Consider the following 115,343-nt stretch of genomic DNA (forward strand, 5'->3'; position numbering starts at 1 on the left):
ATTTGAGCTTATTGGTAGAGGAGATCTTGAAGGTATATTTCAACTTGAATCTTCTGGTATGAAACAGGTTGTAAAGGACTTTAAGCCTAACTCACTTGAGGATATTTCATCTATCTTAGCTCTTTATAGACCTGGTCCTCTTGATGCTGGCCTAATACCTAAATTCATAAATCGAAAAAATGGAAACGAAAAGGTTGATTTCCCTCATCCTTTCATAAAGTCAATTCTTACCGAAACCTATGGAATTATGGTTTATCAAGAACAAATTATGAAAATTGCTCAAGACTTAGCCGGTTATTCTCTTGGTGATGCTGATTTACTTCGAAGAGCAATGGGAAAAAAGAAAGTATCAGAGATGGTTAAGCATAGGAATATATTTGTAGACGGCTCTATGAAAAAGGGCGTAAATGAAAAATTAGCGAATGATCTTTTTGATCAAATGGTTTTATTTGCAGAATATTGTTTTAACAAAAGCCACTCAACTGCTTATGGTGCAGTAACTTATCAAACTGCATTTTTAAAAGCCCATTTTCCTGTTGCATATATGGCAGCCCTTTTAAGTGTGAATTCTGGCTCCAGTGACAAGATGCAAAGATATATTTCTAATTGTTATTCGATGGGAATAGAAGTTATTTCACCAAGCATTAATTTCTCTGGAATTGATTTCACTATTAAAAATAATCAGATTTTATTTGGTCTGTCTGCAATTAAAAACTTAGGAGATTCTGCTATAAGAAATATAATTGAAAATCGTAATAATTCCGGAAGTTTTAAGTCACTATCCGATCTGTGTGATCGTTTACCTTCAAATGTTCTTAACAAAAGAAGTATTGAATCTCTAATTCTTTGTGGAGCACTTGATGAGTTTTCAAATAATAATAATAGAGCTCAATTATTGTCAGATCTAGAACATGTCATTGAATGGGCCTCTTCACGAAATCGTGATAGATTATCTGGCCAAGGAAATCTATTTGACTCTAAAGAAGAATTTTCAAATGTAGCATTTTCAGATTCACAATTAGCTAAGGTTGATGATTATTCACTTATTGATAAGTTAAAGCTTGAAAAGCAGCTTTTAGGCTTTTACTTATCTGATCATCCGCTAAAACATTTAACTAAGCCAGCAAAACTTGTATCTCCAATTAGTGTTTCGCAGTTAGAAGAAACAAAAGATAGAACCAAAGTCTCTTTAGTTGGTATGATCCCTGAGTTGAAGCAAATCACTACGAGAAAAGGAGATAGGATGGCTATAGTTCAGCTTGAAGATCTTTCTGGCAGTTGTGAAGCAATAGTTTTTCCTAAAACCTATGTCAGATTATCAGAATTTCTTTTGACTGATACTAGATTATTAGTCTGGGGAACGATAGATAAAAAAAGTGATAAAACTCAATTAATAATCGATGATTGCAGAGAAATAGATAACCTTAAATTACTTATTATTAATCTTGAAAGTTCTCAAGCATCAGATGTAAGAGTACAAAATACGTTAAGAGACTGTTTAATTAAATTTAAGCCAGATAAAGGTAAATGTGGAATTAAGATTCCAGTTTTAGCTGCAGTAAGAAGTAAAAATAGCGTTACCTACGTTAAATTTGGTGAACAATTCTGTATTGGAGATATCCAAGGTGCATGCAAATTATTGGAAAATAAATCATTCCATGTTAATTTGAAATCTTTAGTTTCCTAATTTAGCTATTTATCTTCAAAGTTTTGAGTAGCAGGCTTGAAGGCTGCTTTTGCTCTTTGTATGTTCATTGGAATATTTTCAATTCCGAAAAAAGAACCAGGCTCCTTATCCCAACTAGCTGATAATATTCCAAAACTTAATCCTGCAAGACCCAACAAGAAAAACAATGCTGAAATTGCAATTGTTGAAGAAGGAGGTATTTCAGCAATATTTTTTGTAACAATAATGTAGCTCACAACAAAAACGGACATACCCATTATTGTCGGTATTCCAGCGGTAAAAAATATTCTTCTTGCCATTCTATCAGCTACATATTTAGGGATCCCACTTGATGGTTGCTTTGGGGTGATTAATGTATTAGATGTTTTTTCTAGATTGGCAAAAGAAGTTTTCTCAGATACATTTTTTTTCTTTGTCTTAAGTATCTTTTTTTGTGATTGTTTTTTTTTCATTAATGGAAATCAGCCTCTGATTCCGATTTTCTTTACTAGATCTTGATATTTTTGAACGTTTTTGTCTTTTATGTAGGATAGCAATCTTTTTCTTTTACCAATCATTTTTAACAATCCTTGCCTTGAGGCAAAATCATGAATGTTGCCTTGTAGATGTTCACTTAATTTTGAAATCCTTTTAGAGAGCATTGCAACTTGAACTTCCACTGATCCAGTATCAGTTGCATGAACTTGATGGGTTTCAATAAGTTTCTGTTTTTCGGCCGTATCTAATGACATAAAATTAATTTTCTTAAATCTATATTACTACGTTATCTGACTATATTACTACTATCATTATCTAAATAATTCATAGCTAACATTAATAAATTTTCAAATGATGTATCTTTTTCCTTTTTAGTAAGGCTATCTATTTCTTTGCTAATGATTGGCAAAATACTTTTTATTTCATTCTTAGTGTAGTTTAAGGACTTTAAGGTTAATTCAATGTCACTCACAATTTTATTAATTTTATTATCCTTAATATGAAATTCATCTTTGCTTTTTTCTTCCTGAATTTTTAATTCGTTTCTAAATTTACTTTTTAATTCTAAAATTAACCTCTCACTCATTTTTTGTCCTATACCAGGTACGGAACAAATTAATTTTTTGTTTTGTGTATTAATTGCATTGATTACTTCACTAATGGAAAATTTACTTAATATACCCATACCAATTTGGGAACCAACACCTCTAATATTTAAAATTTCAATAAAAAAATTTTTTTGATCCTTCGAGCTAAATCCAAATAATAAATCTGAATCTTCTTTTTTAATATGTTTTATCCAAAGAGTGATGTTTTTATTAGTTATCTGATTCGTTTTTAATTTGAGAAATAAAGATTCTAAGACTTGAATTTCGTACCCTAATCCTTGACAATTTATTAAAAGAAAAAATTTTTGATTAGTTTGCCATAATTCAACCAATTCTCCACTAATCCAACTAATCAATTAACCACCATCCACCTGACATCCAATTAGTGCTCCTGCAGTTCCTCCAGCAGGTACTGCCCAAAATCTATCTTTCCCTCTAGAGGAGGAAAGTGCTATTCCAGCACCAAGAAGACCTCCAATAACTGTACCTTCACTGCAGTCATTATCATCTATTATTTCAGCTTGTCTTTGTCCACCACAGGGGATTACCACATCTACTTCATAGCTTTTTACGTATCCTGGATTTGTTTTTGTTCCGGGAATATATTCTTCTCTATATTCAGTTCTTGTACAAGTTACTGACTTGGGAGTTGTTGCCTTAACTTGAGGAATAGGAGAGAAGCAAAACAATAAAGCTAAATAGAAAAATTTCACTGTTTTTTTTATTCTTTTCATATTCTATGTCTTTTTGATTATTTTGGTAGTAGAAATAATAGTTCCTAATAAAACTAATGAGGCCCCTAATAAAAAATTAATGTTAATTATTTCACTGAAAAACAAAACTCCCCAAATTGACCCAAATAAAACTTGCAAATAGTTAATTGTTGAAGCTTCAGAAGCAGGTAAATTTTTTAAACCTACTGTTAAGAAAGTCTGACCTAATTGAGTAAATAAGCCAATACCCATTATCCAAACTAATTCATTCCAATTTGGGGTAACCCAGTTCATTAATACAATTGGCAATAGAGTTATAAAAGAAACAAGTGGGAAATATTCAATAATTACATAAACATCTTCAGTAAATGAAAGTTTCTTAACTGTAACGTAAGCCAATGCAGTGCAGATTGCACCAAGAAATGCTATTGAAATCGAAACATTTTCAATTTCAACGTTTATATAAGATAATTGACTAGGATTAATTATTACTAATATTCCAATCCAGCCAATAATTAAAGCAATAATTATATTCCGAGTTATTTTTTCGTTTATAAATATGCCAGCAAATATAGATATAAAAATGGGATATGTGTATTGAATAACTGTAGATATACTAAGGGGCATATTTCTTATCGCATAAAAAACACAAACTAAAGCTAATGTTCCTAAAACACCTCTTAAGATAAGTAATGGTCTATTTTTGCCCCAAGGATTTATATTTTTTAGATTAATTATGAATAATGTAATCATTAAACTTATAAATGATCTGAAAAAAACTAATTCATAAATAGGTATCCTTTCATCAATATTTTTTACGCACAAAGTCATCAAACTAAAGAAGAATGAAGCAAATACCAAATTAAATTTATTCAAAGAATTAAATTTTTTTTCTAATACTGCGATATTTATCATTTTTAAAATAGTTTTATTGTGAAATTAAGTAGATTCTTATTTGATTTTGAACTATAACAATTAAATCATTATTTATTTTTTGATAATAATCTCAATGGTTCATTCTATACACCCAAGAACTATTCAAGAGGTTAAAGAAAAGGCAGATATTGTTGACGTTATATCTGAACATATTGTTTTAAAGAAGAAAGGCAAGGAATTTGTTGGGATTTGCCCTTTTCATGATGATAATAAGCCATCTATGACAGTATCACCTAGTAAACAATTCTATTATTGTTTTTCTTGTGGTGCTGGTGGTAACTCTATTAAATTTTTAATGGAATTTACTCGTGCAAATTTTTCAGATGTTGTACTTTCTCTCGCTAAAAAAAATAATATTAATGTTGAAAATCTCGAGGGTCCCCAAGTAGAAGCTTATAAAAAACAATTATCTAGAAAGGAAGAGCTTTATAAAATATTAAGAGTCACTAAAAATTGGTTTAAGTCTCAATTAAATAATTCTCTTGGTGTTGAAGCTATGAAATATTTAACATCAAAGAGAAACTTGAGTAAGAAGATTATTGATAATTTTGAATTAGGTTTTGCCCCAAATTCATGGAATGATTTATTCAACTATCTATCCAAGGTAGAAAAATTTCCTATTAATTTAATATTAGCTTCAGGCCTTGCAATTTCTAAAGATAATTCGGATAAGATTTATGATCGTTTTAGAAATAGATTAATTGTTCCAATACATGATATGCAGGGAAGAGTAGTTGCTTTTGGTGGAAGATCTCTTGATGGTCAGGAACCTAAATACCTTAATTCTCCTGAATCAGAGATATTTGAAAAGGGCAAAATGTTGTTTGCATTCGAAAAAGCTTCTAGCAATATTAGGAAAAGAGATAAAGCTATTCTTGTTGAAGGCTACTTTGATGTTATTTCTCTTCATTCAAAGGGGATTACTAATTCTGTTGCCTCTCTGGGTACCGCATTAAATAAGTATCAAATTTCTCAACTTTGCAGATGTACAGATAATAAAAACATAATTTTGAATTTTGATTCTGATAATGCTGGAATTTTAGCTACGAAAAGAGTAATAAAAGAAGTCGAAAGCTTATCTCTCCATGATCAAATTAATCTTAAGATACTTCAACTAAAAGATTTTAAAGATCCTGACGAATATTTGAATAGTCATACTCCTGAAGATTATTTTAATTTAATTGATAATTCATCCTTTTGGATTGATTGGGAGATTGATCAGATCTTTAAAGATAAAGATTTAACTAAGTCTGAAATTTTCCAGAGTGTTATTTCGTCATTGGTAAAATTGTTGAGTAAATTACCTCATTCATCAACCAGAACTCATTATCTACAAAAAGTTTCCGAACAATTAAGTAAGGGACAAGCTAGGTTAGCAATACAGTTTGAACAAGATTTAAGAAATCAAGTAAAGGGATTTCGTTGGCATGGTAGATCAAAAAAATTTGAACAACCAAATGAAATTTCCCGACGGGAGAAAAATGAATCGGAAATAATCTTTTATTATTTACATTGTCCAGATCTTAGGCTATTTATTCGTGATGAATTTCTTAAAAGAGAAATTAATGGTTTTAATACTAGTTATATTCAAAGTTTATGGGAAGCTATTTCAAAAATTGAACAAAATAATCTAGGTTTAAACTACTTAAATGATTTAAAACAATCAAATAGTCAAATTCTTCAAAAAGAGTTTTCTGCTATTAACTTAATTTCACTTTTGCCTGACTACTTAGCTCTTGATAATCTTGAATCATCAAATAAAATTAATATTTTTGTTAATCCAAATGAGTTGTTTTTAACATTGCTTAGTAATCCTAAGGACAATTTACTGGGAACTTTATCACTTCTTGAAAAATATAATTCTTTAAAAAGATGTAGACACTTGATCGAATCTTGGGGATCTCAAAGATTAAAAACTTTAGAAAATTGTATATCTATTTTAATTGATAATCCTTCCTCTGGTTCCTCAAATACAAATAAAGAGATAGATGATCTTTTTAAGGAATTAAACTCTGATGCCATTAAATTTCAGGAATTATATTACTTAGAAAGACAACATATAAATTTTTTAGACAAACAACGCTGTGGTAATTTCATTGCTAGTTAATCTCTTTTCTTTAAATTTATAGGCAGTATTTTTTAATCATATTTTTTACCTTTTTGGGTTTATCTTCAAGAATATAAGCTTCTACTTCTTTTGCATAAGTTCCAGAAAAATTGGAAGTAGAGAATTCTAATGCGTTCCTCTTACTTTGATGTAATTTACCTTCTAAATTTTTTATATCCCCCACCGTTTTATTGTTATTACATTTTTGTATGGCATGAGTGGCTTCATGTCTTAATGCTTTTCTTATTGCTAATTCTGTTTTGAAGTTATCTTTGTTTGGTTGCCGCTTTTTATTTATATAATTTGTTTTCCTTTTTGCATTCTCAGTACATATTATTATTTTATTTTCTTCAAAATTGTGTAGTCCTTTTATCTCTTTGTTTGAGAGACATTCAATTTTATTTTCTTCAACTATGTAGTTTGCTTGTATTAATAAGTCTAGAATCTCTTTATCTAATTTGCTTAAAAATATTATAAATTCCATTTTATTGTGTTTACTTTACTATAGTTGGGATTTGTTCTATATCAGTTGTAGATGAGCGACTTAAGAAATTCTTATTCATCTTCCAACTTTTTTGCGTTTTTGTAATAGCCCATGTAATTGCATTGTTATTAAATCTTTTATTTAATAAATCAATAGTTCTCATGAGAGTTGCTGATTTTTTTAGGTCTTTCTGAGATTTGTAATTGATAACTGATTGCTGTAAATATTCGCTATTAGTTAAATCCTGCATTAAAACACCAGCTTTTGAAAATTTATATTCGGGATTATAAATTTCTTTAGATAATTCAACTACTATTTTTAAAATGCTGTTTGTGTCGTCTGTCGCATTTGTAAGTTTTCTATGAGCACTTCTTTGATAATTTTGACTTGAATATTTACTGGTTCTGGCAAATACTCTAATGTCGGATGATTGTAAATTCTGACTTCTCATTTTTTCAGATGCTTTTATTGCATGAGTCGCCAGTGCTTGAGTTAAGTCTTCTAATTTTGTGATAGGGGTACCGAAACTCCTGCTTACCTGAATTTCTTTTTTTGATTTCTTGCTTTTTTCTAGAGGCAGGCATTTATAGCCTTTCAGTTCTAATTGTAATCTTTTCCCTACTATGCCTAGTTTCTTAATAATTTCATTTTCTTCCATATCTCTTAATTCTCTCGCATTTTTAATACCTTTACTTTTCAACCAATTAGAGGTTTGTTTCCCGACTCCCCATATGTTATCTACACTAATTCTTTTTAAATAATTATTCTCATTTCTAGTTCTAGATAAATCAAATATTCCAGCTGAATAATCAATATTTTTAGCTAATTTATTAGCAATTTTTGCTCTTACTTTATTTTCTCCTATACCTACTGTTAGTGTGATGCCTAGATTCTGATATATTAATGATCTTATGTTTCTTGCCCAAGGATATAGATTTTTATCATTAGGTCTAGAAATTGAGACAAATGCTTCGTCAATAGAATAAATTTCTATTTGTTCACAGTATTTTTTTAGTAAATTCATAAGTCTTCTGCTCATATCGCCGTAAAGCGAGTAGTTTGAGCTTAAGACTGCTACATCTAATTTATTTAATTTTTCTTTGACCTTAAAATAAGGAGTTCCCATTTTAATTTTCAAAGCTCGCGCTTCGGGACTTCTCGCAATGATACATCCGTCATTATTAGATAAAATTACTACTGGTTTATTTCTCAAATGAGGATTAATAGTTTGTTCACATGACGCATAAAAATTATTAGCATCTATAAGAGCTATAGCATCAATGCTTGAAATTCTCATAAATAGCTATGTATTGAATAAATAACAACGCCCCATATCTGTACATCAATATGGTTTTTAAATCTAAAATCAGGATAATTATGATTTTCTGCTTTTAAATATAATTCATCATTTTTTATAGATAATCTTTTTATTGTAAATTCCCCGTCTATCATTGCAATGATAATATTCCCTGGCTTGGCTGTTAAACTTTTGTCTACTATTATTAAATCTTTATCTTTAATTCCTGCATTTATCATTGAGTCACCTCTAACTCTAAGAAAAAAAGTGCTAAACGGATTAGATATTAAATGTTCATTTAAATCAATATTCTCTTCTGTATAGTCATCTGCAGGAGAAGGAAATCCTGCAGATACCGAATCATTTAATAAGGGGATTTTGAATTTTTTAGTGGTTGAATCAAAGGAATCCAAAACTTGAATTAATAGTATATATGTACTATATAATAAAAAATCAAAAAAAATAGTTGGTTGTTAATGTTTTATAGATTAATTTTAGATAAAATCAAATCAAATCTTTCTAAGAACGATGGTAAGGGGAGTTGTTAGATATAGAAATAGCTCTATAGATTTGCTCGATAAGGATTAATCTAGCTAATTCATGAGGAAAGGTTAAAGGAGACAAACTTAGTATAAGATCTGAATTTTTTTTTATATCTGAACTAATTCCATCAGTATCACCGATTAAGAAATTTATTTTTTTATTTTTAAAGTTTAAGAGTAAAGAACATAGTTCAACTGAATTAAACTGTTTCCCTTCTTCACTTAGGCAGATAATAATATTGTTATTGGATCTAAGATTATTTAAATTAAAAGTCTTTAACTCATTAATGATAAGTTCAGGCATTCTTTTTTTGTATTGATTAATTCCATCTCTAATCCAAAGTTTCTTTATTTTGCCGATAGCATAAATTGCTAATCTATTACTCTGAAGCATAAGTAAATATTAAAACTAATTATTCATCAAGAAGATAATTAAATTCATCATATAGTTCCTCTTCGGTTGTTAATTTCTTGGAAAAATTATCTTTTTTGGAATTCACATTAAATTGATTAATCTCACTTTTTCTTAGTGAATTATTAACGTTTGAAGTCTCTTCTAAAGATTCTGAATTATCAATTAACGAATAAAAAATTTTATTGGGATCTTCTGAATTAAGTGGATTGGTGATTAAATTATCATTATTAGTTATATTTGTGTAATTATTTATATTTTTACTTTCGTTATTTAAATCTTTCTTTTTTTTAAATTTATTGAGTTTATCTAAATTTTTTTTTGATAAGCTCATGATATAAAGTATTAAATAAATTCATATTTAATTTAAACATATTATTTATCTTTTAGATGAATTCTAAAAACTATCATCAAAAAAAAAGATTTGGACAACACTGGTTGGTAAATAAAAAAATATTAGAAAAAATTAAAGAAATTGCTGTTCTTAATGAAAATGACTTTATTTTAGAAATTGGTCCTGGTAAAGGAGCTTTAACCTCTAAGTTGTTAGATTCAGAAATTAAAAAATTACATGCAATTGAGTTAGATAAAGATTTAATAAATTTATTAAATGATAAATTCAATAATAATGATAAGTTTTCACTGCAGCAGGGAGATATTCTTTCTGTAAATTTAGATTCGATTAATAAGAAGATTACAAAAGTGATTGCAAATATTCCTTACAATATAACTGGCCCAATATTGGATATTTTCATAGGTCGATTGGGCATTATAAGAAACTATAATTACGAAAAAATAATATTTTTAATGCAGAAAGATGTTGTAGATAGGATTTTGTCAAAAGAAGGTAGTCCCAATGCTGGTGCGCTTAGTATAAGAATACAACTTTTATCAAAAATAAAAAGAATATGTGATGTTCCGCCTTCATCATTTAGTCCGCCTCCAAAAGTTTTTTCTTCTTTAGTAGTTTTCGAACCAATTAAAAATGATTTAAGATTAGATATTAGTCTAGAAAAATATATAGATAAACTTCTTCGAATTTCATTTAATTCAAGAAGAAAAATGCTTAGAAATACTCTTAATTCAATACTTTCAAATGAAGAGATAAATGAATTATCTGAATCTTCAAAAGTTTGTTTTAATTTAAGACCACAAGATATTTCAATTCACCAATGGATTAAGCTTGCAGAAAATTGTATTAAAATTAAAAAAAAAATTTAAGTATATGCAAGATTTAGCTAAAACGAAAATTAATATAAAATCTCCTGCCAAAATAAATTTGCACCTTGAAGTTATTGGTAAGAGAGAGGATGGATTTCATGAGTTAGCAATGATTATGCAAAATATCGATCTTTCTGATTATTTAGAATTTGAAATTAATAATGAAGGTTTAATTAAACTTGAGTCTGATTGTAATGATTTAAGCTTATCTGATGATAACTTAATTGTTAAATCGGCAAATCTATTAAGGAAAAAATCAAATATAGATTACGGTGCGAATATATTTTTAAGAAAAAATATTCCAATTGGCGCAGGATTAGCTGGTGGATCCAGTAATTCAGCAGCAACATTAATTGGTCTTAATAAGTTATGGGATTTGAACTTAGGTCAAGAAGCATTATGTTCATTAGCATCAACTTTAGGATCTGATATTCCCTTTTTTATAAATGGTGGTATTCAATTATGTTTTGGAAGAGGAGAAGTTTTGGAGAAATTAGATTCAAACTTTGAATATGGAGTAATTCTTTTAAAAAATCCAAATGTATCAGTATCTACAGCTGAAACTTATAAAAAATATAGTAATAGATTTTGTCATCAATACCTTACTGATAGAGAAATGATTGAGAACATAAGAAAAAATTTAAGAGAAAATGGTTTAAATAACTTAAATCTTGATAATCAACATTTATCTATTAAAAATGATTTGCAGTTAGTTGTTGAAAATGAAAATGATTCTGTAAAGCAGGCATTATATTTACTTTCTAAATTAGAAAATTGTCTCACATTTTCAATGAGTGGATCAGGTCCTACATGCTTTGCACTCTTTAAAGATATAGAGACTGCTAAAAAAGAATTAACTGCGAATTATAAATTGTTTAGAAATAAAGGTTACGATTCATGGGTTTGCACTTTCCTTGAAAAGGGAATAACATTCATTTAAAAATTTTTTTATACAAAATTCTATTGTGGCTGATAATAGTAATGAGAATATTGAAAAAAACATTCCCGAAAAAGGACCATTAAATTTTATTGTAGGATCATTAACAAGTTTTTTATTATTTATATTTTTTTATTTTTTAAGTAATAAAATTGCAATTTATTTTTCAGTACATAAACCATCTAATTCTTCTGAAATCGTCCAAAATATTTCTTCTAGTATTAATACCTTAATAATTGGATTATCTTTTTTGCTAACTTTCTCTTTTGCTTTTATAGGTATAGGACTTTTTATTGTATTTATTCGCAGTTTTTTTCTGAAGAAAAATTGAATTGCCAATATTATTAAGAAAACACTTTCTTTGAATGTCTTTACATGACTTAGGCCTTTTAGTCCTTTTGCTGTCACCTGGAATGATTTTATCAATATTACTACTCATAACCTTCGCTGAAGGAGGTTGAATTATTCAAAGTGGTAGGATTATATGTGTGATTAATTAGGTAATTAATTGTGGCTGGAACATTATTATTTAATGCTTTGAAAGAGGCAATTGATGAAGAAATGGCAAATGATGTAAATGTTTGCGTTATGGGGGAAGATGTTGGTCAATATGGAGGATCTTATAAGGTAACTAAAGATTTATATGAAAAATATGGAGAGTTAAGAGTCTTAGATACTCCAATTGCAGAGAATAGTTTTACAGGCATGGCTGTGGGTGCAGCAATGACTGGCTTAAGACCAATAGTAGAAGGAATGAATATGGGTTTTTTGCTTTTAGCTTTTAATCAGATATCAAATAATATGGGTATGCTTAGATATACTAGTGGCGGAAATTATAAAATACCAGCAGTAGTTCGAGGACCTGGAGGAGTTGGTCGTCAACTTGGTGCTGAGCACAGTCAAAGACTTGAAGCATATTTTCATGCAGTTCCTGGCATAAAGATTGTGGCATGTAGTACACCCACAAATGCTAAAGGTTTAATGAAAGCAGCTATAAGAGATGATAATCCAGTTCTATTTTTCGAACATGTTCTTCTATACAATTTGTCTGAAGAATTACCTGAGGGTGATTATACTTGCGCTTTAGATCAGGCTGACGTTGTAAAAGAAGGGAAAGATATTACTTTATTGACTTATTCAAGAATGAGACATCACTGTCTTAAAGCTGTTGAAGAATTAGAAAAAAAAGGAATAGATGTTGAGTTAATAGATTTAATAAGTTTAAAACCATTTGATATCGAAACCATCTCAAAATCAATAAGAAAAACAAATAAAGTAATTATTGTTGAAGAATGTATGAAGACTGGAGGTATTGGTGCAGAATTAATTGCCTTGATAACAGAAGAGTGTTTTGATGATCTTGATGCCCGACCAATTAGATTATCTAGTCAGGATATTCCAACTCCTTATAATGGAAATCTTGAGAATTTGACAATAATCCAACCACATCAAATAGTTGAAAAAGTTGAACAGTTAATTAGTGGGAGTATATAGACAATGAAAAGAAGGCAAGGTTGGCTTTTTTTTATTTTATTTCTACTTACTTTATCTGTTTATCTATTAATAAATTATCCCTTACAGTTGGGATTGGATTTACAAGGGGGTTCTCAACTTACACTACAAATTATTAAAGAGGAAGGTAAGGTAACAAGGGATGAACTTGAAGCAGTTAATTCGGTTATAGATAAGCGCGTTAACAATTTAGGAGTTTCTGAGTCTAATTTGCAAACCCTCGGTGGAGATCAATTGATTTTAGAATTACCAGGTGAACAAAATCCATTAGTTGCTTCAAGGGTATTAGGTAAGACTGCTTTATTAGAATTTAGAACCCAAAAAGAAGGAACATCTACAGATTTAAAATCACTGCAACTACAGAGATTTAGTATTAAAGAATTAATTGAACAATATTCCTTTGCAGAAAAAAATCAAAATGATGATAATTTCTTAAAAGTTATTCAAGATAATCTTAAAGAAATAGAGCAAGAATTGAATTACTCATCTACTAATAATGATTTATATGGGAAGTTAATTGAAATCAAAAAATATGTTGATAAAGAAATTACAAATTTATTTATTAAAACAGATTTATCTGGTAAGGATCTTATTAACGCAGGAAGGAGACAAGAACAAACAAATAATAATTGGGAAGTTTTATTGACTTTTAGTAATTCAGGAGGTGAAAAGTTTGCAGAAATCACAAAGTCAATCGCTGGCACTAATCAACTATTGGCTATCATTTTAGATGGTGAATCAATAAGTGAAGCCAGTGTTGGTAATCAGTTCGCTAGTACTGGGATTACAGGTGGATCGGCAACAATAAGCGGTAATTTTAGCGCTGAAAATGCTAGAGAATTAGAAGTTCAACTTAAAGGAGGCTCATTGCCATTGCCAATTGAAATAGTAGAAACTAACACTATAGGGGCTCTATTGGGATCCAAAAATATTTTAAAAAGTCTTTATGCAGCTATTAGTGGATTAATTTTTGTTGGTATATTTATGATTTTTAATTATAGAATTCTAGGTTTCGTTTCAGTTCTATCTCTAGTACTTTATGGTTTCTTTAACTTAGCCCTATATTCTTTAATTCCTGTAACTTTGACTTTACCTGGAATATCTGGGCTTATACTTAGCATTGGTATGGCTGTTGATGCAAATATTTTAATATTTGAGAGAATTAGAGAAGAATTATATGATGGCAATACTCTTACAAGATCTATTGATAGCGGTTTTCAGAGAGCTAATTCATCCATAGTTGATGGTCATATTACAACTCTTCTAAGTTGTTTTGTATTGTTTTTATTAGGAACAAATTTTGTTAAAGGTTTTGCGGCAACATTAGGTATTGGAGTTCTAATAAGCTTGTTTACCTCATTAAATTGTTCTAAAACTATTTTGCGATTTTTTACAACTTATCAATCTTTAAGACAAAAAAATCTCTATCTACCCAAGAATAATTTTTCAAATTAAATTTTTTGTTTCTAATTTTCCAATGAATTACAATCTTGAACTAATAAAAAATAAAAGAAAGATAATTAGTTTTTCAACTTTTCTTATTTTGTTCAGTCTTTTAGGAATTTTATTTTCAACTTTTAATACTTCTTATAGGAAACCTATAAATTTAGGGATGGATTTTGTTGGGGGAAATGAACTAAGAATAGAAAGAGTTTGTGAAGAAGAATGTTCTAATCTTTCCCCTGATTTTGTTTTAGATAATTTAAGAGTGATCTCTAGTAATAAAAACTTTATAAATAATATTAAATTACAATTCCAAAATAATAATAAATTAATTTCAATAAGAACACCTTATTTGAGTATCGAAGAATCAAATAATCTAATTACTAATCTTGATAATATTATTGGGCCTCTAAATTATGAGAGTAAGGATTCAAGATTAATAGGTCCAAAGCTTGGGAAAAGACTACTTACCAATTGTGTTACTTCATTGTTAGTTTCTTTATTTGCAATATCTTTATATATAACTATTAGGTTTGATAAAAAATATGCATTATTTGCATTATTAGCTTTATTTCATGATTTATTAATTGTTTTCGGTATATTCTCTTGGTTGGGAATTATATTATCTGTCGAGGTAAATAGTTTATTTGCGGTGTCCTTGTTAACTATTGCTGGTTATTCTGTAAATGATACTGTTGTTATTTTTGATAGAATTCGTGAGAATTTAAAATCAAAGGAAGAAGGCTATAACGAAACTATTCAATTATCAGTAAACGAATCATTTAGGAGAACAACTTTTACCAGTATTACAACCCTTATCCCTTTATTAAGCATAATTTTGTTTGGATCTTACTCGCTGTTTTGGTTTTCTTTGGCCTTATCATTAGGAATTATTGTTGGAAGTTATTCAAGTATTTTATTGGCTCCATCTTTGTTGCTTAAAGATTAAGCTTTTCCTTATAACTTTATGAAATTGAATTACTATTTAATAATTTTACTTTCTTTAGTTTTAATAGATCTTTCTACTGAGCTAAGAATATTATTTGATCATTTTACTTTTAATTCCCTGTACTTTGCTTTGGCTAAACATCCTTTGGCTTTCTTTATACTTTTCTCCTATCCATATTTATATAAAAAATTAAATAAGTAATTTTTAAATATCATTAATTGATTCTTTAATTAAAACTTGGATTACAACAGCAAGAGGTAGAGATAATATTAACCCTAATGGACCAAAAATGAAGGTAAATCCAAATTGTGATATTAAGGTTAACCCAGGAAGTAGGTTTGCTTTTTTCTTCATTATGGATGGCATTATTATATAGCTTTCAATATTTTGAATGATTACATAGGCTCCTAAAACGGCTAGTGGTTTCCAGAAATTATCTAGTAGTGCAATTGAGATTGGAAATATACCACTAATAACTGGACCTATATTCGGAATGATATTAAGAACCATTGCTATTAAAGCATTTGAGACAACATATTTGACATCTAATATAGACAAAACTATTAATGATAATAAACCTACTGATAATGAGCTTACGACCATAGAAAAGGTCCAGTTTGCTAATGCAATATTGCATTTATCCAGAATATTTCTAAATTTATTACGATAATTTTTTGGTATAAGTAGAAGTATATTTTCCTTATATTGTTTTGGTTCAATAGAAATCATCAAACTGACTACTAATACGAAGATCAGTTTTAAAAGACCTGAGCCCAGATTCCCCGCCAAATTAATTAAGTTCTTAAAACTTTCTTGGATAGCTTTAGCGATAGTTGCAGCATCTGGAATGGCTACTACATTATTAATAAGATTAAATATTTCTATAACATTTTCTGATTCTTCGCCATAAAATAGGCTATTCAATTTATTCAGATTTGTATTAAGTAAAATATTTATTTTAGATAAACCATTTGGAATATCAACTAATATTTCATTGAATTCTTTTACAAATGGAGGTAAAACAAGAATAAAAATTGTAAAGACTATTACCGATATAACTGTTAGTACAAAAAATAAAGATAAGGGTCTGGGAATTTTCAACCCTTTTTGTATTTGATTACATAAATTACATACAATATTTGAAATTACTAAAGAGCAAATTATTAGGAGTAGGAAATCTCTAAGAAGCCAAATTATTATAGATGTGATTATAATAACTGCTAACTTAAAATATAATGTGCTACTCAAATTAGATAGTTTTCTACTTCTTCTCAGAATATCCTAATCCATTTGATTTTGCATAACTATTTGCAAATCTCATAAATCTATCAAAGTCTGAAGTGCTCTTCCAAATATAAACAGCTTCTAAGAATATGGGTTCTCCATCAACAAACTTAACCTTAACTTCTCTGGTTAATATTTCACCTTCAGCATCTATCATACGCATACCTGTGATTTCCCCGTCTGTAATTGAAGATAGTGCCTGAGGTTTCTCGAACTGAAATAATGCTTGGCCACTTGTACCATCTTTACTCCTAGTCAGCCTTATTTCAGGAACTACAGGTTCATCGGTTCCTTCATAAAATTGTATTTTTGCAGTTTTATTTGCTGTCATAAGTTTTCATTAATAATTTTTATTTTAAGAAATATTTTTTACTTTCGTTTGCAAATATTTTATAAAATATTATTTAATAACTCTATGATTTTTTCATCATAATTCTTATCAGTTAAATCTAATAACGTTATATTTTCTTTGCCAACCTTTTCATATTCATAACACCTATCGTAATAATCTAAAACTGATCTACATACTAAATCCCATTTCTCCTCATCTATTGATTCAAGAGCTATTTTTGTTCTTTGAGGACCTAATCTTTTTTTAATCCTTTGTACAGAGTCCTTGAGTTCCTCTTTTTTAAATACACTATAAGTATTAATTAACTCATCTAATCTGTTTGATTCGCTCCTTAATATCTCAATCCTCCTTGATTTTTTCATCTGATTAAAGAATTCATGAGGTATTTTGCATTTACCAATATTCGCACTTTCTGCTTCTACAAAAATATTATTAATAGTTTGAAAGGAATATAATTTTTCTGCTATTTTATTTTCAAATTGTTCGTTTGTAGGTTGTTCTCTCATTCCTAAACCACCAAATGTGCTTCCTCTATGACAAGCAAATCCTTCAAGATCTATAGTTTGATATTTATATTTCTCTAGTAATGACAATAACCTTGTTTTCCCAGAACCTGTTTTCCCACCAATAATTATAATATTCCACTTTTTTGAGAAACAATCTAATATCCATTTCCTGTATGTTTTGTATCCTCCCTTAAGTGTTATTGGATTTAATTTATATTTTTCTAGTAACCAAGAAATACTTTGTGACCGCATTCCTCCTCTAGAGCAATATATTCTGATAAATAATTCATTATTATTGATATCAGGAATAGTTTTATATGAATCAATATTCAAAAATAAATTATCAAGAAGAAATTCCATTTTTTTTTCAAAAAATTTTAATCCCTCTATTACTGCTTTTTTTCTACCCTCTTTTTTATAAATTGTACCAATAATTGATCTCTCATCATTATTAAATAATGGAATGTTAATAGAATTAGGCATATGTCCTTTATAATATTCACTCGGGCTCCTAACATCTATAAGAGGTCCTTTAAAACTTCTAAATTTCTCTAGTTCTTTTCTTTTGAAATACATGGATAGTTTTTATTTTTAGGTTAATTTATTTAAAATGACTAACAAAGAACAAGATAACTATAGTAATGCTACATTAGATTTTATTAAAACATTTGTAGATTCTAATCAAAGAAAAAGAATAAATTTGTTAACTCAAATCGAATCTGAAGTCGAAAATATTTTTAAAATTGGACCTACATTGTTTGAAATCTTTGATAGTGATGGAGATGATTGGGCCGCTGGTTGGTTATTGCAAGTTTTAAAAAAATATAAACCTAATTTCTTTGAAAACACTAAATTCAATAATTGGTTTAATACTTATTCAGATGTTGATATTAATTATGAATATTTGCAATTGATGTTAGTTGAGCAAAAATTTGAAGAGGCAGATAGATTAACAAGTTCTTACCTGCGACAGTTGGCAGGAAAATTAGCTGAAAAACGTGGATATGTTTTCTACAGTGAGGTTAAGAATATGTCTGGAAAAGATCTTAAAACAATTGATAGATTATGGACTATTTATTCTACTGGAAGATTTGGCTTTTCAATTCAAGCAAAGATTTTAAAATCAGTAGGAATAAAGTATGAATTGTTGTGGCCTAAAATAGGCTGGAAAAAAGAGGGTTTATGGACAAGATATCCTAAATCTTTTTGTTGGTCACTGAAGGCTCCTGATGGACATATGCCTTTAATAAATCAGCTAAGAGGGGTTAGACTTATGGATTCAATACTGAGGCATCCTGCTATAGCTGAGAGACATAATAATATACTTTGAAATTGTTGTATTTAATAAGATAAAATTAAGTTAGTTTCAAAATATTATTATGTCCTTATTTCAGGGCAAAAATATTTTAATAAAACTTTTTAAGAGGCCAAAAATAAATTGGTCAAATTATGAATTTGAATCCTCATTACAATTAAATGAATTTGTTGATCAATTATTAGAACCAATAAATAAATCTCAATCAACTTATCTCATCAAACTTGGCTTACATGAAGCTCTTGTTAATGCAGTAAAACATGGAAATAAATTAGATTCCTCAAAAAGTATTAGAGTAAGAAGAATAATCACTCCTAATTGGTGTGTTTGGCAAATTCAAGACCGAGGGAATGGTTTAGAAAAAAATAATAGAAACTACAAATTACCAATAAAAACAAACAGTGTAAATGGCCGTGGTTTATATATTATTAATGAATGTTTTGATGACATTAGATGGAGTAGTAAAGGGAACAGGCTTCAGTTGGCTTTAAAAAGATGATTTTTACTCGGACAAGGCTGATCGACATTAATTTCTTTTAACCATTTAATACTTTCTTCCATATACTCAATAGTTTCTTTATCATTACAAGAAATAATTAATTGGCATAACCCCGCAGAAATAAGTTCTGCAGATCTTTTATATTTATTCCCTTTATCTTTATGCCATTTTGAATGATCAATTTTTAACTTACAATTAAGACTTTGTACAAGCTTAATAGTATCTTTGTCCCAATATGTCATAAAAGTTTTAATTTACTTTACAGCAGACCATACCTTAGTCATGAAAAAGGAATTTGAATTCACATTTTTAAACCCTACTTCTTCAATTTTAGAATTTATATCCTCTTTTATGTAATCACAATAAAAAGGCTCATGAAAAGATTTATAAAAGTTTTCCATTATGGATGTAAAGTCAGGAGAATCGCTTATTTGAATCGAATCAGCTAATACTAATGTTCCTCCAGGTTCAAGAACTCTGAAAAATTCATTTAATACTTTAGCTCTAATTGCTCTTGGTAATTCATGAAATAAATAAACACAGGAAATGCATTGAAAACTATTATTTTCAAATGGTAATTCTTCAGCATTACCTTTTATTAATTCAATTAAATCCCCATCTAAATCTGAAATATATCTGCTTGCCTCTTTTAGGTATGAATCAGATAGATCTATTCCTGTAATTTTTTCTTTAGGGAATGCTACCCTTAATTGTTTTAATGTCCTTCCAGAACCTGTAGCCACATCAAGTATTTTTATAGAACTTTTCTTTCTATTACTAAAATTTACAAGACCTTCTTTTATTGGTTTAATTATTCTCCTCCTCATTGAGTCAGCACTTCCATTAAAAAGTATCTCTACTTGTAAGTCGTAAATACTAGCTGAAAAATCAGATAAATAACCATCTGTTTGATGATGAAAATTCCTCAAGTAATACTGTGGATAATTATCTTTTTCAACAGATTTAGGAAGATCATCAAAATTTTGTTTTCTGCGTCTATCCCATGTATTAGGCATATCTAGCCAAATTTTAGGATATTGAGTTAAATATCTTAACCATGGTTCATCAAACAATAATTTTTTTGGATAAATATTATTTTCAGCGTCATTCCAATCTTCCTCTCTTAAGCTATCCATTGATTTTTGGATTTGTAATAGAAGATCCTTATCTATATCAAAATTATCAAGCTTTGAATCGGGAAGAATAAAATTCATTAACCTTGAACTGATTTGCTTATGGGCAAATCCAGCTATACTTTTACTCTGTTGGAGCGTTTTATATGCAATTTTTGAGATAGATTCCCTAGCCATTTTTAAATATATATATATATATTCCAACAAAAAAAAAATCAATTTGAGAATATTTTGTGATATTTCTCAAATTGACTTATTTTATAGAAAAGATTTTTTAATTATGCATCGTAATACATAAAGAATTCATGTGGATGAGGCCTCTGTCTTAATTGTTGTACCTCTTCGTATTTTATATCGATAAAGTTATCAATAAAATCTTCTGTAAATACTCCACCAGCTAATAGATAATCCTTGTCTGCTTTGAGTGCATTAAGTGAATCATTAAGAGATGAAGGTACTGTATCAATTTTTGCAAGTTCTTCTGCAGGAAGTTCGAATAAATCAACATCTACACCATCACCAGGATCTATTTGATTTTTGATCCCATCAATACCAGCGAGCATCATTACAGAGAAAGCTAAATATGGGTTAGCAAGTGCGTCACCTGATCTAAATTCTAATCTTTTAGCTTTTGGACTTGGACCAGTTAAAGGTATTCTTACTGCAGCCGATCTATTACCCTCAGAATAAACTAGATTTACAGGTGCTTCAAATCCTGGAACCAATCTTTTATAACTATTTGTTGTTGGATTAGTAAACGCTAGGAATGAAGGGGCATGTTTAAGTATTCCTCCGATATACCATCTAGCTGTTTGGGATAAATTTGCATAGGCACTTTCACCAAAGAATAGTGGCTGTCCACTCTTCCATAAACTTTGGTGAACATGCATTCCAGTCCCATTATCGTTAAATACAGGCTTAGGCATAAATGTTGCAGTTTTCCCATATTTTTTAGCTACGTTTCTAACCACGTATTTATACGTCATAACGTTATCAGCAGCTTTTATTAAAGAATCAAATTTCATTCCAAGCTCGTGTTGGCCGGCACCAGCAACTTCATGGTGATGTTTTTCTGTAGGGATACCTAATTCACCCATAAGAAGAAGCATCTCAGATCTGATATCTTGCGCAGTATCATTTGGAGCTACTGGAAAATATCCTTCTTTATATTGTATTTTGTATCCTAAGTTCCCACCTTCTTCTATTCTCCCTGTATTCCATGGTGCTTCAATAGTATCTACACTATAAAAACAACCTCCTTCTTTAGAGTCATATCTAACATCATCAAATAAAAAGAATTCTGGCTCAGGTCCAAAAAATGCAGTATCTGCTATGCCAGTAGAGTCTAAATATTTTAATGCCTTTTGAGCTAAAGCCCTTGGACATCTATCATAAGGCTCACCGCTTCTTGGCTCTTGAATAGAGCAAATCATACTTAATGTTTTATGTTTATAAAAAGGATCGATCCAAGCTGTACTTGAATCAGGCACCATTGACATATCAGATGCATTAATTGCTTTCCAACCTCTTATTGATGACCCATCAAACGCTAAGCCTTCAGTAAAAGAATCCTCTTCTATCATGTCTGATGTAAGTGTTAAATGTTGCCATTTTCCATGAATATCTGTGAATTTTAAATCGATGAGTTCAATTCCTTCGTCTTTAATTTGACTTAAAACATCTTGAGGAGATTTAGACATAATTTTTTAATACCTTATATGAAATTAATAACTTGATGATTCTTGTTATGTATCAACGGTAACTTTTTTTAAGACTAGATGACTTCTTTCAGTGTTTCAAGTCATAAGTTTAATAATTGTTTACCTAAATATTTAAATTGAATGAATTTCTTTAAATAAATCTCGCTTATGTGGCGATATTAGTTTAATTTAAAAGTAATTGAATGTAATGCTTTGACAGAGGCAAAACTTATTTCTGCTTTAAATGAAGAGAATTTATCTCATTTCTCAAAGACTTATGTTCCCTCTAGACTTTTATTAGGTCCTGGTCCTTCAAACGCACATCCAGAAGTTTTAAACGCTCTTTCCCTAAATCCAATCGGTCATTTAGATGAAGCATATATTTCATTAATGTCTGATGTTCAAAAACTTCTACGATATACCTGGCAATGCAATAATCGTCTTACTCTCCCAATGAGTGGTACTGGAAGTGCAGCTATGGAAGCTTCAATAGCGAATTTTATAGAGGAAGGAGAAACAATTCTTATCGCTAAAAAAGGATATTTTGGAGACAGACTTGTTGATATGGCTACTAGATATAAAGCAGAAGTATCTGTTATGGAAAAACCTTGGGGTGAATCTTTTTCTTATGAAGAAATCAAGTATGAAATAGAGACTAAAAAACCAGCTATATTTGCTATTGTTCATGCTGAAACCTCTAGTGGGGTTTTACAACCTCTTGATGGAATTGGTGATGTATGTAGAAAAAATAACTCCTTGTTTTTAGTTGACGCAGTTACTTCCCTTGGCGCTTTAGAACTATTGATAGATGAATGGAAAATAGATTTAGCGTATAGTTGTAGCCAGAAAGGATTAAGTTGCCCGCCTGGATTAAGTCCTTTTACAATGAATGAGAGAGCTGAAGAAAAACTAAGTTCAAGAAAAACAAAAGTCCCTAACTGGTATTTAGATTTATCTCTTTTAAATAAATATTGGGGTTCAGATCGTGTTTACCATCATACCGCCCCTGTAAATATGAATTTTGCTATTAGAGAGGGTTTACGATTAATTGCAAATGAAGGTTTAGAGAATGTTTGGAATAGGCATAATACTAATGCAAGGAAACTGTGGAATGGTTTAGAAAGTTTAGGCATGGAATTACATGTATCAAAGGATTATCGATTGCCAACTCTTACAACAGTTAAGATTCCACCAGCAGTTGATGGAGATGGTTTTAGAAATCATCTTTTAAGAAACTTTGGAATAGAAATAGGAAATGGACTTGGAGAATTGTCAGGTAAGGTATGGCGTATAGGATTAATGGGCTTTAACTCAAGTGAAGAGAATGTCGACAGATTATTAAACCTATTTGATACTGAGTTAAAGAAATATTCTATTTTTGAGTCCTCAACTTTTTAAACCATAATTGTAAAATTTGACTGCATTCTTCTTCTAAGATACCCCCTACAATTTCCATCTTGTGATGAGAACTTTTATGCTTTGATAAGTCAATTGATCCTCCCAATCCACCTCTTTTCTTATCGTAAGCACCAAAAACAACTTTACCCATCCTCGCTTGAATAAGCGCCGATGCACACATGGTACATGGTTCTAAATTTGTGATAGTAATACATTCATTAAACCTCCAATCATTTTTTATTAGAGATGCCTGCCTTAATGCCATTATTTCAGCATGACCTAATGGGTCTTTATTTACACTTCTCCTGTTAACCCCTCTTCCAATACATCTTCCTCTTTCATCTAAAATTATTGAAGAGATTGGCAGCTCAACTTTTCCAATTTCTTCTGATCTTCTTAATATAGAATTCATCCATTTAATGTAATTTAAATTCTTTCTTCCTCTATTTAGATCATTATTACTATTTCCATTTTCAAAAATATTCCTCATTTAACAATATTCAGAATAGACTTATTAATAGATATCTTATCTGATGACTGAAGATTTAATTAATAAAAAAGATATATACTTCCCTTCGTATTTAGGGACTAACGATAACTTCATTACTCTCCTCAATAGAGCAACTCAAATTCTTTGTGACTGGTTCTCTAATTCCGAGAAAGATGGTCCATTAACCTTTGATGAGAATTTCAAGTGCTTTATGCCTGATGAGCTTGGTAATTCTACAGAAGATTTGTTTTCTGAGATTCAATCCCTTTTGAATAATTCATTTAATCCCGTTCATCCGGGTTCTCTAGCTCATCTTGATCCCCCACCTTTGATTTTTTCTATTTTAGGAGATTTAATTGCTGCTGGTTTAAATAATAATCTTCTTGCTTACGAGTTATCTCCAAGTGTTACTTTACTTGAGGAGTCATTATGCAAATGGTTTGCTAAAAAAATAGGCTTTAATGATTCTTCAGGAGGCATAGCAGCTAGCGGAGGTACTTTAAGTAATTTGAATGCACTTATAGCAGCTAGACATAATGCTGGATTAGGTTCAGATCCTAATTCTGTATTACTTGTAAGTGAAGATGCTCATTCTTCCTTCATTAAATGCACAAGAATTATGGGTCTTAATGATACAAATCTAGTAAAGATTAAAACTGACAATAAAGGTTGTATGGATATAGATAATCTAAAAAATTCCTTAGATCAATGTTTAATAAATAATAAAAAAATCTTTGCTATTGTTGCCACATTAGGAACAACTGTAAGAGGAGCAATTGATCCTATTAAGGATATAAGTGATATATGCAAAGAAAGAAATATTTGGCTACATATCGATGGCTCTATTGGTGGGATTTTTGGAGTAACTTCTATTCCAATAGAAGGTTTAAATAATATTAATCAGGCTAATTCCATAACAATAAATCCCCAAAAAATAATTGGCATTACAAAGACTTCCTCTCTGTTATTGGTATCAAACATGCGTACTTTGGAAAAGACCTTTTCGACTGGACTTCCATACATATCATCTAAGGAAAACATTATAAACAGAGGAGAATTAGGTATTCAAGGTTCTAGACCTGCAGAAGTTATAAAACTTTGGCTTGGATTAAGATCTTTAGGTTTAAAAGGAATGGAAGATATATTAAACTCATCAATTAATAGAAAAGACTTTTTTATAAAAAATATTAATAAAAATAAGTTTGAAATATATTCAGGACCTCTACATATTATTTCTTTCTTACCAAAGGGACTTACTACAAAAGACACAAATTTCTGGACTCAAACTAAAGTTAATGAACTAATGAAAAATAATTTTATGCTTTCTAGACCAAAATTTAAAGGTAAATATTATTTAAGAGTTGTCATGGGTAATTACAATACTAATGTATCTCATATTGAAGAACTTTTGAAAATTCTACATGCTTAACAATGAATTTCGGTAGACCAAAAATTATTGCAATAGTAACAGGTTTTATATCTATAGCCATTTGTATTGCTTACTTACTTTTAATAACTATCTTTGATTTTAGAACTTATCTAAATGATCAATTATCAAATTTTACATAGGATATGGAGGCAAAATATTATTTGATTTAAAATATTTTCTTATCTCAATTTTTGAAATAGCTTCTTTTACGAAGTTATTTAAAATGTCCTCTCTCTTACTTATTCTGTAGATTTTATCTACAACTTCTTGAATTCCTCCATCTCCCCAATCTTGCCCATTTTTAAAATATTCAATCAAACTTAGTCCTACTATTTTTATTAACCAGCCTGTTGTAATTGATTGTATCGACTTAGATATTATTATTTTCGTCAAACTTGTAGCTAAAGCAGGAGAAAGAATGGCTAGCCCACCTTTTAGTATTCCTTGTTTAGCCAATGCGCTTAGCAATGATTTCGATAAATCTTTTGCATCTTTTTTAGTAAGCTTTATTTCATATATTTTTGATAATTCCATTATCATTTGAAGGTTAACAGATGTAGTAGTAAGAAAATCAACCGCTGGAAGTGGATTAACTAGAATGACTCCTCCTGTTACCCACATATATTTATTAATCACTTTATTTGACATTAAGTATCTTTGTTCTTGTACGAAATTTTTACTTTTAATACCTAGCTTATTTGAGCGAAAAAGGATATTATCTGCCAATAATTCTTCACCATTATTATCGAGCGTTTCAATTATTTCTTTAAATAAACTTCCTACCTCTGGAACTAAATTTAAGGCATCTGATTTTACATAAGGTGATTGTTGAGGTACTGCAATTGTTTTAACAACTGAAATTTTATTTTTTTTAGCTGAAGTTATAGAAATTATATTTTCTTTGATGAGGTTATTTTCATCCCAAGACCTTAAATCACATTTATTTAGCACTATTATTATTTTTTTTCCTATTTTCAATAATTCTTTAATTAAATAGTTTTCGTATTTATTTATGTCCTGATCTAACACAAAGAGTACTAAGTCAGAATTTGATGCTTGTATAATTGTTGTTTTTTCTCTTTCTTCGCCTAACTTAGATGGTTCGAATAATCCTGGTGTATCAATTATATTAATGTTTCTTTTTAAGATTGGGATACGTATTTTATAGCTATTAATTTCCTTTGTTGTCCCTATTTTCGCTGAAGTTTGTCCGACAATATTTTTTAATAAAGATCTTGCTATTGATGTTTTCCCAGAGGAACCTGCTCCAAAAAGAGTAACTTTATAATCTCCTGTTTTTAATTGTGACTCTAGTTTATTTTTTTGGTAATTTATTAATTCAACTTTTACTTTATCGTTAATTTTTTTATTTATTTTCTCAATCCCTTCCAAACTTATCTTTGCAGCACCATATGTATTCTTGAATGAAAGTGTATTCTTTTTATTTTTGTATATAACTTTATAAACTATTTTCTTAAATAATTTCTTATCAATATTATAAAAGATATACATAGTTATTATTAAAAATAAAAGCGTATAAATATTTACTATTCTTGTTAATATCGAAAATAAAATATATAGAAATAATATAAAGATAAAATATTTTATGTACTTTAATTTAAAGTAATTCATATTATCCTTTGTTTTTAAAAATGCTATAAATTAAGAAAATAAAACCTATATTAATAGATATATCAGCAATATTAAATAACGGGAAATTTATAAAATTTAAATCTATAAAATCAATTACAAAACCTTTTAATATTCTATCCATTCCATTACCAAAAGTCCCACCTAGAATAAAGCTATAAGAATAAAGATCAAATGAGTTTAAATTATTTTTCCTTAATATTAAATAAATAAGTAATATTGAAAAAATAATGCTTATGAAAGATAAAAATATTCTACTGCCACTAAATATATTAAAAGCTGCTCCGTAATTTTTTACAAAGTCTAATCTAAATAAAATAAAATCTTTATTTATCAATATTTTATAATTGTAAAATATTAAATATTTCGTATATTGATCTAGTAGAATAATAAAAATACTTAAAGATAAAAAATATAATTTTGGTTGTATTTTATAAATCATTATTTGCTATGTTTTAACCATTTTATAGGTTCAATAAGTAATAATAGTGGGAAAAGCATTAAAAAATGAAATCCAATTTTACCTACAGAGTATTTCCCTAAATTATATAAAAATATATTAAATTGATTGTAAAATATAACTTGTATAAAGTTGTAAAATATTCCAGTTAAATGCATAGCGCCTATTGCTATAAATCCATTTTTTAAAAAGTTGCCAACATTTATTTTATTACTTGTATTTAAATTATCAATTACTTTGATTAATGGATATACACCTAATAAATAACCAAAATTTGGAGTGAGCAAATATCCTATTGACCCACCTTCATGAAAAACTGGCAATATAAATAACCCTAAAATTATATATATATTAAATGCTCTAAAAACAACTTTTCTATTAAATAAAAGTGTTAGTAAAATAATTGTTGGAATTTGCCATGTGATAGGTATATCAAGGTTAATACTTGATTTGTCAGTAAATGGGAGTGGAATATAAATAGGAATTAGGGTTGATATTATTATTGATTGAAGACATACCAATATCTCAATTAATTTATAAAAATTGAACATGATTATAAATTCTATTTATAAGCTTCTTAAGGCAACAATCGGATCTAATTTAGAAGCTCTTTTTGCGGGTAAAACACCAAAAATCAAACCTATTGATCCTGAAATAATCATTGTGGATAAAGTAGTTGTAATACCTACAGATGCAGGCAGTGGTGTAATCAGAGATAATATGAAAACACCTGATAATCCAGTTGTTGTTCCTATTAATCCTCCAATTGTAGATAAAATCAATGCCTCAATTAAAAATTGAATTAAAATATCCGACTGTTTGGCACCAATTGCCTTTCTAAGACCTATTTCTTCAGTTCTTTCGCTAACAGAAACAAGCATAATATTCATTATTCCTATACCTCCAACTACTAAAGATACTGCACCAATACCTGCTAAGAGAAACGTTAGTCCACTCGTAATATTAGTTACTATGTTTAATGCATCTTCTTGTGATCTAACTGCAAAATCATCATCTCTTATTATTTTATGTCTTTGCCTTAATAAGTTAGTAATTTGAAATTTTGCTGCGCTGGTTGCATTTTTATTTTTTGCTTCAACACTTATGAAGCTTAAACTTACACCATATGTAGGGTCCTTCCCTGTAATCCTATTAACCATAGTAGTCAATGGAATATAAGCATTTTTGTCTTGATTACTTCCGAATACAGCCCCTTTGGGTTTTAAAATTCCAATTATTTCATATGTATGATCCTTAATTCTAATCTTTTCCCCAAGTGATGAAGATTTATCTTTGAAAAATTCGTCTTTAAGATCAGGACCTATTACTACATAACTTCTTGCACTATTAACATCACTTTTTGATAAAAATCTTCCCTTATCTACTTCAAAGCTTCTAACTTCAAGAAATTCAGGAGTAACTCCTGCAATTGATATATTTAGACTTTTAGAATTTGATTGCACTATTTCGTTAGCAGAGATTTGAGGAGCAACTTTTTTAACTGTTGGGACTTGATTACTTATTGCTACTGCATCTTCTAATACTAGGTTTTTAGGAAATGAAATACCTCTTCTTCTTGTGTCATTATTTCCAGGAACAATAAATAATACATTTGCTCCTAAATTACTTAATTGATTTTTTGCTAATGTTTGAGCACCTCTCCCAAGCCCAACAAGTGTAATTACAGAAGCATTTCCTATAATTATTCCTAGCATAGTCAACGAACTTCTTAATTTGTTTGAGACTAATGTTTTGGTCGCCATGCCTAGGGCTTCCTTTATTGAGATATTCCTAGACATATTTATATTTATCTATAGCTTCTTCATCATCTTCAATTTGTCCCATATAAATTACACCTTCGTTAAGCTGTAAAGTTACTAGATCACCATTAATAATTTGATTATTATCAATGTTTTCTACATTACAGATTGTAGAAATCTTCTTATTGTTTTTGTTAAAAAAGGCATAAACATCATCTACATTTTGGTTCGTAACAATACCTGCAATATTTTTGCTCAATGGAACATTTTCCAATAATTCTTTATTAACAAATAAAATTTCGCCAGGGCAAATTAATGACAAATCAAGTTTAGTATTTATTTTTCTTGCTTTACCTGTAACTCCAATTTCACCTATTGAGATCCCTCTTGAAAGTATCTTCCTTACTAAACCAACTTTTATTAAATCTGTAGAGCCACTTATACCAGTTAGTGTACCTGCAGTTTGAACGACTAAATCTCCTTGTTTTAATATTCCCATTTCTTGAGCAATTTGCATAGCTAAACTAAATGTTTTTGCTGTTCTTTCATCATTATTTACTACTATCGGGGTGACTCCCCAAACAAGTTGAAGTCTTCTCGCTACACTCCTTTCAGTTGTAGTTGCCAAAATAGGAGTTGGCGGTCTAAATTTACTTACATTTCGAGCAGTAGAACCTGATTTTGTTAAAGGAATTATTGCTCCTGCATCTAGTTGTCTAGCTATATTACTTACAGCTCCACTAATAGCATTTGGTATCGTGCTAGGTAAGTGGCTCTCAATAGCTTTAAGAGGATAATCCCTCTCAATTCTTCTTGCTATTGTTGCCATCGTTTGTACTGCCTCTACAGGATAATCGCCAACGGCAGTTTCGTTTGAAAGCATTACTGCATCTGTTCCATCCAGTATTGCATTGGCGACATCGCTTACTTCGGCTCTAGTCGGTCTTGGATTAGAAGCCATGGAATCAAGCATTTGAGTCGCGGTAATTATTGGTATACCTAATGAATTAGCTTTTCTTATTAAATCCTTTTGTAAAAGTGGAACTTCTTCAGCAGGCATTTCTACTCCCAAATCCCCTCTTGCAACCATAACTCCATCACATAAAGGTAATACAGCATCAATTTGATCTATTGCTTCAAATTTTTCTATTTTTGCAACTACTGGAGTTGAATGACCATTTTTGTTTATTAAATCTTTAATTTCATTAATATCGGAAGGATTTCTTACGAAACTCAGAGCTATCCAGTCAACTCCCTCAGATAAACCAAATTTTAAATCCTCTTTATCTTTTTCTGTTAATGCTTTTACAGATAATTGAACATCTGGGAAATTTACACCTTTATTATTTGATAAAACACCACCTACAGTAACCAAACATTCTAAAAGATTAGCTTTAGTATCTACTTTTTCAACAATCATTTCAATTTTACCATCATCTAATAGTATTCTTTTCCCTTCACTAACTTCTTGAGAAAGATTCTCGTAAGTTACATTCGCAATAGTATTTGAACATTCAACTTCATTGGAGGTTAGTGTAAATTTATCCCCTTTTTTTACTTTTACTGGACCATCCTTGAATCGTCCTAACCTAATTTTAGGTCCTTGAAGATCTTGCAGAATACCAATATCAATATCTAGCTTTTGTGAAACCTCCCTTATAGTTTTAATTCTCTCAGCGTGATCATTATGATCTCCATGTGAGAAATTTAATCTGAATGTTGTTACTCCTGCTTTAATTAAATTTGTAATTATCTCTTCAGACTGAGTTGCAGGTCCAATAGTTGCTACTATTTTTGTTCTTCTTTTTAAATCAATATTCGACATATATAAATAATATTGCTAGATATAAATAAATTTACCATACCCAAAGTTAGTTGTTTAAGTTATGGATTTTAAAACTTATCAGAAAAAAGCAAGAGAAACAGCACAATACCCAAATTTAGGTTCAAATAATATATATCCTACTCTTGGTTTAGTTGGCGAAGCTGGTGAAGTTGCAGAAAAAGTTAAAAAAGTAATTAGAGATAAAAATGGAATATTTGATAATGAATCAAAAATAGGAATAAAAAAAGAGTTAGGAGATGTTTTATGGTATATATCAAATCTTTGTACAGAATTAAATTTCAATTTGGAAGATGTTGCATTACAAAATCTTGAAAAATTAAAATTAAGAGCTGCTAAGGGTAAGATTAGCGGTTCTGGTGACGATAGATAAATTTAGCTATAACCTAAACTTGCATACTGGAGATTTGTAATTAAGTTTTGAATAACATTTAAAAGTAAAAAAGCTAATAAAGATGAAATATCAAATCCACCTATTGGAGGGATAATACCTCTAAAAATGTTTAAATAAGGATCTGTGATAGACGTTAATGCAGACAAAACACCGTTACTCCAATCAATCCCTGGGAACCATGTAAGTAAAATTCTTATAATTAATATGAAAGAATAAATAGATAAAGTTTGGCCTAATACTGCGAAAATCTCAGATAACATTATTATTTCGTAATTTAGATTATTCTAACATTTACTTATTGTTGCTGCTTATTATTGCGGGTTCCTATTTTTGAGAGATAGTCATTACTCACAGCAAAAGTTTGAAAAAACTTTTCTGATAAAGATAACCAATATGATCTACCATCTTTTTGCCTACGTTTTACAATGAATTTCTTTTCTAATAATTCTTTAATATGATCATAAGCTCCTGAGCCTCTAAGAAGTATAAGATCAGATTGCAAGATCTTTTTTTTGATAGCAATAGTTGCTAATGTCCTTAATTCTGATGTTTTCAACTCTGAAGGAAGTAAGTCCTCTACAAAATCATTAAGACTAGATTTGAGTTCGAGACAAAAACTATTATTTACTTCATTTAATTCAAGTGCTGATTTTTGATCAGAGTATTTATTTTTAAGATCTTTAATTGCATCATTTATTGAATTTATATCAGAATTAGTAATTTCTGAAAGATCTTTTTTTGTTATTGGTCTGCCTTTCAAATAAAGGACAGCTTCAATTCTGGTAACTAGATCTATATCAGATAGTTGCTTATTAATTAGATCAGATTTAATAATTGTTATTACCGAAATCTTTCCTAAGATAACTCATATTTATTCTGGTGCACCAAGGAATAATTTATATGTATCGTTTTTAGTTTCATCCCAGTATTTGTAACCTAAAAATTTTACAAAATTGTTCCATTCCGTAATTTCACTTTTATCGATTAATACTCCAATAACAATTTTTCCTACATCAGCACCGTAATTCCGATAATGAAATACACTTATTGACCAATTAGATTTCATATTATTTAAGAAATTTATTAATGCTCCAGGTTTTTCGGGAAATTCAAATCTATATAACAACTCAACAAAACTTCTATTATTAATTTCTTTGAGATTCTTTGGTAATCGTCCACCTACCATATGTCTTAGATGATTTTTGGATAATTCATCCTCACTTAAATCAATAAATTTGTACTGCGAATTCCTAAATTCATCCAAGAGAATTTTTTTATCAACTATTCCATTAACTTCAACTCCTACAAAGATCTGTGCATTTATAGAGTTGGACATTCTATAGCTAAATTCAGTTAAATTTCTATTTTTAAGCAACTTACAAAAATCTATTAAACTACCAGCACATTCAGGAATTTCAACTGCCATCATAACCTCTTTGCATTCTCCAAGTTCCGCTCTTTCTGCTACAAATCTAAGCCTCTCAAAGTTCATATTTGCACCGCATGCAATAGCAACCATGTTTTTATTTGAATGATTCGAATTTAAAATATCTTTTTTCATTCCAGCAATTGATAATGCACCTGCAGGCTCTAGTATCGATCTAGTGTCTTCAAAAACATCTTTGATTGCAGCACATATTTCATCTGTGTTAACCCTAATCATTTTATCTATATATTTTCTTCCAATATCAAAAGTATTATTACCAACTTTTTTAACGGCTACTCCATCTGCAAACTGTCCTACTGAAGCTAATTCAACAATTTTTGATTCTTCTAAGGATTTTGACATAGCATCTGCGTCTTGAGGCTCTACTCCAATTATTTTTACTTCAGGCCAAACTTTCTTAATGTATAAGGATATTCCTGATATCAATCCGCCACCACCAACAGCAATATAAATAGCATAAGGTTTGTCTTTTAATTGTTGTTCAAGTTCAATAGCTATAGTTCCTTGTCCTGCTATTACTTCAGGATCATCAAAAGGATGAATAAAACATAAATTTCTTTCTTTGCTAATCCTTATTGCCTCTCTATAAGTTTCATCATAATTATCTCCATATAATATAACTTTTGCCTTTAGATTTTTTACTGCATTAATTTTTACTAGAGGCGTTGTAAGGGGCATTAATATGGTTGCTTGGCAATTTAACTTGAGAGCACTTAGTGCTACCCCCTGAGCATGATTTCCAGCACTTGATGTAATTACTCCTTGAGCAAGCTGCGATTTAGTGAGCTTACTCATTTTGTTAAATGCCCCTCTTATTTTGAATGAAAACACATCTTGAAGATCTTCTCTTTTTAAGAAAACTTCATTATTAAGCTTATTACTTAAATTATGTGCTTTTTCTAGTGGTGTTTTTTTTGCTACTTCATAGACTTCAGCCTGAAGTATTTTTTCAAAATAATCATTCATATACATATTTTTAGCATTAATTATTAATCTAATAAAACATTACATGATCGATTTCATAAAAATTACTCATTTTGCACCTCGGCGTTTTAAATTATATGTATAACTATTTTTATGTAATGCTTTTAAGTGAGTTAAGCCATCCGAATGAACTACATGGCTTAACAGTTTCACAATTAGAGGAAATTGCTTGTCAAATTAGAGAAAGACATCTCCAAGTAGTATCTACAAGTGGTGGACACCTTGGCCCTGGATTAGGTGTAGTCGAATTGACATTGGCTTTATATCAAACTCTAGATCTTGATAGCGACAGGGTTGTTTGGGATGTTGGTCATCAAGGTTATCCTCATAAATTAATAACAGGTCGTTTCAGTCAATTTGATTCACTTAGACAACAAAATGGAGTAGCAGGATATCTTAAAAGAAGTGAAAGTAAATTTGACCATTTTGGTGCAGGTCATGCAAGTACATCAATTTCAGCTGCTTTAGGAATGGCAATAGCAAGAGATAGAAAAGGTGAAAATCATAAATGTGTAGCAGTTATAGGAGATGGAGCATTAACTGGTGGAATGGCTTTAGAAGCTATAAATCATGCCGGACATTTACCTAATACTCCATTAGTTGTAGTTTTAAATGATAATGACATGTCAATATCGCCTCCAGTTGGAGCACTTTCTTCTTATTTAAATAAAGTTAGACTTAGTCCTCCATTACAATTTTTATCAGATAGTGTGCAGGAAAGTGTAAAAAATATTCCGTTAATTGGTAAGGATATTCCAGAAGAATTAAAAAATATTAAGGGCAGTGTGAGACGTTTAGCTGTTCCTAAGGTTGGAGCAGTTTTTGAAGAACTCGGATTTACATATATGGGCCCAATTGATGGTCATGATATTGAAAATTTAATTAATACATTTAATGCTGCGCATAGACTTAAAAAACCTGTTCTCGTTCATATTGTTACAACAAAGGGTAAGGGTTATCCTTATGCAGAAGCAGATCAAGTTGGATACCATGCTCAGTCTGCATTTGACCTGACGACAGGTAAATCTATCCCATCAAAAAAACCAAAGCCCGTAAGTTATAGCAAAATATTTGGTCAAACATTATTAAAAATATGTGAACAAGATAGCAAAGTTATTGGTATAACAGCAGCTATGGCTACTGGCACAGGATTAGATATATTGCAAAAGAATATTCCAGAGCAATACGTTGATGTAGGCATAGCTGAGCAGCATGCAGTTACTCTTGCCGCAGGAATGTCGTGCGATGGTCTTAAACCTGTTGTTGCTATTTATAGCACTTTCCTGCAACGTGCTTTTGATCAATTAATTCATGATGTAGGGATACAAAATTTACCTGTATCTTTTGTACTTGATAGAGCTGGAATTGTTGGAGCTGACGGCCCTACTCACCAAGGGCAATACGATATTAGTTATATGAGATCCATACCAAATTTTGTCTTAATGGCCCCAAAAGATGAGTCTGAATTGCAGAGAATGTTAATAACATCAATTAACCATAAGGGACCTACAGCATTAAGAATACCTAGAGGTTCTGGATTAGGTGTTGCTGTAATGGATGAAGGTTGGGAACCATTGAATATAGGTGAGGCTGAAATACTAGAAGAGGGAAATGATATTTTAATTATTGCTTATGGATCAATGGTCGCTTCAGCTATTGAAACAGCAGAGATATTAAAAGGTATGAACATTAATACTTGTATTGTAAATGCAAGATTTGTTAAACCTCTCGATAAAAATCTTATTATTCCTTTGGCAAGTAGGATTCAAAAAGTGGTAACGATGGAAGAAGGAACCTTAATAGGTGGTTTTGGTTCAGCTATCGTTGAATTATTTAACGATAATGAAGTAAATATTCCTGTATATAGAATAGGTATACCTGATGTTTTAGTTGATCATGCATCACCTGATCAGAGTAAAGAAAAATTAGGTCTTATGCCTGATCAGATGGCAGATAAAATAATTCAGAAATTTAAATTAAATAATTAAAAATTTATTTTATAAATTTCTATAAAACACCACGTGATGCTAATCCAAGGATGGCACCTATTCCGAATATGTGACCTAGGCAATTAGCTCCAACAACAGATGCGTGACTTAAACCACCATAGAATGTTGAATTAGGTATTTCAAAACCTTCATTAGGTTTTTGAATATTTGCTCTAGCTATTGCATAAGCAATACCATTACATGTAATCATTATCATGGCGCATTTTGGAGACCAAGAAAATGTTGCTGGATCTGCAGCTGCAAATAATGTAGTAAGCATAAAATTACGTTATTTTTATATATTCTCTAATACTTTTTGCCAAAAAACACAAAATTGTAAAAGGTCTTAAGAGTTGTTTACTTCTAAAGTATTTAACATCTTTATGAATCCAAATAATATTACAAAATCGCTTAAGGTCAAGAAAAACTCAGCCGAACCATGTAGAAAGTCAACTTCTACAAGGGTTTTATTGTAATAAGTTAATGAAAAAATAGACAAAACTATAGTTATTAATACAAATAACACTGTCAAGGAAAAGCCTGTTTTTACTAATATATTGACAGATTTGATCTTGTATAAGTAAAACAAAAAGATTAAATATGGAAAAATTGAAGCAGAAAATAATACTGTATTATCATAATTAGATAATTTTTCTAAAATCCTTAAAAAAAAATCATTCATAAGTCAAAGATTTTTTGTATATAACAATAGTTGCTAGCGCTAATGTTGAGTTACCTATAAAAGTCATGATACCTTGAAGAGTTACTAAACCATACAATGCTTGTTGATTATCATAAATGTGCCAGGTAATTGCACACATTGCACTAATAAAATTAGGAATCATAGCTAAGCTTAACCAAAAAAAAGTTGTATATTTTTCAAAATTACTAATTTTTTTAATTATAAATATTGCATAAATCCATTCAATTACTGATGAGATATGTATTAACCAAGTTCCAAATGATAGTTCGTGCAAAATATTATATTTTTTTCTTTAGTACGTTAAGTACTTCCTTAGCATGATTTATAGGTAAAACACTTATCCATCTATAAGAAATTGTCCCTTCTGGAGAAATCAAAAAAGTATTTCTATCTGAATATGGTGGAATCCACGAACCATATTTATCGCTAATAATTCCTTCAGGATCAGATAATAAAGTGTAGGTTATTGATTTTTCGCTACAGAAACTTTCATGAGAATCTTTTTTATCAGCACTAATACCAATAATTTCGGCATTGTATTTTGAAAAATCTTTTTTTAATTCTGAAAAACCTTTAGCTTCAAGAGTACAACCTGCTGTAAAATCCTTTGGATAAAAATATATAACAAGCCATTTACCTTGAAAATCACTTAATTCCCAAATTTTTTTTGATTTTATGTTTTTATTAAAACCTTCTAACTGAAAGTTTGGAGCCGAATCCCCAACTTCAGGAGCAAAGTCAAAAGCTAATGTTGAATTACAATTAATTAAAAGAAAAAATGATATTAATATACTTACAACTAGAGTTCTCATCAAATTTAGAATTTTTTTAAATCAACTCCATTTGATTTGGCAAATTTATCTAAACCTACTTTTTGTACAGATTTTAGCGCTTTGGTACTAATTTTTATATTCACCCATTTCTTTCCTTCTTCCCACCAAAGTCTTCTTTTTTGAAGATTGACTTGTTGTAATTTTTTTGTTCGAATATGTGAGTGGCTGACGGCCATTCCGTTATTGGCTTTTGCCCCAGTTAGTTCGCAAACCCTTGACATATTTTTTGAGTTAGATCTTTAAAAATTTTAACATACGACTTAAATCGTTGAATTAAGCAATTCTGAAATTAATTCGGCATTATTATTTTGTAAATTAATAATCTGTTCTTGATCTAATCCACCAACGGAAAGTTTAGCCATATCGTAAACTTGATTAGCAATTTTAGATGCCAATGGATTTTCAATAGTATCTTTTTCATCAATAATTATTTTATTGCCTGTAATTTTATTAAGGCCAACAATAAGTGGATGTTCTTTGTTAATTAAGAGCACATGATATTCAGGTAAGCCAGGCATCTTTTGTTCCATGTAAGCACCCATATCGTTAATTCTTCTCATTTGTTCTGGAAGCAAGATCATTGCAGGTGGAGCACCTTTACTTGGAAGTGATTGCACTTTAACTGTTACTTTCTCATTGTTAAGTGCTTTTACAATTGTATCTCTAAGATTTTCTGTATTTGATTTGCCATCCTTATCTACAATTTCTTTAGATTCCGTATCTTCTAGTTCATTGATTTCTGAATCAACTCTTTGGAATTGATAATCTTCGTTTTTACTTTCTAACCAAGGAAGGAATTGTGCATCAATTAAGGGATCTGATTTAATAACTTCTTTGCTATCAGATAAACAGATATTTAATGCGCTTGACTGAGCAATCAAATCTGAACAGTAAATTATTTTTTTAGAATCAGTTATCTTATTACGTTCTTTATAATTTGCGAGAGTTGTAAAATATTTATCATTTGATTTGATAAGTGATTTATTTTCGATATCTTTTTTTAAGTCTTTCTCTGGATTTATGATTGTTTCGAAAATTATGCTGTTATCTACTAAATCAGCAAATTTTTCATCTTCGATAGCGCCAATTTTAATAAAAGCAGAAATGGAATCCCAAATTTCTGCATAAAATTCTGGTGATTTTTTTATCAAATCCTTCAGTTTATTAGCGATTTTTTTTGAAATAAATGATGATATAGATCTTACTTTTCTATCTGTTTGTAATGCGCTTCTACTGACATTTAGGGGGATATCTGTAGAGTCAATTACTCCTCTTAGAGGCAAAAGGTATTTTGGTACTATCTCTTTTATTGAATCGCTTACGAATACTTGATTACAAAATAGTTTAATTTCTCCCTTTTCCCAATCAGCTCTTCCAGACAACTTAGGAAAATACAATATCCCTTGAATGTCATATGGATAATCTGTATTTAGATGAATCCATAACAGTGGATCTCCCTGAAAAGGATAAAGGTATTTATATAACTCAATATAATCTTGATCTTTTAATTCACTAGGTTGTTTTCTCCAAGGAGGATTTTTCTTATTAATTGCCTCACCTTCCAATAAGACATCTATTTGCATAAAATCACAATATTTTTTTATTAATGATTTAATCCTTTCAGGCTCAATAAACTCTTTTTCTTCTTCAAGTAGGTGAAGTATCACATCTGTACCAATTGTTTCTCTTTCCGACTCCTCTAACGTGAAATTTGGTGATCCATCACAAGACCATTTGAAAGCTTTTGATTCTCCAATTGCTGATTTAGTTAATATATCAACTCTATTTGCCACCATGAAACTTGAATAAAAACCAAGTCCAAAATGACCAATAAATTCATCATTATTTTTTTTGTATTTTGTTAGGAATTCTTCTGCGCTCGAGAATGCTACTTGGTTTATGTACTTCTTAATTTCTTCATCATTCATTCCAATTCCATTATCAGAAATTGTTAGGGTATTATTTTCACGGTCAATAGATATTTTTACTTGAGCTTCTTCAGTATTTTCGCAGTCGCCTGCCATAGAGGCCATTCTTCGTTTACTTATTGCGTCAACACCATTACTAACAAGTTCTCTTAAAAAGATTTCATGGTCAGAATATACTGCCTTCTTAATAATTGGGAAAATATTTTCAGTATTAATACGAATTTCGCCTTTTTCCATTTAAAAAAAAATCTAACATTTTAAATCCTATTTCCTAAAAACTAGTTAATCAAGTTTAATTAGGAGTATTGTCCGAACAAAATATGAATTTAAAAACTTAAATAAACTCTTAAAAGGTTTTATTTAACCCATAAAATCTCACTACAATTATTTTCTTTCATTATTAAAGTGGCTTTAGCAAAGTCATCACATGGATTTAAATGTAAGACAGCAATATTTCCTCTTTTCTGTAGTTCTTTTTGCTTATTCATACCTTTTTCTAGCAAATTAGAATCTTTAAACATTAATAAAATTTTTTTCTTATCTGTCTTTTCTTCCTTAATTAAATTTCTTAAAATATCTATTGAAATAGTAAATCCAATTCCATTTAGGATTTTCTCATTAGGACTAAAGAATCTTACAAGTTCATCATATCTTCCACCTTTTGCGATCACGTTTTTATTATTACCACTATCCCCTATAAGTTGAAAAACTATTCCTTCGTATAAATTCAAGTGAGGTTGAAAAGTAGGATCAAGTTGTAATTTAACACCATATTTATTTGATATTTTTGATAATATTTCAAATAAAAAATTTAGGTCATCTAATGTTTTACTACTGCCATATATACTTTTCAATTTTTTTAATATTGCAATTGGTTCACCTCTTGTGAATAATAAATCTTTAAGAATATATTTATCATCTTCCTCAATTCCTAATTTAGATAATTTATCTTGATCAAGGTTAACTAGACTTTTCTTAATTTCTTCAAAATTATTATTTTTATATTTATTCAATATCAAGTCCATAATTTTTGTGGTACTAACTAATAGACTTAAATTACAATCATCCTTCAAATTAATATTATCTATTGCATCAAACAATATATTAATAACTTCAATTTCTGGGTATTTTGTATCATATCCAATTAATTCAATTCCACTATGCAGTTTTTCTTGCAACTTAAATAAATTTTTATTATTTTGTTTTTTATCAAAGACTATTCCATTAGTAAATAATCTTATAGGTCTTTTCTTATTTATTAATCTAGTAGATGACAATTTGACAATAGATGTTGTCATTTCTGGTCTAAGACATAATGAATTATTACTTACTATTCCAACAATTTCATTTTCTTCGATAACACCTCGACCCTTTATCGTCTCTAAAGTGTTTATAAAAGAAGGTGAGACTTCTTCATAACCCCATAGTTTATAAATATTATTTAAATTATTTATAATATTGGAGTTATTCCTTACATCTACTAATTTAATTTCTTTTATATCAGTCATTTTAATATTTAAAGATTTATATTTTAGGTATAAAGATTTTTATTAAATGGAGAAACATTATCTAGTTCATTTTTTAATTCATCCTCAAGGCGGGGTGAGCATGCAAGAATTCTTCCAGAACTTAAATTAAATTCGCCAGATGGATAATTCGAAATAATTCCACCTGCCTCTTTAACAATAATAGCACCGGCAGCTAGGTCCCATACCTCTAACCCCCTTTCCCAGTATCCGTCTACCTTTCCTGCAGCAACAAATGCTAAGTCAACTGCTGCCGCTCCACCTCTTCTAACTCCTCTAGTTTTATGTGTTAAGTAACAAAATTCAGCATAATTATTATTTTCTGTCTCAAACCTGTCATAAGAAAAACCAGTCACTAGTAAACTTTCAGAAAGGTTACGAGGACTCGATACTTTAATTTTAGTATCATTGCAGAACGATCCTATACCTATACATGCTGAATATAGTTCATTTAAATATGGGACTGATATAGCTCCTATAATTGGCTTATTTTTATATACAAGACCAATAGAAGTTCCAAAAAAAGGATACCCATGGGAATAATTTGTTGTACCGTCTAATGGGTCTATGCACCATGTTAAATCAGAAGATTTATTTAATTTCCCAGATTCCTCAGCATTGATAGATATATTGGGTGTTTTTTCTATTAAATATTCTTTTATTTTATTTTCAACTTCCAAATCTACATTGGTTACAAGATCACCTTTCCTACCTTTAGATGATATTTGTTGAATTTTATTGTAATTTATTTTAAGAATTTCATTCCCAATTTGAGCAGAATTTTTGGCTATTTCATACAACTTAGATAAGCTTATATGATTTGTGAGTTCTTCTATTTCGCTTAGTTTAAACATGATAATTAATCTTCCTCAAATTCCCATGGTGGTGCAACTCTTGTATTTCCTCTCCCAAAATATTGTCCAAATTGCAAATCATAAACTTCATCTTCGTAAGTTGTTTCTAACTCCAGATCTGTAGTAGCTTTAGCAACGCAAAGCAGTGCATAACCTTTGTCTTTTAAGGCTTGAGATACCCCCATGGCTTCAGGTTGTTGCAACGTACCAGATATTATTTTAACTGCACAACTTGTACAGCAACCATTTCTACATGAAAAAGGAAGCCTAAACCCTTTCTTTTCAAATTCCTTAAGAATATACTCATCACAATTTACCTGTTCTTTGTATAACTTTCCGGTTTCTTTATTTTTTATCGTGACTGTAAAAGTCTTATTCAAATAACTTTCCTCAAATGTGGGATGATAAAGGGTTAAAATGGATTTCTTGGGAGAGGTGGCCGAGTGGTTGAAGGCGCAGCACTGGAAATGCTGTATAGGGGCAACTTTATCGAGGGTTCGAATCCCTCTCTCTCCGTTTTATATTAGTTGATTTTTGTTGATTACATCAATAATTTTTTTTTGAATAGATATTTAAAATAATATAGTAATCAGTTTGAGAGGTTATAAATAATCTTATTTATTTAAATTAAGTTGAAAATATTTGGTTTTTACTATTATATGTAAATATCTAAGAAAAAAATTAATTAAATTATTAGTAAATTTTGCTTTAATTTAGCGATCTAAAATCATGGGGCAAATAGTTGGAATTGATTTAGGTACTACTAACTCTGTTGTCGGAGTTATAGAAGCCGGTCGTCCAATAGTTATTGCAAATTCTGAAGGTTCTAGAACTACACCTTCAATAGTTGGTTTTACAAAAGACAAAGAAATAGTAATAGGTGACCAAGCAAGAAGACAACTTGTTTTGAATCCAAAGAATACCTTTTATAATTTAAAAAGATTTATTGGTAGCGACTGGGATGAACTTGATGATACAAGTATTTCAGTTCCTTATAATGTCAAGTCAAATAATACTGGAAATGTTAGGGTTCTTAGTCCAAATACAGAAAGAGAGTATGCTCCTGAAGAGTTAGTGAGCTCTTTAATTAGAAAATTAATCAACGATGCCGAAACATATCTAGGTGATACTGTTGACTCTGCAGTAATTACTGTCCCTGCCTACTTTAATGAATCTCAAAGACAAGCCACAAAGGATTCTGCAATTTTAGCTGGTATCAAAGTAGATAGAATCCTAAATGAACCTACTGCAGCTGCTCTAGCTTATGGTTTTGAAAAAAGTTCCTCTAATAATGTTTTGGTTTTTGATTTAGGGGGAGGAACATTCGATGTTTCATTATTAAAAATCTCTAATGGTGTATTTGATGTTAAAGCCACCTGTGGAGATACCCAACTAGGAGGAAACAACTTTGACTCAAAAATAGTAGATTGGCTTGCTGAAAAATTTCTGGCTAAACATGATATAGATCTAAGAAGGGATAGACAAGCTTTGCAGAGATTAACTGAAGCTGCTGAAAAGGCGAAATGTGAATTATCAGGTTTGCTAAAAACAAAAATATCATTACCTTTTATAACCACTAGTAAAGAGGGGCCATTACATATTGAAGAGACCTTAGATAGAAAAATATTTGAATCATTATCCCAAGATCTTTTAGACAGATTATTAGAGCCTGTGCAAATAGCCATAGATGACTCTGGATGGAACGCAGAAGATATAGATGAAGTAGTTCTTGTCGGTGGCAGCACAAGAATTCCAATGGTTCAACAATTAGTCAAGACTCTTGTTCCTAATGATCCTTGTCAATCTGTTAATCCAGATGAAGTCGTTGCAATTGGCGCTGCAATACAATCCGGAATTATTAGTGGTGATTTACAAGATTTACTGCTAAATGACGTTACACCTTTATCTTTAGGTTTAGAGACTATTGGTGGTCTTATGAAGGTACTTATACCTCGTAATACACCAATACCAGTAAGACAATCTGATGTTTTTAGTACATCAGAAGCTAATCAATCTTCAGTTGTAGTTCAAGTAAGGCAAGGTGAAAGGCCATTAGCTTCTGAAAATAAGTCACTTGGTAAATTTAAGTTATCAGGAATACCACCAGCACCTAGAGGAATACCGCAAGTTCAGGTAGCATTTGATATTGATGCTAATGGTCTTTTAGAAGTGAGTGCAACTGATAGAACAACTGGTAGAAAGCAAACAGTAACAATTTCTGGAGGTTCTAATTTAAATGAACAAGAAATCAAATCGATAATTGAAGAAGCTAAATCAAAAGCTAATGAAGATAGAAAGAGGAGATCTGTCATTGATAGAAAAAATAGTGCTTTAACTCTTATTGCTCAAGCTGAGAGAAGGCTTAGGGATGCTTCTTTAGAATTTGGACCTTATGGAGCTGAAAGACAACAACGAGCTGTAGAATTAGCCATTCAAGATGTAGAAGAATTCATAGATGATGATGATCCTCAAGAATTAGAAATTTCAGTAAGTGCTCTCCAAGAAGCATTATTTGGTTTGAACAGAAAATTTGCAACAGAAAGGAAAACTGATAATAATCCATTACAGGGTATTAAAAATACATTTGGATCACTAAAGGATGAACTGTTTTCAGATGACTATTGGGATGATGATCCTTGGGATAATCAAATGAATAGAAATTATAGAAATTCGAGGTATGGTAATTCTAGGGATGATGATCCATGGGACAATGACTATTTCCTCTAAAAAAGACTATTTGTCTATTTTGGGTTTATCCCATGATTATGACGATAATGAACTTAAAAAAGCCTTTAGAAGAGAAGCAAGAAAATGGCATCCAGATTTAAATAAAAATGATCTAAATGCAGAAGAAAGATTTAAATTAATTAACGAAGCATACGAATATCTACGTGATCCAAATAAAAGAAATGATAATTCGGAGGTAAATATTCGGGAAGACTACGAAAATAACAATTTCAAGACAGGTTTTCCTGATTTCCAAGATTATCTTGATTCATTATTTGGATATGAATACAACTCTAAGAATTATGAAGAAAACAATAATGGATCATTTGAGGATGAATCGATAAATATAGATAATGAAGAATTTAATAATTATGAATACCCTACAACATCTCCAGAAGAACCACCTCCAGTTAAACTCCATCAAGATATTGAAACAATTATCGAATTAACTCCTGATGAGGCCTTACGTGGAGCTTCAATTTTAATAGAACTTGAGGATCAAACTGTAGTTGAAGTTGATACACCTCCTTTCGCTGGAGATGGATGGAGATTAAGACTTGAAAATATTGCAAGAGGAGGAAAAGATCATTATTTACAGTTAAAAGTTCAAACCGAGAGTGGTCTAAGAATTGATGGTTTACGAGTTCTTTATAAATTAGAGTTGTTCCCTCATGATGCTCTTCTTGGATGTGCAGTAGAGGTTCCTACCCTTGATGGAAATGTTACCCTTCAAGTACCTCCAAAATCATCTACCGGAAGAATGTTACGTTTGAAGGGTAGGGGTTTAACGTTCGAAGAAAATGTAGGTGATCAATATGTTGAAATCTTGGTAGTTATACCAGCTGATATTAATGATGAAGAAATTGCTTTATATACAAGATTACAAGAATTATCACTTTCTGATTCTTAATCAAATATTATATAAAAAGAAAAATCGAAACTTATGAACGCATTTGTTCTTTTATATAATTCAGGAACAGATAAGGAAGGAATTCATTCAATCGAACTTAAAGGAAGAACTATAGTTCTTATGTTTGAAGACAAGGAAGATGCAACAAGATACTGTGGTCTACTTGAAGCTCAAGATTTCCCTCTACCAACAGTCGAAATGATCGACATAGAAGAAATAAAAAATTTTTGTATTAAATTAGATTATGAATGTAAATTAGTGGAGAAGAATTTTGTTCCTAAAACAGCTGAAGATAGGTTACTAATTTCTCCACCCCAGAAAAATTTAGAAGTTGATGATTGGGGGAGGGACATTAATAATAAGGAAAAAATTGATATAAATACCATTAAGGAAAACCTTGAAAAGTTGCTTTAAGGATTAAAATATTAGTATTAAATAAATTAATAAAAAATGACAAAAGCATTATTTGAAACAGAACTAGGGAACATTAATATTGAATTATTCTCTGATGATGCACCTAATACCGTTAACAACTTCACGAAGTTGATCAGTGATGGTTTTTATGATGGTCTTGCATTTCACAGAGTTATTCCTGGATTTATGGCTCAGGGTGGATGTCCAAATACTCGCGATGGAGCATCAGGTATGCCTGGAACTGGAGGCCCTGGATATAACATTAAATGTGAAATTAATTCAAATAAACATCTAAAAGGTTCAATTTCTATGGCACATGCAGGCAAGGATACTGGTGGTAGTCAGTTTTTCATTGTTTATGAACCACAGCCTCATCTCGATGGAGTTCATACTGTTTTTGGTAAGACAGAAGATATGGATGTCGTGCTTAAGCTTACTAACGGTTCAAAAATTCTAAAGGCAACTCTAAAGTAGTAATTTTAGCCTTCAAAAACTATACTAAATGTCTCTTTATCTAAATTAAATTTTCTTGTAGATGAATATAGAATTTCATTATTAATAGTAAATTTAGTATTGATAAGTTTGATGCTATTTTTGGGATGTAATGCTTGTTCAATATTTCTAGAAACAATAATCCCAATTTTTTTACTATCTTCGTATTTAGATAAAAACTCAATTAATAATTCTATATTCTTTATTTCTTCGTCGGTAATATTAGTATTAGTTCTATTTCGATCGTGTATGATTCTCCATACTAATTTTGGTCGATTCCAAAAAGCCAATAATCTTGGAGTACTTTCCAGTTTAATATTAATGTTTTGATCCTTACAGAATTTATTAACCTTATTTTTTATTGGAACTAGATGAATTGATTTATAGTTTCCGTCAAGAAAAATAGATATAAATGGATCAATATTCCTGAAATTAGAATTATCTACATCAATCATATGGCCAAGCTTTGTTCTCTTAACACTTAAATATTCAGCATTATTATCATTTGGACAAATCATTAATGGAACTCTCTCAATAACTTCAATTCCATAACCTCCTAATCCAGCAATCTTTCTAGGATTATTTGTTAATAATTTTAATTTTTTTATACCTAGATCAGTTAATATCTGTGCTCCTACTCCATAATTTCTTAGATCAGCAGGAAATCCTAATTTTTCATTAGCTTCTACTGTGTCTAATCCACCATCCTGTAAGCTGTAAGCTTTTAATTTATTTATAAGACCAATACCTCTACCTTCTTGTCTCAAGTAAACAACAACGCCCTCTTCTTCCTTTTCTATCCTTGATAAAGCAGCCTCTAACTGTGGTCTACAATCGCAACGTAATGAACCAAAAGCATCGCCAGTTAGGCATTCTGAATGCATTCTTACTAATACAGGTTCGCTTAATTTTTTTGATTTTTGTTTAACTAATGCAACGTGCTCTGAACCATCAAGTTCATTAATGTATCCATATGCTTTGAAATTTCCAAAAATACTTGGAAGAACAGCATCGGATTTTCTAAAAACAAATCTTTCAGTTTGAAATCGATAACTTATTAAATCGGCTATTGATATTAATTTCATCCCCCACTGTTTTGCATACTCTTTAAGTTGTGGAAGTCTTGACATTGAACCATCAGGATTTTGTATTTCACAAATTACTCCAGCTGGATATAGTCCTGACATTGCTGCAATATCTACTGCCGCTTCTGTATGTCCTGCCCTTTTTAAAACTCCCCCTTTTTTAGCTCTTAATGGAAAAATATGTCCTGGCCTCCTTAAATCATCAGGTTTTGTATTTGGATTTATAGCAACTTGTATTGTTTTGGCTCTGTCTTCAGCTGAAATACCAGTCGATACATTATTTTCAGGGCCAGCATCAATTGATATCGTAAAAGCTGTTTGATTCTTGTCTGTGTTTCTATCCACCATTAAGGGTAAATCTAAGGAGTCAAGTTTTTCTCCTTGCATAGCTAGGCATATAAGGCCCCTTCCCTCAGTAGCCATAAAATTAATTTGTTGAGGAGTAGCAAACTGAGCGGCGCAAATTAAATCACCCTCATTTTCTCTTCTTTCATCATCTACCACAATTATGCATTCACCATTTCTTATTGCAGCTAATGCATCGCTTATAGGATCAAATTCAATTTTAAAAGATTCATTTATATCCAAAATTGTTCCATTATTTGATTTGGGACTTGTTTCTTTCATTATTCCTATCAATATAGAAAAATAGTGTGTTAGTTATCCTAAATTCAACACTTTATAATCCTATCTCAAATTCTGCCAATTCAAAGAAATGAATGTTGCAATAGTAGGTGCTACTGGTTACGGCGGTATTCAAGCGGTAAATCTTTTAAAAAATAATAAAAACTACAAAATCTCATTTTTAGGCGGTAATAAAACTTCTGGGTCAAAGTGGAATGATAACTTCCCTTTTATTTATCTTGATACCGATCCTTATATAGAAAAAATATCAGTAGAGAATATCTCAAAGAATTCTGATGTAGCTTTGCTTTGTTTACCTAATGGTATATCTTCTACTTTGACAAGGAAATTATTAGATAGAGGAGTTAAAGTTATTGATTTATCAGCAGATTATAGATATAAGTCGCTAGTTGAATGGGAAAAAGTATATTCAAAAGAAGCTGTTGCTTTTAAAAGGAATGATGATGATTTATGTAAAGAAGCAGTCTACGGTCTTCCTGAAATAAATAAAGAAGCAATTTCAAATGGAAGATTAATTTCATGTCCAGGTTGTTATCCAACATCGGCTCTTATTCCTCTAGTTCCTTATCTTTCGCAAGGAATTATTGAAAATGAAGGTATAGTTATTGATTCTAAAAGCGGAACTTCTGGAGGTGGGAGAGAACCAAACCAAAAGCTACTCTTATCAGAATGTGGAGAAGGACTGTCAGCATATGGATTGATAAACCATAGACATACTTCAGAGATCGAGCAAGTAGCATCATTAATTTCTGGAAATAAAATCGAACTTCTTTTTACTCCTCATTTGGTTCCAATTTCAAGGGGTATGCATTCGACTATATATGGGAGATTAAGAGATCCTGGATTAACATCAGATGATTGCAGAATTCTTTTGGATAATTATTATAGGAATTTTAAGAATATTACAGTCTTACCTGTAGGTACATTCCCATCCACAAAATGGGTAAAAAATACAAACCAAATTTTCCTTTCTGTTAAAGTTGATATTCGAAATGGAAGAATAGTTATTTTATCTGTAATTGACAATTTGTTAAAAGGACAGACTGGGCAGGCAATTCAAAATTTAAATATTATGAGTGGATTTTCAATGGATGATGGCCTTGAGTTAACTAATAACTTTCCATAAAATTACTTCTTATCAAAAAACCAGCATGAGAGATTGATTGAGGTAAAATTTTATGTTCAAGTATTTGTATTTTTTTAGATAGTGTTTCAATATTGTCGTCGTGTTGGATTGATAAAGCAGCTTGCATTATAAGAGAACCGCTATCCACTTCCTCCTCAACAAAATGTACTGAGCAACCAGTTATTTTTGAACCATTTAATATCGAATCCTTTATTGCAGAACCTCCTTTATATGCAGGAAGTAATGATGGGTGAATGTTTATAATTTTATTCTTAAATTTGTTAATAAAGAATGGAGTGACAATTTTCATCCAGCCAGCCATTACTACAAGTTCAACATCATGATTAATTAATGTATTTATAATTTCTAATTCAAATAGTTCTTTATGAGAAAAGTCTTCACTTCTTATTATTTTATGAGGTATTTCAGCTTTTACCGCTCTTTTTATACAACCAGCATCTTCTTTGTTTGTAATTAGAATTTTTATTTCTAGGTCTAATTCTCCTTTTCCTGAGAGATTAATTAACTCCTGAAAGTTTGTTCCCTTCCCAGAAGCAAGTACTCCAATTTTTAATTTTGGTGAAAATCTTCTAAATTTAGATATCTCAGGCGAAATTATGTAATTAAATGATTTATCCAAAATTTTTATTTTATCCAATGATAAATTCATATGAAATAAAAAAAACAATCTACTGTAATTGTTTTTATTCAAAAACATATAAATTTAAAGATATAAATTTAAACAAATTTAAAAGAATTAATTCTATGTACTATTCGTAAAGATATAATTAAATCATAAATAAAGGAAAAATATATAAAATGAATGAAGAATTAAACTCATGGGATAAATTTTGTAATTATCTTTGGTTTGATAAAAAATTAAATATTTGGTTAGATATAAGCAAAATTATTTTTACAAATGACGACATTGTCACTTTAGAAGAGAAATTTACAGATGTTTTGTCATCAATAAAAGAATTAGAAAATGGTGCAATCTCAAATATTGATGAAAATAGACAAGTTGGACATTATTGGCTTAGAAATCCATCAATTTCTCCATCTTCCAATATAGGAGAGGAGATTAGTGCAGATATAAATGAAATCTCTGAATTTGGCAAACAAATTTTAAATGGAAATATTAAGAATAAGAATAATCAGAAATATACTGATGTTCTATGGATAGGAATTGGTGGAAGTGGATTAGGCCCATTACTTATTACAGAGTCACTGCAGAAGTGCTCTAAAGGATTAAATTTTTCTTATATCGATAATGTTGATCCTTTTTTAATTAGCGAAAAGTTAGAAGAGTTAGCTGAAAAATTATCCACAACATTATTTGTAGTAGTAAGCAAATCGGGTGGTACGCCTGAACCTAGAATTGCTATGGAAATTATTAAGAGTCATTGTGAAAACAATTCACTTGAATGGAATTCTAATGCTATAGCTATAACTATGAAAGATAGTAAGTTATTTAATAAAGCCATTTCTGAAAATTGGTTAAAAATATTCAATTTACAAGATTGGGTTGGAGGAAGAACTAGTATTACTAGCTCTGTAGGATTACTTCCATTAGCTCTTATTAATGAAAATATATTTGAATTTATTAGAGGTGCATCATTAATGGATGAGGCCACACGTACTAGTGATTTTAAAAATAATCCCGCAGCATTATTATCATCTGCATGGTATTTAACTGGAGATGGCGTTGGAAAGAGAGATATGGTTGTTTTACCTTATAGAGATAGGTTACAGGTATTTAGTAAATATCTTCAGCAATTAGTAATGGAGTCTTTAGGAAAGAAATTTAATAGGAATGGTGAAGTAGTTAATCAAGGGATATCCGTTTTTGGTAATAAAGGATCTACAGATCAACATGCTTATGTTCAGCAACTGAGAGATGGTATTGATAACTTCTTTTGTATTTTTATTGAATTATTAGATTCTCCATCGACTAATATTTTTGATGGAAAAGAGAATCCTAAAGAATATCTTTCTGGTTTTTTGCAGGGAACTAGATCCGCACTTTCTAGTGAAAACAGACAAAGTATCACTATCACATTAGAAAAATTAAATTGTTTTTCACTAGGTGCCTTAATCGCTTTATTTGAGAGATCTGTATCTTTCTACGCTGAATTAGTAAATATAAATGCCTATGATCAACCTGGAGTTGAAGCCGGAAAGAAAGCAGCTGCAAATATTATTGACTATCAACAAAAAGTAAGTAATTTATTAGAGAAAGGAGGCGAATATTCTATCAATGAAATAACATCATTAATTGATAATTCAGTTAGTGAACCTATATTTTTCATACTTCGTGAAATGTGTTTCGGTAATGAAGATTATTTAGTTAAGGGCGATTGGTCAAATCCAAATTCATTAGTTATTCAAAAAAGAAATTCTTAAACAACAATATTCATAATTTTTCCTTTAACAATAATTATTTTTCTTATTTCCTTATCTTGAGTCCATTTTAATATATTGGGTCTTTTAAGAGTTAATTCCTTAATTTGATCTTCATTCATTTCATTATTAATATTTATTTTGTCTCTAACTTTTCCATTTACTTGTATTACTAGTACATATGAATCTTCTTTTAGTGCTTCGGCATTAAATGAAGGCCAGTGTTCTAAATGAACAGAATTTTTAAATCCTATAAGAAGCCATATTTCTTCAGAAATATGAGGTGCAAATGGAGCCAATAAAATACAAAATGTTTTTAAAGCATCTATTTTTAAATTATTGTTTACGTCATTAATGTTATTTGATAATGAATTATAAAACTTCATTAGTTCTGAAATCGCTGTATTAAATTGGTTATTTGATATGTCATTTGTAATTTCTTTTATAGCAATGTTCATTGACTTTATTAAAGTTTTTTCTTTATTTGGATAGGACTTACTTTTACTATTGATATCTTTTGAACAACTTATATAAAGCTTCCAAATCCTACTTAAAAATCTAAATTGTCCTTCAACATCTGAATCTCCCCATTCCAAATCTTTTTCTGGTGGTGCTTTAAATAATATAAACATTCTTGCTGTATCTGCTCCATATTTTTTAATTACTGATTCAGGATCTATTCCGTTATATTTAGACTTGGACATCTTCTCGAAAAGCACTTCGAGTTTAGAGTTGTCAATTGGATCTGTAGGATTTGATAGGTCATTAATATCTGAAGGAGAAATATATTTACCCGTTTTATTGTTTTTATAGGCTGCGGACTGAACCATTCCTTGAGTTAATAACTTTTTGAATGGTTCATCAATTTCAAATAGTTCATTATCTCGCAATGCTTTAGTGAAAAATCTTGCATATAACAAATGCAAGATTGCGTGCTCTACTCCTCCAACATATTGATCTACAGGCAACCAATTATTAATTTCAATCTTTTCAAATGGCTTAGTTGAACATCTTGACGATGGATATCTTAAAAAATACCAAGATGAACACATAAAAGTGTCCATAGTATCAGTTTCTTTTTTTGCCGCTATTCCACATTTTGGACATGTTGTATTTATCCAATTATAATTATCACCTAAAGCATTAATCTTGTTAGCAGAGATATCTATATCTTTTGGTAATGCAACAGGTAATTCCGATTGGTTTAAAGGAACAGATCCACATTTTTTGCAATTAACGATAGGAATCGGACATCCCCAATATCTTTGTCTAGATATTAACCAATCTCTTAAACGATATTGAATCTTATTTTCGGCCCATCCATTATTTACGCCCTCCTCTGAAATTTTTAATTTAGCAATAGTATTTGCTATACCATTGAAATGATTTGAATTAATAAGATATCCATTTTCCACATAAGCTTCATCAAGCTCTTTAGTTTTTTCACTTTTATCCTTTATTATTACATGTTTAATATCAATATTATTTTTCTTGGCAAATTCAAAATCTCTTAGATCATGAGCAGGCACGCCCATAACAGCACCTGTACCGTATTCATCGAGAACATAACTTGCCACCCAAATAGGAATAGGTTCTGAATTAACTGGATTTATTGCTATTAAACTAGTTTTTATTCCAATTTTTTCAAGTTCATTATTTTTATTATTTTTCAAATATTGTTTAAGATTTTCTATATCTTGTATGGTTTCTTGATCTGAAATATTTTTAATTAATGAATGATTAATAGAAATTGCTAAATAAGTAACTCCAAATAAAGTATCTGGCCTTGTTGTAAATACAGTTATTTTCTTTTCTGGATTGGTATTGATATTGAAATTAATATTTGTACCAATTGACTTTCCAATCCAATTATCTTGCATTATTTTTACTCTTTCTGGCCAGTTATCTAATTTTTCTAAATCCTTCAATAACTCATCCGCATAATTAGTAATCCTTAAAAACCATTGCTTTAATAATTTTTTTTCAACTAGCGCCCCAGATCTCCAAGATTTACCCTCTGAGTCAACTTGTTCATTCGCTAAGACTGTATTATCTATCGGATCCCAATTAACTTCTGATTCCTTTTGATATACAAGACCTGCCTTGTATAACTCTAAAAATAGATATTGTGTCCAAATATAGTAATTTTCATCACAAGTTGCAAATTCTCTATCCCAATCAACTGATAGTCCCAAAAGCTTTAATTGTGACTTCATATGAGAAATATTTTTTTTAGTCCAGACACTTGGACTAATTCCTCTTTCAATCGCTGCATTCTCAGCAGGTAAACCAAAAGCGTCCCAACCCATTGGATGTAAAACAGATTTTCCCTTAAACCTTTGGAAACGAGCTATTAAGTCTGTAATAACATAATTCCTAACATGTCCCATATGAAGATTACCTGAAGGGTAAGGAAACATTGATAAAGCATAAAATTTATCGCTATTCTCAGTTAATTCATCGGTTTTGTATAAATTGTTTTCTGTCCATATTGACTGCCATTTTTTTTCTATTTCAGATGGATTATATAAATTGGTATCTGTCTCATATTGTTTATCGGGAGAAATCACTTATTTTTTATTTGTTAAATTATTATTTTAATATCCATTGTATAAAATAGAAATAGTTTGTTAAAAGGAATAATTTATAATTAAAATTTAAAATATATTATCTACAAATGAAAAATATAAATTTTGAAAAATATCAAGGTAACGGAAATGATTTCGTAGTAATTGATTCTAGAGGAAATGATTTATATAAAAATTACAAGTCAAATAAAATATTTGATATAAAACAAATTTGCAACAGGCAATTTGGTATTGGAGCAGATGGTGTAATTTTTATAGAAGAACCTAATGAAGATAATTATGCAAAAATGATAATCTTTAATTCTGATGGCTCTGAAGCACAAATGTGTGGAAACGGAATTAGGTGTTTAGTTGAGTATCTCCACGTAAATGATTCAATGAATAATAAAAATATAGAATATAAAATTGAGACTAAAGCAGGTTTAAAAATTGCAAAATATATAAATGATGAAATTACAGTAAAAATGGGAGTTCCAATTTTAGAAAGTCAAAATATTCCAACAACAATTGAAAAAAAAATCAATTCAATTCCTTCACACGAATTTATTGAGAAAAATTTCAATAATATGGGTTATGCCGTAGGAATGGGAAATCCTCATTTAATATTCTTTGTAAAAGACATAGAGTCAATTGTTCTTTACAGACTAGGTCCTATATTTGAAAAAAATGAATTATTTCCTGAAAAAACTAATGTACATTTTTGTCAAATCATAAATAGAGATAATATCAAAGTAAAAGTATGGGAAAGAGGTGCAGGACCAACCTTAGCCTGTGGAACAGGTGCCTGTGCTATCCATGTAGCAGCTTATAAATTAGGACTTTGTAATCCACAAACCATAGTAACTTTACCAGGAGGTAATCTTAAAATTGATTGGTCAAAAGACGATTTTGAAGTCATGATGACCGGTAATGCTAAAAAGGTTTTCTCAGGATCAATGTTAGTAAATTAATGGAAAATAATTTTATCTATTTAGATAATGCATCCACAACTCCATTATCTAAGAATGTTTTAAATATAATTAATTCAACTTATAGGAATTATTGGCATAACCCTTCATCTACATATGAGCTAGGGATAAAATGTTCTACATATCTTGAAAAAATTAGATCTAAAATTGCACATATATTTGAAGCAGATCCAGAGGATATAATTTTTACATCTGGTTCTTCGGAATCAACAAATATTGTATTTAATAATATTTATGAGAACTTTAAAAATGGTAGAGTTGTTATTTCGAATGTTGAACATCAAGCAACAACTATTTGTGCTAATAAACTAAGAAAACAAAATTGGGATATTTACGAATGGACGGTAAATAATGATGGAATTTTAAATATTTCTAATATCGATGAAATTTTAACAAATGAGACTAAGATTGTATCAATTATTTGGGGACAAAGTGAAATTGGGACAATACAACCGGTTCAATTTATAGGTTCCAAATGTGAAGAATTAAATATAATGTTTCATTTAGATGGAACTCAAATATTAAGTAATGGAATATTCAGTTGGAAAGATCTTAAATGTGATCTTTTAAGTTTATCTGCTCATAAATTTGGAGGTCCAAAAGGTATCGGTATTCTTTTAACAAAAGAAAAGTCTAGACAAATTTTAAAAAATAAAGACATATCACTTACTCAGGAATTTTCAATTAGACAAGGTACACAAGCTTTGCCATTAATCGCTGGAATGTATGAATCATTAAAGAATATTAAAGGAAAAATAAAGTTATGTGATTACATAACTGAATTTCCTTCTAATAATATTAATAAACTTAAAAATTATTTTTTTAAAAAAATTAAGGACAATAATCATATAAAGATTACGGGTAGTATTAACCATAGACTTCCCAATCATATTTCGTTTCTACTATTAAATAAACTATTTGAGCCTATAAGGGCCTATAAGATTGTTAATTTCATGTCTGAAAATAAAATAGCCATAAGTAGTGGAAGTGCTTGTTCAAGCTCATCTGGGAAACCTAGCTCAACACTTAAAAATATTGGTTTAAAAGATGATGAACTATATTCAAATATTCGTGTTACTTTAGGTTCAATAAACAATAAGTCAGAAATAGATAAATTTTTAGAACTTATTCAAATATGTATTGACAAATTTTAATGGAAACCAATTACAGACTACCTAAAGATTTAAATGAATCTCTTAAGAATATGGAGGATGCAATTATTCCAAGTTTATTAGATTCAAATAAAAGATTTACTATAGAATTAAATTTTGAAGGATTGAAGTTTAACAGAATTGGAATAACTATCTACAAGATATTGTCTAAAAATAATAATGTATTCATAACATTTGCTGATCAAGGTGCTGTGGCTTTGGCTCAAAGAGACTATCCAGATATCAAAGATAAAATCTTTACTTTTAAATCATTTAATGAATCAAATAATATAAATAATATTGATAGTGCAATGATATCGATACTACCTCAGCCATATGATTTCGATTCATTTGAACCAATGTCTGATAATTATCAAGGTAAGCATTATTCATTAAATCCAAAATTTGAAGATGCCAATATTGGTATAGGAAGTGTTATTAGAGAGCGACGTAAAAACTTTGTCATAACATGGAAAAATATTTATTTTCTTCAGCCTTTAAATAAAGCTGCTCTTATGCATATTTATCCAAATAACTGGTTGCTTTTCAAAGAAGAAAATAAAAGATATTTTTTTAAAAAAGAATTTGAATTTAAACCCGACAATGAATCTATTTTTGTAAATTTATAGATTGAATGTGATAAAAAAAATTTATTCATTTTTCTTAATTGTTATTGTATTAGTAACATCTCCTTTCCTAATAAGATATTTACTAACAAATCAGAAAATAACTTTTTTAAATAGTATTTATTTTAATTTCCCGGGAATAATTACTAAAAATAAAATATGTCCTACTTATGATGCTTTATTGAATCAAACGCTTGATGATTCTTTTAGTGTATCAATTATTAATAATAAAGGGGAAATAATAAGTTCCTACAATGAGAATGTTCCAAGGTTGCCAGCATCTAATCAAAAATTATTCTCATCAGCTTATGTTTTAAGTAAATATAAATTAAATAATAATTTAATAACTTCCTTATTTAAAAATAAAAACAATTATTATTTACTCGGTCAGGGTGATCCAGATCTTAATTATGAAAATATAATCGAACTAATTTCAAATGTTAAAGAAAATAAAATTATTAAGTTTAATATTGTAGAAATTAATTCAAAATTATATTGGCCTAATGGTTGGACAAATACTGATAAACTTTACGAATATGGATCTCCAATTACATCTCTTGCAATAGAAAGTAATCACAATAAATATGATGATATTTATGCATTAAAAAATTTTATTAAAAATTATTTAAAAAATAAATTTCCAAATTCAAAAATATATATAGATTTTTTTGATTCAGAAAAAACTTTTTATTTAAAAAATATTAAAGAGATAAATAAAATATATTCAACTCCAATTCTTTCATTATTAACTCTAACAAATTCTGAAAGCCATAATTTTACAGCTGAAACTCTCTTTAAAAATGCCTCAAATACATGGAACGACAATGACTATATAAAATTGAAAAGATGGCTTGAAAATAAAGGCCTCCCAGCAACTAATGCATACTTTGCAGATGCTAGTGGATTGTCTCGAAAAAATAAAATTACAACAAAGTTAGTTGTATTGTTTTTAGATAAAATGAGATATTTTAATGATTTTAATGCTTATCAATCTACACTTTCAATTACGGGAGTAAGAGGAACATTAGCTAAAAGATTTGTAAATAGTGAATTATCTGGAAAGTTTTTTGGCAAAACTGGTACTCTTTCAAATGTCTTTGCATTATCCGGCTTTTTATATAAAAATGAAAAGCCAATAATTATAAGCATTATCCAAAATTCTAATAAAATTGATAAAGAAAAAGCTTTTAAATTATTACGTGATCTTTATTACTTGAAATCTTGTTAATAAATATATTATTTAAAATATTCTTTTAAATCCTTCTCAACAGAGGGGGGTACCATATGATTAATTTCACCACCAAATTTTGCAACTTCTTTTACTAAAGAACTACTAAGAAAACTATAATTTGTATTTGTCGATAAAAATATAGTTTCAATATCATTATTAAGAGATTTATTTGTATGAGCAATCTGAAGTTCATACTCAAAATCACTCATTGCTCTTAATCCTCGAAGAATAAGATTAGCTTTTAGATCATTTGCACAATCAACAGTTAGACCAGAATAAGAAATAATTTCAATATTAGGCAAATGAGAAAGAGAATATTTTATTTGTATTATTCTTCTTTCAAGATTAAATGTTGGTGTTTTAGAAGTATTTTCTAAAACAGCAACTACTAGATTGCCAAATATTTTTTCAGCCCTTTCTATTAAATCAAGATGCCCGTTTGTTAAAGGATCAAATGTACCTGGATAAAGAATTTTCATGAATTTATTATGATCGAATAAGAAATTTAGTTAAAATAAGATTATTAGATAAATCAATTATGACATTAAATCTAGAAGCAAAAAAAATCTTATTAAGAAAAATACCTCACGGATTATTTATTTGTGGCGTTAGAGACGAGGTTAAAAATGAAGTGAATGGATTTACTGCAAGTTGGGTGACTCAAGGTTCCTTCACCCCACCATTAGTTGTAATGGCTGTTAGAGCAGAGGGTTCAAGTCATGAAATAATAAAGTCCACCAATAAGTTCTCATTAAATGTTCTAAAAAGTGATCAAAAGGATCTAGCAGCTGTTTTCTTTAAACCTCAAAAAGCATTAGGAGGTAGATTTGAATCTGTTGAATTTAAATTAGGTGAGCTTGGATTGCCTATTTTAGTTGATAGTGTTGGTGGGGTTGAATGTAATGTTGTTGGAAGTGTTATGCATGGAGATCATACCGTTTTTGTAGGAGAGGTTCAATCTGCTTATCTGAATAATGATGTTGACTCACTAAATTTATCTTCAACTGGCTGGAATTATGGAGGGTAATCATTATAAATGAGTAATTCCTCTATCGAAAAAATAGATAACAAATATAATTTTAAAATTGAATATAAATTAATTAATAATAAGGAATTATTAAAATCAAGATTATCCGAAATTCCAAAGTCATCTGGTTGTTATCTTTTTAAAGATATTGATAATAACTTACTTTATATAGGTAAATCAAAAAAACTACGCAGTAGAGTAAGTAGTTATTTCAATAATTATTCAGATTTAACTCCCCGATTAAGTTTGATGGTTCGTCAAATAACTGAAATAGAAATAATAGTCACAGATAGCGAATATGAAGCATTAAATTTAGAGTCAAATTTAATTAAAACAAACAAACCATACTTTAATATTCTTTTAAAGGATGATAAGAAATATCCATATCTTTGTATAACTTGGAGTGAGAAATATCCTCGAATATTTATTACAAGAAGAAGAAGAAATAGAAATAATTTAGATAGATATTATGGACCTTATGTTGATGTCGGATTATTAAGGAGAACATTGTTTACGATAAAAAAGATATTTCCACTTAGACAAAGACCAAGGCCAGTCTATAAAGATAGAACTTGTTTGAATTATTCAATAGGAAGATGTCCAGGTGTTTGCCAAGAAGTTATATCATCTGACGATTATAAAAAAATAATGCAACAAGTATCTATGATATTTCAGGGAAGAAATGATGACTTAGAAATATTTTTACAAAAAAAAATGCTGCAATTTTCAAATGATTTAGATTATGAGAATGCAGCAAAAATAAGGGACCAAATTTCAGGTTTAAAATTATTAACTGAATCACAAAAAATATCAATACCAGATTCTTCAATTAATAGAGATATCTTTGGAATAGTTTCAGAAAAAAATGTAGCTAGTATACAAATTTTCCAAATGAGATCTGGTAAGCTCATTGGGAGAATTGGCTATAGTCAAAAATTAAATAATGAAGATGAAAATCATATTCTACAAAAGATATTAGAAGAACATTATATGAATGTTGAAGCTGTAGAAATACCATCAGAAATTCTTATTCAATATAACCTTCCAAAACAAGCAACCATAGAGGATTGGTTAACGGAGCTAAGAAAAAAGAAAGTAAAAATATTAATCCCAAAAAGAAATAAAAAACATGAAACTGTAGAAATGGTTTTAAAAAATGCGAAATTAGAATTAGATAGAATATTAAATGGGATACAAGATAATGAATCATCTATTGAGGATCTTGCCCAAATACTTGAATTAAGCGAACAACCTAAAAGAATTGAAGGTTATGATATAAGCCATATTCAAGGTAGTGACCCTGTAGCATCACAAGTCGTTTTTATTGATGGGATTCCTTCTAAACAGCATTATAGGAAATATAAAATTAAAGATCCAAACGTTTTTGTAGGACATAGTGATGATTTTGCTTCGATATATGAAGTAATACATAGAAGGTTTAAAAAATGGTCAAGATTTAAAAAAAGCGGAGGGGATTTTTCAATATTAAATGATAAAACGAATAGTAAATTAGACAATGAACTTTTATCAGATTGGCCTGATTTAATAATGATAGATGGAGGAAAAGGACAGTTGAATGCAGCTATTAAAGCATTAAATGAATTAAATCTTGAGGAAGAAGTAACTATATGTTCATTAGCAAAAAAAAATGAAGAAATATTTATTCCAGGCTTTACTAAGTCTCTTGACACTGATGAAAATCAGAAAGGAGTTCTTCTATTAAGAAGGGTAAGAGATGAAGCACATAGATTTGCATTATCTTTTCATAGAGACAAAAGATCTAAGAGAATGAATAGATCTCAATTGTCCCAAATCAGTGGATTAGGACCATCAAGAATAAGAGAATTGCTTGAGTATTTTAAATCAATAGACGCGATAAGAATAGCTAGTAAAGAGGATTTATCAAAAGTTAAAGGACTTGGAAAAAACTCAGTAAATGATATATATGAATATTTTAACGAGTTATAAATATTAATTAATTTTTGAAAAATAGATTTCTTGATCTTGTTAAATATAACTATATTAAAAATATATATTTTTAAATTAATCTATTAATTTGGCAGCTGAAGCATTTCTCTGGTTTAAATCACTTCACATTATTGGTGTAATCGTTTGGTTTGCGGGACTTTTTTATTTAGTAAGACTTTTTATATATCATGAAGAATCTAAAAATATGGATAATGAATTAAAAATTGCCTTTAATAAACAATACACCTTGATGGAAAAAAGGCTGGCTAATATTATCACAACACCTGGGATGATATTAGCTTTAAGTATGGCTATATGCATGGTTATTATGCAACCAAGTTGGTTAAGTGAGAAGTGGTTGCAAATTAAAATTTCTTTTGTTTTAGGATTAGTAATATATCATTCTTATTGTTACAAAATAATGTATTCATTACAAAATGGTACTTCAACCATTTCAGCAAAAAACCTTAGATTATTAAATGAATTGCCTACTTTATTATTATTTATAATTGTACTTTTAGTAATTTTTAAAAATAATTTTCCAACTAGTATTGCTACATGGAGCGTAGTTGGATTAATTATTTTCATGTTGGCTTCAATACAATTATATGCAAAGATTAGAAAGAAAAATGAGAATTCATTAAGTAATGAATAGGGAAGACTTAGTAAAATTAACTTCCAATATTAATAAAAATAGTTGTCCTAAAAATATTAATTTTCACTGTCATACAAAATTTAGTGATGGAAGTCTAGAACCATATGAACTTTTAGAACAAGCTTATAAAAATAACTTGAAATTTTTATCAATAACCGATCATCATACAATTAAAGCTCATGAATATATAAAAAAAAATAATTTACTCAAAAATTATCCTAAAGATTCTTTTACATTAATTTCGGGAATAGAAATTAATTGTTTGATTCTAGGATGTTTAGTACATGTAATTGGATTGGGAATAGATATAAAAAGTAAATACCTAAATCCCTACATCCTTGGAGAGTCTCCAATAGGTAATGATTTAGATATTAAATCAGTTATTAAAGCAATAAATTTAGCTGATGGTTTATCATTTCTTGCACATCCAGCTAGATACAGGATTCCCTTTTATAAATTAATTCCAGAGGCCAAAATACAAGGTATTGATGGAATAGAGGTTTGGTACGATTATGAACTGAATGAAGTATGGAATCCTAGTTTATTTGTATGTACAGAAATAAATAAATTAGCAGATAAATATTCAATGCTAAAAACATGCGGAACAGATAGTCATGGACTTTCGCTATTAGGTAGATAATTCAGAATTCGTTTTTTTCAATTATTGAATCAGTATTAATAATTATGTTCTTTAAATTTTCAATGACATCTGATGAACAATTATTCCACATTTTTCTATTGACAATTTCAAGAAATCTTTGTGCAATATCTCTTAAAGCCCATGGATTATTCTCTAGAAAGAAATTTCTAAGATCCAGATCACATAACCATGATTTATAAACTTCCTCATAACACCAATCTGAGACTACTTCAGTAGAAGCATCAAAAGCATATAAGTAATCTAGTGTAGCTGAAAATTCAAACGCTCCTTTATAACCATTATCCTTCATTCCATTTATCCATTTAGGGTTAAGTATTCTTGATATAACAACTTTATTAATTTCATCTTGTAATTTTGAAATTTTAGATAATCCAAATTTAGATAAATCACCATGATACATTTCAGGTAATTTACCGCTCAATTTTTTTACTGCTGAAGATAATCCACCCTGAAACTGATAATAATCATCAGAATCTAAAATATCATGTTCTTTATTATCTTGGTTATGAACAACTAATTGAACATTTTTAAGAGCATTTTCTAATGCTTTTTTATCCTCTATAGGTTCAAGATTATCACTGTAAATCCACTTACTCCAATTAAGAAAAGATTCTCCAAAATCATCAATATTATCCCAATTAGAATTTGAAATTAGTTCTTGTAGACCTGCTCCATATGAACCTGGCGCTGACCCAAATATACGATTAATTGAATCACCTTCCCTTGATGCCCCAGCAAGAGGGTTAAATTTATCATCCTCATCAAGATTAGAAACAAGATTTATTGCCTTAGAAGTTAATTTAACTAACTGTGGAAATGCATCTCTAAACATTCCCGAAATCCTTAAAGTAACATCAACCCTTGGTCTTTCGAGAATAGATAAAGGAATGATTTCTAGATCTACTACTCTTCTTGAAGGCCCATCCCAAATAGGCTGTACTCCTAATAAATATAGTATTTGACAAATATCTTCACCACCATTTCTCATTGTGGATGTTGCCCATACTGATATTGCTATATTTTTTAAATCTTCTCCATTATCTTGTTTGTATAAATCAAGTATTTGTAAAGCAGATTGACAACCAACACTCCATGCTGATTCAGTTGGCAGTCCTCTCGAATCAACTGAAAAGAAATTTTTACCAGTGGGTAAAGCTTCAGTTTTACCTCTCGTAGGGGCTCCAGATGGACCACTTTTTACATATTGTCCATTTAATGAATTAATAAATGATGATTTCTCATTATATGAAGAATTAATTATTGGATATAGAATCTCTTTTTTTAATACTAAAAAATAATTATTATGTTTTTTTTCATTAAAGAAATAGTCTATTATTTTCTGATTTTTATATTTTTCGAGATTTTTTATATTGGTATTCTTTTTGTAAAAAAACAAATATATTAAATACTTTGCTTGTTGTTCCAAAAAATCAATAGCCATTCTAAAGTTTAAAATGTTTTTGTTGGAAAAAGTCAATAATATTTTTTTATCCTTTTCACTTAACATTTGATCATATTGATTTGTCCAAGGATTCAAATCTAGTTTTAAATGTTTTGCTATATATTGAATAACACCAATTCGGTTGGCATTTGGTACTCTAGCAATACACAAGAATAAATTTATTTCATTAATGTCATTCTGCCTTTTGCCAAAAATATGCAAACCTGTCCTAATTTGAGATTCTTTAATTTTGCAAAGAAAGGAATCAATTTCTTCTATTTGATTATTTTTATTGTTTAAAGCAATTTCGCTAAAATCTTTTTTAATTAATTCAAAAATGGATTTTTCTATTATTTCAATCCGATTAGAATTTAATAATTTTGCTTCAAAATATTCGTCTAAATAATTTTCTAATATTGAATATTTACCATATAATTCTGACCTATCCAAAGGAGGGGTTAAATGATCAATAATTGTTGCAGCAGTTCTTCTTTTAGCTTGGGATCCTTCTCCAGGATCATTTACGATAAACGGATATATGTTTGGTATTGCTGGACAAATAATATTTGGAAAACATTTATTGCTGAGACCTATAGATTTGCCAGGTAACCATTCAACAGTCCCATGTTTACCAATATGGCAAATAGCATTCGCATTAAAAACTTTTTCAATCCAAAAATATTGTGCTAAATATCTATGGGGAGGTGGAAGATCGGGAGAATGAATATCTCTATCAGTGAAAGCGTCATAACCTCGCTGTGGTTGAATCAATAATGTTATTTTTCCAAATCTAAGACCATTTATTGAGAACCCTTTATTATCTAAATCAATCGCATCAGATGGTTTACCCCAACGATTAAAAATAATATTTTTGGGATCAAGTTCTAAATAATTCCAATATTCTAAATATTCACTAAGTGGTAAGTAATCTAATGGTTTATTATTTTGAGATTCAATATCATTAGTTCTAGTTTTTATAAGCATTGACATTAATTCCGAAGAATCTTGAGGATAATTACAAGATCCAAGGTCATAACCTTCTTCTTTTAACCAATTAAGAATATTTATTATTGAAGATGGTGTATTTAGACCAACGCCATTACCTATTCTTCCGTTCTTTACTGGATAATTACTTATTACTAAACAAATTCTTTTATCAAAATTATTAAGTTTCTGTAGTTTCACATAATTTATTGCAAATTTTGAAATCCATTGAATACCTACTTGATCAGCTTTGTAAGTACTTATTTCACTATATAGTGTATTTTTTTTAGAAATTATTTCTTTAAATGCTGAAGGACAGGTTGTAATTCGTCCATCAAATTCGGGAATAATTATTTGCATTAATAAATCAGATGAATTCATTCCAATAGATGATTTTAGCCACTTTTTTCTTGATCTATTAGAAGAAAGAAGCTGTAAAATTGGAATTTTAAGAGAAGTAAAAATATTTGTTGAATTTTCAATTAAATCGTTATTTTTGATTTGCGATGAAGAAAATGAAGTTGTGGTAATTATTAGTTTAATATCTTCTTTTTTAAAAATGTCTATTAATTTCTTCTGAATAATATGATCTTTTAGTGTTGAAATAAAAAATGTTTTAGGAGATAGTCCGCATTTTCTTAATTGCAAGTTAAGTTTTTCGTTTACTTCAATTTCATTAGCTAAAAAAAGTGATTTATAGGATATTATTCCTATCTTTTCGCCTTTTTCATTTTTCCAATCATGTAAATAGGGATCTGCATAAAAAGTAATATTTAAAAACTCATCAGGAATTAATTTTTCATCTACAACTAAAAAATTTAAACAATTAAGAAACTTTCTATAATTATCCAGTCCTCCAGATCTTAGTAATCTAGAAATATTTAATGCAATATTTTTATCTATACTACTTATTTCACATAAGGAAATTTCCTGATCAATGGTACCTGATAGGATTACTAACTTCCTTTTTTTATTAACTGCTTGCCAATTTAAAAGTTGTTCAATTCCATAGTTCCATGTACCTTTATCTCCAAATATTCTAAGTACGACAACTTTTGCATAATTAATTGTTTTTAATAAATAATTATCTATTTGAGCTGAGGAATTTAAATTAGAAATTTCTAAAGCTCTTATATTATTTTTTAATGAAGCAAATTCTTTTTCTAACAATAAGTTTGATATAAGATTTAAATCAGCCTTGACACTTGTTATAAAAATAAAATCTGCAGCTGGTTGCTCAATTAAATCATCCTTATTCTTTTCATTTCCTGCTATATTTAATATCCTGTGCATTTTTATATATAAATAAGGTTTAGAATACGTACGTTGGATAAAACAAGTTTACCTTAATTAAATAAATTAAATATGCATGAATTTCTTCCATACGCCTGGTTCGAAGGTAAATGTATTCCATTTAAAGAAGCAAAAATATCAATAGCTACTCATGCACTACATTACGGTACTGCTGCATTTGGAGGAATGCGAGCGATACCTAACCCAACAAACAAAGAAGAATTTCTTTTGTTTAGAACTGATAAACATATAAAAAGATTATCTCAAAGTGCAAAATTACTCTTAACTGAAATTTCTGAAGAATATATTTTTAAAGCTTTAGAAGAAGTTATAAAAAGAAACAAGCCAGAAAAACCTATTTATATAAGACCATTTGTATATACAAGCGATTTAGGTATAGCTCCAAGGTTACACAATATTGAAACAGATTTCTTTATTTATTGTATTGAACTAGGAGATTATTTATCCCCAGATGGTGTTTCTTGTAGAATGAGTAGTTGGACAAGACAAGAAGATAGATCTCTCCCCTTAAGAGGAAAAATAAGTGGAGCATATATTACTAGTTCATTAGCAAAAACAGAAGCTAGTTTATCTGGTTTTGATGAAGCCCTGCTATTAAATTCAAGTGGTAAGGTAAGCGAAGCTAGTGGTATGAATTTATTTATTGTAAGGAATGGAGACTTAATCACTCCTGGTGTTGATCAAGATATCCTTGAGGGGATTACTAGAGCTAGTGTAATTGAATTAGCAAAATCATTTGGAATAAATGTAATTGAGAGACCTGTTGATAAAACAGAATTATTAATAGCAGATGAAGTTTTTCTAACTGGTACAGCAGCAAAAATTACACCAGTTAAAAAAATCGAATCAACTGAATTAAATGTTGAAAGACCAATAATGAATAAATTAAAAAGTAAGCTTATAGAAATAACAGAAGGTCGTTCTCAAGACTATGATAATTGGGTAACAAGAATTTCACTAATATAAATTTTTAGCTAAAAATGGAATCTTTCAGAACCTATCTAAATAGAGATGAAAAACCATTAATTATTTTTGACGGAGGTACTGGAACATCTTTTCAGAACTTAAATCTTACTGCAGATGACTTTGGAGGAAAAGAATTAGAGGGATGTAATGAAAACCTTGTTTTATCATCGCCAGAGGTAGTTGAGAACGTTCATAATTCATTTTTAGAAGCAGGTTGTCATGTTATAGAAACTAATACATTTGGAGCCTCATCAATAGTTCTTGATGAATATGATATTGCGGATAAGGCTTATGAGATAAATAAAAATGCGGCATTTATAGCAAAAAAAGCTGCTGACAAATACTCATCAGTTGATAAACCAAGGTTTGTAGCAGGTTCAATTGGGCCAACAACTAAATTACCCACCTTAGGACATATAGATTTTGATGAATTAAAGCAATCATATAAAGAACAAATTTATGGTCTTATAGATGGAGGAGTTGATCTTCTTTTGATTGAAACTTGTCAGGATGTTTTACAAATTAAATCTGCATTATTAGCATCAAAAGAAATTCTCGAAAGTAAAAATATTGATATACCTTTAATGGTATCTATAACAATGGAAACAACAGGTACTATGCTTGTTGGATCTGATATTGCATCTGCATTAACAATATTAGAGCCATTTAATATAGATATCCTTGGACTTAATTGTGCAACTGGTCCAGAGCAAATGAAGGAACATATTAAATATTTGTCTGAAAATTCTCCCTTCGCTATAAGCTGTATTCCCAATGCAGGTCTTCCTGAAAACATTGGTGGTGTAGCTCACTATAGATTAAAGCCAATAGAATTAAAGATGCAGTTAATGAATTTTATATATGACTTTAATGTTCAATTAATAGGTGGATGTTGTGGGACAACACCTGAACATACAAAATACCTCTCTTCAATAATAGATGAAATTATTGATAATGAAAGGACTAACAACAATGGCAAGAAAAATTCAAGTGGTTTTATTCCATCTGCCTCATCAATATATAACTCTGTGCCATACAAACAAGACAATTCAATTTTGATAGTAGGAGAAAGATTAAATGCAAGTGGATCGAAAAAGGTAAGGGAGTTATTAAATAACGACGATTGGGATGGCTTAGTTGCAATTGCCAAGCAGCAACAAAAAGAAAATGCTCACGTTCTTGATGTAAATGTCGATTATGTAGGAAGAGACGGAGTGAAAGATATGAAAGAAATAACATCAAGACTAGTTACCAATATAAATTTACCATTAATGATTGACTCTACAGATGCTGACAAAATGGAAAGTGGATTAAAGTCAGCTGGTGGTAAATGTATTATAAATTCAACCAATTACGAAGATGGCAATGAAAGGTTTGATCAAGTTCTAAATTTAGCCTTAGGGTATGGTTCAGGTCTTGTCGTTGGAACAATTGATGAAGATGGAATGGCAAGGAATTCAGAAAAAAAATATAAGATTGTCAAACGAGCGATTAATAGAACAAGAGAATGTGGTTTGTCAGATTATGAGCTATTTTTTGATCCATTAGCTCTGCCAATATCTACAGGGATAGAAGAAGATAGATTAAACGCTAAAGAAACTATTAGTGCTATTTTAAAAATTCGTGAAAATTTCCCAGATATTCATATCATACTTGGGATATCAAACATTAGTTTTGGTCTTTCACCATTATCAAGAATTAATCTAAATTCAATATTTTTAGATGAATGCATTAAAGCAGGATTAGATTCTGCTATCATCGCACCAAATAAAATTTTGCCATTATCAAAAATTACTGAAGAAACTAAAAAGCTTTGCTTAGATTTGATTTATGATAAAAGAGAATTTGAAGATGATATTTGTATTTATGATCCATTAGTTGAATTAACAAAGGCTTTTCAAGATTTATCCATTCAAGATTTCAAAAAAGCATCTTCAGATAATAAAAACCAAACTCTTGAAGAAAGTCTGAAAAATCATATTATTGATGGAGAAAAAATAGGATTAGAGGATCAATTAAATAAAGCGTTAAAAAAATATAAACCTCTTGAAATAATTAATACCTTTTTATTAGATGGGATGAAAGTTGTAGGAGATTTATTTGGCTCAGGTCAAATGCAATTGCCATTTGTACTCCAATCCGCTGAAACAATGAAATTTGCTGTTTCAATTTTAGAACCATATATGGAAACTGTAGATGAAAAAATATCAAATGGAAAACTCTTAATTGCAACTGTCAAAGGCGATGTACATGATATTGGAAAAAATTTGGTAGATATAATACTTACAAATAATGGTTATGACGTAATAAATCTAGGAATAAAGCAAGATGTTTCAGCAATTATAGATGCACAAAAAAAGCACAATGCAGATTGCATCGCTATGAGCGGATTACTTGTTAAATCAACTGCTTTTATGAAAGATAATTTAGAGGCTTTTAACAATGAAAATATTAGTGTACCAGTAATATTAGGAGGTGCAGCCTTAACCCCAAAATTTGTAAATGAGGACTGCAGCAAAATATATAAAGGGAAAATATTGTACGGAAAAGATGCGTTCACTGATCTTAAATTCATGAATGAATATATGGATAATAAGAAAAAGGGTAATTGGTCAAATACAGAGGGTTTCATTAACAATGAGGGTATAAATATTAATTTAGCCTCATCAAAATCCAACTCTCAAGCTGTTAAACAATCAATATCCATACAAACCGAGACTTCCAAATTAAATTTAAAAGAAAATTTTATAAGATCTAAATTTATAAATGAAGAAGATCCAATTCAAGCCCCTTTCTTGGGAACGAAAGTCTTGAACGATGTTGATATAGATTTAAATAAGTTAATATTTTATTTAGATACAAAAGCTCTATTTAGCGGACAATGGCAAATAAAAAAAGGAAAAAACCAAAGCGTAGATGAATACAATAACTATTTGGATTCATATGCTAAACCATTATTAAATAAATGGTTAGAGATAATTATAGAGAAAAAACTTATATCACCCAAAGCAGTTTATGGATATTTCAGATGCGGGAGAAAAGATAATAGTATTTTCTTATTTGATGAAAAATCATTAAATAAAATTTCCCAATTTAATTTTCCACGACAAAAATCTGGGAATAATTTATGCATAGCTGATTTTTATTGCGATTTGAAAAATGATAAACCGATAGATATATTTCCTATGCAGGCAGTAACCATGGGCGATATTGCTAGTGAATATTCTCAAAAATTATTTAAAGAAGATAAATATAGCGATTATTTGTTATTCCATGGACTTACAGTGCAATTAGCAGAAGCTCTAGCTGAGTATGTCCATGCATTAATTCGTATTGAATGTGGATTTAGGTCTGAAGAACCAGACAAAAATAGAGAAATACTAGCTCAAAAATATAGAGGAGCTAGATATTCTTTTGGTTATCCTGCATGTCCAAAAGTATCTGATTCAAACATACAATTATCATTGTTGGATGCAAAAAGAATAAACTTGACCATGGATGAATCTGAACAACTTCATCCAGAACAAAGTACTACAGCTATCATTTCACTACACTCAAAAGCTAAATATTTCAGCGCTTAAGCTAAATCTTTAGTTGTTTTCTAAATATTCAATAATTTCTTCCTGTAGTTCTTCCTTCGTTTCATTATCACCCAGATCAAGTCCCTCACCCGCGGCATCTTGTGTTAACTCAAGATAATATGAAGCACCATCACTAGATAAAAATTCTAATGCGGAAGTTTCATCACTATCTTTAAAAGCCTCATAAAGAGCTTTAAATGCAATGTTTTCAGTAAAGTCCCAATCCATAATGAAAAAAACCTTATTAGAATTATTACCTCCTTACCCCCCATACTCGTCAACCTTTTTTAAAGAAATGTTGGTGTTTTATTATTATTAAAAAACTATGACCATAAATAATCAAAATCAGTTAAATGTCCTTGGGGAGAAAATTGAGATTTGTAGTTGCGCACCTATGACAGGGTGGTTCAGGGATGGATTTTGCAACTATGACAAAAATGATGGAGGGAATCATTCCATATGTTGTGTAATGGATGATAATTTCCTGAAATATAGTAAATCACAAGGTAATGATTTAATAACTCCCATGCCTATTTATTCCTTCCCAGGACTAAAAGATGGTGATCATTGGTGTATTTGTCTTGATAGGTGGAAGCAAGCATTATTAGACGGTCTTGCACCAAAAGTCATATTAGAATCAACGAATATTGTAGTCTTAGAATCAGTACCTCTGGAAAAATTGAAAGAATATCAATTTAATAAAAAATAATTACAATTTTATTTTTTTTTTTAAAATGATAATGATAAATTTTTTTAAATGAGTTTAGAAATATATTGGAAAAAAGCACTAGAACAAACTAGATTATCAATTGATGATGAATCATTATATCCTCTCAAAACCGATATAATTACAAGAGATTTATATGAAAAAGACGACTTCATAATTAGGAAACTCGATACTTCAAAATTTAATAAAAAAAAAATTTATGGTCCTAAGCAAAATCCATTTTGTCCTTGGGAAACGATACTAGAAATTGATAAAATTGGTGATAATCATCAACTAATATTAAATAAGTACCCTGTACAAAAAGGTCATATTTTACTTATTACAAATGAATGGAAACCTCAAAATGGATGGTTAGATATTAAAGATTGGAGAGCGATCCAACAAGTTAATAAAGATACTAGTGGATTATGGTTTTTCAATAGTTCTCCAATTGCGGGAGCAAGTCAACCTCACAGGCATTTTCAACTTCTGCGTAGATCTAAAGGTGAGATATCATGCCCTAGAGAAAAGTGGTTTTTAGAGATGAACTCATATCAAGATCTAGATAGTAAGCTTAAAAAAAATATTATTGTATCCAAATTTAATTTTTTAGAAAATCCATCATGTCTTTTTGAATTTTACTTAGAATTATGCAAGAAATTAGGACTTGGGGACCCTATTAGTGATAAGAAACCGATATATCCTTACAATATTTTAATAACTAATAAATGGATCGCTATTATAAAAAGAAAAAATGATCATATTCATGGTTTCAGTATTAACGGTTTAGGATTCGCAGGATATCTATTAGTAACTGAAAGTTCAAATATAAATTATTTAAAGAAATTTGGCCCTGAAAAACTTCTAGAAAGTTTTGTTTGAATACTAGTTAGTTACTTCAACTTCATTATCCCTGCTTATTTGGCTTTCTAGAACTTCTATAGATGCTGTTACAGAGGCAATTTTACGTTCAAGTGAATCCTTAATATAATTGAGCATTTCTAATTTCTTATGTTGATAAAAACTCTTTTTTTCTTTAGATGACTTGAAATAACAATTAAACATTTTTTTTGTATTTATTATAAAAAGATACTTAATTGACTTGTGACATAAAAATAAATTGGTTTTAATTTAAAAACAATATTCCGTATGGACTTTCAATTTTTTTTGAATAAAATTAAATAAATTCCATACTATTCAAGAAAATATTATTGAATATTCCTGACAACTCAAATACAAAAAGAATTTCAATTGATTTACCTGAGGAACTAATTTCCAGGTTTGATCAATTACGAAAAGAGTGGGGATTTAGAGCAAGAGGACCTGTAATAGAAAAGATACTTAAAGAACTTCTTCAAGAAGATGATTTATTACCTAAGAACCAACAGCAAGAAATAGACTTTAACGAGAATAATAATAATAAAAATTTAAATATTGATGAAGATACTGCATTGGTATTAATTAAATCAGACGTAAAAAAAGAAGTTAATGAGATATCTTTGAATAAAAGATTTACAAATAACAATCAATATAAAGAAAAAGCCAACTCAAACATAAGCCTTCCCAATTTTGTTAAAAAAAAAGTAAAGAATCTAAGAAGAAGTATTAATAGTGAAAAATTAAAGGAGAATATTAATGATATTCAAATTAATACAATTAAAGAAACTGAATTAATAAAATGTCGAATTGAGTTAATTAGTCATTGGAAAACCTTATATGGATCAGTTCCTAATGATCATGTAGTAAAAGCATCGATGGATTGGTTTGAAAGGGATATATGGCCAAATCTTGATGGAACTGAAAATCTACCCTTTACGTGGAGTGCAGCCAATAAATTAATGTCAGAATTATGCCCATTTTGGATAAAGAAAAATCCTTCCCTTGAAATTGTTTTATTAATGATTGGCGTTTTAGAAGACCCTTTTGCTACATCAGATCTGATAAATAGAATACCAACACTTATGAGAAGGTTTATCAGTAGATTTAAGCGAAATAATAGATCAAATTCATTTGAAACTTTGGACTCAACAATGACAGTACATGGGGCACTTAAATTATTGAAATTATCAACATCCGCAGGATCCGCTCATACGTTCCGCAAAATTAGGGAGGCCTATAAATCAATAGCATTAGAGAAGCATCCAGATGCTGGAGGATCAACAGATCAAATGAGAAAATTAAATGAAGCGTATCAATTGCTAAAAAATCTTTATAGAAATTAGTATACTAATTCTCAAATAAGACTATTTATAAGTCTAATTAATAGTCTCATATAAGATATATGTTAAATTTAGAATTTCTAATTTTCGTCAATTATTTATTCAAATTAATGGAAACAATAATTATGTATAAATGAAATTAAAATAAAATTTACTTTTAAAAATAAAATTTTTTGTATAGTACTTCTTATATGAGACTTATTATAAGTCTAATAGATAGTCTCAAATTAGATATGTAAGATATAATAATTAATCAATTTATACGAAAACCCCCCAACTGTTTATTGCATAGGAAAAATTGAACAATAAATCAATAAACTATGTCCTTTCAATGTCCAAGATATTAATAAGGACTAGAAAGTCTTACTATAAGGTCCTTTTGTGTCTTGCCGTACTGTCTTAAAGACAGTACTAATTAGACTGAAGCTTTTGAATCGCAGTTTGCTTGTCAATACTAGGAACATCGCTTAATCCGTTTGCATCAAACCAAGGAGCATTAGCCCAATCAAACCCTTCCCCGAAAGTATTATCTGGAGAAGTTATATACCAATGACATGAAGCGTCAGGTACATCAACAGAGCATTTTGACCAATCGTCTGACCACTGAGGGACTTGTACCCAAAGCACTGAAGAAAGCAATAAAGATAGAAAACTGATCATGTACTTTATAATACAACATTAATCAGTTTTATATGATTATTACTTGTCTTATACTAGAATTAATATTAGACTAGTTTTTAGTCTAATATAAGACTTTTGGGAAGCTAATTTCTCAATTTAGTCTGAAAACTTTTTTCAATATTAGAAATGATGCTTGAGTGTATTGTTTTGATATCTGAGTCCAGTAATGTTTTATCTTGAGCTCTATAAGATAATCTAAATGTATAGCTTATATAATCCTCCCCAAGTTTAATATCTTCAAAAATATCTATTAAATAAACATCCTCTAAAAGATTTTTTCCTGTTTTTTTTATTAGTGAAGTTATATCGCTAATTAAGAATTTCTTACTGAAAACAAAATTTATATCCCTTTCTATTTTCGGAACAATTGGGTATTGCTTAAATATTGGAATCCATTTATTTTTTCTTGTACTAGCACCCAAAAGGTTATCTACATTTATGCTAAATAAATAAACGATTTTTAATGATTTCTTTTCTAGTATTAATTTGGGATGTATTTCGCCAAAATAACCTGCATCTTTTCCTTCAATAATCAATTTTGCTGTTCTGCCTGGATGTAGAAAATCAATTGAATCAGTAGGTTTATCATCAATTTTTATATTCAAAGATGATAAGGCTTCCTTTAACTTTCCTCTAGCCTGATAATAATTAAGATCATTATCCTTGTTAGAATTTACCCACTTTTCAAATCTTTTATTGCCAAAAATTGCACCATTCAGTACTTCTTTTTGAATGAACTCAGTATTCTTATGAAAAACATTTCCAATTTCAAATATATAACAACTGTTTTGTCCAGCTTTTATATTACGGTTTACTATTTCCAAATGTTCTTTCCAAATATTATCTCTTAGGCAGCTAGTTTCTAATAACAAAGGATTAGATATCTTTATAAGTGTTTCTTTATCTTCTGGAACAAGAGAGTAGCTAAGAACCTCGTTAAAACCATTTTCTGTAAATCCATTTTTTACCTTTCTCAATGCCAACTGCTCTGATGACAATTTCCCAGGTTTAATTGGATTAGGAAGGTTCAAGTCGAATCTGTCATACCCTATTAATCTCGCAATTTCTTCAATTAAATCTATTTCTCTTATTAAATCTTGTGATCTATTTGGAATTACTGCTACATCCCAACCATATTCTTTACTTTTTAAAGAACAACCTATGAGTGTTAATTTATCAACTATTTCAGTATCAGATATATTTCTTTTTTCAAATTGATCGTTAATGATTAATGGACCAAGAATTTTATGTATTCGACTTCTCCGTAATTTAATAAAAATATCCTCATTATTTTTTAAATTAGAAGTATTGATGATGGGTAAATTAATAGAAAAATATTCTTCTAAAAGATTCATTGCTCTTGTAACAGCGCTTATTGTGTTTTTTGACGAAATCCCTTTTTCATATCTGCTGCTAGATTCTGTTCTTATGCCAACCGCCTTTGAAGATTTTCTTATGGTAACTGGATTAAAAACAGCTCCCTCAAGGTAAATAGAAGAGGTAGTATTGCTTACAGAAGTCTCTAAACCACCTATCACCCCAGCAATAGCAACAGGTTTATCGGAACAAGTAACTACTGTAATATTTTCATTTAATTCATATTTTTTTCCATCCAAACATACAAGGCTTTCGTTATCCTTGGCTTTTCGTACAGAGAAGTCTTCTGGAGAAACATCCTTGCCAATTAAGTTAGATAATTTTTCCTTGTCAAACGCATGCAAGGGTTGCCCTTGTTCTAAAAGTATATAGTTTGTTAAATCAACTAGAAGATTAATCGACTTTATACCTGATTTTTCTATACGGTCTTTAAGCCATATTGGTGATAATTTATTTCCATTTACTCCATCAATGCAGCTTATTGTATAAATGCAATTAGATGTTATAGCCTCTGGACAAAGTTTAATTCCCTTATTTAAATGAATATTGTATTTATGGTTTAATTCTGGAAAACTTAATTTGGATTCTAAAAGGGCAGAAATTTCTCGGGCTATACCTATAACCGACATTCCGTCAGGTCTATTAGCTGTAATGGCTAAATCATATATAAAATCATTTAATTGAAGTAAGTCAGACACTGGAGTGCCTAATTCATGTTTTAAGGCTAAATCTTCATCAATGATCTCTATCCCTTCGCTAGAGTCTTCTAATCCTAGTTCCTGCAGAGAGCATATCATTCCTTCACTCATGACACCTCTAATTTCACTTCTTTTAATAGTTAAATCAACGGCATTTAATTTGGCGCCGACAGTAGCAACATAAACATAAACATTTGGTTTAATATTTCGCGCACCACAGATAATTTGTAGATTCTTTGAAGTACCAATATCGACTTGGCAAATTGAGAGTTTGTCAGATCCATCGTGTTTTAAAACAGATAAGACCTTACCTAAAACAACACCATTTACATTTTTAGAACAATCTTCTAATGATTCAACCTCAAATCCACCAATAGATAATTTCTCAGAGAGATCTACAGGAGTAGAAGAAATTTCTACTAAATTTTTCAACCAATTTTGAGAAACTTTCATATATATTTTTAATCAATGATGATAAAAGAAATGATTATATCTTCAAAATAGTTTGTTGAAGATGTACAATAGAAAATTATACAATAAAGTATTAATTAAAATGGCTAAAAAAGGGACAAGAGTTGTAGTGACCCTGGAATGTACTGAAGCTAGGACAAGCACAGATCCTAAGAGATCAAATGGTGTCTCAAGATATACTACTGAAAAGAATCGTAGAAATACAACTGAAAGATTAGAACTAAAAAAGTTTAATCCTCATTTAAATAGAATGACAATACACAAAGAAATAAAGTAATCGAATCAAATCATGCCTAATTCAATTTTTAAAAAACAATTATCACCTATCAAACCCGGAGATCCTATTGACTATAAGGATGTAGAACTACTAAAAAAATTCATAACTGAGAGGGGCAAAATCCTACCAAGAAGGATGACTGGTTTAACCTCAAAGCAACAAAGAGATCTTACATTAGCTGTAAAAAGAGCCCGAATTGTAGCTCTCTTACCCTTTGTAAATCCTGAAGGATAATTTCATATTGAATATAGTTAGCTCTATAATTAATTTTTCAAATATTTGAAAGATTTAACTAATTTAAAAACATATATTATTGACTCTGAAAATCCACATGAAGTCGATGATGCTATTTCCTTAGAAATAAAAAATGGAAATACAAAAAAACTATGGATACACATTAGTAATCCATGCAAGTTTTTTTTGCATGACTCTAATGTTGATCTCGATGCAAGATTGAAAAATAGCAGTTTATATTTGACAGATCAATATGTTCCAATGCTACCTAAGAATATTCTTGAAAAGGCAAATCTAGCTCAAAATAAAATTTCAGAAACTATTAGTGGAGCAATAGAATTCAACGACGATGGTTCAATTCATAATTATGAAATAACTGAAGCAAAAATAAAACCAAAATATCAATTAACATATGAAGATGCAAATGAAATATTAGAATTAGAACCTAAAGAAGAAATAGAATTAATTGAGATAAAAAATTTATTAGAAAAAAGTATTTCATTCAGAAAAAAACAAGGAGCAATTATATTTGAAAGTCCTAATAGTAAAATTAAATTATATAAGGATAAAATTATACTAAAAAAACTAGATAAAACAATATCACAATCTATAGTTTCAGAATCAATGATATTAATGGGTTATGTAACAAGTTTATTTATAGATAAATATAATTTAGCAGCTGCTTTTAGGATCCAAAAGTTAAATTGCAAACCACATGAAATACTTAATAGATACAATGATAGTGAAATTAAATATATAATATTAAAACAATATATGGGAAGAAGTTATATAACAACTAAGCCCGGTATCCATGAATCACTAGGCCTTAAAATGTATGTACAATGTACTTCACCATTAAGAAGATATCTTGATTTAATTATACAAAGACAAGTATATAATAAAATCAATGATTACGAACTTCTAAGTATAAAATCAGTCTCTGAAATTATTGATTATTCAAAGAATAGACAATCAGAGAATAATAATATATTTAAAAATGATAAATTTAAGTATTTAAAATTATTTTTTATGAATGAAAAAAAACCTTTTTATAAAATAATATTTGTTAAGTGGATCAATCATAAAAGAAATATTGCTTTGGTTTATTTTCCAGATTATTCACTAGAAATACTTATTACTCTTTTTGTATCAATAGAAATATATAGTAATAAAATATATAAAGTCAAATATATTATAAATGATAGTAATCTTTTAGAATTTATTTATTAATAATATAATAAATATAATAGGTTGTTATTAGTTTAAAAAATATCTGTTAGTATTAATAAAAAAGCTTTATGACTTTTGTCATTACTACACCTTTATACTATGTTAATGACAAACCTCATTTAGGAAGTGTATATACAACAATAATTTGTGACTCGATAGCTAGGTATAAAAGACTTGTAGGTGAAGATGTTATTTTCATTACTGGTGTTGATGAACATGGTTTAAAAATACAAAGAACAGCTAATGAAAAGGGTATTGAACCAAAATCACATTGTGATGAAATCTCAGAAGTATTTAATATTAATTGGAAAAATTGGAATATATCCTTTGATAAATTTATAAGGACAAGCTCAAAAAATCATGAATTTGTTGTTAATGAATTTTATGAAAGAGTAAAATCATCAGATGATATCTATATGGGAGTTCAAAAAGGTTGGTATTGTGTCGGTTGTGAAGAATTTAAAGATAATCCAGAAAACTCATCAACATACAAGTGTCCCATACATCAAAAAAATTTAGAATGGAAAAATGAAGAAAATCTCTTTTTTAGGCTTTCGAAATATCAAAAAGAAATTGAAAAAATAATCAACGAACCTTCTTTTATAGAGCCAATAGAAAGAAAGAATGAAATTATAAATTTTGTTTCTAGAGGTTTAAAGGATTTTTCAATTTCAAGAACAAATGTCTCATGGGGAATTCCTGTCCCTGGTTACGATAACCATACGTTTTATGTATGGTTTGATGCTTTACTTGGATATGTAAGTGCCATTAGTTCTGATACATCAGATAATTCATTGGAAAGATCAATTAATGGAGGATGGCCAGCTGATGTTCATTTAATTGGTAAGGATATACTGAGATTCCATGCTGTATATTGGCCTGCAATGCTCATTTCTGCGAATATGAAAGTCCCTAAAAAAGTTTTCGGGCATGGGTTTCTTACAAGAGAGGGGCAAAAAATGGGTAAAAGCTTGGGAAATGTACTCGACCCTGATTTATTGCTTTCTAAATATGGAAATGATCCTGTGAGGTGGTACCTCATTAAAGATATATCACTAGGTAATGATGGAGATTTTCAACATAAAAGATTTGTTGACATTATCAATAATGACTTAGCCAATACAATTGGTAATTTACTAAATAGAACATCATCTATGTCTAGAAAATGGTTTGGCAATAAAGTGCCAAATAATGAAAATATTATAAATGAAAATAAATTAGAGAATTATGCCAAAATTTCAGTTAAAAACTATATACATAACTTTGATATTTACAAATTAGATCTAGCAGCTAATGAAGTGCTTAGCCTAGCCATAAATACAAATTTGTATTTGAATGATAATCAACCATGGATGTTAATAAAAGAGATTGATAATTTACCTCTTGTTAAAGAAATTATTTACAATGTATTAGAAAGTACCCGAATAATAGGATTATTATTAATACCTATATTACCCGAATTATCAACAAAAATTAACGAGCAACTTGGTTCAATATACAGAAAAGAAATTCCTTGGAAACAACAATTAAAATGGGGATTATTAGTTAGTAACTCAAGCCTTCCTAAACCCTCACCAATAATAAATAAGCTTGAGTATGAATAAGATATATAGATTATTAATTTTCCTTCCTTTTTTTATGCTTGGTTGCGTACCAAATATCATTGAAGAAAATAAAGTAATACAAAAAATAAATACTTTAGATATGAATATTTTCTCTCAATCAGGAGAAAAAATATACTCAATTACCAGCCCAGACTCAAGTTATAATATTACTGAACTAAAATTTAAATTAAAAAAACCCACCATAAATATTTTCAAAGGAGAAGAGACTAAATATATTATTAGTTCAGAAGAATCTACATTATCAGACAATAATAAACTTCTTAAATTGAAAGGGAATGTAAAATTAAAAACTCTTAAGAAAGATGAGGATATATTATATGCCGATACTTTTATTTGGAATATAGAAGAGACTAACTATTTATTAGAGGGAAATATAAGATTTGAAAATCAAAATATCATCTTAAATTCAGGAAAAGCTATTTTAGGTTCTAATAACATAATTGAATTCTTCAATCCAGTAAAATATATAATAAAAGATGAAAATAACGATAATAAATATGAAATAAATTCAGAAAATGCTTACTATAATCTAAATACTGAATCTGTAAGTTTTAAAGCAAAAGATAAAAGAGTTAAATCAATAATATATTTTTAAATATTATTTTTTGAAAAAATATTATTAATTTTTTTCGACCAATTATTTATCCATTTTTCATCAGACTTACTAAAACACTTAGCACTCCAGCCTCCTATCAATATAAAAGCCTGTTTATTAATGGGAACAATTAAGATAGATGGAATATCGGCACAAAAATTAAAAAATTCATCTCTTCCTGGATAAAATTTAGTGTTTGCCAATGATATTAACTTCATATCTTTTATTGATCTCAGACAAGTTTCTCCAGGTTTAAACTCATTACTTGAAGTAATTCCTCTTCTTAATATATTTACTCCATCATTATGGATTAATATTGCTGCTGCTGCAGTAGAAGTTAATATCGCTTCAGATCCCCATGCAAGTTCATCAATAACTTCATCCGGAATGTTTTTTTCGAAGAAAAACTTAGTTTCTCCTTTTAAATCAGCTTTCTCACCAGCTAAAGGCTCGAATTGTTTAAATAAGAAACCAATCAAAATAATAATTATTGAAGCTATTGCAGCTAACACTTGAGCTCTTTCAAGCTCAGGAGTAATTGTTTCTATTGAAAAGAAATTTGCTATCTGAAAAATAAAGAGTATTGTTCCGATTAATATTAAAGATTTTCCATTGAATCCCATATATTAAATATGTTAATTCTATTTAAATTATGCAAATATTATATTGTTTAATACGTTTAATAATACTCAATCATATTGTTTTTAATATATAATTAGTAAAAACATAAAAAATGAACCTAAACATTAATAAGTATCTTTTTTCATTTATCATTACTGGCTTAATATTTATTCTTATTCCTTCAACTACATACGCAAAAGATGTTAGCAATATAAACAGATTTGTTGGTGTTACTCAACAAAAGACAATTATCAATTACGAAAAAAGTCAGCCATCATCTATTGACAACCCGGTAATAGATCCGAATTTTAACACTATGAGATCCAAAGATACTGAGAGTTCAACAGCTACTTATATAGTTATTGCATTATTAATTGCTGCCACGATTATTCCTTTAGCAACATGGTGGTATTTCTCTAAATAATAGAGAATTTATGAATTCCAAGGATTTAAATATTAAAGATTATTTATCTCATATTATTTTTATTACAGGAGGAACAAAGAGTGGTAAAAGTGAATTCGCAGAGCATCTAGCAAAGGAAGTAAAAAAATTATCATATGTTGCCTTATCTGAAAACAATATTGATGATAAAGAATGGCAAGAAAAAATTAATATACATAGAAACAGAAGGCCGAAATATTGGAAGTTAATTGAAACCACAGATCTATTAAATACATTAAGCAAAGAAGATGGTCCATTATTAATAGACTCGATTGGTGGATTTGTTATGGAAAATATTGGAAAAGAACATAATGAATGGTCAACAAAGATGTATTCTCTTATAAATCTTTTAATAAAAAGAAAAAGCATAACATTTATTGTTGGAGAACAAGTAGGTTGGAGTTTGGTCTCTGAATATAAAATTGGTAATACTTATATTGAAAGAATCGGCGAACTTCAAAAGAGAATAACCAAAATATCCAAAGATAATTGGCTGGCAATAAATGGCAGAGCAATCAAAATAGATGATATAAGTTTAGAAATACCTGCTTAAAATTGGAAGTCACTCTATTTGAACCTAGAATCCCTCAAAATACTGGTAATATTGCCAGATCATGTGCTGCATTTAATATACCTTTAAATCTTATAGAGCCCTTAGGTTTTAAACTAGAAGATAAATATTTAAAAAGAGCAGGATTAGACTATTGGCCTCTAGTTACTGTTAATAAGTATGCAAATTTTAAAAAATTTTTAGCTTCAAAACAAACTAAAAGAATAATTTCTTTTAGTAAAAAGAATGGAATATATTTGAAAGACTTTAAATTTCAGGAAGATGATGTTTTGCTATTTGGGAGAGAAGATTCAGGATTGCCAGATTTAATTATTGATAATAGTGACTATTTAATATCAATATTTATGCCAAATTTACAAACTGAAAACAATGATCAGAAAGGTGTTAGGAGTCTAAATCTTTCTGTAGCATGCGGTATTGCTATATATGAGGCTCATAAACAAATAAATTCTCAAAATGGTAATTAAGTACAAGCAATGTCTTACAATATTCCCATGTCTCGGTAGCTCAGCTGGTTAGAGCGGCGGATTCATAGCCCGCAGGTCGCGTGTTCAAGTCACGCTCGAGACATTATCAATACTTTTCGATTAAAGATGTTAGGTGAAATTTCTAACCTACAATAACTAATACACACAAATATGTATAATTCACCCCTTACAGTATTAGATAATAAGAAATCTAAAGTAAAATATCCAGAAGCGAGGGTAATAGTTCTTGATGATAGTTTTAATACTTTTCAACATGTCGCAAATTGTCTTCTGATAATCATCCCAGGTATGAGTGAAAATAGGGCATGGGATCTAACCATTAAAGTAGACAATACAGGTTCAGCAGAAGTATGGAGAGGAAATCTTGAACAGGCAGAGCTATATCATGAGCAACTTGTCAGCAAAGGTTTAACTATGGCTCCAATTGACAAAACATAAAAATAATTAAAATTGACAGAGAATTTTTGGCTTATATATTCGAACAGTTCAAGGATTAATAAATATGCAAAGAATAAGCAAAATAAAGATAAATTTTTTGAGTACATGTATATTGTATTTATATTTTTTTGTTGCTATTTTTTTAAAGCGGGCTAAGGTTCATATCTCCACGAGGATTTAGTCCGCTAAATTTTAAAGATTCTATTAATCTTAGGGTCCCTTATTAAGGAATTGATTAAAAATAGTTTCATAAATATTTATTATTGTTTAATTTCTGTATGACTTTGAAGGGCAATTCATATAAATGATATAAGTGTGACACTAGTTATTCAAAAATATTGTTATTTTGCTTCATAACTTTTTTAAAATACTTAAACTCTATAAATTCATGCATCATTTTGATATCATCAGAAAATTCTTTTTTATTAACTGTATAATCGCTACAATTACCTGGGGATTTATTATTTTTAGATAATTGTTCTTCTCCAAATGAAAAATTGATGTAATTTGATTTATCATTTCTATTGTTAGTAAAAGAGTCGCTTAATACTCCTCTAGACCTTAATGCTTCTTCAACCAATAATCCCGTAACTTTTGACTGACTAAATTCATTAGCTGTGCACAATTTTTCAATAATTTCGTGAACTTCTTCACTTGGCAAAAAGCCAATTCTTTTCCTCTGAGAGGGCATAATTAGACTAAAATTAGTGTCACACTTGCACATTACAAGTGTTGCACTATATTTAAATTAAGTCAACTAATCTTTGTTATGCATATTTTAATATTTCCTGCCGGATTTATTCTTTGGTATTTAGCCTATGAAGCAAAACCTATCATTAATGATGAAGTAACACTTTATTGGGAAGAGAAAAACACAAATAAAAGAAATAAACTTTTAAATATTCTTAACGAAAGCTTTTAAAACTTATTATCAACAAATTTAGACCATTCCTTGTGCTTATAATCTAGATCTGAGATTAATTGTTTTTGATAAGTATATTTGAGTTGATTTTCGTTAAGAGATTTTTTTGTGATAATCATCTCTTTAGAGAAAAAATCCGGATTGTTAGTACTACCAATTTTTTTTTTGATATCCATTAAATTTATTCAAACTATTAGTTTTATATGATTTAACAGCCTTAAGTCTTTATATTTTTATATTTTTTTTATATTTCCTTAATATACATTTTTTGGCATGTTTGTAAAAAATATAAATTTATTAAATAAAAAAGGCTATATTAAGGAAAATATATACCTTACTATGAATCTTAAGGAGAGGGGAATTACTATTGGAGATTTACTAATTATATTAATAATAATCATCACTTCTACAATATTAATTAAATCATTTAACAAGGATAAGAAAACAACACTTAATTATAGTAATCAAGTGAGAGTATCTTATAAGAAACCTTATTATCAAAAATTCATTTGAACAAATTATATATAAATTTTTGAAAACTCTTAATTAAATTATTTAACTATTTTTTATCTCTTATTTAAATTTCAATTATAAATATATATATCTAGCATTTAGTTTATATATTAAGTATTTTGATGAAATGATTTAGAACTTTCCCATTCTAAATTATCTTTTAAATCATTGATATCATTTGATAGAGATACTAAATTCACCATTTGAAGAGTTTGAATTTTATTGAGCCTGTCAATAGCAATAAGTTTATTAAGCATTTCTAAAACAGATTTATCATTGATATTCATTGTTTCTATAGACAAAAATACTATGATCATTTAATGAAACTACTCTAACTTACAATTTTAAAAATTACTCCTAAAATTTTTAACATATTTTTATTGCTAAAATATAAAAAATATTTATAAATTCTTCAGATATAAGACTTATACTGTTATTTAAAATTCATAAGCTCACTTTTTTATAAATTCGTTTATTGTAGAAAAAAAAAAAAAAAAAAATGAAAAAAGAATCTAGAAAAGAATATCTTAATAGAGATGAAGTGAATGAAATGATAGAATCAGCTATTAGAAGACATAATAGAAGATCCACAATAATATCAAGTTTACTTGGCTGGATCCTTATAGGGGGTTACTCATTTGGTCTTTTTCAAGCAGTTCAAAACGCCTAATCGAGATCTCCCATAAAGGAGCGCGAGCTAGATGATAGATTAATACAATATTTAGTATTTATTATGAGGGAATATATTGAGGCAAATCTTAAAGTAATTAGAAAATACTTAAAAAAACGAAAAAAGTCTACATCAAAATTAAATAATGAATCGATAATGGAAGAATTCAAAGAATGGAGCAAAGATCCATTACCGGAAACAGAATCAATATGGACTTTACCTGACTTAACAAGAAATGAAAGACTAAAAAATTTTTGTCGCTCAATTAAAAAGGAAATAAGATAAGTTTTTAACTACCTAGTTGTATATGATTTACCTTTAAGTAAAAATAACCCGCAAATCCTACTATATTTAATAATATAACGAAAATCCAAGCTCCAATTGGCTGATTAGGTTCAAATTTTTTTATTTTAACTTTATTCTTTAGTCTTTCAATATATTTAGCCATAATTAAAATTACTTATAAGAATAATTTTTATTATTATAGAGAGTTAAATTTAAAGGAATCTTAAATAAAAAAAAATTTACTTTAATTCAAATTTATTTTTCAAGCCTATTAATGGGATATTTAATCAACTCCTTTTTGAGATTTTTTAAAAGTTTATTATGATTCAAAATAGAAAACTTTCTTGTAAAGGAATAATGCCATTTCATTGAATTTGAAAAAAACTTGCTAATTTATTGTCAATAAAATTATAATACTTATTAAGGTCTTATAGACCATACATAATTCAAATAAGGACAAATTATTCAATGAGCTTAAGAGTTGGACAAGAAGCACCAGATTTCACTGCTACAGCAGTATACGATCAAGAGTTTAAGGAAATTACACTTTCAGGTCTAAGAGGTAAGTGGGTTGTTTTATTCTTTTACCCATTAGACTTTACATTTGTATGTCCAACTGAGATCACAGCATTTAGTGATAGATATCAAGATTTCTCATCAATTGATGCGGAAATACTTGGTGTATCAGTTGATAGCAAACACTGTCATTTAGCTTGGATACAAACTCCGAGAAATGAGGGTGGAATAGGTGATATTAACTACCCATTAGTTTCTGATTTAAAAAGAGAAATTTGCCAGGCATATAACGTTTTAAATGATGATGGTGAAGCAGATAGAGGTTTATTTCTCATCAATCCTGAAGGAATAGTTATGCATACGACTGTTAACAAAGCTCCTGTAGGTAGAAATGTTGATGAAACATTAAGAATCCTTCAAGGCTATCAATACGTCGCTGCAAACCCCGATGAAGTATGTCCTGCAAACTGGACCCCCGGGGAGAAGACAATGTTAGAGGACCCTAAAGGTAGTAAAGAATATTTTTCTGCGCTATAGAAGGATTAGAAACTTTTAGGTAAGTATTGAGTAGTAAATAATTATAAAAAAATAAAAAATAACCATATTCAAAAGGGGGATAATATCCCCATTTTGAGGCGTGCGTACAATCCAATCGCTTAAATTAGTTTTATATGATAAAAAAGACCACGTAAAATATGAAATTTCTATAGCGATTAAGATAAAAACATTAATTAAATTTAAGTCATTTAAACGAAAATATCTATATATATGAAACTGATCATCAACATTAATATTATTTATTTGAAGATGCCAAAGGTAAAAAGAAATCAAAATATAATTTACCAATATTAATTTTTTAAATAAAAGCCTTGATTTCTTAAATATTAATAAAATAGAATTTAAAAGTATGAATAAACTAAACTGAAAAATATCTGGTTTTGGTAAATTATTTCCTTTAAGAAATAAATTACATATAATATCAAAATTTATATATATATAATCAGATATAAAGAACGAAAGAAATATCAAATTTATTACTACTAATAATAATAATCCTTTACCTTTAATTTCATTATTATAGATTTTTTTATTATTAAAATTATAATATGTATAGTTTCTTAAAGAGTTAAAACATACAAAAGAGGGGCATATTGTACCGCTCAAATAATAAAGAATTGAATAAAAGGAAAAATCATTAATATTGAATAAATACAAATTAAACCATTGTTTTTGTACAAATGGAAGAATAAGCAAGAATAAAAGTGATACTAATAACTTCGTTGAATTGTTTTTAATTATCAAGAAAATATTATATTTTTTATGTAATTTATAACAATTAAATCAAACTTTCAACAATTTAGAAGTTGTTAATTTAAAAACTTTTTTATCTATAGTTTCTTGAATTAAAAGTATATCAACTAATTTATCTAGTAAGACTCTATTTTTCTTCAAAATTTCTATTGAATTATTTAATGAATTTTTAGAAATTTTTATAATTTCATTATCTATTCTAGAACAAGTATTTTCTGCTATGAGAGGCTTTCTTGTAAATAATCCATCTCCCAAAAACAATTCATTATTATCAGAGTCCATTGAAATTGGACCAATAATTGAAAATCCATATTTTGTAACCATTTCTCTTACGATATTCGTCGCATAAGAGATATCATTTATGGAGCATTGTGTAATTTCACTTTCACCAAAAACTATCGTTTCTGCGGCTCTTCCTGCTAGAGCGATTTCAATTTTCGAAAATAATAATTTTTTTGAAATCAAGCCACTAGAAATTACATCTTCGTCAGGGCACATTTTTGTATATCCTCCTAGAGATCCAGATCTAGGTAAAATTGTTATTTTATCAACTGATTCAATTCCATTTCTCACAGCAGAAACAATTGCTCTGCCTACTTCGTTATAAGCAATAATTTTCTTCATATTTGAAGAACTTGTTAAAGAACTTCTCAGGCCAATTGTAATTTTATCAAGAGCATTTTCTATATGAAGATCACTGATTAATTTTGATTCATCTCTTGCACAATGAATAGCACTCTCGTTCATCAAATTTGCAAGATCTGCTCCAGAAAATCCAACTGTTCTTGAAGCCCAATATCCTAAGTCAACTTCCTTTGAAAGTGGTTTTGGAAGTGAATGAACTGAAAGAATTTTTTTTCTTCCATCTAAATCTGGGAGCATAACTTCTATTTTCCTATCAAATCTTCCTGGTCTTAATAATGCTGCATCCAAAATATCTGGTCTATTTGTTGCGGCTAAAACAATAATCCCTGAATTATCGGCAAAACCATCCAACTCAGTTAGAAGCTGATTAAGGGTTTGTTCTCTTTCATCATTTCCACCTCCAATCCCAGATCCTCTTTGCCTACCAATAGAATCAATTTCATCAATAAAAATTATGCAAGGAGATTTTTCTTTAGCCTTAAAAAATAACTCCCGGACTCGGCTTGCGCCAACACCAACAAAAAGTTCTACAAATTCTGATGCCGATATTGAGAGAAAAGGAACTCCTGATTCACCGGCAATTGCTTTAGCCAATAATGTTTTACCTGTTCCAGGAGGGCCAATTAAAAGTACTCCCTTAGGAACTTTTGCTCCTAAATTTTCAAATTTTTTTGGTTCTTTCAAAAAAGTTATTACCTCTTTTAATTCCTCCGCGGCTTCAGGAACACCAGCTACATCATCGAATCTCGTGTCAACATCATCAATAGTTAGAAATTTAGCTTTATTTTTGGTAAAACCAAAGGCTCTAGAAGCTAATTTTGATGTACTCCTCAAGATTAGGACTATAGCTAATATAAAAATCAGGAAAAGACTGATTGAAGCAAATGAATTAGCAGCTGAGGCTTCTTTTCTACTATTATTAACTGTAAGTTCAACTTTATTTTCAGTAGCCTTTTCTAGGATTAATTGATCGTTGTAAAGGATAGGTATTTTAAATTTGTCGCCATTTTTATACAGAACATCAATTTCTCTTTGTCTAGGATAGAAAAATATTGATTCTATTTTTCCCGCCTCTATATCCTCTAGAAGATCTGAATAACTTGATCTAGAATTTGAATATGAGAATTTTGATCTAAACACTAATCTCTATAAGTGATTAATAAAGCATATATGCTTATTTGAAAAATTGACGTATATAAACAAAATATACTCAAAAGTTTGGGAGATAACCAGTTAAAGGTTATATTAATATATGGAAATAAAGAAACAGAATGGCTGTACCAAAGAAGAAAAAATCAAAGAGCAAAAGGAACCATAGGCACGCTGTCTGGAAAGGAAAAGCAGCAATAGCAGCTCAAAAAGCAATATCTTTAGGTAAATCAGTTTTAACTGGTAAAGCCCAAGGATTTGTTTATCCTATTGAAGAAGAAGAAGAAGAATAGCTTTTATGATCCTAATTTAAATGCCTCAAGTATAACGGCATAAATTGCACCGATTCTTAATTTATCAATTACGGACCATACATCATAAAATTTTGAACTTGAGGAAGGCTTGATTCTTATAATAATTTCAATAAAAACGATAATTATTGGAACCATTATTAACTCATTTTTACCTTCAGATATAAATTTTGTAAGAAAATTTGCGAACAAAAAATAACCTGTCAATACTGAAATTAGACTAATAGATTTTGACCTCCAAGTATCACTTAGAAAACCAAAAAGTAAATTATTTAATTTGTAGGTAATTCTTGAAAAATTAGTTTTTTGCATTATTAACAGTCATTAAATAATCACTTAGGAAGCTATGGTCAACATATGATTTTTTTAGTTTAGGACCTTTGATTACGTTTGCCACATTATTATCATCACCAAGACTGTTTAAAATACAATCTAATTTAATATTTTCATCAAGAACTATTGGGATATTTGAAGGAACAAAAATTGTCGGTAAATTAGCTGCTAAGGAAGATTTCAATCCTGGATTAGAGTCTTCGAAAACTATTGAGTTATTTTCTTTTATACCACTTAATTGAATTGCCTTAAAATAAGGTAATGGATTTGGTTTCTTTAATTCAACATCTTCACTTGAAATAATGAACTCAAAGGGATTGAAGCCATTAAATAGATATTCAAGAAGTAAATCAACTTGTTTTCTTGAACTTGAAGTAACAATAAATTGTCTTACTTTTTTTCTATGTAATTCCTTTATTAATCTAAAAACACCAGTTTTAAATTCAACGCAATTTTTTTTTATTATTTCTAGATAATGAAACTGTTTTCTTTCATGAATTTTGAAAATCAAATCTTCAGAAAAGTTATCATTATTTGATTTAGAGTAGTAAGCAATCCTATTTTTGCCCCCATTTATTTTCAGAAGTTCTATGTATTTTTTTGCGTCCCAATTCCAATTAATAGAAAGGTCTTTAAAGGCATTATTAAAAGCAGGTAAATGAGCCTCTAATTCAGTATTTGCGATAGTACCATCTAAATCCCAATAAACACCCTCGAGATTAGTATTCACAAAGGAGATTATTTATTTTTAAAAAATACTAGAGCAATTATTGCTGGTCCTGATAGCGCAACTACGCCTAATACAATAAGATTTGCCATGATAATGAATATGTTTTGTGATACTATTTTTACAAATAAATGATAGAACTGTACTGATACGTTACAAGATTGAATTAAATTATGAAATCATGGACATGTATAGAAAATTGCGGAGCTTGTTGTAAATTCAACTTGAACGAAAGAACTGAAATAACTGACAAACTTAACAAAGAAGATATAGAATTAATAAATTCAATGACAGCTAAAGACGGATGGTGTAAAAATTTAGATAGAGAAAATAAAAAATGCTTAATTTATGAAACAAGACCTCACTTTTGCCGTGTAAATGAATTTTCAACTTCTTTTGAAGGATATTTTAAATATGGAGATAAATTTCTTATAGATTGCTGTAAACAGCATATTTCCTCAAATTATGGATACAAAAGTAAAGAGATGAAAAATTTTAAAAAGGCAGTTTCAGAAAAATGAACAGTAAATTAGAAAATAAGGAGAACAATATAGAAAAAAGTTTCTTATCTATATTTATTACAACTTTTACAACAATTTTTATTGCTGAACTTGGAGATAAAACCCAGATAGCAACACTAATGCTTTCTGCTGAATCGGGGAAGCCAATAATTGTTTTTCTTGGAAGTTCTCTTGCTTTAATAAGTTCTAGTGTAGTAGGAGTTCTTATTGGTAAATGGTTATCTAAAAAAATATCTCCAAGTAAATTTGCTTTATTTACAGGTGCTTTAATGATAATAATAAGTTTATTTTTATCCTATGAAACTCTCAAAAATTATTTATAAATGGTTTTAAGTTTATTACTGTCAACATTTTTAACCGTTTTTATAGCTGAATTAGGTGACAAAACCCAACTGGCTACTTTAACTATAAGCGGCACTTCAAATAAACCATTAGCAGTTTTTTTAGGATCCTCATCTGCACTTGTCTTTGCAAGTTTATTAGGAGCATTGACTGGTGGTTCTATTTCTAGTTTTTTACCCGAAGTAGTTCTTAAATCAATAGCCTCCATAACATTTTTTATTATTGGTATAAGGCTTTTTGTAAATTCATTCTCTATGGATAAACAAGAAAAAGAAGACAATTAAAATAATTAGTTTTAAGCTTGGATAAAAGGTGTAATAATGAAGTATATACAACTTAAATAATTTATAATTTTTCTATTACTATGTTCTCTACATCTTCTATAATTGATAATCTTAATAATTCAGAAGGGTTAGAATATAAAAAATTATGCCGATCATTAAAAATAACAAAGAAATCTGATAAAGATAAATTAGATATCGCTTTAACAGCTCTAGAAAAACTTGAAATAATAAATAAAAATGCAGTTAATGAATATTCCTGCACAAAAGATAGCAATCATATAGTCGCCAAAATAAGATGTAGTAGCAAAGGTTATTGCTTTGCAGTGAGGGAAAAAAACAAAGAAGATATCTACATTAAAGAAAATCTACTTAATTATGCATGGAATGGAGATAAAGTTTTAGTAAGGATAATAAAAGAGGGTTACAGAAGAAGATCACCTGAGGGAATAGTTGACTGTATTCTTGAAAGATCAAATCAAATACTTCTTTCTAAAGTTGAAGAAATAAACAATGATATATATGCTATTCCTATCGACGACAGGATACTTTCTAAAATAAAACTTCCAAAAGAGGATAAGAAATACACTTACAAACCAGAAAATAAGAATATAGTTAAAGTTGAGATTGATCGATTTCCCATAGGTCAAGAAGAAGGTTTAGGCCATGTTATACAAGAACTAGAATTAAATAATAATGAGGAATTAGATACAGATTTTGTTTTATCTAAAAGCAATATCGTCGAATTAGACAATGAAAATCTTGTTAAATCTAAGAAGATAGAAAAAAGGGAAAGAATAGACTTAACAGATAAAAACTCTTATTTATTCAAAAGTTGGAAGTCTGATAATTCTCCAATGCTCCCAATAATTCAAATAGAGCAGGAAAAAAATAAAAATACTAAACTTTGGATACATACAAATAATCTTGCAGAAATAGTAGAACTAAATAATAAAAAGGCCTTAGAAATACTTAATAGCTTTGAATCATTACCCTTATTGAATAATTGGAAACCCTACCATAGTGAATCCATAAGAAATACTTCTGAATTTAAATTAGGTGAAAAGAATGAAGCAATAAGCCTATGCTTGCATTTAGATAGCGATAATGAAATAACTAAATGGTCATTTCATCTTACTTTAGTAAAATGCACTCTAATTATTGGAAGTGATCATACTGACGCCCTTCTATCAAGAAAAAGTAAAACTAGAATAACCTCAAGGTTACTCAAACCAATAAAGCAATATATCGAAGATGTGGATAAAATACTTGAAATTTCTACTTCATTCAGACAAAGACATCTCTTGGAAGGTAAAGTTGAAATCCCTGCGCCACATAATAAAATTGAATCCTTAGACGAATTTTTTATTCACAACCCTGCTGAAAATTCAAAAGGATATTTTGAACCATTAAAAAAAGAAGATTGCCAAACATACCTTTCTCCAATACTACATGAAGCGAATTTAATATGGTTCAAACATTCAAATCAACTTGGCTTAAAAAGTGCAGGTTACTTTTCAAAGGGAATAGATTACATTAATGCAAATGAACTCATCAAATATTCAGAATTTGTTGATAATGAAGTAGAGCTTAATGAAGATGGTAATTTATCATTTAGTCAAATAATTAAGTTATGCGGCGATGATAATAAAAAAAGAATCTTACATAAACTTTTAATTAATGAATTTAAGGAAAATGAAGTAAACCTGATTTCTAATAATGCAGATAACAATGAATCAGAAAAACTATATATTTCGCCATGGACAATTCCTGGATATGACTTCACAAATCTTATTAACCAGTACTGTATTTTTAATATGATAATAAATGGTAAGAAATCAAAGAAAAATAATATTAATGAAATAAACATATTGGAAAGTGATTCGTTAAATTTAATAGATTGGGATATATTTAATTCGTCAATTATAAAGAATATAGATACATTATTTAATAAATTTATAATAGATAAACTTAATGAATATAAGTGCAAAATAAACCAATATAAATTAAATATGATAAGTATAAAAAAAGTAAGAAAGGCTGAGAATTTATTAGGCAATATTTACAATGGGTTTATATTGTCAGTTCAAAGTTATGGTTTCTTTGTTGAGATATCAGATCTAAATGTGGAAGGTCTTGTCCACGTCAGCACCCTTAATAATGATTGGTATGAATATAGATCAAGACAAAATTTATTGATTGGTAGGAAATCTAAGAAATCATATAAAGTTGGAGATGAAATAGAAGTTAAAATTATAAAAGTTGATATTCTTAAATATCAAATTGATTTAGAGTTAACATAATTAAATTGTCAAAAATATATTATGGAAAAAAGAAAAAGAAAATTTATATATAACTTTTATAATGATATTTAGGAAAAAATTTTTATTATTAACTCTTTTCTTAATAATAATAATTCAAACTTTACTATATACAAATAATAATCAGAAGTCTTCATTTCGATTCTTTAAATGGACTGCCAAAGAAGTAACTATAGGTAGGATAATCAGCATTTCGTTTTTTTCTGGTTTATTTATAAGCACATTATTAAATACTTCAGTTACTACTATTAAAAGAAATAATTTCAAAAATATAGAAGAAAATTATGAACCTCAAAATCTTGAAGAAGATAACAGATCAAATATTGATATCCCTCCTCAAAGGGATATCAGAGATGCTCAACCTACAATATCTGTTAATTATAGAGTAGTTAAAAATACAGATGAAAATTATTTGAATAGAGAGCAAAATTATTCAAATAATCCTGATAATAAAGATGATTGGGAAAATGATGACAATGATTGGTAGAAAACTAGATAATTTAATTTATAAATAATGCTTTTTTTACTTATAATGAAATATACGTAGGATTTATTTTATGGAAGAAAATTTAGAACCAAATAGTGAAGTTAATAATGAAACAACAAACATTCCTAATAAATCCAACACGGAAGAAACAAAAGAACCTAAATCAGAAAAAGTTTTAAATATGAGTGAAAATAATGCGAATTCACCAAATAATTCTGTTCAAAAAGTTGATATGAAAAAAGAAAACGTTATACCTGCTAAATCCATTTCTAAACCCCAAAAAGAACTCCCTATAGAGAAAAAGCCATTCCAAGAATTTATAAATATTCATTTGATTCCAGAATTAATTGACGAAATTAATCAAAGAGGCTTAGAAATAAAAAATATTAACCTCAAAAAGACTACTAGACCAATTGCTGGTGATAAATGTTGGGTAATAAATTGTGAAATTAAGGATACTTGTGACTTTTGGTTATCTTTTGAGAAGGAGGACATAAGTTCATTAAAAAGTATTTCCTTATCCAAACCAAAACAAAAACCTAGCATTATTGAATCATTTCTAATTGATGAAAAAAGAATAACCCTTAAATTAATCATTTCAAGACTACTGCAGAGATTAAACGGGCAAAAATTATTAGGAGTTAATTAAAAAAACAATAACACCTAGTTAACTTTTCACTCGAAAATACAAATCATAGTAAATAATAGTATTAATAAATCAAAGAAAAGATGTCTCAATCTATTATTGAATCTAAAAATAAAAAAGATGTAAATAACGGGAAGATACCAGCTAAAGAAACAATTTTGTCTCCAAGGTTCTACACAACAGACTTTGAGGCAATGGAAAATATGGACTTATCGATAAATGAGGAGGAATTGGAAGCCATATGTGAGGAATTTAGAAAAGACTACAATAGGCATCATTTTGTTAGAAATAGTGAATTTGACGGAGCTGCAGAGAAATTAGATCCTGAGACAAGAGAACTTTTCGTTGATTTTCTTGAGGGAAGTTGTACTTCAGAATTTTCGGGTTTTTTACTTTATAAGGAGCTAAGCAGAAGAATTAAAGATAAAAACCCTCTTCTTGCAGAATGCTTTGCTCATATGGCCAGAGATGAAGCTAGACATGCAGGTTTCTTGAATAAATCAATGAGTGACTTTGGATTACAGTTAGATTTAGGTTTTTTAACAGCAAATAAAGATTACACTTATTTTCCACCTAGAAGTATTTTTTACGCCACTTATCTATCTGAAAAAATAGGTTATTGGAGATATATTGCAATTTACAGGCATCTTGAAAAGAATCCAGATAGCAAGATTTTTCCACTATTTAACTACTTTGAAAATTGGTGTCAAGATGAAAATAGGCATGGAGATTTCTTCGACGCACTTATGAAAGCACAACCACGTACTGTCAAATCATTAAGTCAGAAAATCAACATTGGGGGGACTACCTTTACACATCCATTATTTGATTATTTCCATAGATTTAGATACTTTTTGAACAATCTTCCAATAACATCAAAATTATGGTCAAGGTTTTTTCTTTTGGCAGTATTTGCGACTATGTATGCTAGGGATCTTGGAATCAAAAAAGATTTCTACAGTTCATTAGGGTTAGACGCCAGGGAGTACGACCAGTATGTTATCAATAAAACAAATGAAACTTCTGCTAGAGTTTTCCCAGTAGTTCTAGATGTATATGATAAATCTTTTTATGGAAGATTAGATAAAATAGTTGAAAATAATAAGGTCCTTTCTAATATTGCTAACAGCGAAGAAAATAAAGTATCTAAAACTTTAAAGAAATTACCTACCTATTTATCAAACGGTTACCAACTATTAAGACTATACTTATTAAAACCTCTAGATAGCAAAGATTTCCAACCTTCGATTAGATAATCTTTTATATAGAGCAAATTTATAAATTCATATGCTTTCTTCTCAAATTAAATCAAATGAAATCGAATTTGGTAGTTGCAATAAATATTTATTAGAAGAAATTATTTTCTATGGGATGGGACTTGGAGCTGATTTCGTAGAAATATTTATAGAAAATACCGACAACGCAAGTGTACTTGCTGAAGAGGATTACATTACAAGTGTAAGTCCATCATTTGGGAGAGGTGCTGGCATTAGAATCTTCAAAGACAAAAGGGACGGATTTGTTAGTACTAATGATTTATCTAAACATGGCTTGATGAGATCAGTATCCCAAGCTATTGAGATGTTAGATATAAATGACAAAAACAATAAAGAAGTATTTAACGGTCTAAATAAATATAGGGATTATAGTTTATCCAAGAAAACATGGATTGATGAAGTTCCATCAATTAATGAAATAAGTGAAAAACTATTATTCAGCACAAAGTTTCTAAAAAAAAATAACAAAATAATAACTAGAAAAGGAAGTTACTCTAGAAATCTTCAAGAAGTAATAATAGCCTCCAGCGATGGAACCTATGCCTCCGATATTAGGTTGCATCAAACAGTTGGACTTAACGTAATTGCTAGTGATGCCCAATATAGATCTAATGGAAGTAGAAGATTTGGATCGTCAGGATTGCCAAATGAATTTAGATTATGGGATCATGAAAAGGCAGCAAATGATGTGTTTGAAAGTTCAATGAACATGTTGTATGCGGATTATGTTGAGGCTGGACAAATGCCTGTTGTATTAGCTAATAAATTTGGTGGCGTTATATTTCATGAAGCCTGTGGACATTTGCTAGAGACTACACAAATAGAGAGAGGAACAACACCCTTCGAGAATAAATTGAATGAAAAAATTGCTCATGAATCAGTCACAGCAATAGATGAAGGATTATCAGAAGGATCCTTTGGTTCATTATCAGTTGATGATGAAGGTATGGAACCAGAGAAATCAGTCCTTATAAAAGATGGTATTTTAAAAAAATTTATATCCGACAGGGCAGGTGAATTACGAACTGGCCATAAAAGAACAGGCAGTGGAAGAAGGCAAAATTATTCATTTGCAGCAGCTTCAAGAATGAGAAATACTTACATAGCTAAAGGTGAGTACTCCAAAGAAGATTTAATAAATAGTATTAGTGATGGTCTTTACTGCAAATCAATGGGTGGAGGCAGTGTAGGTGCTACAGGACAATTTAATTTTGCAGTAGAAGAAGGATATTTAATTAAAAATGGAAAATTAACAAACCCTGTAAAGGGAGCAACTTTGATTGGTGAGGCTAAAGAGGTTATGCCAAAAATATCAATGTGCGGAAATGACCTTGAATTAGCCCCTGGATTCTGTGGATCCATTAGTGGAAGTGTCAACGTAACTGTTGGCCAACCTCATATTAAGGTTGATTCAATCACTGTTGGTGGAAGATAGGATATGAATTCAAGAGAACTTACAAATCAAATCTCCAAAGCTGCAGATTTCCTAAATCTTAAAAAATGGGATTATGGTGCAAGTTTTTCTAATGATTATTCTGTGCAAGTAGATAAAGGTGAGGCTAAACAACTAAAGGCATCACAAAAGCAAATTTTAACTTTAAGAGTTTGGAACGAATCTAATCTGGTTGGTATTACTACAACAAGTGATATCAGTGAATCTGGTATTAAAAAGGCTCTAAATCAAGCAAATATTGCTTCTGATTTTGGTAACAAGAATGAAAGTACAGAATTCTCACCACTAGCCAAGGATCCTATTAAAGTTAAGGACGAAAAAAAAAGAAATCCTCTTGGAATTAAAAAATTACTTACTCTTTTAAGAGAAGCGGAAGTAAAACTATTAGAAAGTCATGAATCCATCAAATCTGTTCCATATAATGGTTTATCTGAAAGTTTTTACGAGAGAGTTTATGCTAATAGTGATGGTGCCTTTCGAAGTTTTACCAAAAGTCAAGCTGCACTCTATTTATATGCAAGAGCTGAAGAGAAAGATAAGAAACCTCGTAGTTCAGGTTCCGTAAAACTTGGATATGGAGTTAATGATATAGATATAGAGTCGTGTATTAAAGATGCTTCCAACAAAACAATATCTCATTTAAATTATTCATCTATTAAAACTGATAAATATTTAATATGTTTTTCCCCAGAGTCTTTTTTAACGATCATTAATGCCTTTAGCTCAATTTTTAATGCTAGAAGTATTTTAGATGGAATAAGCTTATCTAATAAAAATTCTATTGGAGAAAAGCTATCTACAGAAGCACTTAATATTTATGATGATGGCCTTCACGAAAAGAATATTTCTTCATCACCATTTGATGGAGAAGGAACCCCTACCAAAAGAATATGTTTAATTAATAAAGGGAGAATTGAAAATTTTTTACATTCTGAATCAACTGCAAGAGTATTTAAAACAATTCCCACTGGCCACGCTGGACTAGGATCAAAAGTCTCAGTATCTACTGATTGGATAGTAGTTGAGAAATCAGACGAAAACTTTGATCTCAAAACATCGTTAGATCACTCTACTTATGAGGGAGAATTTGTTTATATTGAAGAATTAAATGCAATTCATGCAGGTGTCAGAGCAAGTCAAGGTTCATTCTCTCTTCCATTTGATGGATGGCTTTATAAAAACGGTACAAAAATCTCAATTGAATCGGCAACTGTCGCAGGGGATATCAAATATCTTTTGAAACATATAGTAAATATTGAATCCAACCAAGAGGTAACAACAAGTGGGGTCTCTCCACATATATGGGTAGATGAATTATCAATAACTGGTGACGCGTGAGAATTATATTCTGGGGGACACCTGAATATTCAATTTCAAGCCTTGATATTTTTATTAAATCTAAGCACGAGGTAATTGCAGTAGTTAGCCAACCGGATAAGAAAAGATCTAGGGGAAAAAAATTAATATCTTCACCTGTTAAAAGCTTTGCCGAGCAAGAATCTATAAAAATTTATACTCCGGAAAAAATTAGGGACAACATAAATTTTATAAATGAACTTAAATCACTATCCTGTGATTTATTTATTGTTATAGCTTATGGAAAAATTTTACCTAAAGAGATATTAGAAATACCAAAATTTGGTTGTTGGAACGCACATGCTTCATTACTTCCAAGATGGCGTGGTGCGGCTCCAATCCAATGGTCCCTAATGAAAGGTGATGAATTTACTGGAGTAGGAATTATGAAAATGAATGAGGGACTAGATACTGGCGACTTATTGTTGGAAGAAAAAATTAAAATCGATAATAACGATAATTTAATTACACTTACGGAAAAACTTAGTATTTTATCTGCAAAATTATTTTTAAATGCTACATCTTTACTCGAAGAAAATATTAATAAAAATACTAATTATCAATTAACAAAACAAAATACTCTTGGAAGAGAAATTACTTACGCAAGAATGATTGAAAAATCTGACTATAAAGTGGATTGGGGTAATGAGGCAATTAAAATTTCTCGAAAAATAAAAGCATTATACCCACGAGCAAATACAACTTTTAGAGGGAAGAACCTAAAAATAATCAAAATTAAAGTTTTAAGTAGTGATGAAATTAATAATGAAAAATACTGTTTAATGAGCAATTATTCAAAACCAGGAATTATTCTTGCTGTCTTAGAAAATGAAGGAATAATAATTTCAACTAAAACTGATCCGATTATTTTGTTAGAAGCAAAACTTGAAGGCAAAAACATATCTAGCAAAAAACAATTAATACAACAGTTAAAGCCATCATTAGGTGAATATCTCTCAAATTAAGTTTTTGATTCTTTTTTAGAGAATCCCCAAATGAAAGCAAAAAGAATCAAAATATAAAAATAATAGTCGGGAAGAATAGATTCTTTAATTAACGTATTTAGTAAAAGTTTAATCCCAACAATTAAAATTGCTACGTAACCAGCTGTTTCTAATCTAGAAAATATATCTAGAAGTTTTAGAAAAATCCCCGATGTAAATCTTAAGGCTAATACCCCAATTACAGCTCCAAATATTATTAATATGTATTGATCACTGATAGCTACTGCAGTAGTGATACTGTCTATGGAAAATGCAAAATCAGTAATTGAGAGAAGTGCTACAACCCTTAAGAACCTAAAATTATTTTTATTATTGTCTGTACCATTTTCAGCGTTTTCTATTTCAGAATTATAAAAAACATTAGAGAAGAATAAATATATTAAATAAAAACCAGCAAAAACCCTAATAAAAATAAACTTGAGAAGAAAATTAGATAGTATTATGAGAATAATTCTAAATAATAAAGATATTGTTATACCAATATTTAAGGCTCTTGACCTTAATTCCGAACTCTCGAGAGATTTAGTAAGAGAAGCTAGTGCGATAGCATTATCAGCTGATAATAATAATTCTAGTGCAATTAATATTGGTAAAAGTGTAAAGATTTCGTACCAACTATCTACCTGATCTAGTGTTGGTATAAAAGAATTTATTGCGGCTGAATCCATCAAATATTATTCACAATCAATAAAAAATCTAATATAATATATCCGATATTAGTAAACAAGATTGATAACTATAAATGAATTTAAATACTTTAGTTAATTATATTTCAAACTCACAAATTACTTCTGAATTAATAAAAAAAATTTCAAAAAATAAAGAATTAAATATTGTTGGCTCAAGTAGATATGCAAAATCAATAATCCTAAATAGCATAGCAAAAAAAGAATATAAAAATATATTATTAATTTGTCCTAATACAGAAATTGCCTACAAATGGATTGGTTATTTTGAAAGTATAAATGATAAAGCTGTTTTATATTATCCACCAACAGAGCATCTGCCATACGCATCAATTAATAAATCCAAAGAGATTGAATTTACTCAGCTTACTGTTTTATCTAAATTAATAAAAAAAGAGAAAAAAGAACTTAATATTGTTATATCAACAGAGAGATCACTACAACCTCATCTAATAAATAAAAATTTATTAACTGAAAACAAGTTAGCTTTGCAAAAAGGTGTTCAAATTGAGCTTCAAGATTTAGCAAATAAACTTACGTTGCTGGGTTATACAAAGGAAAATATTACTTCTACAGAAGGATACTGGAGTAGAAGAGGGGAAATAATAGATATTTATCCTGTCAATAATGAGTTTCCTATAAGATTAGAATTTTTTGATAATGTAATTGAGAAAATAAGAGAATATGATCCACATACACAAAAAACATTAGAAAATATCAATAATATTGAAATAATACATGCTGGATTTGGTTTACTAATAAAAGATAAGTTAAAAAATTTATCTAAAAATCATATTTTTAATTCAGAAGATGTAAATAAAAATAACCTTGATCGTTATTTAGGAATAATTGAAAAAAAGCCCTCAAATATAATAGATTTCATAGATAAGGAAACAATTCTTGTAATTGATGAATTAGAAGATTGTAAAAAATTTACGAATAATTGGTATATAGATTCAGAAATTAATTTTGATAATTTTGCGAATGAATTAAATGAAAACCTTAAAAATAATAATATAAATCTAAAGGCTAAGCCTAATTTGCATCTAAAGTTTGACGAAATATTAAATTCACTGGGAAATTTTAATTTAATAAAGTTGTATGAATTTGAATCTAAAGCCAATATTCATAATAGGTTTTTATTAAACGATAAGAGATTAAATTCATACTCAAAAAATATAGGAAAATTAGCCAAAGATATAAACAAAAATATAAAAAATAAAGAAAAAGTATGGATCTTATCGGCACAGCCATTGAGAACTAAGACTTTACTTTTTGAGCACGAATGTAATACAAACTTCTTAAACAATCCTAATGATATTGATGAAGCATTTAAATCAATTAATAATTCAACTCCTTTAATAATAAAAAATAAGAACAATTATGAAATCGAGGGTTTTTATCTTCCAATTTGGAAAGTTGTCCTTATAACAGATAAAGAATTATTTTCACAACAATATCTTTTTAATAATGTATTCATAAGAAGAAAAAAAAGAAGTGTAAATTCAAATATAAATGTGAATAAGATTAGTCCAGGTGATTTTATCGTTCATAAAAATCATGGAATAGGAAAATTTTTAAAAATAGAAAAAATCAATATAACTGGAGATTCAAGAGATTATTTAGTCATTCAGTATCAAGATGGGAAGATAAGTGTGGCCGCTGATCAATTAGGTAGTGTTAACAGATATAGATCTAGTGGAAAAATAAAGCCAAAAATAAATAAATTAGGAGGGACCGAATGGGAAAGAATAAAAGATAAAAACAAGAAACAAATCAAAAAAGTTGCTGTCGATATCCTAAAACTTTATGCAAAGAGAGAAAAATTAAAGGGGCACATATACCCAGAAGATGGTCCTTGGCAAGATGAATTAGAGGAATCATTCCCTTATCAACCAACACCAGATCAAATTACTGCTGTAAAAGAAATAAAATCTGATATGGAAAGCGATAAGCCAATGGACAGGTTAGTTTGTGGAGATGTAGGATTTGGCAAAACAGAGGTCGCTGTTCGGGCAATTTTTAAGGCTATTACATCAGGCAAGCAGGTTATATTACTAGCACCTACAACAATATTAGCTCAGCAACATTGGAGAACAATAAATAATAGATTTTCACCTTACCCAATAAAAGTATCATTACTCAATAGATTCAAAACCGTTAATGAGAGAAAAGAAATCTATGCAGGATTAAAAAATAACAAAATTGATTTAGTAGTAGCAACGCACCAAATTTTAGGGAAAGAAATTGAAATAAAAAACTTAGGGTTACTTGTTATTGATGAAGAACAACGATTTGGAGTAAGGCAAAAGGAGAAAATTAAAAAAATTAAAACTAACATAGACGTTTTAACTCTCTCGGCAACTCCAATTCCAAGAACTCTTTATATGAGCTTATCTGGACTGAGACAAATGAGCTTACTAAATACTCCTCCTCCATCAAGAAGATCAATAAAAACCTATTTATCTGAAATAGATATGGATGTTATAAGAACTGCTATTAACCAAGAACTTGATAGGGGAGGTCAAATATTTTATGTTCTTCCAAGAATTTCAGATATTGATCAAGCAGTAAACAAATTAAAAAATATGTTTCCGAACTTAAAATTTATTATTGCTCATGGACAAATGAACGAAACAGAGCTTGAAAATAGCATGATTTCCTTTAATAATGGAGAAGTAGATCTCATGATATGTACAACGATAATTGAAAGTGGATTAGACATCCCGAAGGTAAATACAATAATTATTGAAGATTCTCATAAATTTGGACTTTCACAACTTTATCAATTAAGAGGAAGAGTTGGTAGAAGTGGTATACAAGCACACGCTTGGTTATTTTATCCCAATTTAAATAAAATCAATGATTCTGCAAAACAAAGATTGAAAGCGATAAAGGATTTTTCGGAACTAGGAAGTGGTTACCAACTTGCAATGAAAGATATGGAAATAAGAGGTGTTGGAAGTTTATTAGGAGAAGAACAAAGTGGAAAGGTTAATGCTATTGGATATGATTTGTACATTGAAATGCTCCACGAAGCTATTTCAGAAATTAGTGGACAAGAAATACCAGAAGTTAGTGACACACAAATTGATCTGCAAATTAATGCTTTTATACCTGCAACATGGATATTAAACAGGGAAGAAAAACTTGATGCTTACAAATCTGCGACTGAATGCTCTAACAATAAAGAATTAACTGAATTAGCTAAAGACTGGATTAATAGATATGGAACATTGCCCAAACCTGTTGAGTCATTAATTATGTTGATGAAACTAAAATTAATTGCTAAAAAATGCGGTTTTAACAAAATAAAACTTAAAAAGCCTAACATTATTATTGAAACAAAATTAAGAAAATCTACTTTTAAAATACTTAAAAATTCATTACCTAATAGTGTTCAAAATAAATTTAATTTTAATGAAGGGGAGCTATGCTCCTTTATAACCATAAGAGGTTTAGGAGTTACTGACATTCAAAATCAAATTGATCAATTAATGTATTGGTTTGGGTTATTTATTGAAGAAATAAATAATTTTGAAAAAGACCTAAATATTAAAAAAGAAAAAATTATTAAATAATTATTTAAAATCCGCGAATAACTTTAATTTTCGTTAGGTTTATAAAAATTTTTTTATTAAATGGGTGAATATATAGACGTCGGAATTCAAAATTCGATTTTACCCTTAACAATAATTCTGTCATCACTTGTGCTTGGAATTTACGCGCTTTTAGGTGTCGAAACAGAAAATGATGATGATGACTCGGATTCAGGAAGTGGTGGCTTAATGCAACCAATCTGAAATTTATTTATAAGTTAATTGTTTTGACTTTCTATTAAAAACCTTAAATAATCTATTAAAAGATCCCATTAATAAAATCAAAGCACTAAACGAAGAAACAATAATAAAAATCACCAAAGATATCTCATAGAGATTTGAAAAGAGATCAATTATTAATGTAAAAGATTTATTAAAATTTGCAGGTAGATTTTGTAGCAGCAAATTTTTATTAGGAATTAAATAATTTATATAAAACAATAAAAAACTCAAAATAAACAAAAAAGCAGATTCAGAAAATAATCTTCTTTTAGATTTTCTCCTTAAACTTAATTTTTTTTTAAAAATATATTTATCAGACTTCATATTCAAATTTGGGATCTTTAAATCTGCCATATTTCAAAATTCAAAGAATTAATTAATAATTTATTTTGAAAACAAAATTAACCCATAGTATCGTTTTTATAGTTGGGATGCTACATATCTTTATTTTAGATTAATTAGTTCATTTTTTTCTTTATTTTCAGGGGGACTATAAAAATAAATAAGCGTAAATGAAAATAGAACCAAAGAACAAATTGAGAAGAACGGCGGTAAAAACATTTTTAAAAAATTAACTTTGTTGTATAACCCAAATCTAACTTTTTTAGGAATATTATTAAAATCAATAGATTTTTTTATTCTAACTTTTGATGATTCATTTAACTGGTCAAAACAATTTATGATATCGGACAACAATGAATTACCAATCTTGATAATTAATGGATTAACATCTGGCTTAGAGCTCTTAAGAACAATATTATGTATGTGGAGACTATCTGCTTTTATATCGATTAATCTGGACTCATATAATGGTATTTCATTAGTTATTAGGAGATTTGAATAAATATAAAATGCATCCATAATTTGAACTAAATGTTCAATTTTGCCTTCAATAAGTGGTTTATCAATAATGTTTAATTTCCAATCTGAAATTATTGATATTTGACCTTTATTTTCATTATTTGAGTAATCTGGTAATCCTTTTATTTCCAGACTAACTGAAGACTGATGAAATGATAATCTATTTTGCAACATATTAAAAATTAAATAGAAAATGCTTTAACTTTTCACTGCCCTCATTAGAAATACAGAGGGACAACGTTAATAAAGATTTTATAATAATTTCATCATTTTCACTTTTAGTTAAAAGCTTTTTTACTTTCATACTATTTATATTAAACCTCTCATTAATTAACTCTATAAATCTCTTATGAAAATCATTCCAAATAACTGAATTCTTTTTAGGATCTTCTTTAGATTGAAGTATCTCTCTTATGTAAGGATATAAATATTTAGACATTTCAACAGTAATTTTTATTAATGCATCATATTCCTGTGATTTAATATTGTTATTAATATAAGATTTTCTCAATGGATTATTATTCCTTAGTTTCCAAATAGTAATTTTATTTGGCAAAATGTTACTTAAGTTAAGCCTATTTGATAAAGCATAAAAAGATTGAATACCATTTAAATCTATGGTCTCTAGTATTAATAATAATAAATCAAGCTTCTCTATTGATTGTCTTGATACCTGATTCCCTTTAGTTAAAACAGTAATTGTTCTTATTAAGATATGAGTTAATTATAACAGAATTATTATTCCATTTTTTGAAATAAATGTGAATATAACTTATCAAGTTCATCAATATTTATCATTCCATAACTCCATAATAAGATAGGTAAGGGAGTCTTATTTTTTAAAGCTAATTTTAGACCAAGTTCAATAGATGACTCATCTAAACCTATTTCATTAAGTAAATAAATCAACATTCCCTTAGATACATAATTATTCATGAGTTTTATTTAATTCTTGAGTAAATAAGAGATTTAGTCATTTGATTAAGGACTAATTTTCTTATAAAAAGAAAATTATTTAAAAGTAAAAATGAAAATTTTCTTATTGGAAATAAGAATATGTTTCGATTTGCAAAAATTGATATCAAAGAGTCAGTTATGAAAATAGTAAAAATAATATCTAAAATCCTGCTTGAAAAAAACTTAAATTTAAATAAAAACAAATGCCTTTTAGTAATAGAATTTTTTTTATTAAAAAGATCAAAAACAGTATTAACATCTCTCCAACAACTATTTAGACCCTGACCTCCCACAGGATGAAATGTATGAAATGCATCACCTAAAAAAATGAATTTTTTAAAATTTAAAACTGGTAAATTCAAAGATAATGAAACAGGAAATATATTAAATTCGCCAATTATTTGATCAAATTTAAATTCATTAGGCAGGATAGTTGATAAATTATCAATCAAAAAATTCTTATCAGAATTTAACCTTTCAATAGACTTTAATGTACTTGAAGTCCAAATTACTTGATATATGTTTTTTTCTAAAGGCAATAATGCTAGTGGGCCTTCTTTTCTAAAAATTTCGTAAGCACACTTCTCACAATTACCTCTAAGAGAAACCTTAAAGGTTAAACAGGACTGATGATAAGATTTTCTTATATCTATAAAATCTAACAATTTTTTTTCAAGAGAGTTTGCTCCTGTGGCAAAGAATTGATAATCAAATATTATTTTTTTATTTAATAGTTTTTGTGGCGTCATAAAAAAAATATTGTCATAATTATCAATCTCTCGAAAAAATACATTCATAAGATCTGAATGTTTTACTACCCAGCCAATATTTTCAGCAGAACTTATATCATCATCTAAATCAAAGGTTGTTAATTTAGTAGTAGCAGAGGTTACGCTGTCTGATATTGAAAGGGTATCAAAACCAAATAAATATGGTTCTAATTTTTCCCAAAGTCTGAATTTTGATAAGATTTTTCTTGTTGAATGAGTAATTGCATAAGTTTTATCCTTATCGATTAATCTGTCTCTTACTAATAAATCAGTTAAAAAAATATTGCAATTAAATTTTGAAAGTACAATTGAAAGTAATAAGCCTGTTGGACCGGAGCCAACAATTTTAAAATTGAATCTATTTTTCATCAGAAAATATAAATAACATCTATCTTTTGATATAAATATAGCAAATCTCCTCAAATGCTGGTCTCAATAAATAGGGGTATTCACCAACCCATAAATTAATTTCTGGCAACCAGGCATCTGTTAAATTAAAATCTCTGTCAAAATTACGGTTATTAGATGTTAATAAACATCTAATACTAGAGCCCACTCTAATTTGACTGTGCTTATTTTCCATTGGGAAACTTAACTTTTCTAAATAACCATCTTCATCTTCTAATTCAAGTACTAACCAAGTCCTTTTATTTTCTATCACCTCCAATTGACCTTGTCTATTAGATTGTTCTCTTGAACTTTCAATCTTCTCTGTTTTATATATATCTGATACATAACCATCAAATATAGTAAAAAATTTATATTTCCTTATTTGCATATTTTTTCTACTTGATTCAAGAATTGGCCCCCAGATGATATACAAAAAGAAAGCAACACAAAGCAATAACCAAAAATTGTTTGTTTGATCTCCAGTTGAACTAATAATTAATGAGATAAATCCCCCAATTGAAGAAACTATAACTCTTTGAAGAATTTTTCTTGGATTACCCAATGTATATTTAAATTGACTCCCAGTACCAACTGCAGGAATAAGTTTCGAGATTTGATTTGAATTAATTGGAATTAGCATTTTAAAAAATCAATTTTTCAAGTCCGTAAACTAGAGATTCATAATTACCTATTTTTTTTACCGCCTGTAAAACACCTGGCATATATGCTTTTCTATCAATAGTGTCATGCTTAATTGTGTAAGTTTCACCAGGGGATCCCATAATTACTAATTGATGGGCTAATAATCCTGGTAATCGTACCGAATGTATATTTATTCCTGAATCCCTAAGCCCTCCTCGCACACCCTTCAATGACTCAGACTCATTTACTAAACTCTGATTAAATTTCTTTGGATATTCTTCAATCATTTCTGCAGTTTTTATACATGTTCCGCTTGGAGAATCTGCTTTTTGATTATGGTGCATCTCTATTAATTCAATATTGTCATAAAACCTTGCGGCAACTGATGCTGCTTGCTGAAGAAGAACCATACCTACTGAAAAATTAGGTATTATTGCACAACCCACAGATGCTTTCTGAGCAAAAACAGACAAGTCTTTTATTTGAGAAGGAGTAAGACCTGTTGTTCCGACTACTGGTGAAATACCATATGCGATAGCTGATCTTGTATTTTCATAAACAGATTCAGGATGTGTGAAATCAACCAAGACTGGTTTGATATTTTCATTTCTGTAATTTTGACTAACAGAACACAAAGTCCCCTCAAAATCATTTGAAAGAAAAACATCACAACTTTTTACTTTCAATAATTCAGCAATATTCGATCCATTGTTCTTTTCGTTTATGTCAATTGCTGCAACAAGTTCACAATCAGTTGAATTTAATACAGAATTAACAACTTCGCTTCCCATTCTGCCTAAAGCTCCGGAGACTAGTACTGGTATGGGTTTTTTAGAATTTTCAGTCATTTTTGAAAAATTTTTTTTTTAAAAGGTTGTTACACGCTATTTATATTGCACACAATAACGTCATTTCATTCGTAGGCTGGTAGAAATACTTAAATAAAATCAATGTTTACGCAGGTCCGCTCAGCAAAACGCAGAGTATCTCCTGTTGAGGATAACAAACACAAAGTTGTAATAAAAGCAGTTTATGTTGTCCTTGAGCCACAATACCAAAATTCCTTAACGGAAGCTGCGAAGTCAATAAATGAAATGAATGGCCCAATAGGTATAGACCTTAGTGGCTATCTAATTGAAGAACTTAGAAATGAAAATAATTTTACAGATTTTAAAGCTGACATATCAAATGCGGATATATTTGTTGCTTCCCTAATTTTTATCGAAGATCTAGCACAAAAAGTAGTTGATGCTGTTTCTCCATACAAAGACAAACTTAAAGCATCTATTGTCTTCCCCTCGATGCCAGAAGTAATGAGATTAAATAAGTTAGGTTCATTTAGTATGGCTCAATTGGGTCAATCTAAAAGTATAATTGGAGATTTAATAAAAAAGAAAAAAGAATCTGATGGAGCAAGCTTCCAAGATTCAATGTTGAAATTGTTAAATACACTACCATCAATACTTAAATATCTACCAGTAGAAAAAGCTCAAGATGCGAGAACATTTATACTGAGTTTTCAATATTGGTTAGGTGGTACGACTGAGAACTTAAAAAACTTCTTGTTAATGATTTCTGAAAAATATGCAGTTTCAGAGGACATAAAAGATCAAATAGAAGAATTCAAAATACAAGATCCTGAAACCTTCCCAGATTTAGGTATTTGGCATCCTCTGGCTCCATGTATGTTTGAAAGTCTTAAAGAATATCAAATTTGGGAAAATAACAGGAAAGACATTAACCCTAAAGATGACAATACTCCAACAATAGGATTAGTACTTCAAAGGAGCCATATAGTTACCGGAGATGATGCTCATTACGTTGCTGTAATACAAGAGTTGGAATATAGAGGAGCAAGAGTTCTTCCCATTTTCTGTGGAGGTCTAGATTTTTCTAAGCCAGTCAACGAATTTTATTATGATTCAATAAATAAAGATACACCAATTATAGATGGAGTCGTATCTCTGACAGGATTTGCACTAGTTGGAGGCCCCGCAAGACAAGATCATCCTAAAGCTATTGAAGCTCTAAAAAAACTAAACAGACCTTATATGGTTGCACTTCCATTAGTTTTTCAAACTACTCAAGAATGGGAAGATAGTGATTTAGGACTACACCCAGTGCAGGTAGCACTTCAAATTGCAATTCCAGAACTAGATGGTGCAATTGAACCTATCATTCTCTCAGGTCGTGACGATGCTACAGGTAAGGCACACACACTCCAAGATAGAGTAGATGTAATTGCTGGAAGGGCTATAAAATGGTCAACTTTACGTGTTAAGCAAAGAAAAGATAAAAAATTAGCTATTACAGTATTTAGTTTTCCTCCAGACAAAGGGAATGTAGGTACAGCTGCATATTTGAATGTTTTCGGTTCAATTTACAGAGTTCTTCGCGAAATGAAATCAAAAGGATATCAAATAGAAGGACTTCCAAGTAATTCAAAAGAATTAATGGAAAAAGTAATTAATAATCCTGAAGCAATGGATGGTTCTCCCGAATTAAACATTGCCCATAAGATGTCAGTAAGTGAATATGAAGAGTTCACACCATATTCACAAAGACTTGAAGAGAATTGGGGTAAGCCACCTGGAAACCTAAATAGTGACGGACAAAACCTACTTATATATGGAAAACATTTTGGAAATGTTTTTATAGGCGTTCAACCCACATTCGGTTATGAAGGTGATCCAATGAGACTACTTTATTCAAGAAGTGCTAGTCCTCATCATGGTTTTGCAGCTTATTACACTTATGTAGAAAAAATATGGGGTGCAGATGCTGTTCTTCATTTTGGAACTCACGGTTCACTTGAATTTATGCCAGGTAAACAGATGGGTATGAGTGAAACATGTTATCCGGATTCTCTTATTGGATCATTACCAAATTTGTATTATTATGCGGCGAACAATCCTTCTGAAGCAACAATCGCAAAAAGAAGGGGATATGCCTCAACTATTAGCTATTTGACTCCCCCAGCAGAAAATGCAGGGCTTTACAAGGGACTTAAAGAACTTAGTGAGCTTGTCGGCTCTTATCAACAACTAAGAGAAAATAGTAGGGGAATTCAAATTGTTAATGCAATAGTTGAAACTTCTAAACAGTGTAATCTTGATAAAGATGTTGATCTCCCTGCAAAAAATATAGAAGAACTTTCTCTAGATGAAAGAGATCTATTTGTTGGCAATATCTACAAACAGTTAATGGAAATAGAAAGTAGATTATTACCGTGTGGTCTTCATACCATCGGAGAAGCTCCAACTGCTGAAGAAGCTGTAGCAACCTTGGTAAACATAGCATCTTTAGAAAGAGAACAAGAGGGCTTAAGATCTCTCCCTGGACTACTGGCAGAATCCCTAGATCTTACTATTGACCAAATTTATGATGGTAATAATAAAGGTGAACTCAAATTTGTAGAGTTAAATGAAAAAATCATAAAAACTGCAAGAGAATCAATATTTGCTATGGTTAAATCTTTAAAAATTGTCGATGGTAGAGTTTATCTAGAAAAATCACTTCTTTCTAAACTTTTTGATTTTCTTAAAGTATTTGGTATAAATCTACCCACTCCATGGTTAAGAGTATGTAGATTTAATGGATTTAATGAAATAAATCAGAAGGAATTAAATAAATTATTTGATTATTTACTTTTCTGCTTGGAACAAGTCTGTGCAGACAAAGAAATGGATAGCCTTATTAAAGCATTAGATGGTAATTATGTTTTGCCAGGACCAGGAGGAGATCCCATAAGAAATCCAGGTGTTTTGCCTAGCGGTAAAAACATACATGCACTTGATCCTCAATCAATTCCAACTACAGCAGCAGTAGCCGCAGCAAAGTCTGTTGTTGACAAATTAATAGAAAGACAAAAGGAAGAGCAAGGTAATTGGCCTGAAACAATTGCGTGTGTTTTATGGGGCACAGATAACATCAAAACTTATGGAGAATCTCTGGCACAAATCTTATGGTTTGTTGGAGTAAAACCAAAACCAGATTCTGTTGGGAGAATCAACAAATTAGAATTAATTCCTTTAGAGGAACTAGGTAGGCCAAGAATAGACGTTGTAGTTAACTGTTCTGGAGTATTTAGAGATCTATTTATCAATCAAATGGCATTAATAGATCAGGCAGTCAAATTAGCCGCTGAGGCTGATGAGCCTTTGGAATCAAATTTTGTAAGAAAACATTCATTAGAACAAGCAGAAAAAGAAGGCACCTCTATCAGAGAGGCTTCTGCAAGAGTATTCTCTAATGCAAGTGGTAGCTATAGTTCAAATGTTAATTTAGCTGTAGAAAATTCAACTTGGGAAGAAGAGAATGAACTACAAGAAATGTATTTATCACGTAAAACATATGCTTTTAATGCTGATAATCCAGGTGAAATGAATCAAAAGAGAGAGGTTTTTGAATCTGTAATGAAAACAGCAGATGTTACATTTCAAAACCTTGATTCCTCAGAGATTTCCCTAACAGATGTAAGTCATTATTTTGATTCAGATCCAACTAAATTAATAAAAACATTAAGAGATGATGGAAAAGAACCAAGTAGTTACATAGCAGACACTACCACTTCTAATGCTCAAGTTAGAACACTTGGAGAGACTATCAGATTAGACTCAAGAACAAAACTTTTAAATCCTAAGTGGTATGAGGGTATGCTCAAATCTGGTTATGAAGGAGTCAGAGAGCTTTCTAATAGACTAAATTATACTCTTGGTTGGAGTGCGACAAGTGGTCAAGTAGATAATTTTGTATATGAAGAAACAAATGAAACATTTATAAATGACGAAGAGATGAGGAAAAGATTAATGGATCTAAATCCTAATAGTTTTAGAAGAATAGTAGGGACTTTGCTAGAAGTCAATGGTAGAGGATATTGGGAAACTTCTGACGAAAATATAGAACAGTTGAAAGAACTATATCAAGAGGTAGAGGATAAAATCGAAGGTGTTAAAGAATAATAATCTTATTATTTTCTATAAATCCTATCAGCAACTTTTAGAATTTGATAATTCATTTTTACATTGTGAACTCTCACAATATCAATATTAAAGTGGGAACAAACACAACTTATTGCAAGGGTTCCAATATCCCTTTCTTTGGGATTTTTCTCATCCAAAATTTCTCCTAAAAATCTTTTTCTTGATGCACCAATTAATATTGGTAAATTTAAGTTTTTAAATACATCTAAGTTTTTTAGAATTTTCAAATTTTGATTAATATCCTTTGAAAAACCAATTCCGGGATCCACAATTATATTGCTTTTAGATATATTTCTTTCTAAAGCAATTGTTATTAAACTATCAAGAGAAGTTTTAACTTCACTCAATAAATTACTGTATTTGGAAAGTTTATTCATATTTTGACTATTTCCTCGACTATGGGTAATAACAAATGGGCATTTGAATTTTGAAACTACATCCAGAATTTTTCTATCTCTTCTTCCTCCAGTGACATCATTTATCCAATTAGCACCATTTAAAAGAGTTTCGTAAGCTACCTCAGAATTAAATGTATCAATAGAAATCAAAACATCTGGATATTCAGATTTTATTAATTTAAGATATGGGATCAATCTTTTTATTTCTATACTAGATCCAACTTCTTCAGCCCCAGGTCTCGTACTCTGGGCACCAAGATCAATAACATCCACACCATTACACACAAAATGATTGACTTGATCTAAAACTTTATTTATAGAATTTAAATCTCCACCATCACTAAATGAATCAGGAGTTAAATTAATAACTCCCATAATTGAAGTTTTTTGTCTCCAGCCTTTTGGCCATGGATTTTGCTTATTGATAATTTGCAATTCTGGCAAAACTATTTGGATCTAATGAAGCCCCTCCAACTAAGACTCCATCTATATCACTCATCGACATTATTTCGTCAATATTATTAGGTTTAACTGATCCTCCATATTGAATAATCACATCATCGAAACCTATTAATTTTCGAATCAAAGAACATATATTATTAGCGTCTTTAGCCTCACATGTTTTACCTGTCCCAATAGCCCAAATTGGTTCATAGGCAACAATTAAATTTGATGGATCTGTATTTTCTAGCCCTTGTTCTACCTGTCTAGTGATAACTCTATCAGCCTCTCCTCTCTCTCTTTGTTCTAGTGTTTCTCCAACACAAACTATGGGAGTAAGTCCACTACATTGAGCAAAAACTGCTCTTTTATTAATTTGTTCATCACTTTCACTAAAATATTTTCTTGGTTCACTGTGACCAACTATTGCATATGAGACTCCATGTTCAATCAGCATTTTTGGAGATATTTCCGCAGTAAATGCTCCTTCATCTTCCCAATGAATATTTTGACTAGAAATATCTAAATAATCAAAATCAGAATGCTTAGAAAAGGTTGAAATAGCTGTAAAAGGTGGCGCAATAACAACTTTACGATCATCTCTGATGTTTTTTATTAAAGGTATAAACTCTTCTAAATAAGACTTCGCTTCAGCACAAGTCATATGCATTTTCCAATTACCAGCAATAACAGATTTTCTCAAAATACTATCTCCAAGAAAATTATATTAATATAAATTGAGTTGAATAAGCCAACTATTCAAAAATTAATTCATTTTTTAGAAATATAACTTTATCTCCCTTATTTAATTTTCTTCCTCTCCTAGTTTCTATTACACCATTAACTTTTACAGAGCCAGATTTAATAAAAGTTTTTGCCTCTCCTCCAGAG

119 protein-coding genes and 2 tRNA genes (2 of these 121 cut by a window edge) are annotated in these 115,343 nt (G+C 29.3%); 62 read left to right on the top strand and 59 right to left on the bottom strand.

The annotated features are described in order from the left end of the window. On the top strand, positions 1 to 1,687 hold the end of the coding sequence (locus PMT9312_RS04375) for a DNA polymerase III subunit alpha (RefSeq protein ID WP_011376409.1). It extends 1,811 nt beyond the left edge of the window; 1,687 of the gene's 3,498 nt are visible here — the last part of the coding sequence; its start codon lies off the left edge, out of view; the stop codon is at positions 1,685 to 1,687. 5 nt (positions 1,688 to 1,692) lie between these two features. On the opposite strand, the gene PMT9312_RS04380 is transcribed toward PMT9312_RS04375, so the two are convergent. From PMT9312_RS04380 to PMT9312_RS04400, 5 genes are read right to left on the bottom strand one after another with little or no spacing between them, the layout of a single operon-like run. Next, positions 1,693 to 2,139, bottom strand: a complete 447-nt coding sequence (locus PMT9312_RS04380; protein ID WP_011376410.1) for a PAM68 family protein — start codon at positions 2,137 to 2,139, stop codon at positions 1,693 to 1,695. 9 nt (positions 2,140 to 2,148) lie between these two features. Continuing rightward, positions 2,149 to 2,418 carry a 30S ribosomal protein S15 gene (gene rpsO / locus PMT9312_RS04385; RefSeq protein WP_011376411.1) on the bottom strand — a complete coding sequence of 90 codons (270 nt, stop codon included), beginning with the start codon at positions 2,416 to 2,418 and terminating at the stop codon, positions 2,149 to 2,151. 32 nt (positions 2,419 to 2,450) lie between these two features. Then, positions 2,451 to 3,128: a Holliday junction branch migration protein RuvA gene (gene ruvA, locus PMT9312_RS04390; RefSeq protein ID WP_011376412.1), complete on the bottom strand. Its 678-nt coding sequence runs from the start codon at positions 3,126 to 3,128 to the stop codon at positions 2,451 to 2,453. Then, positions 3,129 to 3,506 (bottom strand): glycine zipper 2TM domain-containing protein, encoded by a 378-nt coding sequence (locus PMT9312_RS04395; RefSeq protein WP_011376413.1) that lies wholly within the window; start codon positions 3,504 to 3,506, stop codon positions 3,129 to 3,131. Between the two features lie 3 nt (positions 3,507 to 3,509). Then, positions 3,510 to 4,400: a DMT family transporter gene (locus PMT9312_RS04400; protein WP_011376414.1), complete on the bottom strand. Its 891-nt coding sequence runs from the start codon at positions 4,398 to 4,400 to the stop codon at positions 3,510 to 3,512. 94 nt (positions 4,401 to 4,494) lie between these two features. Between PMT9312_RS04400 and dnaG the strand changes: the two genes are divergently transcribed. Further along, on the top strand, positions 4,495 to 6,528 hold the full coding sequence (dnaG, locus tag PMT9312_RS04405; protein WP_011376415.1) for a DNA primase: 2,034 nt from the start codon (positions 4,495 to 4,497) through the stop codon (positions 6,526 to 6,528). Positions 6,529 to 6,544: 16 nt separating this feature from the next. Here dnaG and PMT9312_RS04410 read toward each other — a convergent pair whose 3' ends face one another. The 5 genes from PMT9312_RS04410 to PMT9312_RS04430 all read right to left on the bottom strand — a co-directional run bounded on the left by PMT9312_RS04410 (position 6,545) and on the right by PMT9312_RS04430 (position 9,597). Further along, complete coding sequence (locus PMT9312_RS04410; protein WP_011376416.1) at positions 6,545 to 7,012, bottom strand: hypothetical protein; 468 nt, start codon at positions 7,010 to 7,012, stop codon at positions 6,545 to 6,547. Positions 7,013 to 7,022: 10 nt separating this feature from the next. Continuing rightward, positions 7,023 to 8,309 carry a Y-family DNA polymerase gene (locus PMT9312_RS04415; RefSeq protein WP_011376417.1) on the bottom strand — a complete coding sequence of 429 codons (1,287 nt, stop codon included), beginning with the start codon at positions 8,307 to 8,309 and terminating at the stop codon, positions 7,023 to 7,025. After that, positions 8,306 to 8,722 (bottom strand): LexA family protein, encoded by a 417-nt coding sequence (locus tag PMT9312_RS04420; RefSeq protein ID WP_011376418.1) that lies wholly within the window; start codon positions 8,720 to 8,722, stop codon positions 8,306 to 8,308. Before PMT9312_RS04420 ends, PMT9312_RS04415 begins: the two co-directional genes overlap by 4 nt. Positions 8,723 to 8,828: 106 nt before the next feature. Next, complete coding sequence (locus tag PMT9312_RS04425) at positions 8,829 to 9,245, bottom strand: 23S rRNA (pseudouridine(1915)-N(3))-methyltransferase RlmH (RefSeq protein WP_011376419.1); 417 nt, start codon at positions 9,243 to 9,245, stop codon at positions 8,829 to 8,831. 19 nt (positions 9,246 to 9,264) lie between these two features. Beyond that, positions 9,265 to 9,597: a hypothetical protein gene (locus PMT9312_RS04430; RefSeq protein ID WP_011376420.1), complete on the bottom strand. Its 333-nt coding sequence runs from the start codon at positions 9,595 to 9,597 to the stop codon at positions 9,265 to 9,267. A 56-nt stretch (positions 9,598 to 9,653) separates the two neighbouring features. Between PMT9312_RS04430 and rsmA the strand changes: the two genes are divergently transcribed. The 6 genes from rsmA (at position 9,654) to secF (ending at position 15,325) form a co-directional block, all read left to right on the top strand. Then, positions 9,654 to 10,484, top strand: a complete 831-nt coding sequence (rsmA, locus tag PMT9312_RS04435; RefSeq protein WP_011376421.1) for a 16S rRNA (adenine(1518)-N(6)/adenine(1519)-N(6))-dimethyltransferase RsmA — start codon at positions 9,654 to 9,656, stop codon at positions 10,482 to 10,484. A 4-nt stretch (positions 10,485 to 10,488) separates the two neighbouring features. After that, positions 10,489 to 11,424: a 4-(cytidine 5'-diphospho)-2-C-methyl-D-erythritol kinase gene (ispE, locus tag PMT9312_RS04440; RefSeq protein WP_011376422.1), complete on the top strand. Its 936-nt coding sequence runs from the start codon at positions 10,489 to 10,491 to the stop codon at positions 11,422 to 11,424. Between the two features lie 25 nt (positions 11,425 to 11,449). Next, on the top strand, positions 11,450 to 11,752 hold the full coding sequence (locus tag PMT9312_RS04445) for a DUF3082 domain-containing protein (RefSeq protein ID WP_011376423.1): 303 nt from the start codon (positions 11,450 to 11,452) through the stop codon (positions 11,750 to 11,752). A gap of 179 nt (positions 11,753 to 11,931) precedes the next feature. Then, entirely contained in the window at positions 11,932 to 12,915 is a 984-nt protein-coding gene (locus PMT9312_RS04450) for a pyruvate dehydrogenase complex E1 component subunit beta (RefSeq protein WP_011376424.1), read from the top strand. A 3-nt stretch (positions 12,916 to 12,918) separates the two neighbouring features. Beyond that, complete coding sequence (gene secD / locus PMT9312_RS04455) at positions 12,919 to 14,388, top strand: protein translocase subunit SecD (RefSeq protein ID WP_011376425.1); 1,470 nt, start codon at positions 12,919 to 12,921, stop codon at positions 14,386 to 14,388. 22 nt (positions 14,389 to 14,410) lie between these two features. Further along, positions 14,411 to 15,325 carry a protein translocase subunit SecF gene (gene secF, locus PMT9312_RS04460; RefSeq protein WP_011376426.1) on the top strand — a complete coding sequence of 305 codons (915 nt, stop codon included), beginning with the start codon at positions 14,411 to 14,413 and terminating at the stop codon, positions 15,323 to 15,325. 204 nt (positions 15,326 to 15,529) lie between these two features. Here the strand turns inward: secF and PMT9312_RS04465 are convergent, their stop codons facing one another. From PMT9312_RS04465 to mnmH, 3 genes are read right to left on the bottom strand one after another with little or no spacing between them, the layout of a single operon-like run. After that, positions 15,530 to 16,573 carry an AI-2E family transporter gene (locus tag PMT9312_RS04465; protein WP_011376428.1) on the bottom strand — a complete coding sequence of 348 codons (1,044 nt, stop codon included), beginning with the start codon at positions 16,571 to 16,573 and terminating at the stop codon, positions 15,530 to 15,532. A gap of 13 nt (positions 16,574 to 16,586) precedes the next feature. Beyond that, complete coding sequence (gene psb28, locus PMT9312_RS04470) at positions 16,587 to 16,940, bottom strand: photosystem II reaction center protein Psb28 (RefSeq protein ID WP_011376429.1); 354 nt, start codon at positions 16,938 to 16,940, stop codon at positions 16,587 to 16,589. A gap of 59 nt (positions 16,941 to 16,999) precedes the next feature. Further along, the gene (mnmH, locus tag PMT9312_RS04475) at positions 17,000 to 18,043 is read right to left on the bottom strand and encodes a tRNA 2-selenouridine(34) synthase MnmH (protein ID WP_011376430.1); all 1,044 of its coding nucleotides are present in this window, start codon (positions 18,041 to 18,043) and stop codon (positions 17,000 to 17,002) included. A gap of 34 nt (positions 18,044 to 18,077) precedes the next feature. Here mnmH and PMT9312_RS04480 point away from each other — a divergent pair, with 34 nt between their 5' ends. Together PMT9312_RS04480 and PMT9312_RS04485 are read left to right on the top strand one after the other, a co-directional pair. Further along, positions 18,078 to 18,797 carry a GUN4 domain-containing protein gene (locus PMT9312_RS04480; protein ID WP_011376431.1) on the top strand — a complete coding sequence of 240 codons (720 nt, stop codon included), beginning with the start codon at positions 18,078 to 18,080 and terminating at the stop codon, positions 18,795 to 18,797. 49 nt (positions 18,798 to 18,846) lie between these two features. Continuing rightward, positions 18,847 to 19,281 (top strand): ATP-binding protein, encoded by a 435-nt coding sequence (locus PMT9312_RS04485; RefSeq protein WP_011376432.1) that lies wholly within the window; start codon positions 18,847 to 18,849, stop codon positions 19,279 to 19,281. Here PMT9312_RS04485 and PMT9312_RS04490 read toward each other — a convergent pair. The 3 genes from PMT9312_RS04490 to glnA all read right to left on the bottom strand — a co-directional run bounded on the left by PMT9312_RS04490 (position 19,260) and on the right by glnA (position 22,114). Continuing rightward, on the bottom strand, positions 19,260 to 19,523 hold the full coding sequence (locus tag PMT9312_RS04490) for a DUF6439 family protein (protein WP_011376433.1): 264 nt from the start codon (positions 19,521 to 19,523) through the stop codon (positions 19,260 to 19,262). The genes PMT9312_RS04485 and PMT9312_RS04490 overlap by 22 nt on opposite strands. 12 nt (positions 19,524 to 19,535) lie before the next feature. Then, positions 19,536 to 20,591 (bottom strand): class I SAM-dependent methyltransferase, encoded by a 1,056-nt coding sequence (locus tag PMT9312_RS04495; RefSeq protein WP_011376434.1) that lies wholly within the window; start codon positions 20,589 to 20,591, stop codon positions 19,536 to 19,538. Between the two features lie 101 nt (positions 20,592 to 20,692). Beyond that, positions 20,693 to 22,114 (bottom strand): type I glutamate--ammonia ligase, encoded by a 1,422-nt coding sequence (glnA, locus tag PMT9312_RS04500; protein WP_011376435.1) that lies wholly within the window; start codon positions 22,112 to 22,114, stop codon positions 20,693 to 20,695. A 213-nt stretch (positions 22,115 to 22,327) separates the two neighbouring features. Here glnA and PMT9312_RS04505 point away from each other — a divergent pair, with 213 nt between their 5' ends. After that, positions 22,328 to 23,512 carry a pyridoxal-phosphate-dependent aminotransferase family protein gene (locus PMT9312_RS04505; RefSeq protein ID WP_011376436.1) on the top strand — a complete coding sequence of 395 codons (1,185 nt, stop codon included), beginning with the start codon at positions 22,328 to 22,330 and terminating at the stop codon, positions 23,510 to 23,512. Here the strand turns inward: PMT9312_RS04505 and PMT9312_RS04510 are convergent. Next, complete coding sequence (locus PMT9312_RS04510) at positions 23,487 to 24,002, bottom strand: nucleoside deaminase (protein WP_011376437.1); 516 nt, start codon at positions 24,000 to 24,002, stop codon at positions 23,487 to 23,489. The two genes, PMT9312_RS04505 and PMT9312_RS04510, sit on opposite strands and share 26 nt — an antisense overlap. A 43-nt stretch (positions 24,003 to 24,045) precedes the next feature. Here PMT9312_RS04510 and PMT9312_RS04515 point away from each other — a divergent pair, with 43 nt between their 5' ends. Further along, positions 24,046 to 25,431, top strand: coding sequence for a pyridoxal phosphate-dependent decarboxylase family protein (locus PMT9312_RS04515; RefSeq protein ID WP_011376438.1), 1,386 nt, complete (start codon positions 24,046 to 24,048; stop codon positions 25,429 to 25,431). Between the two features lie 2 nt (positions 25,432 to 25,433). Beyond that, the gene (locus tag PMT9312_RS09755) at positions 25,434 to 25,571 is read left to right on the top strand and encodes a hypothetical protein (protein ID WP_193741849.1); all 138 of its coding nucleotides are present in this window, start codon (positions 25,434 to 25,436) and stop codon (positions 25,569 to 25,571) included. Here the strand turns inward: PMT9312_RS09755 and PMT9312_RS04520 are convergent. Genes PMT9312_RS04520 through pyk form a run of 5 tightly spaced genes read right to left on the bottom strand, consistent with a single transcriptional unit; the run spans position 25,564 to position 31,126 of the window. After that, positions 25,564 to 27,063, bottom strand: coding sequence for a GTP-binding protein (locus tag PMT9312_RS04520; protein WP_011376439.1), 1,500 nt, complete (start codon positions 27,061 to 27,063; stop codon positions 25,564 to 25,566). The two genes, PMT9312_RS09755 and PMT9312_RS04520, sit on opposite strands and share 8 nt — an antisense overlap. Position 27,064: 1 nt before the next feature. Beyond that, positions 27,065 to 27,523 carry a signal peptidase II gene (lspA, locus tag PMT9312_RS04525; RefSeq protein ID WP_011376440.1) on the bottom strand — a complete coding sequence of 153 codons (459 nt, stop codon included), beginning with the start codon at positions 27,521 to 27,523 and terminating at the stop codon, positions 27,065 to 27,067. Further along, entirely contained in the window at positions 27,523 to 28,092 is a 570-nt protein-coding gene (locus PMT9312_RS04530; protein WP_011376441.1) for a biotin transporter BioY, read from the bottom strand. Before PMT9312_RS04530 ends, lspA begins: the two co-directional genes overlap by 1 nt. A 15-nt stretch (positions 28,093 to 28,107) precedes the next feature. Next, the gene (locus PMT9312_RS04535) at positions 28,108 to 29,340 is read right to left on the bottom strand and encodes an ABC transporter permease (protein ID WP_036924543.1); all 1,233 of its coding nucleotides are present in this window, start codon (positions 29,338 to 29,340) and stop codon (positions 28,108 to 28,110) included. Next, positions 29,333 to 31,126 (bottom strand): pyruvate kinase, encoded by a 1,794-nt coding sequence (pyk, locus tag PMT9312_RS04540; protein WP_011376443.1) that lies wholly within the window; start codon positions 31,124 to 31,126, stop codon positions 29,333 to 29,335. The genes PMT9312_RS04535 and pyk overlap by 8 nt, the downstream gene beginning before the upstream one ends. 61 nt (positions 31,127 to 31,187) lie before the next feature. On the opposite strand from pyk, the gene PMT9312_RS04545 reads away from it, so the two are divergent. After that, positions 31,188 to 31,517 (top strand): nucleoside triphosphate pyrophosphohydrolase family protein, encoded by a 330-nt coding sequence (locus PMT9312_RS04545; RefSeq protein ID WP_011376444.1) that lies wholly within the window; start codon positions 31,188 to 31,190, stop codon positions 31,515 to 31,517. A 2-nt stretch (positions 31,518 to 31,519) separates the two neighbouring features. Here PMT9312_RS04545 and PMT9312_RS04550 read toward each other — a convergent pair whose 3' ends face one another. The 3 genes from PMT9312_RS04550 to ilvA all read right to left on the bottom strand — a co-directional run bounded on the left by PMT9312_RS04550 (position 31,520) and on the right by ilvA (position 33,951). After that, complete coding sequence (locus PMT9312_RS04550) at positions 31,520 to 31,798, bottom strand: YggT family protein (RefSeq protein WP_002807500.1); 279 nt, start codon at positions 31,796 to 31,798, stop codon at positions 31,520 to 31,522. Positions 31,799 to 31,833: 35 nt separating this feature from the next. Then, a complete protein-coding gene (scpB, locus tag PMT9312_RS04555) occupies positions 31,834 to 32,334 on the bottom strand; it encodes an SMC-Scp complex subunit ScpB (protein WP_036924539.1) in 501 nt (166 codons plus the stop codon). A gap of 75 nt (positions 32,335 to 32,409) precedes the next feature. Then, positions 32,410 to 33,951: a threonine ammonia-lyase, biosynthetic gene (gene ilvA / locus PMT9312_RS04560; protein WP_036924536.1), complete on the bottom strand. Its 1,542-nt coding sequence runs from the start codon at positions 33,949 to 33,951 to the stop codon at positions 32,410 to 32,412. A 116-nt stretch (positions 33,952 to 34,067) separates the two neighbouring features. On the opposite strand from ilvA, the gene dxs reads away from it, so the two are divergent. Next, entirely contained in the window at positions 34,068 to 35,957 is a 1,890-nt protein-coding gene (gene dxs / locus PMT9312_RS04565) for a 1-deoxy-D-xylulose-5-phosphate synthase (RefSeq protein WP_011376447.1), read from the top strand. Positions 35,958 to 35,976: 19 nt separating this feature from the next. On the opposite strand, the gene psaK is transcribed toward dxs, so the two are convergent. The 9 genes from psaK to PMT9312_RS04610 all read right to left on the bottom strand — a co-directional run bounded on the left by psaK (position 35,977) and on the right by PMT9312_RS04610 (position 42,181). Continuing rightward, positions 35,977 to 36,237 (bottom strand): photosystem I reaction center subunit PsaK, encoded by a 261-nt coding sequence (gene psaK / locus PMT9312_RS04570; protein WP_011376448.1) that lies wholly within the window; start codon positions 36,235 to 36,237, stop codon positions 35,977 to 35,979. 66 nt (positions 36,238 to 36,303) lie between these two features. Next, entirely contained in the window at positions 36,304 to 36,639 is a 336-nt protein-coding gene (locus tag PMT9312_RS04575; RefSeq protein ID WP_011376449.1) for a DUF3593 domain-containing protein, read from the bottom strand. Then, a complete protein-coding gene (locus PMT9312_RS04580) occupies positions 36,632 to 36,934 on the bottom strand; it encodes a DUF2499 domain-containing protein (RefSeq protein WP_011376450.1) in 303 nt (100 codons plus the stop codon). The genes PMT9312_RS04575 and PMT9312_RS04580 overlap by 8 nt, the downstream gene beginning before the upstream one ends. Positions 36,935 to 36,938: 4 nt before the next feature. After that, the gene (locus tag PMT9312_RS04585; RefSeq protein WP_011376451.1) at positions 36,939 to 37,472 is read right to left on the bottom strand and encodes a peroxiredoxin; all 534 of its coding nucleotides are present in this window, start codon (positions 37,470 to 37,472) and stop codon (positions 36,939 to 36,941) included. A 5-nt stretch (positions 37,473 to 37,477) separates the two neighbouring features. After that, positions 37,478 to 37,714, bottom strand: a complete 237-nt coding sequence (gene rpmB, locus PMT9312_RS04590) for a 50S ribosomal protein L28 (protein WP_011376452.1) — start codon at positions 37,712 to 37,714, stop codon at positions 37,478 to 37,480. Positions 37,715 to 37,753: 39 nt separating this feature from the next. Next, positions 37,754 to 39,658, bottom strand: coding sequence for a molecular chaperone HtpG (gene htpG, locus PMT9312_RS04595; protein WP_011376453.1), 1,905 nt, complete (start codon positions 39,656 to 39,658; stop codon positions 37,754 to 37,756). Positions 39,659 to 39,777: 119 nt separating this feature from the next. Beyond that, a complete protein-coding gene (locus PMT9312_RS04600; RefSeq protein ID WP_011376454.1) occupies positions 39,778 to 40,929 on the bottom strand; it encodes an ATP phosphoribosyltransferase regulatory subunit in 1,152 nt (383 codons plus the stop codon). A 23-nt stretch (positions 40,930 to 40,952) separates the two neighbouring features. Continuing rightward, positions 40,953 to 41,801 (bottom strand): inositol monophosphatase family protein, encoded by an 849-nt coding sequence (locus PMT9312_RS04605; protein WP_011376455.1) that lies wholly within the window; start codon positions 41,799 to 41,801, stop codon positions 40,953 to 40,955. Positions 41,802 to 41,806: 5 nt separating this feature from the next. Then, positions 41,807 to 42,181, bottom strand: a complete 375-nt coding sequence (locus PMT9312_RS04610) for a 2Fe-2S iron-sulfur cluster-binding protein (protein ID WP_011376456.1) — start codon at positions 42,179 to 42,181, stop codon at positions 41,807 to 41,809. Positions 42,182 to 42,230: 49 nt separating this feature from the next. Here PMT9312_RS04610 and PMT9312_RS04615 point away from each other — a divergent pair. The 5 genes from PMT9312_RS04615 to PMT9312_RS04635 all read left to right on the top strand — a co-directional run bounded on the left by PMT9312_RS04615 (position 42,231) and on the right by PMT9312_RS04635 (position 46,326). Then, positions 42,231 to 42,317, top strand: a tRNA-Ser gene (locus PMT9312_RS04615). A gap of 213 nt (positions 42,318 to 42,530) precedes the next feature. Next, positions 42,531 to 44,528, top strand: a complete 1,998-nt coding sequence (dnaK, locus tag PMT9312_RS04620) for a molecular chaperone DnaK (RefSeq protein ID WP_011376457.1) — start codon at positions 42,531 to 42,533, stop codon at positions 44,526 to 44,528. Then, positions 44,479 to 45,438, top strand: a complete 960-nt coding sequence (locus PMT9312_RS04625) for a DnaJ C-terminal domain-containing protein (RefSeq protein WP_011376458.1) — start codon at positions 44,479 to 44,481, stop codon at positions 45,436 to 45,438. The genes dnaK and PMT9312_RS04625 overlap by 50 nt, the downstream gene beginning before the upstream one ends. 33 nt (positions 45,439 to 45,471) lie before the next feature. Continuing rightward, positions 45,472 to 45,852 carry a DUF3110 domain-containing protein gene (locus PMT9312_RS04630; protein WP_011376459.1) on the top strand — a complete coding sequence of 127 codons (381 nt, stop codon included), beginning with the start codon at positions 45,472 to 45,474 and terminating at the stop codon, positions 45,850 to 45,852. Between the two features lie 36 nt (positions 45,853 to 45,888). Beyond that, positions 45,889 to 46,326: a peptidylprolyl isomerase gene (locus PMT9312_RS04635; RefSeq protein WP_011376460.1), complete on the top strand. Its 438-nt coding sequence runs from the start codon at positions 45,889 to 45,891 to the stop codon at positions 46,324 to 46,326. Positions 46,327 to 46,331: 5 nt separating this feature from the next. On the opposite strand, the gene ribBA is transcribed toward PMT9312_RS04635, so the two are convergent. Beyond that, on the bottom strand, positions 46,332 to 48,056 hold the full coding sequence (gene ribBA / locus PMT9312_RS04640) for a bifunctional 3,4-dihydroxy-2-butanone-4-phosphate synthase/GTP cyclohydrolase II (protein WP_011376461.1): 1,725 nt from the start codon (positions 48,054 to 48,056) through the stop codon (positions 46,332 to 46,334). A gap of 88 nt (positions 48,057 to 48,144) precedes the next feature. Between ribBA and argC the strand changes: the two genes are divergently transcribed. Further along, a complete protein-coding gene (argC, locus tag PMT9312_RS04645) occupies positions 48,145 to 49,200 on the top strand; it encodes an N-acetyl-gamma-glutamyl-phosphate reductase (RefSeq protein WP_011376462.1) in 1,056 nt (351 codons plus the stop codon). Here argC and purN read toward each other — a convergent pair. After that, positions 49,184 to 49,840 carry a phosphoribosylglycinamide formyltransferase gene (purN, locus tag PMT9312_RS04650; RefSeq protein WP_036924628.1) on the bottom strand — a complete coding sequence of 219 codons (657 nt, stop codon included), beginning with the start codon at positions 49,838 to 49,840 and terminating at the stop codon, positions 49,184 to 49,186. The two genes, argC and purN, sit on opposite strands and share 17 nt — an antisense overlap. 179 nt (positions 49,841 to 50,019) lie before the next feature. Between purN and PMT9312_RS04655 the strand changes: the two genes are divergently transcribed. Beyond that, the gene (locus PMT9312_RS04655) at positions 50,020 to 51,603 is read left to right on the top strand and encodes a glucose-6-phosphate isomerase (RefSeq protein WP_011376464.1); all 1,584 of its coding nucleotides are present in this window, start codon (positions 50,020 to 50,022) and stop codon (positions 51,601 to 51,603) included. Here PMT9312_RS04655 and leuS read toward each other — a convergent pair. Continuing rightward, positions 51,600 to 54,170, bottom strand: coding sequence for a leucine--tRNA ligase (gene leuS / locus PMT9312_RS04660; RefSeq protein WP_011376465.1), 2,571 nt, complete (start codon positions 54,168 to 54,170; stop codon positions 51,600 to 51,602). The two genes, PMT9312_RS04655 and leuS, sit on opposite strands and share 4 nt — an antisense overlap. Before the next feature lie 107 nt (positions 54,171 to 54,277). Here leuS and dapF point away from each other — a divergent pair, with 107 nt between their 5' ends. Genes dapF through PMT9312_RS04680 form a run of 4 tightly spaced genes read left to right on the top strand, consistent with a single transcriptional unit; the run spans position 54,278 to position 58,161 of the window. Next, positions 54,278 to 55,138 (top strand): diaminopimelate epimerase, encoded by an 861-nt coding sequence (gene dapF / locus PMT9312_RS04665; protein WP_011376466.1) that lies wholly within the window; start codon positions 54,278 to 54,280, stop codon positions 55,136 to 55,138. Next, on the top strand, positions 55,138 to 56,310 hold the full coding sequence (locus PMT9312_RS04670) for a cysteine desulfurase family protein (RefSeq protein WP_011376467.1): 1,173 nt from the start codon (positions 55,138 to 55,140) through the stop codon (positions 56,308 to 56,310). Before dapF ends, PMT9312_RS04670 begins: the two co-directional genes overlap by 1 nt. Further along, a complete protein-coding gene (locus PMT9312_RS04675; protein ID WP_011376468.1) occupies positions 56,310 to 56,936 on the top strand; it encodes a DUF1995 family protein in 627 nt (208 codons plus the stop codon). The genes PMT9312_RS04670 and PMT9312_RS04675 overlap by 1 nt, the downstream gene beginning before the upstream one ends. A 7-nt stretch (positions 56,937 to 56,943) precedes the next feature. Beyond that, positions 56,944 to 58,161, top strand: a complete 1,218-nt coding sequence (locus PMT9312_RS04680) for a D-alanyl-D-alanine carboxypeptidase (RefSeq protein WP_011376469.1) — start codon at positions 56,944 to 56,946, stop codon at positions 58,159 to 58,161. 8 nt (positions 58,162 to 58,169) lie between these two features. On the opposite strand, the gene coaD is transcribed toward PMT9312_RS04680, so the two are convergent. Then, positions 58,170 to 58,643 carry a pantetheine-phosphate adenylyltransferase gene (gene coaD / locus PMT9312_RS04685; protein WP_011376470.1) on the bottom strand — a complete coding sequence of 158 codons (474 nt, stop codon included), beginning with the start codon at positions 58,641 to 58,643 and terminating at the stop codon, positions 58,170 to 58,172. A gap of 59 nt (positions 58,644 to 58,702) precedes the next feature. Here coaD and PMT9312_RS04690 point away from each other — a divergent pair, with 59 nt between their 5' ends. The 4 genes from PMT9312_RS04690 (at position 58,703) to PMT9312_RS04705 (ending at position 62,454) form a co-directional block, all read left to right on the top strand. Further along, complete coding sequence (locus PMT9312_RS04690; RefSeq protein WP_011376471.1) at positions 58,703 to 59,191, top strand: flavin reductase family protein; 489 nt, start codon at positions 58,703 to 58,705, stop codon at positions 59,189 to 59,191. A gap of 9 nt (positions 59,192 to 59,200) precedes the next feature. Beyond that, on the top strand, positions 59,201 to 61,159 hold the full coding sequence (gene uvrC / locus PMT9312_RS04695) for an excinuclease ABC subunit UvrC (protein WP_011376472.1): 1,959 nt from the start codon (positions 59,201 to 59,203) through the stop codon (positions 61,157 to 61,159). An 88-nt stretch (positions 61,160 to 61,247) separates the two neighbouring features. Further along, entirely contained in the window at positions 61,248 to 61,814 is a 567-nt protein-coding gene (gene hemJ / locus PMT9312_RS04700; RefSeq protein ID WP_011376473.1) for a protoporphyrinogen oxidase HemJ, read from the top strand. After that, a complete protein-coding gene (locus PMT9312_RS04705) occupies positions 61,807 to 62,454 on the top strand; it encodes a PHP domain-containing protein (RefSeq protein WP_011376474.1) in 648 nt (215 codons plus the stop codon). The genes hemJ and PMT9312_RS04705 overlap by 8 nt, the downstream gene beginning before the upstream one ends. Before the next feature lies 1 nt (position 62,455). Here the strand turns inward: PMT9312_RS04705 and cobN are convergent, their stop codons facing one another. Next, entirely contained in the window at positions 62,456 to 66,193 is a 3,738-nt protein-coding gene (gene cobN, locus PMT9312_RS04710; protein WP_011376475.1) for a cobaltochelatase subunit CobN, read from the bottom strand. 72 nt (positions 66,194 to 66,265) lie between these two features. Here cobN and PMT9312_RS04715 point away from each other — a divergent pair, with 72 nt between their 5' ends. Continuing rightward, positions 66,266 to 67,180: a branched-chain amino acid transaminase gene (locus PMT9312_RS04715; protein WP_011376476.1), complete on the top strand. Its 915-nt coding sequence runs from the start codon at positions 66,266 to 66,268 to the stop codon at positions 67,178 to 67,180. A 14-nt stretch (positions 67,181 to 67,194) separates the two neighbouring features. Further along, the gene (gene metH / locus PMT9312_RS04720) at positions 67,195 to 70,761 is read left to right on the top strand and encodes a methionine synthase (protein ID WP_011376477.1); all 3,567 of its coding nucleotides are present in this window, start codon (positions 67,195 to 67,197) and stop codon (positions 70,759 to 70,761) included. A 9-nt stretch (positions 70,762 to 70,770) separates the two neighbouring features. Here metH and PMT9312_RS04725 read toward each other — a convergent pair whose 3' ends face one another. Further along, entirely contained in the window at positions 70,771 to 70,989 is a 219-nt protein-coding gene (locus tag PMT9312_RS04725) for a hypothetical protein (RefSeq protein ID WP_011376478.1), read from the bottom strand. A 97-nt stretch (positions 70,990 to 71,086) separates the two neighbouring features. Here PMT9312_RS04725 and PMT9312_RS04730 point away from each other — a divergent pair, with 97 nt between their 5' ends. Together PMT9312_RS04730 and PMT9312_RS04735 are read left to right on the top strand one after the other, a co-directional pair. Beyond that, positions 71,087 to 71,470: a DUF2237 family protein gene (locus tag PMT9312_RS04730; RefSeq protein ID WP_011376479.1), complete on the top strand. Its 384-nt coding sequence runs from the start codon at positions 71,087 to 71,089 to the stop codon at positions 71,468 to 71,470. 48 nt (positions 71,471 to 71,518) lie between these two features. Beyond that, a complete protein-coding gene (locus PMT9312_RS04735; protein ID WP_011376480.1) occupies positions 71,519 to 72,349 on the top strand; it encodes a DUF4922 domain-containing protein in 831 nt (276 codons plus the stop codon). 3 nt (positions 72,350 to 72,352) lie between these two features. On the opposite strand, the gene PMT9312_RS04740 is transcribed toward PMT9312_RS04735, so the two are convergent. Further along, complete coding sequence (locus tag PMT9312_RS04740; protein ID WP_011376481.1) at positions 72,353 to 72,532, bottom strand: hypothetical protein; 180 nt, start codon at positions 72,530 to 72,532, stop codon at positions 72,353 to 72,355. Positions 72,533 to 72,678: 146 nt separating this feature from the next. Here PMT9312_RS04740 and PMT9312_RS04745 point away from each other — a divergent pair, with 146 nt between their 5' ends. Then, positions 72,679 to 73,689: a molecular chaperone DnaJ gene (locus PMT9312_RS04745; protein ID WP_011376482.1), complete on the top strand. Its 1,011-nt coding sequence runs from the start codon at positions 72,679 to 72,681 to the stop codon at positions 73,687 to 73,689. 408 nt (positions 73,690 to 74,097) lie between these two features. Here PMT9312_RS04745 and PMT9312_RS04750 read toward each other — a convergent pair whose 3' ends face one another. After that, entirely contained in the window at positions 74,098 to 74,346 is a 249-nt protein-coding gene (locus PMT9312_RS04750; protein ID WP_011376483.1) for a hypothetical protein, read from the bottom strand. A 104-nt stretch (positions 74,347 to 74,450) separates the two neighbouring features. After that, positions 74,451 to 76,895, bottom strand: coding sequence for a phenylalanine--tRNA ligase subunit beta (gene pheT / locus PMT9312_RS04755; RefSeq protein ID WP_011376484.1), 2,445 nt, complete (start codon positions 76,893 to 76,895; stop codon positions 74,451 to 74,453). Positions 76,896 to 76,995: 100 nt separating this feature from the next. Here pheT and rpmG point away from each other — a divergent pair, with 100 nt between their 5' ends. The 5 genes from rpmG (at position 76,996) to lptC (ending at position 80,874) form a co-directional block, all read left to right on the top strand. After that, positions 76,996 to 77,190: a 50S ribosomal protein L33 gene (gene rpmG, locus PMT9312_RS04760; RefSeq protein ID WP_002805540.1), complete on the top strand. Its 195-nt coding sequence runs from the start codon at positions 76,996 to 76,998 to the stop codon at positions 77,188 to 77,190. A 12-nt stretch (positions 77,191 to 77,202) separates the two neighbouring features. Next, complete coding sequence (rpsR, locus tag PMT9312_RS04765; protein WP_002806014.1) at positions 77,203 to 77,424, top strand: 30S ribosomal protein S18; 222 nt, start codon at positions 77,203 to 77,205, stop codon at positions 77,422 to 77,424. Between the two features lie 45 nt (positions 77,425 to 77,469). Then, positions 77,470 to 78,654 carry a ribonuclease catalytic domain-containing protein gene (locus PMT9312_RS04770; RefSeq protein WP_011376485.1) on the top strand — a complete coding sequence of 395 codons (1,185 nt, stop codon included), beginning with the start codon at positions 77,470 to 77,472 and terminating at the stop codon, positions 78,652 to 78,654. A 68-nt stretch (positions 78,655 to 78,722) separates the two neighbouring features. Further along, positions 78,723 to 80,258: a methionine--tRNA ligase gene (locus PMT9312_RS04775; protein WP_011376486.1), complete on the top strand. Its 1,536-nt coding sequence runs from the start codon at positions 78,723 to 78,725 to the stop codon at positions 80,256 to 80,258. Next, positions 80,251 to 80,874: an LPS export ABC transporter periplasmic protein LptC gene (gene lptC / locus PMT9312_RS04780; RefSeq protein WP_225866657.1), complete on the top strand. Its 624-nt coding sequence runs from the start codon at positions 80,251 to 80,253 to the stop codon at positions 80,872 to 80,874. Before PMT9312_RS04775 ends, lptC begins: the two co-directional genes overlap by 8 nt. Here the strand turns inward: lptC and PMT9312_RS04785 are convergent. Continuing rightward, positions 80,871 to 81,497, bottom strand: coding sequence for a cofactor assembly of complex C subunit B (locus PMT9312_RS04785; RefSeq protein WP_011376488.1), 627 nt, complete (start codon positions 81,495 to 81,497; stop codon positions 80,871 to 80,873). The two genes, lptC and PMT9312_RS04785, sit on opposite strands and share 4 nt — an antisense overlap. A gap of 110 nt (positions 81,498 to 81,607) precedes the next feature. Between PMT9312_RS04785 and PMT9312_RS04790 the strand changes: the two genes are divergently transcribed. The 5 genes from PMT9312_RS04790 (at position 81,608) to clpS (ending at position 83,434) form a co-directional block, all read left to right on the top strand. Beyond that, positions 81,608 to 81,919 (top strand): hypothetical protein, encoded by a 312-nt coding sequence (locus tag PMT9312_RS04790; RefSeq protein ID WP_011376489.1) that lies wholly within the window; start codon positions 81,608 to 81,610, stop codon positions 81,917 to 81,919. Between the two features lie 10 nt (positions 81,920 to 81,929). After that, on the top strand, positions 81,930 to 82,490 hold the full coding sequence (locus tag PMT9312_RS04795) for a bifunctional adenosylcobinamide kinase/adenosylcobinamide-phosphate guanylyltransferase (RefSeq protein ID WP_011376490.1): 561 nt from the start codon (positions 81,930 to 81,932) through the stop codon (positions 82,488 to 82,490). 2 nt (positions 82,491 to 82,492) lie between these two features. After that, positions 82,493 to 82,975, top strand: a complete 483-nt coding sequence (locus PMT9312_RS04800; protein WP_011376491.1) for a tRNA (cytidine(34)-2'-O)-methyltransferase — start codon at positions 82,493 to 82,495, stop codon at positions 82,973 to 82,975. 29 nt (positions 82,976 to 83,004) lie between these two features. Continuing rightward, positions 83,005 to 83,078 (top strand) — tRNA-Met (locus PMT9312_RS04805). Positions 83,079 to 83,146: 68 nt separating this feature from the next. Continuing rightward, entirely contained in the window at positions 83,147 to 83,434 is a 288-nt protein-coding gene (gene clpS, locus PMT9312_RS04810; RefSeq protein WP_011376492.1) for an ATP-dependent Clp protease adapter ClpS, read from the top strand. A gap of 325 nt (positions 83,435 to 83,759) precedes the next feature. On the opposite strand, the gene PMT9312_RS04815 is transcribed toward clpS, so the two are convergent. After that, positions 83,760 to 84,125 carry a hypothetical protein gene (locus tag PMT9312_RS04815; protein WP_036924531.1) on the bottom strand — a complete coding sequence of 122 codons (366 nt, stop codon included), beginning with the start codon at positions 84,123 to 84,125 and terminating at the stop codon, positions 83,760 to 83,762. Between the two features lie 78 nt (positions 84,126 to 84,203). Between PMT9312_RS04815 and PMT9312_RS09760 the strand changes: the two genes are divergently transcribed. Further along, complete coding sequence (locus PMT9312_RS09760; protein WP_193741848.1) at positions 84,204 to 84,356, top strand: hypothetical protein; 153 nt, start codon at positions 84,204 to 84,206, stop codon at positions 84,354 to 84,356. Positions 84,357 to 84,979: 623 nt separating this feature from the next. Here PMT9312_RS09760 and PMT9312_RS09585 read toward each other — a convergent pair. Then, the gene (locus PMT9312_RS09585; protein ID WP_036924524.1) at positions 84,980 to 85,186 is read right to left on the bottom strand and encodes a hypothetical protein; all 207 of its coding nucleotides are present in this window, start codon (positions 85,184 to 85,186) and stop codon (positions 84,980 to 84,982) included. A 182-nt stretch (positions 85,187 to 85,368) separates the two neighbouring features. Between PMT9312_RS09585 and PMT9312_RS09765 the strand changes: the two genes are divergently transcribed. The 3 genes from PMT9312_RS09765 (at position 85,369) to PMT9312_RS04835 (ending at position 86,877) form a co-directional block, all read left to right on the top strand. Further along, positions 85,369 to 85,539, top strand: a complete 171-nt coding sequence (locus PMT9312_RS09765; protein ID WP_193741847.1) for a hypothetical protein — start codon at positions 85,369 to 85,371, stop codon at positions 85,537 to 85,539. Between the two features lie 63 nt (positions 85,540 to 85,602). Next, positions 85,603 to 85,824 carry a hypothetical protein gene (locus PMT9312_RS04830; protein ID WP_011376495.1) on the top strand — a complete coding sequence of 74 codons (222 nt, stop codon included), beginning with the start codon at positions 85,603 to 85,605 and terminating at the stop codon, positions 85,822 to 85,824. Positions 85,825 to 86,292: 468 nt separating this feature from the next. Next, on the top strand, positions 86,293 to 86,877 hold the full coding sequence (locus PMT9312_RS04835) for a peroxiredoxin (RefSeq protein ID WP_011376496.1): 585 nt from the start codon (positions 86,293 to 86,295) through the stop codon (positions 86,875 to 86,877). 804 nt (positions 86,878 to 87,681) lie between these two features. On the opposite strand, the gene ftsH is transcribed toward PMT9312_RS04835, so the two are convergent. Beyond that, the gene (ftsH, locus tag PMT9312_RS04845; RefSeq protein ID WP_011376498.1) at positions 87,682 to 89,436 is read right to left on the bottom strand and encodes an ATP-dependent zinc metalloprotease FtsH; all 1,755 of its coding nucleotides are present in this window, start codon (positions 89,434 to 89,436) and stop codon (positions 87,682 to 87,684) included. A gap of 131 nt (positions 89,437 to 89,567) precedes the next feature. Here ftsH and rpmF point away from each other — a divergent pair, with 131 nt between their 5' ends. Then, positions 89,568 to 89,738 carry a 50S ribosomal protein L32 gene (gene rpmF, locus PMT9312_RS04850; RefSeq protein WP_011376499.1) on the top strand — a complete coding sequence of 57 codons (171 nt, stop codon included), beginning with the start codon at positions 89,568 to 89,570 and terminating at the stop codon, positions 89,736 to 89,738. Positions 89,739 to 89,741: 3 nt separating this feature from the next. On the opposite strand, the gene PMT9312_RS04855 is transcribed toward rpmF, so the two are convergent. Further along, positions 89,742 to 90,068 carry a DUF565 domain-containing protein gene (locus PMT9312_RS04855; RefSeq protein WP_011376500.1) on the bottom strand — a complete coding sequence of 109 codons (327 nt, stop codon included), beginning with the start codon at positions 90,066 to 90,068 and terminating at the stop codon, positions 89,742 to 89,744. Continuing rightward, positions 90,055 to 90,819, bottom strand: coding sequence for an HAD hydrolase-like protein (locus PMT9312_RS04860; RefSeq protein ID WP_011376501.1), 765 nt, complete (start codon positions 90,817 to 90,819; stop codon positions 90,055 to 90,057). Before PMT9312_RS04860 ends, PMT9312_RS04855 begins: the two co-directional genes overlap by 14 nt. A gap of 170 nt (positions 90,820 to 90,989) precedes the next feature. Between PMT9312_RS04860 and PMT9312_RS04865 the strand changes: the two genes are divergently transcribed. From PMT9312_RS04865 to fmt, 10 genes are all read left to right on the top strand, one after another. Beyond that, positions 90,990 to 91,337 carry a YkgJ family cysteine cluster protein gene (locus PMT9312_RS04865; RefSeq protein ID WP_011376502.1) on the top strand — a complete coding sequence of 116 codons (348 nt, stop codon included), beginning with the start codon at positions 90,990 to 90,992 and terminating at the stop codon, positions 91,335 to 91,337. After that, positions 91,334 to 91,660, top strand: coding sequence for a TMEM165/GDT1 family protein (locus PMT9312_RS04870; RefSeq protein WP_011376503.1), 327 nt, complete (start codon positions 91,334 to 91,336; stop codon positions 91,658 to 91,660). The genes PMT9312_RS04865 and PMT9312_RS04870 overlap by 4 nt, the downstream gene beginning before the upstream one ends. After that, positions 91,661 to 91,963 (top strand): TMEM165/GDT1 family protein, encoded by a 303-nt coding sequence (locus tag PMT9312_RS09465; protein WP_011376504.1) that lies wholly within the window; start codon positions 91,661 to 91,663, stop codon positions 91,961 to 91,963. Between the two features lie 80 nt (positions 91,964 to 92,043). After that, positions 92,044 to 94,263, top strand: a complete 2,220-nt coding sequence (locus PMT9312_RS04880; RefSeq protein WP_011376505.1) for an RNB domain-containing ribonuclease — start codon at positions 92,044 to 92,046, stop codon at positions 94,261 to 94,263. Between the two features lie 61 nt (positions 94,264 to 94,324). After that, positions 94,325 to 94,768, top strand: coding sequence for a hypothetical protein (locus tag PMT9312_RS04885; protein ID WP_011376506.1), 444 nt, complete (start codon positions 94,325 to 94,327; stop codon positions 94,766 to 94,768). Between the two features lie 70 nt (positions 94,769 to 94,838). Further along, a complete protein-coding gene (locus PMT9312_RS04890; protein WP_011376507.1) occupies positions 94,839 to 95,417 on the top strand; it encodes a DUF2996 domain-containing protein in 579 nt (192 codons plus the stop codon). An 80-nt stretch (positions 95,418 to 95,497) separates the two neighbouring features. Continuing rightward, on the top strand, positions 95,498 to 96,670 hold the full coding sequence (gene acsF, locus PMT9312_RS04895) for a magnesium-protoporphyrin IX monomethyl ester (oxidative) cyclase (RefSeq protein ID WP_011376508.1): 1,173 nt from the start codon (positions 95,498 to 95,500) through the stop codon (positions 96,668 to 96,670). Positions 96,671 to 96,701: 31 nt separating this feature from the next. Next, positions 96,702 to 98,126, top strand: coding sequence for a TldD/PmbA family protein (locus PMT9312_RS04900; protein ID WP_011376509.1), 1,425 nt, complete (start codon positions 96,702 to 96,704; stop codon positions 98,124 to 98,126). Between the two features lie 3 nt (positions 98,127 to 98,129). Beyond that, positions 98,130 to 99,482, top strand: coding sequence for a TldD/PmbA family protein (locus PMT9312_RS04905; RefSeq protein ID WP_011376510.1), 1,353 nt, complete (start codon positions 98,130 to 98,132; stop codon positions 99,480 to 99,482). After that, complete coding sequence (gene fmt / locus PMT9312_RS04910; RefSeq protein ID WP_011376511.1) at positions 99,479 to 100,465, top strand: methionyl-tRNA formyltransferase; 987 nt, start codon at positions 99,479 to 99,481, stop codon at positions 100,463 to 100,465. The genes PMT9312_RS04905 and fmt overlap by 4 nt, the downstream gene beginning before the upstream one ends. Here the strand turns inward: fmt and PMT9312_RS04915 are convergent. Further along, a complete protein-coding gene (locus PMT9312_RS04915) occupies positions 100,462 to 101,172 on the bottom strand; it encodes a TerC family protein (protein ID WP_011376512.1) in 711 nt (236 codons plus the stop codon). The genes fmt and PMT9312_RS04915 overlap by 4 nt on opposite strands. Positions 101,173 to 101,246: 74 nt before the next feature. On the opposite strand from PMT9312_RS04915, the gene mfd reads away from it, so the two are divergent. Next, the gene (mfd, locus tag PMT9312_RS04920; protein WP_011376513.1) at positions 101,247 to 104,771 is read left to right on the top strand and encodes a transcription-repair coupling factor; all 3,525 of its coding nucleotides are present in this window, start codon (positions 101,247 to 101,249) and stop codon (positions 104,769 to 104,771) included. 684 nt (positions 104,772 to 105,455) lie between these two features. Here mfd and PMT9312_RS04930 read toward each other — a convergent pair. The 6 genes from PMT9312_RS04930 to dapB are packed head-to-tail and all read right to left on the bottom strand — an operon-like array spanning position 105,456 to position 109,479. Continuing rightward, positions 105,456 to 106,046, bottom strand: a complete 591-nt coding sequence (locus PMT9312_RS04930) for a DUF4335 domain-containing protein (protein ID WP_011376515.1) — start codon at positions 106,044 to 106,046, stop codon at positions 105,456 to 105,458. A gap of 1 nt (position 106,047) precedes the next feature. Next, on the bottom strand, positions 106,048 to 106,587 hold the full coding sequence (locus PMT9312_RS09470; RefSeq protein ID WP_318655365.1) for a DUF3038 domain-containing protein: 540 nt from the start codon (positions 106,585 to 106,587) through the stop codon (positions 106,048 to 106,050). A gap of 23 nt (positions 106,588 to 106,610) precedes the next feature. Continuing rightward, positions 106,611 to 106,808 (bottom strand): DUF2949 domain-containing protein, encoded by a 198-nt coding sequence (locus tag PMT9312_RS04940; protein WP_011376517.1) that lies wholly within the window; start codon positions 106,806 to 106,808, stop codon positions 106,611 to 106,613. Positions 106,809 to 106,813: 5 nt separating this feature from the next. Beyond that, positions 106,814 to 107,968 carry a 2-octaprenyl-6-methoxyphenol 4-monooxygenase gene (locus tag PMT9312_RS04945; RefSeq protein ID WP_011376518.1) on the bottom strand — a complete coding sequence of 385 codons (1,155 nt, stop codon included), beginning with the start codon at positions 107,966 to 107,968 and terminating at the stop codon, positions 106,814 to 106,816. 19 nt (positions 107,969 to 107,987) lie between these two features. Then, positions 107,988 to 108,629 (bottom strand): hypothetical protein, encoded by a 642-nt coding sequence (locus PMT9312_RS04950; RefSeq protein WP_011376519.1) that lies wholly within the window; start codon positions 108,627 to 108,629, stop codon positions 107,988 to 107,990. Position 108,630: 1 nt separating this feature from the next. Beyond that, positions 108,631 to 109,479, bottom strand: a complete 849-nt coding sequence (dapB, locus tag PMT9312_RS04955) for a 4-hydroxy-tetrahydrodipicolinate reductase (RefSeq protein WP_011376520.1) — start codon at positions 109,477 to 109,479, stop codon at positions 108,631 to 108,633. Between the two features lie 102 nt (positions 109,480 to 109,581). Here dapB and PMT9312_RS04960 point away from each other — a divergent pair, with 102 nt between their 5' ends. After that, positions 109,582 to 113,592, top strand: a complete 4,011-nt coding sequence (locus PMT9312_RS04960; RefSeq protein ID WP_011376521.1) for a magnesium chelatase subunit H — start codon at positions 109,582 to 109,584, stop codon at positions 113,590 to 113,592. Positions 113,593 to 113,600: 8 nt separating this feature from the next. Here the strand turns inward: PMT9312_RS04960 and folP are convergent, their stop codons facing one another. The 3 genes in view from folP to PMT9312_RS04975 are tightly spaced (at most 52 nt apart) and all read right to left on the bottom strand, a layout consistent with a single transcriptional unit that may run on beyond the window. Next, positions 113,601 to 114,446, bottom strand: coding sequence for a dihydropteroate synthase (gene folP, locus PMT9312_RS04965; protein WP_036924619.1), 846 nt, complete (start codon positions 114,444 to 114,446; stop codon positions 113,601 to 113,603). Continuing rightward, positions 114,430 to 115,155, bottom strand: coding sequence for a triose-phosphate isomerase (gene tpiA / locus PMT9312_RS04970; protein ID WP_011376523.1), 726 nt, complete (start codon positions 115,153 to 115,155; stop codon positions 114,430 to 114,432). The genes folP and tpiA overlap by 17 nt, the downstream gene beginning before the upstream one ends. A 52-nt stretch (positions 115,156 to 115,207) precedes the next feature. After that, positions 115,208 to 115,343: the 3' portion of an RNA-binding S4 domain-containing protein gene (locus tag PMT9312_RS04975; RefSeq protein ID WP_011376524.1), read on the bottom strand. The gene runs 41 nt beyond the window's last position; the window shows 136 of its 177 coding nt (coding positions 42-177); its start codon lies off the right edge, out of view; its stop codon occupies positions 115,208 to 115,210.

Source organism: Prochlorococcus marinus str. MIT 9312 (genome assembly GCF_000012645.1).
Lineage (GTDB): Bacteria > Cyanobacteriota > Cyanobacteriia > PCC-6307 > Cyanobiaceae > Prochlorococcus_A > Prochlorococcus_A marinus_L.

Bases quoted from the DNA above. Each gene is read 5' to 3' on its own strand.
- cobN (WP_011376475.1), bottom strand. From the start codon at position 66,193: ATGCACAGGATATTAAATATAGCAGGAAATGAAAAGAATAAGGATGAT.
- PMT9312_RS04630 (WP_011376459.1), top strand. From the start codon at position 45,472: ATGAACGCATTTGTTCTTTTATATAATTCAGGAACAGATAAGGAAGGA.
- PMT9312_RS04480 (WP_011376431.1), top strand. From the start codon at position 18,078: ATGACTAACAAAGAACAAGATAACTATAGTAATGCTACATTAGATTTT.
- pyk (WP_011376443.1), bottom strand. From the start codon at position 31,126: ATGTCGAATATTGATTTAAAAAGAAGAACAAAAATAGTAGCAACTATT.
- PMT9312_RS04415 (WP_011376417.1), bottom strand. From the start codon at position 8,309: ATGAGAATTTCAAGCATTGATGCTATAGCTCTTATAGATGCTAATAAT.
- mnmH (WP_011376430.1), bottom strand. From the start codon at position 18,043: ATGTATTTCAAAAGAAAAGAACTAGAGAAATTTAGAAGTTTTAAAGGA.
- rpsR (WP_002806014.1), top strand. From the start codon at position 77,203: ATGCCTAATTCAATTTTTAAAAAACAATTATCACCTATCAAACCCGGA.
- PMT9312_RS04635 (WP_011376460.1), top strand. From the start codon at position 45,889: ATGACAAAAGCATTATTTGAAACAGAACTAGGGAACATTAATATTGAA.
- PMT9312_RS04785 (WP_011376488.1), bottom strand. From the start codon at position 81,497: ATGGGATTCAATGGAAAATCTTTAATATTAATCGGAACAATACTCTTT.
- PMT9312_RS04740 (WP_011376481.1), bottom strand. From the start codon at position 72,532: ATGTTTAATTGTTATTTCAAGTCATCTAAAGAAAAAAAGAGTTTTTAT.
- PMT9312_RS09585 (WP_036924524.1), bottom strand. From the start codon at position 85,186: ATGATCATAGTATTTTTGTCTATAGAAACAATGAATATCAATGATAAA.
- argC (WP_011376462.1), top strand. From the start codon at position 48,145: ATGAATGTTGCAATAGTAGGTGCTACTGGTTACGGCGGTATTCAAGCG.
- PMT9312_RS04510 (WP_011376437.1), bottom strand. From the start codon at position 24,002: ATGAGGAATATTTTTGAAAATGGAAATAGTAATAATGATCTAAATAGA.
- clpS (WP_011376492.1), top strand. From the start codon at position 83,147: ATGTATAATTCACCCCTTACAGTATTAGATAATAAGAAATCTAAAGTA.
- rsmA (WP_011376421.1), top strand. From the start codon at position 9,654: ATGAATTCTAAAAACTATCATCAAAAAAAAAGATTTGGACAACACTGG.
- PMT9312_RS04400 (WP_011376414.1), bottom strand. From the start codon at position 4,400: ATGATAAATATCGCAGTATTAGAAAAAAAATTTAATTCTTTGAATAAA.
- pheT (WP_011376484.1), bottom strand. From the start codon at position 76,895: ATGAAAGTTTCTCAAAATTGGTTGAAAAATTTAGTAGAAATTTCTTCT.
- secF (WP_011376426.1), top strand. From the start codon at position 14,411: ATGAATTACAATCTTGAACTAATAAAAAATAAAAGAAAGATAATTAGT.
- PMT9312_RS04495 (WP_011376434.1), bottom strand. From the start codon at position 20,591: ATGGCTAGGGAATCTATCTCAAAAATTGCATATAAAACGCTCCAACAG.
- PMT9312_RS04585 (WP_011376451.1), bottom strand. From the start codon at position 37,472: ATGAGAACTCTAGTTGTAAGTATATTAATATCATTTTTTCTTTTAATT.
- PMT9312_RS04535 (WP_036924543.1), bottom strand. From the start codon at position 29,340: ATGTCTAGGAATATCTCAATAAAGGAAGCCCTAGGCATGGCGACCAAA.
- coaD (WP_011376470.1), bottom strand. From the start codon at position 58,643: ATGAAAATTCTTTATCCAGGTACATTTGATCCTTTAACAAACGGGCAT.
- PMT9312_RS04605 (WP_011376455.1), bottom strand. From the start codon at position 41,801: ATGTTTAAACTAAGCGAAATAGAAGAACTCACAAATCATATAAGCTTA.
- PMT9312_RS04675 (WP_011376468.1), top strand. From the start codon at position 56,310: ATGGAAACCAATTACAGACTACCTAAAGATTTAAATGAATCTCTTAAG.
- PMT9312_RS04430 (WP_011376420.1), bottom strand. From the start codon at position 9,597: ATGAGCTTATCAAAAAAAAATTTAGATAAACTCAATAAATTTAAAAAA.
- ribBA (WP_011376461.1), bottom strand. From the start codon at position 48,056: ATGAAAGAAACAAGTCCCAAATCAAATAATGGAACAATTTTGGATATA.
- PMT9312_RS04530 (WP_011376441.1), bottom strand. From the start codon at position 28,092: ATGTTCAATTTTTATAAATTAATTGAGATATTGGTATGTCTTCAATCA.
- dxs (WP_011376447.1), top strand. From the start codon at position 34,068: ATGCTTTTAAGTGAGTTAAGCCATCCGAATGAACTACATGGCTTAACA.
- uvrC (WP_011376472.1), top strand. From the start codon at position 59,201: ATGAGTAATTCCTCTATCGAAAAAATAGATAACAAATATAATTTTAAA.
- PMT9312_RS04730 (WP_011376479.1), top strand. From the start codon at position 71,087: ATGACCATAAATAATCAAAATCAGTTAAATGTCCTTGGGGAGAAAATT.
- dapB (WP_011376520.1), bottom strand. From the start codon at position 109,479: ATGACTGAAAATTCTAAAAAACCCATACCAGTACTAGTCTCCGGAGCT.
- PMT9312_RS04880 (WP_011376505.1), top strand. From the start codon at position 92,044: ATGTTCTCTACATCTTCTATAATTGATAATCTTAATAATTCAGAAGGG.
- rpmB (WP_011376452.1), bottom strand. From the start codon at position 37,714: ATGTCAAGGGTTTGCGAACTAACTGGGGCAAAAGCCAATAACGGAATG.
- PMT9312_RS04790 (WP_011376489.1), top strand. From the start codon at position 81,608: ATGAACCTAAACATTAATAAGTATCTTTTTTCATTTATCATTACTGGC.
- PMT9312_RS04815 (WP_036924531.1), bottom strand. From the start codon at position 84,125: ATGCCCTCTCAGAGGAAAAGAATTGGCTTTTTGCCAAGTGAAGAAGTT.
- PMT9312_RS04945 (WP_011376518.1), bottom strand. From the start codon at position 107,968: ATGAAAAATAGATTCAATTTTAAAATTGTTGGCTCCGGTCCAACAGGC.
- mfd (WP_011376513.1), top strand. From the start codon at position 101,247: ATGAATTTAAATACTTTAGTTAATTATATTTCAAACTCACAAATTACT.
- PMT9312_RS04600 (WP_011376454.1), bottom strand. From the start codon at position 40,929: ATGACTGATATAAAAGAAATTAAATTAGTAGATGTAAGGAATAACTCC.
- PMT9312_RS04625 (WP_011376458.1), top strand. From the start codon at position 44,479: ATGGTAATTCTAGGGATGATGATCCATGGGACAATGACTATTTCCTCT.
- ilvA (WP_036924536.1), bottom strand. From the start codon at position 33,951: ATGAATGATTATTTTGAAAAAATACTTCAGGCTGAAGTCTATGAAGTA.
- metH (WP_011376477.1), top strand. From the start codon at position 67,195: ATGGAATCTTTCAGAACCTATCTAAATAGAGATGAAAAACCATTAATT.
- PMT9312_RS04725 (WP_011376478.1), bottom strand. From the start codon at position 70,989: ATGGATTGGGACTTTACTGAAAACATTGCATTTAAAGCTCTTTATGAG.
- PMT9312_RS04545 (WP_011376444.1), top strand. From the start codon at position 31,188: ATGGATTTTAAAACTTATCAGAAAAAAGCAAGAGAAACAGCACAATAC.
- PMT9312_RS04655 (WP_011376464.1), top strand. From the start codon at position 50,020: ATGAATGAAGAATTAAACTCATGGGATAAATTTTGTAATTATCTTTGG.
- PMT9312_RS04395 (WP_011376413.1), bottom strand. From the start codon at position 3,506: ATGAAAAGAATAAAAAAAACAGTGAAATTTTTCTATTTAGCTTTATTG.
- dapF (WP_011376466.1), top strand. From the start codon at position 54,278: ATGAAAAATATAAATTTTGAAAAATATCAAGGTAACGGAAATGATTTC.
- secD (WP_011376425.1), top strand. From the start codon at position 12,919: ATGAAAAGAAGGCAAGGTTGGCTTTTTTTTATTTTATTTCTACTTACT.
- PMT9312_RS04705 (WP_011376474.1), top strand. From the start codon at position 61,807: ATGAATAGGGAAGACTTAGTAAAATTAACTTCCAATATTAATAAAAAT.
- rpmF (WP_011376499.1), top strand. From the start codon at position 89,568: ATGGCTGTACCAAAGAAGAAAAAATCAAAGAGCAAAAGGAACCATAGG.
- PMT9312_RS09765 (WP_193741847.1), top strand. From the start codon at position 85,369: ATGAAAAAAGAATCTAGAAAAGAATATCTTAATAGAGATGAAGTGAAT.
- PMT9312_RS04885 (WP_011376506.1), top strand. From the start codon at position 94,325: ATGATATTTAGGAAAAAATTTTTATTATTAACTCTTTTCTTAATAATA.
- PMT9312_RS04905 (WP_011376510.1), top strand. From the start codon at position 98,130: ATGAATTCAAGAGAACTTACAAATCAAATCTCCAAAGCTGCAGATTTC.
- PMT9312_RS09755 (WP_193741849.1), top strand. From the start codon at position 25,434: ATGAATTTCGGTAGACCAAAAATTATTGCAATAGTAACAGGTTTTATA.
- PMT9312_RS04830 (WP_011376495.1), top strand. From the start codon at position 85,603: ATGAGGGAATATATTGAGGCAAATCTTAAAGTAATTAGAAAATACTTA.
- ispE (WP_011376422.1), top strand. From the start codon at position 10,489: ATGCAAGATTTAGCTAAAACGAAAATTAATATAAAATCTCCTGCCAAA.
- htpG (WP_011376453.1), bottom strand. From the start codon at position 39,658: ATGGAAAAAGGCGAAATTCGTATTAATACTGAAAATATTTTCCCAATT.
- PMT9312_RS04690 (WP_011376471.1), top strand. From the start codon at position 58,703: ATGACATTAAATCTAGAAGCAAAAAAAATCTTATTAAGAAAAATACCT.
- PMT9312_RS04550 (WP_002807500.1), bottom strand. From the start codon at position 31,798: ATGTTATCTGAGATTTTCGCAGTATTAGGCCAAACTTTATCTATTTAT.
- PMT9312_RS04750 (WP_011376483.1), bottom strand. From the start codon at position 74,346: ATGATCAGTTTTCTATCTTTATTGCTTTCTTCAGTGCTTTGGGTACAA.
- PMT9312_RS04900 (WP_011376509.1), top strand. From the start codon at position 96,702: ATGCTTTCTTCTCAAATTAAATCAAATGAAATCGAATTTGGTAGTTGC.
- psaK (WP_011376448.1), bottom strand. From the start codon at position 36,237: ATGCTTACTACATTATTTGCAGCTGCAGATCCAGCAACATTTTCTTGG.
- PMT9312_RS04410 (WP_011376416.1), bottom strand. From the start codon at position 7,012: ATGGAATTTATAATATTTTTAAGCAAATTAGATAAAGAGATTCTAGAC.
- lptC (WP_225866657.1), top strand. From the start codon at position 80,251: ATGAATAAGATATATAGATTATTAATTTTCCTTCCTTTTTTTATGCTT.
- PMT9312_RS04930 (WP_011376515.1), bottom strand. From the start codon at position 106,046: ATGTTGCAAAATAGATTATCATTTCATCAGTCTTCAGTTAGTCTGGAA.
- psb28 (WP_011376429.1), bottom strand. From the start codon at position 16,940: ATGACAGCAAATAAAACTGCAAAAATACAATTTTATGAAGGAACCGAT.
- PMT9312_RS04855 (WP_011376500.1), bottom strand. From the start codon at position 90,068: ATGCAAAAAACTAATTTTTCAAGAATTACCTACAAATTAAATAATTTA.
- PMT9312_RS04515 (WP_011376438.1), top strand. From the start codon at position 24,046: ATGACTGAAGATTTAATTAATAAAAAAGATATATACTTCCCTTCGTAT.
- PMT9312_RS04960 (WP_011376521.1), top strand. From the start codon at position 109,582: ATGTTTACGCAGGTCCGCTCAGCAAAACGCAGAGTATCTCCTGTTGAG.
- PMT9312_RS04775 (WP_011376486.1), top strand. From the start codon at position 78,723: ATGACTTTTGTCATTACTACACCTTTATACTATGTTAATGACAAACCT.
- glnA (WP_011376435.1), bottom strand. From the start codon at position 22,114: ATGTCTAAATCTCCTCAAGATGTTTTAAGTCAAATTAAAGACGAAGGA.
- lspA (WP_011376440.1), bottom strand. From the start codon at position 27,523: ATGATTTATAAAATACAACCAAAATTATATTTTTTATCTTTAAGTATT.
- PMT9312_RS04380 (WP_011376410.1), bottom strand. From the start codon at position 2,139: ATGAAAAAAAAACAATCACAAAAAAAGATACTTAAGACAAAGAAAAAA.
- PMT9312_RS04795 (WP_011376490.1), top strand. From the start codon at position 81,930: ATGAATTCCAAGGATTTAAATATTAAAGATTATTTATCTCATATTATT.
- PMT9312_RS04890 (WP_011376507.1), top strand. From the start codon at position 94,839: ATGGAAGAAAATTTAGAACCAAATAGTGAAGTTAATAATGAAACAACA.
- PMT9312_RS04735 (WP_011376480.1), top strand. From the start codon at position 71,519: ATGAGTTTAGAAATATATTGGAAAAAAGCACTAGAACAAACTAGATTA.
- dnaK (WP_011376457.1), top strand. From the start codon at position 42,531: ATGGGGCAAATAGTTGGAATTGATTTAGGTACTACTAACTCTGTTGTC.
- PMT9312_RS04870 (WP_011376503.1), top strand. From the start codon at position 91,334: ATGAACAGTAAATTAGAAAATAAGGAGAACAATATAGAAAAAAGTTTC.
- PMT9312_RS09465 (WP_011376504.1), top strand. From the start codon at position 91,661: ATGGTTTTAAGTTTATTACTGTCAACATTTTTAACCGTTTTTATAGCT.
- PMT9312_RS04940 (WP_011376517.1), bottom strand. From the start codon at position 106,808: ATGAATAATTATGTATCTAAGGGAATGTTGATTTATTTACTTAATGAA.
- PMT9312_RS04490 (WP_011376433.1), bottom strand. From the start codon at position 19,523: ATGACATATTGGGACAAAGATACTATTAAGCTTGTACAAAGTCTTAAT.
- PMT9312_RS04915 (WP_011376512.1), bottom strand. From the start codon at position 101,172: ATGGATTCAGCCGCAATAAATTCTTTTATACCAACACTAGATCAGGTA.
- PMT9312_RS04425 (WP_011376419.1), bottom strand. From the start codon at position 9,245: ATGCTTCAGAGTAATAGATTAGCAATTTATGCTATCGGCAAAATAAAG.
- rpsO (WP_011376411.1), bottom strand. From the start codon at position 2,418: ATGTCATTAGATACGGCCGAAAAACAGAAACTTATTGAAACCCATCAA.
- dnaG (WP_011376415.1), top strand. From the start codon at position 4,495: ATGGTTCATTCTATACACCCAAGAACTATTCAAGAGGTTAAAGAAAAG.
- PMT9312_RS04575 (WP_011376449.1), bottom strand. From the start codon at position 36,639: ATGAATGATTTTTTTTTAAGGATTTTAGAAAAATTATCTAATTATGAT.
- PMT9312_RS04670 (WP_011376467.1), top strand. From the start codon at position 55,138: ATGGAAAATAATTTTATCTATTTAGATAATGCATCCACAACTCCATTA.
- PMT9312_RS04520 (WP_011376439.1), bottom strand. From the start codon at position 27,063: ATGAATTACTTTAAATTAAAGTACATAAAATATTTTATCTTTATATTA.
- PMT9312_RS09760 (WP_193741848.1), top strand. From the start codon at position 84,204: ATGCATATTTTAATATTTCCTGCCGGATTTATTCTTTGGTATTTAGCC.
- PMT9312_RS04865 (WP_011376502.1), top strand. From the start codon at position 90,990: ATGAAATCATGGACATGTATAGAAAATTGCGGAGCTTGTTGTAAATTC.
- acsF (WP_011376508.1), top strand. From the start codon at position 95,498: ATGTCTCAATCTATTATTGAATCTAAAAATAAAAAAGATGTAAATAAC.
- PMT9312_RS04950 (WP_011376519.1), bottom strand. From the start codon at position 108,629: ATGCTAATTCCAATTAATTCAAATCAAATCTCGAAACTTATTCCTGCA.
- PMT9312_RS04485 (WP_011376432.1), top strand. From the start codon at position 18,847: ATGTCCTTATTTCAGGGCAAAAATATTTTAATAAAACTTTTTAAGAGG.
- PMT9312_RS04835 (WP_011376496.1), top strand. From the start codon at position 86,293: ATGAGCTTAAGAGTTGGACAAGAAGCACCAGATTTCACTGCTACAGCA.
- PMT9312_RS04715 (WP_011376476.1), top strand. From the start codon at position 66,266: ATGCATGAATTTCTTCCATACGCCTGGTTCGAAGGTAAATGTATTCCA.
- rpmG (WP_002805540.1), top strand. From the start codon at position 76,996: ATGGCTAAAAAAGGGACAAGAGTTGTAGTGACCCTGGAATGTACTGAA.